The following is a 114,127-nucleotide window of genomic DNA, read 5'->3' as shown; positions in this document are numbered from 1 at the left end:
CCGACGACGATCCGGTTAAAAAAAAGCCGGCGCGCTCGGGGCAGGTTGGGCCACCTCGAACACGCCGGACAAAACGCTGAACAACAGCTGGAGCCTTGTCGTCTTGTCGTCAGTCGACCGTCGGTGCCGTGACGCGCTGCTTCTGCTGGCCGAGACCTTCGATGATCAATTCCATGATGTCGCCATCGCGGAGATACTCCGGCTGAGGCTTGAGACCCATGCCGACGCCCGGAGGCGTGCCGGTGGCGATGATATCGCCCGGATAGAGCGTCATGAACCGGCTGACGTAGCTGACGAGCGTCTTGACATCGAAGATCATCGTTGACGTATTGCCCGTCTGCTTGCGAACGCCGTTGACCGACAGCGCCATGGATAGCGACTGCACGTCGGCAATTTCATCCTTCGTAACCAGCCAGGGGCCGACAGGGCCAAACGTGTCGCAGCCCTTGCCCTTGTCCCAAGTGCCGCCCCGCTCGAGCTGATATTCGCGCTCGGAGACGTCGTTGACTAGACAATAGCCGCAGATGTAGTCCTCGGCCTCTTCCGGCGAGACATAGGCGGCCTTGGCGCCGATGACGATGCCGAGCTCGATCTCCCAGTCCATTTTTGTCGATCCACGCGGCATCAGCACGTCGTCGTTCGGTCCGCTGATCGAGCTGATCGCCTTGGTGAAGATGATCGGCTCCTTCGGAACCGGCATTCCGGCTTCCGCCGCATGATCCGAATAGTTGAGGCCGATGGCGATGAACTTGCCGGTGCCGGCAAAGGGCACGCCCAGCCGTGACGGATTGTCCACGATCGGCAGGCTTGCGAAATCGACCGCCGCCAGCTTGCCGATCGCGTCGGGGCCGAGGCAGTCCGGGTCTATGTCCTTAACGACGCCAGAAAGATCCCTGATCTTGCCGGCGCTGTCGATCACGCCGGGGCGCTCGCCGCCGATGGGACCAAAACGCACGAGTTTCAATGTTCGTCTCCTTGCAGATTGCGCCCGGCATCCACGATGCCGGGCCGCGACAAAAGCAACACGCGAAAGCCGCGTTATGCAGATCTCAGCGCGTAGTCGCGCAGTTTCAGCAGACCTACCCGAAGCTGTTCGTCGGCGATCGTGTAGGCGATGCGGACAAAGCCATCGGACGCTGCGCCGAATGTCGAGCCCGGCGCTGTCGCTACGCCCAGATCAACGAGGAGGCCTTTTGAGAAGTCCATCGATGTCTTGTGGAGATCGCCCTTACGGATGAAGGCGTAGAACGCCCCCTGCGGGGTGAGCGGCATGAGGCCGGTGCCTTCGAACACCGAAACGGCAATGTCGCGGCGGCGCTTGAAGATGTCCCGGCCCTGCGTGACGCAATCCTGCGGGCCCGATATCGCGTGCTCGGCCGCCCTTTGCGCGATGGTCGATGCAGAAGAGGTGATCGGCTCCTGAAGCTTGGCCGCGGCATCGGCAAGATCTTCCGGGCAGATCAGATACCCCAGGCGCCAGCCGGTCATCGCATAGGACTTGGAGACGCCCGAGACGATGAACACACGGTCGCTGCATGGCAGACTGGCGAGAGAGTGATGCTGGCCTTCGAAGACGATGTCTTCGTAAATCTCGTCACTGATGATGTAGATGCCGTATTTTTCGGCCAGCTTGCCGATCTGCGCGACGAGATCCGCGGAGAAGATTGCCCCTGTGGGGTTACTCGGCGAATTGACCAGAATGGCTTTGGTCTTCGGGCCGATCTGTCGTTCGATGGCCTCTATATTGGGAAGATAACCCTCTTCCGCCGTCATGACATAGGGAACGGCGACCGCGCCGTTCATGTGAACGATGCTCGCATAGTTCGGCCAGCCCGGATCGGGGATGAGGATTTCATCGCCGGGATTAGTGATCGTGGTGATTGCGGTAAAGAGAGCGCCGATCGCACCCGTCGTCACGACCACCTGGCCCGGGCTGCAATCGCGGCCTGATTTTTCCGCGACGCGCTTGGCAATGGCGGCGCGGAGGGTAGGGATGCCAGCATTGGGGGTATAGCGGGTCCAGCCCGCCTTCAGATCGGCGCATGCCGCTTCCACCACATGCTGTGGCGTATCGAAGTCCGGCTCACCGACTTCGAGATGGATCACATCCTTCTGCTGGGCGGCCAGCGCCATGACCTCGCGGATGGCAGATCTTGGCATCGAGTTGACCCGATCGGAAAAAGAACGTCGTGAGGCTGTCATAAGCAAGGCTCCTGTTTATGAGGTCAAGAATGAACCAATTAGTTTTTGTATGCAATGGACATCTATTCAATATTTTCTTTTTCGCGTGAATGGACACCGGTCAGAGGACCGCTAGAGGCAGGTGCTTGTCTAGAATTACGCCTAAAAAGGCTGTATTTCGGCATTTATCCATAAAACTCTCCTTCTTTTGCACAGCCGCCTCGCGATCAAATCGCGGCGCGTCGGAGCATCCCGCGTCACGATCGCAAGTGTTTTTGTTTGACAGCGAAAGACGTGGACAGTATGCAAAGGACATAGAGGACGCGGCCTATGGAATGTTGGCCCGTCCCAGGCCATTCCGAGGGGGTGGCAGCCGAATGTTTACTTCAGGACGGCCTACCCAAATGTCTAACGTCGACAATTCAAAAACAGCTCTGGTCGTGGGAGCAGGGCTCGTCGGTATTTGCTGCGCAGCCTATCTGCAGCGACAGGGGTTCTCGGTCACCCTGATAGACCGTGCAGAACCGGGCCATGGCGCATCTTTCGGAAATGGCGGCAATCTTCTGGTCTCTTCAGCCGTTCCGCATTCAATGCCTGGCCTGATCGCAAAGGTGCCGAAGATGCTCCTCGATCCACAGGGGCCGCTTACCATCAGCTGGAAGCATCTGCCCCGCGTGGCGCCGTGGCTTGGTCGCTTTGCGGCAGCCGGCCGCGATCACCGCGTCCGGGAGATCGCAGCTGGCCGCCATGCGCTTTTGTCGCGCGCCGTCGCGGCCTATGACGACATCCTGCCTGAAGCGCCGAAGGCCGAACTGCTGCGGCGCAAGCCCTTTCTCTATGTCTGGGAAAGCGAAGAAGGTTTCCGCACCGCCGACTACGCAAACTCCATCCGCCGGAACCTCGGCGTGCCGCTCGAGGTCATCAGCGGCAACGAGGCGCGCGAGGTCGAACCTGCGCTGGCGAAGGGCATTGCCAAGGCGATGCTGATCCCCAATGCCGTGCAAGCCGTCAACCCGCTTCGTCTGTCGCAATCCATTCTCGCGGATTTCGTCGAAAAGGGCGGCCGGTTCCTCACCGATGCAGTGAGGAGCATCACGCTTGCGGACGGAAAGACGCAGGTTGTTCTCGAAGCTGGTGGCAAGGCGAGCGCCGACGTGACGGTGATCGCTGCCGGCATCGGTTCGCGCCATCTGGCGGAAGCCACGGGCATCAAGGTGCCTCTTGAAGCCGAGCGCGGCTATCACGCGATGATCGCCGAACCGGGTATCGAGGTGAAGACCGCGATCGCTTCGGCAAACCGCTCGATCGGCCTTACGCCGATGGAAGAAGGCTTGCGGATCGTTGGGATTTCCGAATTTTCCGGCCGCACGGCGCCGCCGCGATATCAGCGATGCGAGCAGCTGGTGGCGCATGCGCGGGCCGTCCTGCCAGGCCTCGAGGTAAAGGCCGTCAGCAAATGGATGGGCGAGCGGCCTTCCTTCCCGGACTCCATGCCGATGATCGGCGTCCATCCAGGTGGCGGCGGTCTGCACTTTGCCTTTGGACACGATCATATCGGTCTGGCAACGGCCGCGATCACCGGGCGGATCATATCCGATATCGCCGCCGGTCGGGTACCCGAGATTGACGTCAGCCCCTACCAGCTGACGCGCTTCAATTGATACGAAAGTCAGTCAAAACACAACTTCAGATAAGGATTTGCCATGTTCAAGGGCTGTATTGCTCCTCTTCCCACTCCTTTCGTCAACGGCGAGTTGGACGAAGCTGGCCTCCGTCGGCTGGTCGACTTCCAGGCGACGGAAGGCATGCATGGTGTTCTGATCCTTGGCTCCACTGGCGAAACACCGACGCTGACGGATCTTGAATTCGAGCGCGTTCTTGCCGTCACCATGGAAGTCGCCGGCGGGCGCATTCCGGTGAGCGTAGGAACCGGCACCAGCTCCACCAAGGACACGATCGACGCGACAAAGCTTGCCGTCAAGCACGGCGCCGATGAAGTGCTGATCGTCGCTCCGTATTATAACCGGCCGACGCAGGACGGTTTGTACCATCATTTCAAGCAGATCGCAAACGAGGTCGATGTTCCGATCATCCTCTACAACAACCCTTCGCGCGTCGGCGTCGATATCTCAATCGACACAATCGTCCGCTTGTCCGAAGAAAAAAACATAGTTGGCCTGAAGGAATCGAACCCCGACCTTCGCCGCACTCTGATGCTCAATTCGCTCGTTCCGGCCGAGTTCTTCCAGCTGAGCGGCGACGAGCCGACTGCCATGTCGTTCATGATGGCCGGCGGCGCCGGCATCTATTCCGGTGTCGGCTGCTTTGCGCCCAAGGTCCTCAAGGAGATGGTGGAAAGCTGGCGCGACAATAAACAGGCGCGTGCGCAGGAACTCTACCTCAAGTTGGCGCCGCTGCTCCAGACGCTCTACATCGAGACCAACCCCGTGCCGCTGAAATACGCGCTCAGCCTTTTCGGCTTCATGTCGCCGGAAGTGCGTTCGCCGTTGCGGGAGATGACGGAAGCATCGAAAGCCACGCTGTGCGACGCCATCATCAACGCCGGGATCGAGATTCCGGCGCAGCCCTAAGACTTCAAAAATCGCCGCCGCGCAAGCGGGGATCAACTATCCGCACCGCCACCGTTTCGTCACGGCAGCGGTGCGGCCCATTCAACGAGGTTCGAGCAGAAATGGCGGCTGACACCCTAAACCGATCGGATCTGGGCTCCGTGCGCATCGTCGATGTCGAAGTCATTCCCGTCCGCATCGGTCTTCGCGCCGTTCACTCCCAGGGATTGGGCGACGTCGGCGGTGACACGATCTCGGTGTTCGTCAAGCTGACGACCAACAGCGGCGTGACCGGCTGGGGCGAGGCGGCGCCCTGGGCACCGGTGACGGGCTCGGCAAAGGCCTCGCAGGATGCGCTGGAGAACTTCTTCAAGCCTCTGCTGCTGAATGCCTCGCTTGTCTCGCCGCGCAGCCTCGTCGCCGCGTGTAAGCGCCAGCTCGCCCATTCATCGGCAGCGCTGGCGGCCGTCGAGATGGCGCTGCTCGACGTCATGGGCAAACAGTTGAACGTCTCGGCCTCGGTCCTTCTCGGCGGACAGGTCAGGGACGAGATTCCGCTGAGCTTCTCGATCGCCAACCCCGATTTCAACGCCGACCTGGAGCTGGCGCCGGAGCTTGTCGCTGACGGCATCCGCATCTTCAAGGTCAAGACCGGCTTCTCGAACCACCGCAACGACCTTCAGCGGCTGGAAAAGCTGATGACCGTGCTGCCAGAGGATGCAAGCGTCCGTGTCGATTACAATCAGGCGCTTCACCCTTCCAATGCACTGAGACAGTTGCGCGACATCGACGGCTTCGGTCTCGGCTTCATCGAGCAGCCGGTTTCGCTCGAGCGCATTGATGTGCTGGCGCATCTGGCGGCGTCCCTGAACACGCCGATCATGGCGGACGAGGCACTGTTTTCGCCGGCTGACGCGGCGCGTCTTGCGGAAAAGCGCGCCGTATCAGCGTTTGCCGTCAAGGCGATGAAGGCGGGCGGGATTTTTGCAGCGCAGGAGATTTGCAGCATCGCCGCCGCGAGCGGGATCGCCTGCTATGCGGGCAGCATGCTCGAAAGCGGCGTCGCTAGCACCGCCGGAACGCTTCTGGCGGCGACTGCTCCCGCCATCACGCTCGGATGCGAATATTACCAGCCGACCTATTACCTGGCCGACGATGTGCTGGCCACTCCGTTCCCGGTCAAAAACGGCAAGGTCAAGGTTCCGACGGGGCCGGGCCTCGGCATCACGGTCGACGAACAGAAGCTGAGATCGATGACCGCCCATTAGCTGGCCGAATTGTCGGAGAGCAGAAGGCGGCATGTCCGCGCGGGCTCCCTGTTCCGGCCAGCCACATTGCCACCCGATCTGCGGCATCGCCTGATGCCATCAGTCCATAACGAAGGAGACTATCCATGAAAGCCGCCTGGTACACCAAACGAGGTCCCGCAGCCGAAGTCCTGCAGATTGGCGAACAGCCAAAGCCGGTCGCCGGTCCGGGTGAACTGCTTATCCGCGTGCACGCATCGGGCATCAACCCGTCCGACACGAAGGATCGCGGTGGCGCCCGCAACAACTTCGTCATGCCGTTCCCGCTCGTCATCCCTAACCATGACGGTGCAGGCGTGGTCGAGGCGGTCGGTTCGCCAGAAGACGCCCACCGCATCGGCCAGCGCGTCTGGTTCTACGAAGCGCAGCTGACGGGACCGTTCGGCTCGTCCGCCGAATATGTCGTCATCCCGGCCCGCACCGCGGTCGAGCTGCCGGCATCGGCGACCTTCGAGGAAGGCGCCTGCCTCGGCATTCCGGCCATGACCGCCCATTTCTGCGTGCTTGCAGATGGCTCGGTTGAAGGCAAGACTGTCTTCGTTTCCGGCGGTGCCGGCGCGGTTGGCCGCTACGCCATCCAGTTCGCCAAGATGAGCGGCGCGACGGTCATCACCACGGCGTCTGGCGAGCGCAACATCGCATCCGCTAGGGCAGCCGGTGCCGATCTGGTCATTGACCGCAAGAATTCGGACGTTGCCGCCGAGATCGCCAAGTTCACCGGCGACAAGGACGGCCGCGGGATCGACCGGTTCATCGAAGTGGCGTTCAGCGAGAACCTTCCGCTCATCATCAAGACCCTGAATGTCGACGGTATTGTTGCGACGTATTCCAGCGATGCCGACGCCCATCCGCAGATCCCCTACTGGGGTCTGGTCGGGCTCAACTCGACGGTTCGTTTTGCTCTGGTCTTCACCATGTCCGAAGCGGCTCACGATGCGGCTGCAAAGGCCATCAACGCGGCGATCGAGAACGGCACCCTTACGCATGACCTCGGTCAGAGCTATCCTCTGGAGGAGATCGTCAAGGCGCATGAGGCGGTCGAATTGGGCGGCACCGGCAAGATCGTCCTGCTGACCTAAACTTCCGACGACCACGAACTAAAAACAGAGAAAGGCGAGTTCCATGGAAACCAATCGCGTTGCAATCGTAACGGCCGCCGGCCGCGGAATGGGTGCTGCGGTGGCCAGGGAGCTTGCCGCCAATGGCTGGAAGGTGGCTTTGATGTCGCCCTCCGACCGAAGCATCGACCTCGCGCAGGAGTTGGGCGGGGTCGGGATGAGCGGCTCGATTACCGAACGCGGCGATATGGAAAAGCTCGTAGAACTTGCCATGGATCGCTATGGTCGCATCGACGGCGTCTTTAACGGCTCCGGCCATCCGCCGAAGGGCAAGCTGCTCGAATTCGACGACGCCCAGTGGCAGGCAGGCTTCGACATGGTGCTGCGCAGCGTCATCACCATGTCCAAGCTCGTCACGCCGATCATGGAAAAACAGGGCAAGGGCGCGTTCGTCAATCTGTCGACCTATGCGGCGCTCGAGCCCGAGCTGATCTTCCCGATGTCCTGCGTGCTGAGGGCGGGGCTTGCGTCCTTCGCCAAGCTCTATGCGGACCAGTATGCCGCAGCCGGCATCCGCATGAACAATCTCCTGCCGGGCTCTATCGACAGTCTGAAAGAGATACCGACACTGACGTCCCGTATCCCGATGCGCCGACAAGGCACGGTCGGCGAAATTGGCAAGGTCGCCGCATTCCTGCTGTCGGACGACAGCGGCTATATCACCGGCCAGAATCTGAGGGTCGATGGCGGGCTGGCCCGTTCGGTCTAAGTATCCGTTTGACAAACAGGGTTCTGGCCCAAGCGGCCGGATCCGTGCCGTATCGAGGCCGCTTTGGACGCCAACATCATCGAAGGCAGAGTTCACCAGCCTGGGCTGTTCATCAGCCCCAGTGTGTTTGTCAGAATGCCACTTTCCGTTCCGGTCGGGCCGGCCCATCTCAGCATTCCGCCCGATGCGCTGACGCGGGTATCCGGCCGTGGAACGGATGTCGTGACCGGCATCATATCGGCCATCGAGGCCTACACGTGGAATATAGTGGTGTCACTGGATGTCGATGGCCTTCGCCGACCGTTCTTCGGATCCCTATCCAACCAGACCGGCGCGGGTCTGGGCATCGGCGATCATCTCCACCTTGCGATCCGTTTTGAATCGCTTCTCATAACCTGCAAGGCCGCGTGTTCGGACAATCCCGAAGCACGTCGTGCGGCTTTCAAGGTTATATCGGGATATTCCGGATAGGGATGTAAGGGAAGCCCGAACGACGAAGGCCCCCCACAACCTCATCGGATCTCGATCGTCCCCGACAGGTACTGCACCGCTTCGCCGTTCAAAATAACGCGGCCCGGCACGACCTCGCATGTCAGGCGCCCCTTCCGTTTGCCGCCCTGCTGCGCCGTCAGGATGGGCTTGCCGAGACGTTCCGCCCAGTATGGCGCCAGCGACGTATAGGCTGAACCGGTAACCGGATCCTCGTTGACGCCGACCCGCGGCGCGAAGAAACGCGCGATGATGTCGTGATCCTTACCGGGAGCTGTGACGGCGATGCCGCCCTTAGGAATTTCGGCGAGAGCGGCGAAATCGGGATCAAGGTCGTGGACAATATCCTCGTGGCTGACGACGACAATATAGTAATCTGCCTCCAGAACGATGCCCGCGGTCAGTCCGAGCGCTTCCAACAAGCCCTCAGGCGGATCGATCGCCACGGGCGGGCGTTGCGGAAAGTCCATTGAAAGACCCTTTGCGGCGCGCTTGACACGTAATTCGCCGCTACGGGTGGAGAACCGTAGCACATCGGGCGCATCCGCGATTTCATCGAAAATGACCCAGGCCGTCGCCAGCGTGGCGTGTCCGCACAAATCGACCTCGACCGCCGGGGTGAACCAGCGCAGATCGAAGGTGTCGCGACCGCGACGGACGTAGTAGGCCGTTTCGGACAGATTGTTCTCGGCCGCGATCGCCTGCATCATATCGTCCGGCAGCCATTCCTCAAGGCCGCATACAGCCGCCGGGTTGCCGCTAAAGACGACGTCGGTGAAAGCGTCGATCTGCTTGATGGTGAGTTTCATATCGTTTCCTGCGCATATCGCCCGAGCAGCATTCCTTGCCGCGCGGATTTTCGTTTGTCGGAGCGTAAAGCCGTTTTCAGACCGCCACGGATCGAGTCCAGCCACGCGCATCATTCGTTGCGCCGCGCTGCAGACCGACCAGTTCGTTGCGAAGCTCGTTGGTGAGCTGCCCCGTCTCGCCGTTGCCGATCGTGAATTCACCTTCCATGTGGCGCACAAGGCCGATCCCGGCAAGAACTGCCGCCGTTCCGCAGGCGAAGGCTTCATTTAGCTTACCGCTTGCCGCGTCCGCCTGCCATTCAGCAAACGAGTAGCGCCGCTCGTCGACTTTCAGGCCGCGCTCCTTGGCGAGTGCGATGACCGAGGCCCGCGTGATACCCGGCAGGATGGTGCCACCAAGCATCGGGGTGACCAGTGTCGCGTCGTTCATGACGAAGAACACGTTCATGCCACCGAGTTCCTCGACCCAGCGGTGCTCGGCCGCATCCAGGAAGACCACCTGGTCGCAATCACGCTTCGCCGCCTCCGACTGTGCTACGAGGCTTGCCGCATAGTTTCCGCCGCATTTTGCCGCACCGGTGCCGCCGTTCGCCGCGCGGGTAAATCCGGTTTCCACCCAGACGGAGACTGGTTTGCTGCCGCCTTTGAAATAGGAGCCGGCGGGGGAGGCGATGACGCAGAAGACGTAGTCCTGCGCAGGGCGCACACCGAGAAATGCTTCGTTGGCGAACATGAACGGACGCAGGTACAGGCTGGCATCACCAGACGGAATCCATGCCTTGTCGATCCGGACCAGTTCCTCGACGGCCTTGATGAAAAGATCTTCCGGGACCGGCGGCATTGCCATCCTGGCGGCCGAATCGGCAAAACGACGCGCGTTCTCTTCTGGCCGGAACAGCAGTACGCGGCCGTCACCGGTCTTGTACGCCTTCATACCCTCAAAGATTTCCTGCGCATAATGGAGCACAGCGCTCGCCGGATCGATTTGCAGCGGGCGGCGCGGGGTGACCTTTGCGTCATGCCAGCCCTTATCTGCCGACCAGCGGGCGAGAACCATGTGATCAGTGAACACCTTGCCGAAACCGGGAGTTTCCAGCGCAAGGGCGCGATCGGCGTCGGAGACGGGGGAATCATGGAATTCAATGGCAATGTCATGAAATGCAGATGGGGTATTCATCTATTTGAGGCCTCAGTCATGTTTGATATCGGTATTTTCGGATGTGCCGGCTTCTGGCAAGCCGGCTAAGGGGTCATTCGGTTCGCAGCCCGCGAAAGACCAGGTTCTGATCGACAGAAAGCATTCGCCGATGAAGCAGCGAGGCGGCACCCCGGGCAGGACCATCTATCCCCAGCGACGACAGCGCAATCTCCGGGACCGGATGTTCCGGGATCAGGTTTTTCGCCACGCTGGCCATCACATCTGTGGGACAAAGCGAAAACAGTGACGCGACCGGTCCTCCCAGCACGATCTTTTGCGGATTGAGGATGCTAGTCAATGTCGCAAGTCCGCGCCCGAGATAGCGGGACCAGTCCGAAAGTGTGGCGAGCGCGGCAGGCTCGCTCCGCTTTGCAGCTTCGACAAAGCTGTCAAAGCTGCCGGAGCTGCCACCATGGAACCCGTGCCGTGCGAGCACGGCGTTGCGTCCAACGAAACTTTCGAAGGACCCTGGCAGGGTCGCGAGTTCGACGAAGCCGGCATCGCCGACAATCATATGGCCGAGTTCGCCCGCATAACCGTTGTGCCCCCGCACAATTTCGCCATCGCTGACGATCGCGCCGCCAACGCCCGCATCGATAAAGATGTAGACTGCGCTCTCCGGCGCCGCGCTTCCCGCGCGGTATAGTTCAGCCATCGCAAAGGCATTCGCGTCGTTTTCTGCCGTCAGCAGCGGAACATCTGCAAGCATGCGCTGCAGCATCGGCAGGACGGGTGCGTCGCGCCATCCGAGAATGGGCGCCCGCAGGACAATGCCTTGGTGATCGATGATGCCCGGTACAGTGACGCAGACGCCGCGGATCTGATAGTCTGGCAGATCGCCGATGACTTTGCTGACCGAGGCCGCCAGCTGCGTCGTGGCGCTTTCTGGCGTTGCTTCGGTCGCCTCGAAAGACTGGTGCAGTTCGGCCACCACCTCGGCCTCCATGTCCAGCGCGACGATGCTCGTGCGGCCGACGCCGATATCGGCGCCAATGAACAGGCCGTGTGCGGCATTGAGGCGCACGAAGGTTCCGGGGCGCCCGGTCTTCGAGCCTTTGTCTTCTTCCGAGATATCCTCGACCAGCAGCCCCTCATCGACGAGACCGGCCACGATGCTGCTCGCGGTGGAGCGCGTCAGGCTCAGTTCACGCGCGAGGCCGGCACGGCTGATCCGCCGATGGCGAAAGACTGTCTCTAGAACGCGGATTTCATTAATGTGCCTGACGGCACGGGGCATCGACATCAAACGGCTCCAATGGCCTCAAATAGCACCAGATATCATAGAAAAAGCGGGACGACCAAGGCCGTTGCCACCGCATTCAACGCCATCGCCACCCCGGCGAACAGTCCGGCCGTTGGATCGACCGAATAGGCGCGCGCCGTTCCGATGCCATGCGACGTGAGGCCGACGGCAAACCCGCGCGCGCTGTAATCGGTGATCTTCATTGCGTTCATCAGCGGGGTGACGACGATCGCGCCGATGATGCCGGTCAGGATGACCAATCCGGCAGTCAGCGCGGCATCGCCGCCATGTGCCGAGGAGATTGCCATGGCAACGGCCGCCGTGGTGGATTTCGGCGAGAGCGATGCGATGACGATATCCGGAAAGCCTGCGAAGTGGCCGAGGGCTACGACGCTGACGACCGCCGTGACGCAGCCGACGGCAAGCGCAGCGAGGATAGGCAGAAGGTTCGCCCGGACCAGATCGATGCGCCTGTAGAGCGGGATCGCCAGGGCGACAGTTGCAGGACCAAGCAGGAAGTGGATGAACTGGGCACCTGCAAAATAGGTCGGATAGTCGATCCCCGCAGCTTCGAGCGCAACCACCACGGCCATCACCGCGATGAGCACCGGGTTGACGAGGGCGTGGTGATTGCTGCGCCGGGCGATCGCATGGGCGATCAGCCAGGCGACGACTGTCGCCGTCAACCAGAGAAGCGGCGACGCGGCGAGATAGACCCAGAGGCTCTGCGCGGCGATCACGACCGGATACCCCGGTCAACAAGCCGTTTGACAGCGAGAAAAGTCCAGACCGTCGCCATCAGGGTGATGATCGTGGAGACGATGAGAACAATGGCGAGCGCGACGCCCTGATCGAGCACGAGATCCAGATGCTGCATAATGCCGACGCCCGCAGGGACGAAGAGGATACCGAGATTGGCGAGAAGTGCGTCGGCGGCTGAACCGGTCTTTTCAACCGCCGGACGGGCGCCTGCATATCGCGAAAATATGACCGCAGCGGCAGCACATAGCGCCATGCCGACTACTGGCCCCGGCAAGCTCCCTCCCGTCGCGAAGGAAATGATTTCACCCGTAAGCTGAAACAGCAGCAGCACTCCAAACCCGAAAATCAATGGGTCTTCCTCGCATTATCGATCAAACCTAGCTTGACATGTAACGCCTCGCATGTTTGTTTTCAATCCAAACAAATGGAGCGGAGGATGTTTCCGTTTGTTGGGTGAGGGCCGGTATGGTGCCGGCCAATGGGAGGATGTGATGAAATCTATTTTCAAATCGACGGCGCTCGCCGTCTCCCTCAGCGCCGGCGTGTCCTGCGTAGCGCTTGCTGCCGACAAGGTCGAAGTGCTGCACTGGTGGACTGCGGGCGGCGAGGCGGATGCCGTCGGCGTCCTGAAGAAGGACCTCGAAACCAAAGGCTTCGGCTGGCAGGACATGCCGATTGCCGGAGGCGGTGGCGAGGCGGCAATGACGGCGCTTAAGGCGCGCGTATCTTCCGGCAACCCCCCGACAGCTGCTCAGTTGCTCGGCATGGCCGTCAATGAATGGTCGGAGGAAGGCCTTCTCGGCGATCTCACTCCCGTTGCCACTCAGGAAGGTTGGGACAAGGTCGTGCCCGACGCGCTCAAGAATTTCGCCGTCCATGACGGCAAGTGGGAAGCGGTCCCGGTCAATATCCATCGTCCGAACTGGCTTTGGCTCAATGCTAAGGTCTTCAAGGACAACAACCTGGCGCCTCCAACGAATTGGGATGAATTCAACAATGTCGCCGATAAGCTAAAGGCGAAGGGCATAGTTCCGCTCGCCCATGGCGGTCAACCCTGGCAGGACACCACGATCTTCGACGATGTCGTCCTCGGCATCGGCGGCCCGGAATTCTACAAGAAGGCCATCATCGAACTCGACGAAGCCTCGCTGTCGTCCGACACGATGGTCAAGGTCTTCGACCAGATGCGCAAGATCAGGGGTTACGTCGATCCGAACTTCTCGGGCCGCGACTGGAACCTCGCGACCGCGATGGTGCTTAAGGGCGAAGCGGGAATGCAGCTGATGGGCGACTGGGCCAAGGGGGAGATCGTCAAGGCAGGCCTGAAGCCCGGCGTCGATATCCTGTGCGTGACCGCACCGGGAACGGATGGGTCCTTCCTGTTCAACACCGACTTCTTCGCGATGTTCCAAGTTGGCGAAGACAAGCAGAAGGCGCAGTATGCGCTCGCCTCGAGCGTGATGTCTCCCAAATTCCAGGAGGCTTTCAACCTCGTCAAGGGGTCAGTGCCCGCTCGCACGGACGTGCCGGGCGATAAGTTCGATGCCTGCGGCCAGAAATCGATGGCTGACCTCAAGGCTGCGGAAAAGGCCGGCACCCTGATGGGATCGCTGGCGCATGGCCATGCGGAACCTGCGGCGATCCAGCGAGCCATCTTCGACGTTGTCACCCAACACTTCAATTCCAACATGTCTTCGGCGGATGCCGTCGCCCAGTTGAAGACCGCGATCAAGGCGGCGAAGGGATAACCACTTCCTCCCAGGGCGGCCCCGCCACGCATATCTGTGGCGGGGCCATCTCAAGTGCGGCAAGGCGTGCCCTTTCGGTTTTCACTGAGCGGCTCACGACGGATATTAAAAATGACAATCAAGAAACGCCTCCAGGGCGCCTTACCGGCAATCGTCCTGTCCCCCTCCCTGATACTCATCGCCTGCGGCGTCTACGGCTTCATCGCCTACACGGCAGTACTTTCGTTCACCGGCTCGAAGATGTTCGCGCGCTTCGATTTCGTTGGCCTGCGACAATACGAACGCCTTTTCGACGACCCGCGCTGGATAACAGCAGTGATCAACATGGGCATCTTCGCGCTGCTCTACATTGTCGCGGCAACATGCCTCGGCCTCTTCATCGCGATCCTGATCGACCAGAGAATCCGCTTCGAGGGCGTGTTCCGCGCGGTATTCCTCTATCCCATGGCCCTGTCCTTCGTGGTGACGGGCGTCATCTGGCAGTGGTTGCTCAATCCGGGGCTTGGCTTGCAGCACATGATGCGCGGCCTGGGCTGGGAGAATTTCACCTTCGAATGGCTGATCCAGCCGGAACGGGCGATCTATACAGTGGTGATCGCCGGTGTCTGGCAGGTCACGGGCTTCGTCATGGCGCTATTCCTTGCGGGCCTTCGCGGCGTCGATACCGAGATATTGCGGGCCGCCCGCATCGATGGCGCGCCGCTCTACAAAGTCTATACCCGGATCATCATTCCGGCGCTTCGCCCGGTCTTCCTGACGGTTCTAGTGATCGAAGCGCATCTGGCGATCAAGAGCTACGACCTCGTCGTCGCCCTGACCAAGGGCGGACCCGGGATCTCGACCGAGCTTCCATCCACTTACATGTATTCGATGACATTTACCCGCAACGAGCTGGGTGTGGGGGCGGCAAGCGCCGTCGTCATGCTGGTCAGCCTCGCGAGCATCATCATTCCCTATCTCTATTCGGAGCTTCGCGATGACCGTGCTGCTTGACGCCGGAACGGCGACCGGCCTCCGCCGCAACTCGAACCTGCGCTTAGGCAGGATTGCCGGCCGCTGCTTCGTCTACGTGTGCCTCGTCATTCTCGCCGTGGCCTTCCTGTCGCCGCTTCTGTCGATGGTATTCACCTCGCTGAAATCCATGGAGGAGATCCGCACGGGTAATCTTCTGTCCTTTCCAAGCGCCCCGACCTTCGAGGCCTGGGAAACCGTCTGGGGTGCATCCTGCATCGGCGTCACTTGCGGCGGGCTGAAGGGATATTTCGGCAATTCGTTTCTCATCGTCATTCCCGCCACACTGATCTCCGTCGCGTTCGGCGCGCTCAATGGCTACGTGTTGACGAAATGGCGCTTCCGGGGCGACAGCATCGTCTTCGGATTGATCCTCTTCGGGTGCTTCATTCCATTCCAGATCGTGCTGATCCCGATGGCGAGCCTGCTCGGCAAGCTGGGTCTGGCGGGCACTGTTCCCGGCCTTGTGCTCGTTCATGTCGTATACGGCATCTGCTTCACGACGTTGTTCTTCCGAAATTATTTCGTCACCATCCCGGCAGAGATCTTCAAGGCCGCGCGCGTCGACGGGGCAGGGTTTTGGGCAATCTTCTTCCGCATCCTGCTCCCCATCTCCTGGCCGATCGTCATGGTTTCGATCATCTGGCAGTTCACCGGTGTTTGGAATGACTTCCTCTTCGGCGTCTCCTTTGCGGCCGGTCCCAACCAGCCGGTCACCGTTGCACTCAACAACCTCGTCAACACCTCCACGGGCACCAAGGCCTATAACCAGGACATGGCGGCGGCGATGATCGCCGCGCTTCCTACCATCATCGTCTACGTCGCGGCGGGACGTTACTTCCTTCGCGGCCTGATGGCCGGTGCAGTAAAGGGCTGAAAAAGATGGCAAATCTTGCAATCAACCACGTCACCAAGAGCTTCGGCTCGCTCGCGGTCCTCAAGGATATCGACATTGCCATCGAGGACGGCGAGTTCCTCGTACTCGTCGGCCCCTCGGGATGCGGTAAGTCCACCCTTCTGTCCATCATCGCCGGGCTCGACGAACACACGTCCGGATCGATCACCATCGATGGACGGCCGGTGGACGGACTGGAGCCAAAGGAGCGCGACATCGCCATGGTGTTCCAATCCTACGCGCTCTATCCCGCCATGTCGGTGGAGCAGAATATCGGCTTTTCGCTTGAGATGAGCAAAATGCCGAAGCCGGAACGGTTGGAGCGGGTCGGCAAGGTCGCCGAACTTTTGCAGATTACCCATCTTCTGAAACGCAAGCCGGGGCAACTGTCCGGTGGGCAGCGTCAGCGTGTGGCTATGGGGCGGGCACTGGTGCGCGAGCCGAAGATTTTCCTGTTCGACGAGCCGCTGTCCAACCTCGATGCCAAGCTGCGCGTCGAGATGCGCACAGAGATCAAGAAGCTACACCAGCGGCTCGGCGCCACCATCGTATACGTCACCCACGACCAGATCGAGGCAATGACCATGGCGACGCGGATCGCCGTGATGAAGGACGGCATCCTGCAGCAGTTCGGAACGCCAGAAGACATCTACGAGCGCCCGTCCAACGTCTTCGTCGCGACCTTCATGGGTTCGCCGCCCATGAACCTTCTGCCGGCCAATATTGCCCACGGCGATGCGCAGCCCTCGCTTCGGCTGCAGGAGGTCGATATCACCCTGCCGCTCCCGGCCTCCGCCGGCCGGCTGTCCGGCCATACCGGCGATATCCTGCTCGGTCTGAGGCCCGAATGGCTGTCGCTTTCGGCCGAAGGCAGCGCCGCGCCGGCTTCCATTCTTCTCGATGTCGAAGTCGTCGAGCCGACTGGCCCGGACGTCTTCGTCTCGCTGCGTGCGGGCGCTCGCGAAATCATGGCGCGCCTGCCAACCGGCTCTCCGGTTCATCCTGGACAGCGGGTGCGCTTCGACATCGATCTCACCAAAGCCGTTCTCTTCGACGCAAAGAGCGGCGCCGCTCTCTGAACCAGATACCGATCAAGGAAAAGACAACATGCCAGTGAAACAGGAAAGACGCCTTCGCGTGGGCGTGCTCGGCGCGGGCCAGATCGCCCAGTCGGCCCATTTCGAAAGTTGCACTAAGGCGGCCAACGCCGATCTCTACGCCATCTGCGATGTCGCCGACGACCTTCGCGAACGGATGGCGACCACCCATGGCGCCGAAAAAACCTTCAACGACTACGACCGCATGCTGGCCGATCCCGATGTCGAGGCCGTCATCATCGCCACCGCTGACGCCTTCCACGTTCCGGCGTCGATCCGTGCACTCGAAGCGGGCAAACATGTCCTGTGCGAGAAGCCCGTGGGCCTGACTGTTGAGGAATGCCGCGACCTCCAAGCGGCGGTCGACAAATCCGGCAAGATCTTCCAGGTCGGTCACATGAAGCGTTTCGATGCCGGCCTTCAGGCGGCCAAGACGTTTATCGATACCGAAATGGGCGATATCGTCGCGCTTAAAGCCTGGTATTGCGACAGCACGCATCGCTATCCAATGACGGACGCGGTCCAGCCGCTGATCGTCTCCAGCGCCAATGCTAAAAAGCCATCGACCAACCCCAAGGCTGATCTGCGGCGCTATTACATGCTGGCGCATGGATGCCACCTGATCGACGTGGCGCGCTATTTCGCCGGAGACATCATCGCGGTTCAGGCGCGGCTTTCGGAGCGCGCCGGCATCTGGTGCTGGTTCGTCGATGTGGAGTTCGCGTCAGGCACGCTTGGTCATCTCGACCTCACCGTCCAAGTGCGGATGGACTGGCACGAAGGGTTCCAGATCTACGGCAAGAACGGCAGCATTCTCGGCAAGACCTACAATCCCTGGTACTACAAGAGCAGTGAAGTCGATATCTTCCGCGAGGCCGACGGCGCGTCCCACCGCGTGCTCGGCGCCGACGGCCATTTCTATCGCCGCCAGCTGGAATCCTTCGCCCGCGTCATTCTCGATGGCGCGCCGATGGAAGGCGCCGATGTGGCAGATGGTCTGGCCTCGGTTCAGGCGATGGTGGCGATCGCCCGTTCGGTCGAAAGCGGCAAGCGCGTCGCGCTCGCAGATGTTTCGGGTGGCGTGTGATGCAGCTCGGAATTTTCTCCAAAACCTTCGACGGCACCGACCCGGCCGTGGTGCTTGCCGCCGTCAAGGCCGCCGGCTTTGACGGCGCGCAATACAACATGGCCTGCTCCGGCCTTCCCTCGATGCCCGACGTGATCGACACGGCGGTGTCGGCAGCAGTTTCCGAAGGCGCCAGGACGGCGGGCGTCGATCTCGTGGCGGTCTCGGGCACTTACAACATGATCCATCCGGATATGGCGGTGCGCGACCTTGGCCACGCAAGGCTGAAGGTTCTGGCCGCTTCCTGCGCGGGGCTGTCGACAGGTTTGATTACGCTCTGCACCGGAACCCGCGATCCTGTCGACCAGTGGAAGGAGCATCCGGACAACGATACGCCCGAGGCATGGAAGGATCTGCTCGTCGCCATGGAAACGGCGATCGGCATCGCCGACCAGTACGACATCGACCTTGGCATCGAGCCCGAGCTTGCCAATGTGGTGAACTCGGCGAAGAAGGCGCGCCGCCTGATCGACGAGTTGAAGAGCCCGCGGCTGAAGATCGTCTTTGATCCAGCCAATCTCTTCGAGGTCGCGACCCCGGACGATCAGCGCCGGATCGTCTCCGAAGGCGTGGACCTGCTGGCCGACCGCATCGTGATGGGCCATGCCAAGGACCGCACGCCAACGGGTGGCTTCACCACCGCCGGAAAGGGCGTGCTCGACTATCCGCATTACCTCTCCAGCCTCAAGGCTGCCGGCTTCGATGGCTCGATGGTCACCCATGGCCTGAAGGCGGATGAAGCCGCCGGCGTTGCAACCTTCCTCAAGGGCGCGTTCGCGACCGCCGGCATCGGGGCATCCTGATGGCGGTCCATACCTTCACGCCGCAAGGCGGGCCGGTGCTCAGTGTCGATCGCGATGCAGGCGATGGCCTTCCGGTCATTTTCCAACACGGTCTCTGTGGTGACGCACGCCAGACCACCGAAGCGTTTCCCGCCGATGCGCATTTTCGGCGGATCACCGTCGAATGCCGGGGGCAGGGGAATTCGCAGCCGGGCAACCTGCAGGACCTGTCGATCTCGGTCTTTGCCGCCGATATCGCCGAATTCACCCGCAAGGGCGGTCTTGCTCCGCTCGTCGTCGGCGGCATCTCAATGGGTGCGGCGATCGCGCTGCATCTTGCCGTTCGGTATCCGGAGCTGGTCCGCGGCCTCGTGATCGCCCGCCCTGCCTGGATCATCCATCCGGCACCGGCGAACATGGCGCCCAATGCCGAGGTCGGGCACCTGCTGGCCAAACATCCGCAGGATGTCGCGCAGCGGCTGTTCATGGAGACTGCGACTGCCGAGCAGCTGCGCCGCGAAGCACCCGATAATCTGGCCTCGCTGACGGGCTTTTTCTCCCGCGAACCACAGGATGTGACGGCAGCGCTTCTGACCTCCATATCCGATGACGGTCCGGGCGTCACCGAGGCCGAGGTTCGCGCAATCAAGGTGCCGACGCTGGTGATCGGCCATGAGCGCGACAGCATCCATCCGATCGGCCATGCGCGCACGATCGCCGGGATGATACCCGATTCACAATTCGTCGAGATCACGCCAAAGGTCGAAGACCGCGGGCGATACGTCTCGGACTTCCATGCGGCCATGGGCCGGTTTCTGAAGGACTTTCTGTAATGACAGCTCAATCCACCGACTGGATCGAAGACCTCCCCAAGGACCGACTAATCGGAGAATTTTCCGTGTGGTCCGCCGATCTGGTGCGCCTTGCCGACGACATGGCGCGGATCGAGCCGCATGCGGATGTCCTGCATATCGATGTGGCGGACGGACATTTCGCCCCGGCCATGCTGTTCTTTCCTGATCTGGTCGCCGGCATCCGCAAGGTCTCCTCGCGCCCGATCCATGTTCACCTGATGGTGGCGGACGCCATTCTTCTGTCGCAGATCGAGCAGTTTGCCGATGCCGGCAGCGATCTCATCAGCCTGCATGTGGAAAATCGTGCGTTAGCGGACGCGGCGCTCGATCTTCTCGATCGCCGCGGCATCGCCGCAGGCATGGTGCTGCGGGTCGAGACGCCGGTCGAAGAGATCGCACCCTATATTGCGCGGCTTCGTTTCGTGACGCTTCTGGGCACAGCGATCGGGGTCAAGGGTCAGGGGCTTGACGCCAAAGCAGGCGAGAGGCTGGGGCTTGCCAAGCGCCTCATCGACAAGAGCGGTTCGGACAAACGCATCGTGCTCGCAGCCGATGGCGGCATTCGCGAGCACACCGTTCCCCTCCTTCGCCAGGCCGGCGCGGAAACCGTCGTTCTGGGCTCGCTGGCATTCAATGCGCCATCCCTCGACGACCGGATGAAATGGCTCAGCACACTTTAGAATGGGAAGACGAACATGGAGTCCCTAGCGATTGGCGTTGATCTTGGAGGCACCCAGGTTCGGGCAGCTGTCGTCGACGAACGTGGCGAGATCATCCGGCGGGGCGCCGTCCTGACGGAGGCTAAAGCCGGCCCCACACGCGTGCTCGACCAAATGGCGGACCTCTCGATGTCGCTGCTCGACGGTATCTCGCCCGACCATGTAGTGGGCGTCGGTATCTCTGCTCCGGGTCCGCTCGATGCCAAGAATGGTATTGCGCTCGACATACCGACCCTTGCCGGCTTTGTCGATTTTCCGATCACGGCGGAGTTGCAGAAACGCTTCCGGTTCCCGGTCAATCTGGAAAACGACGGGATCGCCGCGGCACTTGGAGAATGGCGTTATGGCGCGGGCCGCGGTGTCGAGAACATGGTCTATGTCACGGTCAGCACCGGCATCGGCGGCGGCATCGTCGTCGACAACCGGATGCTGCACGGCCGGCGCGGCATGGCGGCGCATGTCGGCCACATGTCGGTGATGCCGAACGGGGAACTGTGCCCATGCGGCAATTACGGCTGTTTCGAAGCCTATGGCTCGGGAACTGCGTTCACGGAAAGGGCGCGCCGGCGCGCGCTCGAATGCAGCGACACTTCGCTTGGCGCCGATCGCGCGCCGATCGACAGCCGCGCGGTGTTCGAAGCGGCAAAGCGTGGAGATGCCGTGGCTCTCGACCTCATCGAGCAGGAAGCGGAAATTCTCGGCCGCGGGTTCACCAGCCTTCTCCACCTCTTCAGCCCGGACATCCTCGTGATGGGGGGCGGGATTTCCAACGAATTCGAAATGCTGCAGGCGGGGATTCGAAGGTATATCGCTCGCTGGGCAATGCCGGCATTCCGCGACGTCAAGGTCGTACGTTCGGCGCTTGCGGAAAACTCCGGCCTCATCGGCTCGGCGGCACTGGCGTTCCAGTCGCAGTCTGCGGAAAATCTCAAGGTGCTGATCTAAAAAGAAAAATCCTCCCCGGAGACCCTTCGGCTCGTCCGGGGAGGCCTCGCCCTGGGAGGCTTTCCTGATCGTCAGGGCACGAGCGCGCAACCGGCAGCCTTCGAAGCCGCAAGCGTCAGATTGCCCTCGGACGGCGGTATCGTCGCGACGATGTTGTAGAAATCCCAGTCACCCTTCGATTCCGCAGGCGACTTGACACGCACCAGATAGGTGGGGTGGGTGGCGCGGCCATCCACGCGGATCTCGGTTTCGCCGAACAGGGGATCCTCGTAGGTGCCCTTGTCGCGCATCGCCCCGACGACCGCCTTGCCGTCGTCGGACGAACCCACCTTCTTGACAGATTCCAGATAGAGCATGGCGGAGGAGTAGTTTGCCGCCTGGCCCATCGTCGGCTTGGCGCCGCCCATTCGCGCGGCGAAGCGCTCGGAAAAGGCCCGCGTCTTGTCGTTGAGATCCCAGTAGAACCAGGTGGTGAACGTCAGGCCCTGCGCGGTTTCGAGACCCAGCGAGCGGACATCTGTGAGAAACACCGTCATGGCGGCGAGCGACTGGCCGGACTGGGTGATGCCGAATTCGCCCGCCTGCTTGATGGCGTTGATCATGTCGCCGCCACCGTTGAGCAGACCGATGACCTGAGCTCCGGACGACTGGGCCTGCAGCAGATAGGAGGCGAAATCAGTCGTGTTCAGCGGGTGGAGAACCTCGCCGACGACTTCTCCGCCCGCTTCCTGCAGCAGCTTGCGGCCGGTGGCGCTTAGGCTATGGCCATAGGCGTAATCCACAGTGATGAAGAACCATTTCTTTCCTCCGTTCTTGAGCGTCGCCCCGATCGTGCCGCGGGTCAGTCCCCAGGTGTCGTAGGTCCAGTGAACGGTATTGGGCGAGCACTCCTTGCCGGTCAGCGCGGTGCTCGCGGCATTGGTCGCGAAGAAAACCTTGTTCTTTTCACGAGTGACGGCGTTGACCGCCAGCGCCGCTGCCGACGAGGTCACGTCGAAGATGGCATCGACACCGCGCTGGTCATACCAGTCGCGGGCGGTGCTCGAAGCCAGATCCGGCTTGTTCTGGTGATCGGACGATATCACGTTCACCTTCACGTCGGGGTTGGCGGCCATGAAATCTTCGGCCGCAAGGCGCGTGGCCTCGACGGAACCCTTGCCTGAAAAGTCCGTATAGATTCCGCTCATATCGGTGATGACGCCGAGAGTGACCGCGATCTCTGCCGATGCCTGTCCGGCAACAGCTGATAGTCCCGCGCTCAGCGCCAGGATCCTCAAAATTCTCATTGTCTTCCTCCTCTAACCTTGCCGTTTGTGAACGATCTGCCGTGGGTTGCGCCGCCGCTTGCGGGACCGGTCCGCAAGGCATGCTTAGGGCGCGGCTTCTCCTCGTTCGTTTTCTGCATTCCCCCGAGCGACTTGCCGGTTGCGCTATTCCTACATGTCTCGCCCTCGATTTCCCTAGAGCCGTTCTCCTACGAACCTGAACTCTTGGCCATCGCCAGGCCCTTCTCCACAGAGACGGCCGGGTCCGGCTGTGTCTCTTCGAGAAGATGATTGTGCTCCCCGAGCATCGGCGCAGGACGCCGAACCGGCATCGGGCGTCCGCCGATGGCAAATCCCGGTATCGGGACCGTGCCGGCACGCGGATGGTTCGTCTCGACCACGAGCCCCGCCGCGCGGAAATGGGCGGAGCTGGTGACGAGCGCATAGTCGGCCACGGGCGCGCAGATGATGTCGGCCTCCTCCAGCACGACCAGCCAGTCCATGGTGTTGCGGCTACGCAATTTCGCATTGAGGATGGCGGTCAGTTCGGCGCGATGCGCCATCCGTTGGGGCAAGCTTGCGAAACGCGGCTCGGCGGCAAGCTGAGGCTGGTCGATGACATCGCAGAACCGTCGCCAGCGCGCCTCCTGATAGGCGGCGATCAGGATGTAACCATCGGCCGTCTCATAGGCCTCGTTGGGCGTGGCATAGGGTGCACCGCTTCCGCAGCGGCGCGGTGTCTCTCCGGATGCCAGGTATCCCGCCATGGGTACCTGCTGCAGCATGACCGAGCTGGCGAACAGATTGATGTCGATATGCCCGGGCTGCCTGCCGGCATCCCGGCTGCGCAAGGCGGCAAGCACCGCAATCGCTGCCTGGTATCCGGTCACCATGTCGGCAACCGGAGCCTGCACCTTGGATGGCGGCTCGCCTTCCATGCCGGTAATGCTCATCAGCCCGGACACCGCCTGGATGACGCCATCGACGCCCGGCCGGGTGGACCATGGTCCCGTTTGCCCATAGGCGGAAATCGAACAGTAGATCAGCCGCGGGTTGAGCGCCGTCAATGCGGCATAGCCGATGCCGATACGATCGGCGACACGCGGGCGGAAGCTCTCCACCACGACATCCGCGGTCTTGACCAGCGCCAGAGCCTGGCTCTTGCCAGCCTCGGTCTTGAGATCGAGAACCACGCCACGCTTGTTGCGGTTGAGCGCCATGAAGGTCGTGCTTTCGCCCTCGACGAAGGGCGGGCCGAGGGTCCGCCCGATATCGCCACCGGGCGGCTCGACCTTGACGACATCCGCCCCCATGTCGGCCAGAAGCATGGTGCAGAAGGGGCCGGCCGCGATCTGCGAGAAATCGATGATGCGCAGGCCGCTGGTCGAGCCTTCCAGCGGATTGGAAACGGGATTGTTCACACTGTCGTTCATCGGCCGACAAAGCGCGGTGTGCGCTTCTCCGCAAATGCCTTGCGGCCTTCCAGCCGGTCTTCGGTATCCTTCAGCATGCCCCAGACCATTTCGGTCATGTCGAACAGGCCGGAGCGTGGCAGCACGTCCGTATCGCGTGTCAGGCGCTTGGTCGCAGCGACGGAGAGAGGCGCGTTCTGCGCGATCGTCTCCGCAAGATCAGCCGCGCGTTCGGCCAGCTCGTCCGCCGGCCAGACATCGCTGACGAGCCCGATGCGCAGCGCTTCGGCAGCGTCGATCCGCGCACCCGTCATCAGCAGCTTCATCGCATGCGCCGCCGGGATCGCGCGCATGAGAAGAGGGCCGCAGACGCCGGCAACGCTGCCGATCCGCACTTCCGGAAGGGCAAAGCTTGCTGTATCAGCGGCCACGCGCAGGTCGCATTGCAACGCAAGCTCCATGCCGCCTCCAAGGCAGTGGCCGTTGATCGCCGCAATGAGCGGCTTGGAGATCGCCAGGCGTTCGAGATTGAGGAAGCGGATATAGGTGCCCTTGCGGGTCGCCGCTTCATCACTCGCAACCCAGGTCGCGGCATAGGGATCGTTGCTCGGCGGCGTCCGCTTGAGGTCGGCGCCGACGCAGAAGGCGCGGTTGCCCGCCCCGGTGAGGACGATGACCCGTACCGATTCGTCATCGCGCGCGTCGACCAGATGCTGGCGCAGGTCCGTCTGCGCCTGCACGTCGAGCGCGTTCAGCGCCTCTGGCCTGTCGATCGTGATGGTCGCAACCGCGCCGTTTATGGAGGAATGGATGGTCATGTCATACACTCGGACTTGAGAGGCTGCGCGCACCGCAGACATAGAGAAGCTGGCCGGTAATGTAGGCGCTATTCCTGCTGGCAAAGAACAGCACCGCCTGGGCGACGTCCGCCGGCGTGCCGATGCGCTGCATGGGAACGCTTTTCTTCAGCTTCTCCTGGACTTCCGGCTTGAAGCCGAGAAACAGCGGCGTCTCGATGATGCCGGGGGCGACCGCGTTGACGGTGATGCCCTGGCTGGCGAATTCGATGGCAAGGCTTCGCGTCAAGCTGACCACCCCGCCCTTGGCGGCCGAATAGTTGGCCTGGCCGAAGCCGCCGAGCCATGCCCGCGAGGATATGTTGACGACGCGTCCGTAACCTCGTTCCACCATGCCGGGGATCGCCGCCTTGCAGGTAAGGAACTGCGAGCGAAGGTTGGTTGCGATGACCGCATCCCAATCGTCTTCCTCCATCTTTGCCAGGCGCTTGTCGCGGACGATACCGGCATTGTTGACGAGCACGTCAAGCCGTCCCAGCTCATGGTTGACCTTGCCGATCGCGTCCTCCACCTGGGGGCGCTTTGTGACGTCTACCGAAACGGGCAGGATCCTGCGACCGGGATGGGCGGCGCGCAGACGCTCCGCTGCATCTTCCACGGCGGTTGCGTCGAGATCCAGAAGGGCAATGTCGAAGCCCGCGCCGGCCAGAGCCCCGGCGATGCCGAAGCCGATGCCGCGGGCGCCACCGGTGACGGCGGCAATATCATTCTGCGACATCGTCATACTCCCAGGACATGGACCGAGGAGGCGGCATGATCGACGCCGGCGATACCGCCGCCGGTACATTGGGTAAGTCCGATCCTTGCGCCCTCGACCTGCCGTCCCTCCGCGCGACCCTGCAATTGCCAGGTCACCTCAACCATCTGCGCCACGCCGGTGGCACCGAGCGGATGCCCCTTTGCGAGAAGCCCGCCACTCGGATTGACCGGTACGCGGCCGCCGAGCGCCGTATCGCCACGCCGCAGCATCGCTGCACCTTCCCCCTGTGGAGCAAGGCCCAGTGCCTCGTAATAGAGAAGCTCGGCGATGGTGAACGCGTCGTGCAGTTCGACGACATTGACGTCTTCCGGCCCAAGCCCGGCCTGCTCGTAGGCAACGCGCGCGGTGCGGGCCGTGATTTCGGCATCGAGGATATCGTCGCAGCCTTCCTCCAGATGCCCGGACTGGACGGCGGATCCGAGAACCCGCACGGCCGACCGGTGCGATGCCGGCCGTTTCGTCGTCAGCACCACGGCCGCCGCGCCATCAACGGCCGAAGGGCAGCACTGAAGCAAGGTCAGCGGCTCGGCGACGGGCCTTGATGCAAGAACCTCCTCAAGCGTTACCGGCTTGCGCTGCTGCGCATAGGGATTGAGCGCTCCGTGCGCGCGATTCTTGACCGCAATCCTTGCCAGGATTTCGGGGTTTTCGTCGCGCTCGTAGAGGTAACGGGTGCCGCGCATCGCATAGACCGTCGGCAGCGTCATGCCCTGGGCCGCATAGAGCTCGGTCTTGTAGTCGTTGCGTTGCAGCGGAATGGTGCCGCCGCCCAGCTTGGTCAGCATCTCGACGCCCCAGACCAGAACGGTGTCGTAAAGGCCGAGCCGCAGAGCCTGCGAGGCGAGATGAACCGCGGTCGCACCGCTGGCGCAGGCGTTCTCGACATTGTAGAGCGCCGGGCCGGTGATGCCGAGATCCCGCATCAGGACCTGGCCGAGGATCATGCCGCCATAGACATTGGCGTTGTACATGGCCTGGATCTGGCCGGCCTCGATTCCGGCATCAGCAAGCGCGCCCAGCACCGCCTCCTGTGCGAGATCCTGCATCGAGCGCGTCTCATGTCGCGCGAAAGGGGTCATGGCTGCGCCAGCGATATAGACTTCAGTGCTCACTGGGCGTCCTCCGATGCGGAAACGAAAAGATAGCCGGCTTCGCCACCGGCGATCGGGCGCAGGGCCATGCCAATGCGGGGACGCTCCCCCGCGGCAAGTTCGAGACGGCCGAACACGCGCGCCCTTTCGGGGAAGTCCGCATAGACCAGAACGAAGGGCGCAAGGCCCGTCTTCGGATTGGGATGGATGACGGTGAAGCTGTAGAGCACCGCATGGTCCGACAGGGTCAGCGGCTCGTAGCGGGACGCAGCCGGCGAGCCGGATGGAATGGCTGGAAAGATGCCGTTTCCCGTCGCACGATCACGCGATGCGGGAAGATGAATGGACGGGTCTGCCGTTCGCGTGCGCGAAAGCGTTGCAGATATGTCCGGAACTTGATTCACAGTGCTCCTCCTTGGCCGGCCTTCGGCTTTGCCGCTTGTTATGTTGTTGGTATCGTAGCGCGATCCGATCCGGGGCACAGGCGTAAAAATCTCGGCAATAGTTGACTTAAAGTCAACGGTCGGGCTGGATTGGAACCTTCACCGGCGTTCCGGAGCCCAAACGAAACGAGGAAAGCCAACCTTCCGGCTGGCTTTCCTCGCAGAGATGACAGGTGAACGGAGAGGCGCTGATTTCGCCTTGACCTCCGTCCTGCTAAAGCGGGCGTTTGATCCAGCGGGCGATCAATCCAAGGACGCCTTCCCGGAAAAGCAGGACGCAGAGAACGAAGATCACGCCCTGAACGACCGTGACCCAGGAACCGAGGGTGGCCAGGTAATTGGTCATGGTGACGATGACCGCGGCACCGAGAATGGGCCCGAAGACCGTCCCCATGCCGCCGACCAGTGTCATCAGGACCACTTCCCCGGACATCGACCAGTGGACATCCGTCAGTGATGCAAGCTGGAACACGATGGCCTTGGTGCTTCCTGCAAGGCCGGCAATCGATGCCGACAGCACGAACACGCCAAGCTTGTAGCGATTGACACGATAGCCGAGGGAGATGGCACGCGGTTCGTTGTCACGGATCGCCTTCAAGACCTGCCCGAAAGGCGAATGGATGATCCGGTAGATGAGACCGAGACCGAACAGGAAGATGACGGCGACCACGACATAGAGCGCGTAGTCATTGGCAAGATTGATCAGCCCGAAGAGGTTGCCGCGCGGAACGGCCTGGATACCGTCCTCGCCGCCGGTAAAGACTGCCTGGACGCAAACGAAATAGACCATTTGCGCCAGAGCAAGGGTGATCATCGCGAAATAGATGCCCTGACTTCTGATCGCGATCGCCCCGATGATCAATCCGAGGAATGCTGCCGTGACCGTTCCCGTCACGATGGCGAGTTCCGGGGTAAAGCCCCAGGCCTTGGCGGAATAAGCCGAGAGATAGCTCGCCGCGCCGAAGAAGGCGGCATGTCCGAAGGACAGAAGACCGCCGTAGCCGAGGAGCAGGTTGAAGGCCATTGCGAATAGCGCAAAGCAGAGGACCTTCATGACGAACACCGGATAGAGCAGGAACGGCGCGATCAGAAGGACAACCGCAATGGCGATGAAGACCTTGAGATGGAATGACGCCGTGTCGTTCGACTGAGACAAGGCGCTCGAGATGCTCATCTCCGGGCCTGGGGCGGTTCTTGCGGTGTTGGCGGTATCCATTACAGGGTCCTCCCGAAAAGACCTGCCGGCTTGACGAGCAGTACCAGCATCATGATGACGAAGATGACTGTCGAGGACGCTTCCGGATAAAACACCTTGGTCAGTCCTTCGACGAGGCCGAGCGCGAAGCCGGTTATGATGGAGCCGAGGATCGAGCCCATCCCGCCGATGACCACGACCGCGAAGACGACGATGATCAGGTCGGCCCCCATGTTGGGATTGACCGAATAGATCGGTGCCGCCAGCACGCCCGCGAAGGCGGCCAGCGCGACACCGAATCCGTAGGTCAGCGTGACCAGGCGCGGAACATTGACGCCGAAGGCCTGCACCAGCGTGGCGTTTTCTGTCGCGGCTCGCAGATAGGAGCCGATCTTCGTTCTCTCGATGACGAACCATGTGCCGAGACACACGACGAGCGAGATGATGATGACCCATGCGCGGTAGTTCGGCATGAACATGATGGGAGCGCCGAACAGCTGGATCTGGTGGCCACCCGCCAGCTGGGACGGAATGGCATAGGGCAGGCCCGATGCGCCGTACTGGCTGCGGAAAAGGCCCTGGATGATGAGCGCAAGCCCGAATGTCAGGAGAAGACCGTAGAGATGGTCGAGCTTGTAGAGTCGGGAGATGAAGAACCGCTCCAGAATGATCCCGAAGATGCCGACGGTCACCGGCGCGATGACCAGCGCCCACCAGTAGCCGACCCCGAGATAGTTCAAAAGCATCCAGGCCACGAATGCGCCAACCATATAGAGGGCACCATGGGTGAAGTTGATGATGTTCAGCAATCCGAAGATGATGGCCAGGCCAAGGCTCAATATCGCATAGAACGCGCCATTGATCAGTCCAAGCATCAACTGTCCGAGAAAGGCCGCGCTCGGGACGCCGAAGATCGTCATCATGAGGTCAATCCCAGCCTAGTATGGCCCAGCGCAGTGTGGCCCAGCTTTGTGTGGCGCAACGTTGTGTGGCGTTGAACGGTGGCGCCTGCCGCGCGGTTTTCTTCCCGATACCGGTCATTGAAGACCAAGGTCTCAATGGTCATTGTTTCCTCCCGTAAACTCTGTCCTACACGCCGAGATAAGTGTGCAGTTTGGCAATCTGTGCATCGAGTTCGGCATTCGGGATCATGTCGATCACCTTGCCCTGTTCGACGATGTAATGCTTGTCGGCAACCGTCTGCGCGAAGCGGAAATTCTGCTCGACGAGGATGATGGTGTATTTCGCTTCCTTGAGATGCTGGATCGTCCGCCCGATCTGCTGGACGATGACCGGCGCGAGCCCCTCCGTCGGCTCGTCCAGAAGGATCAATCTGGCGCCGGTCCGCAGGATGCGCCCGATGGCCAGCATCTGCTGTTCTCCGCCCGAAAGCTTGGTGCCCTGGCTTGCGGCCCGCTCCTTGAGGTTGGGGAAAAGCTCGTAGATCTGTTCGACCGTCATGCCGCCCGGCTTGACGATGGGTGGAAGCATCAGGTTTTCCTCGACCGACAGGCTGGAGAAGATGCCGCGCTCTTCCGGCACATAACCGACGCCCTTGCGGGCGATGTGGCGCGATTGCAGCCCGATCGTTTCGGTTCCGTCGAACACGACCGAGCCCTTCCGCTTGCCCATGATCCCGATGATCGAGCGAAGCGTCGTCGTCTTGCCGGCGCCGTTGCGGCCGAGGAGAGTGACGACCTCTCCGTGACCCACGTCGAAATTCATCCCGTGCAGGACATGGCTTTCGTCATACCAGGCCTCGAGATCCTTGATCGAAAGCAGTGGGGACGCCGACGTGGCGGTCGAGGGCGCACGGGCCGCCAGATTGAGCACTTCAGCCATGACCAGCTCCGATGTAAGCTTCGATAACGCGGGGATCCTTCGACACGGTCTGATAATCGCCTTCGGCGAGAACCTTGCCGCGCGCCAGTACCGTGATCGTGTCGGAGAGCGACGACACGACCGACAGATTATGCTCGACCATCAGAATGGTGCGGTTCTTCGAGACGCGCTTGATCAGTTGCGAATTGCGCTCCACGTCCTCGTGGCCCATGCCGGCCATGGGCTCGTCGAGCAGCATCATTTCCGGATCGAGCGCCAAGGTCGTGGCGATTTCCAGGGCGCGCTTGCGGCCGTAGGAGAGCTCGGAGGCGTTGTGATTGCGGAAATTTGCCAGCCCCACGTCTTCGACGAGGTTCATCGCATCGTCGTTCATGGCGTTCAGCACACGCTCGGAACGCCAGAAGTCGAACGAGTCGCCTCTCTTTCGCTGCAGCGCGATCCGCACGTTCTCAAGAACCGTCAGGTGCCCGAAGACCGCGGAAATCTGAAACGACCGCACCAGTCCGAGGCGCGCAACATCCGCCGGCTTCAGCCTGGTGATATCGCGGCCGTTATAGGTGATCGTTCCCCTGGTCGGCTGCAGGAACTTGGTCAGCAGGTTGAAGCATGTCGTCTTTCCCGCGCCATTTGGTCCGATCAGGGCGTGGATCGATCCGCGCCGCACAGCGAGGTTAACATTGCCGACGGCGGCGAACGCACCGAAGTCACGCCCCAGGCCGCTCGCGGAGAGTATTATGTCGTTTGTCATTCATTCCTCCTCCCGGGATCTCCAATCCCGCATCGTCCCCCGACCATGATCTGTGGACTGCATCGCCAGGGACCGCCGGAACAGCAACTGTCAACAGCCGTCCGTCATGGTTTCTTCGAAAGCCAGACAGCGATCACGGGTTGCGGATACGACCCGTGATCGCTGCGAGACCGATCTATGCGGCCGAACGGGCAGCCTCCAGCACCAGCCTGCCTTTCAGCCGGCCGGCGCGCATCCGTTCCAGCGCCGTATTGGGATCGTCGTGTGCCACCCGCTCGATTTCCATCTTGCCGAGCTTGCCGGTCTTCGCGAGATCGAGCAGTTCCTGCATCTCCTGCAGGCTTCCGGTATAGCTGCCCTGGATCGTCAGCGCCTTCAGCGGGAACGAGGGCAGGGACACCGTCAGATCACCTCCGTAGAGCCCGATCGGCACATATGTTCCGCCCTTGGCAAGGCCTGCGAGTGCTGCGGTTGCGGTCGTTGTGGAGGCGACGAAATCGATCACGCCGTAGAGTGGCTGGTTCGCGGCCGACTTCAGCTGATCGGCGAAATCCTCGGCTTTCGCATTGACCGCAAATTGTGCGCCGGCATTGCGCGCCACTTCCAGCTTCTCGTCGGTAATGTCGGCAGCGATGATCGCCTTGTGGCCGAAGGCCGAAAGAATATTGATGGCGGCAAGGCCAAGCCCGCCTGTCCCGATGATCGCGATCGGCTGATCGACCGCGCCCGAAAACACTTTCTTGACGGCGGAATAGGCCGTCAGCCCCGAACATGCGAGCGTGGCGGCAAGCGCCGGATCGATAGTGCCGTAATCGAAGAGATAGCGGGTATCATCGACCAGAACATGGCTGCCGTAACCGCCGTCGCGGAAAATGCCGAGGCTTTTCGGCGTCAAGCACAGCTGCTCCTTGCCGCTCTTGCACTGGGCGCAGTGGCCGCATCCGCCCCAGGGATAGATGACCCTGCTGTCGCCGACGGAGACACCGCGCGCTTCCGGCCCGACCGCGATAACCTTGCCGACGGTCTCGTGTCCCAGGATCAGCGGCAGCTTGACGCCGCGATCCGCCAGCGACAGCTTCTTGCCGCCCCCAAGATCGTAGAACCCGTCCTGAACGTAGAGATCGCTGTGGCAGACGCCACAGAACATGACCTCCAGGAGGACCTCGCTTCCCTTGGGCTTCGGCGTGGTAATTTCGACTGCTTCCAGCGGCTGTCCGTTCTTTACGACTGCCCAACCTTGCATTTCCGTTCTCCCTTTAATCGAATGATCCGATGGACGGCGGCTTCCGCTCGCGCCGCCCGTCGCAATCGCAAAATGAAATCGATATCCGGACATGGCCGCCGCTGCGGCCGTGTCCTCAATTACTGAGCCGCCGCATTCTTCTTGTCGGTCATCATTTCCGAGATGAACGGACCCTGGACATCCATGTTGATCTTGCAATCGACCAGGATCAGCCCGGACCAGTCGCCGAACTGGTCCTTGAGGGCCTTCAGCTGATCTTCAGTCCTGACCGTGGCGGTCTCGTAGCCGAAAGATTCTGCAAGCGGCGCGAAATCGATATCGGGAAACAGCGACATCGATTCCGGCAGCTTCATCTCGCGACTGAACTGCACTTCGGCGCCATAGGCGGCGTCGTTGAGAACGAACACGACGAGCGGCAGACCGCATCGCGCGAAGGTTTCCAGCTCCGAGGCCGTCATCATGAACCCGCCGTCGCCGATGAAGAGAATGTTCAGTTCGTCGGGACGGGCAGCCGAAAATCCGATCGAGGTTCCGAGACCGGCGCCGATTGAGGCGAAGTCGTTGGTGATCCTGAAATGGCCCGGGCCCGGCACGCTGAGATAGCTGGCGACGAGGAAGAAGTTGCCTGAATCGTAGATGATGTTGCGCTTCTTCGGCAGAATGTCTTCCAAGAGCATGGCAACCGCCCGTGCATCGAGCGTCCGGCTGGTATTCTGCTTCTGGAAATCCGAGGACATGCGGAATTCGCGGATCGCGTCCCGTGTTTCCTGCGTGTGGAAGGGCTTATCGCCTCCAGACAGGTCGGGCAGTGCGTCGGCAAGCTGCCCCGCGACCACCTTCGCGTCGCCAACGATGCAGATGTCGGCCGGATAATAGCGGCCGGCGTGGCTGCGGATATTGTCGATGTGGATGACCGGTGCGTCGAGGGGAAGGCCGTGGCCCCGGCTTGTTGTCCAGGCGTTGAGGCCGGCACCGAAGGCGACGACGCAGTCCGTCTGCTCGACGTATTTGCGCGCAAGCGAATGCGAGAAGGAGCCGAGGATGCCGAGATTGTAAGGGTTTCCGGCAAAAAGATCCTTGCCCTTGAGCGACGTGATCAACAGCGCGCCGGTGAGTTCCGCAAGGCGCTCGATCTCCTCGCGTGCGCCGGCCTTGTGGGCGCCGAGACCTGCCACGATCAAGGGGCGCTTGGCCTTCGACAGGGCGTCAGCGGCAGCCTTCACGGCCTGGGCGCGACCGGGTTCGGCCACCCTCTGGGGCCTCGGTGTCGAATCGACAGGGGTCGTGGCGGGATCGACCAGCGTGTTCTGGACACTGAGCGGGATATGCAGGGTCACCACATTGCCATTGCTTGCGGCATCGATCGCGGCACGCAGGACAAGCCTGCCCGAAAGCGCATGATCGATCTTGAATGTCTTGAGGCCGGCCGCGGCAAAGACGTTCTGCGCTTCATAGGCCTTGAAGTCGGGGCCGAGCGCATTGGGGTTTTTCTGCTGCTCGGCCTCGCCGAGAATGACCAGCAGGGAGGCTCCGCTCTTTGCCGCCGCCATGATGCCATGCATGCAGTTCGATGCGGCTGGACCGCGGCCGATAATGGCGACGCCAAGCTTGCCGCTGGCCGAGGCATAGCCGTCGGCTGCCATGATGACGCTCGATTCGTGGCGGGCCGACCAAACCTTGACGCCGCTTGCGTCCAGCTCCGCCGTGAGGCCGATCGTGTCGTCACTTGTCAGGCCGAAGCAGTCGGTCACGCCCGCCGCAATGAGATCCTGAACCAGGAGTTGGTAAACCGGAACGTCCAGCTTCACGCCATCGGATGCCTGGGCTTTTACAGAGATGGTGTCCATTTGATAGATCCGTCAGGTAGTGAGCAAAATCGATGAGCCACGGGACGCCTGGCGTCTGCCGGTGACGGGAAAGGTCGCATTGTCTGTGCTTGCGGCTTTGCTCAAATTGGAATTCGTCTGCTGCTGTCTGGATTGAGGAGCAATCCTCAAGGAGAAGGCGTCAGCCTCCCCCGGACCGCATCGGCGGCCAGGCTTTTAGCCTCGCTGCGATCCATGCAGCCGCGCAGGCAGCGTAATCTCCCACGCTTCCGATCCGGTCATTCCTGTCAAATCGGGTGGCCGCCACGCGGCACTTTGTCGACTTTTCCATCCCAGCTCCTCCTCAGGCTCTGATAAGTGTCGGTTTAAGATCGGCGGGGCCGATCGTCAGATGTCATCGGCAATGGAGGCAACGTGCTTGCACAGCGCCGTGACCTCGAGTTCCATATAGGGGAAAAGCGGAAGCGCCGTGATTATCTCGTGCAGCTCACCGGCATCCTTCACGTCGAAAATGCTGATATTCGCCCAATGACCCGCGATCCGCCAGATATGGCGCCATTTGCCTGCACGCTGCAGTTCCTTCGCCTTTTCGACTTCGGCGGCGCTGAGGGCTGCGATCTTTTCGCGATCCGCTTCCGGCGGGACCTTGATGTGAATTTCTATTTGAAACAGCATTTCATCTCCTCCTGAAATAGTCTGCCGTGTTATAGACCGGCTCCGTCAGAGCCTGACGATCACGGACTTGAGCTGCGTGTAATGGGACAGGGCCTCCAGGCCTTGCTCGCGGCCGTAACCGCTCTGCTTGAAACCGCCGCATGGCGTCTGCACGAAGCCGCCGCCATATTCGTTGACGACGATGCGTCCTGCATCGAGGCGCGCCGCAACACGATGGACCCGGCCGATATCGCGGCTCCAGATGCCGGCCGCCAGACCGAATTCGGAATCGTTTGCCATGCGGATCGCGTCGGCTTCGTCCTTGAACGGAATGACGACGACCAGCGGTCCGAAGACCTCCTCGCGCGCAAGTTCCATGTCGTTCGACCCGCCGACATATACGGTCGGCTCGATATACCAGCCGGTTCCGCGGTTGCCGCCGCTTGCAACCTTGCCGCCGGCCGCGAGCGTCAGGCCATCGTCCTCCGCGACCTTGAAGAAGGACTGGATCTTTTCGAATTGCGCGCTTGTCGTGATCGGACCGGAGGTCGCGTCATGCTCCGGCCCCATGCGCAGAGCGGAGACTTCCTTGAGAAGTTTCTCGACGAATGCGTCATGAATACCTTCCTGGACGAAGAGCCGGGTTCCGGCCGCGCACCATTGGCCGCTGTTCCAGGTGAAGGCGCGTACAGCGCCTTTCGCGGCGGCGGCAAGGTCTGCATCGTCGAACACGATATTCGCGGATTTTCCGCCCAGCTCCAGCGTCAGCGGCAGCACGCGTTCCGCCGCAAGCTTGCCCAGTTCCTTGCCGGCCCGCACGCTGCCGGTGAACGAGATCTTGCGCATCTCGGGGTGATCGACCATGACCGGACCCGCGACGACGCCGCGCCCGACGATCACGTTGAGGACGCCCGGCGGAAGACCCGCCTCCGTAACAGCGAGCCGTGCGACCTCGATCAGCGAGCCCGGCGTATGCTCCGAGGGTTTGGCAACGACAGTGTTACCCACCGCGAGCGCCGGCGCGATCGCCCTTGCCGCCTGGTGCAGAGGTGCATTCCACGGAAGGATGACGCCGATTACGCCGAACGGATCGCGGCGCGTATAGACATGATAATTTCGGCCCTGGTCGATGATGTCGCCATTCATGACGCTGACAAGGCCGGAATAGAATTCAAAGAACTGCGCCGTCAGATCGATCAGCTGCGGCATTTCATGGGCCGGCTTGCCCGTCTCAGCGCTCTCGATTTCACCGATGCGTGTGCCATTCCGGCGAATGACCCGGGCAAGCTCCGCCAATATGCCGCCCCGCTCGGACGGAAGCATATCGCGCCAGACTGCAAATGCGTCCGCAGCAGAATCGATAGCCAGATTGACTTCGTTACTGCCGCTGTCTGCAACTTCCTTAGATTTGGAGCCGGTCCGCGGATCCAATTTGTCACGGTAAAGCCCATCCGTCGGCCCTACGAATGTACCGCCTATGTAATTGTCCACCTTTTCGAACACCACATGCACCCTTGTATTACGAATATGCGCTGCCGGGCACGATAGTACCGCAAGCTATTCATCTTCAAACCATTAATCGGCGCAGAAGAGCAATCGACTTTTGGTTCCGGCATTGTTGAGTTTTAGTCATCTGACAACGTGTTCCCTTCCTTAAGCTCAACGGTCGACGGCGCGCAGCCACCCGAGCGCCAGGCTGTTGCATTTTGCTCAACAGCCGCACGCGTCTTTCTCGCTACCCGCCACCGGAAATCGCCAATAGATTGTCGGCCTCAGTTGCCAACCTGAAAGGTCAGCGCCGCTCGACGCCGGCATTGGGCCTGAAGTCCAAGGAAATCTTTATAATGAAGGTGCTTGTCCCGGTTAAGCGGGTCGTCGATTACAATGTCAAAGTGCGGGTTAACCCGGACGGATCGGGCATCGAGACGGCCAACGTCAAGATGTCGATGAATCCCTTCGACGAGATCGCGGTCGAGGAAGCAATCCGCCTGAAGGAACGCGGTCTCGTCACCGAGATCGTCATCGTATCCATCGGGCCGCCACAGGCGCAGGAAACGATCCGGACCGCCTTGGCCATGGGCGCCGATCGCGGCATTCTGGTCAAGGCCGAGGGCGCCGTGGAACCTCTCGCCGTCGCCAAGATCCTCAAGTCTGTCATAGCGACTGAAAGCCCGGATCTTGCGATCCTTGGCAAACAGGCCATCGACGATGACGCCAACCAGACCGGCCAGATGCTGGCCGCATTGCTCGGCTGGTCCCAGGGCACGTTCGCGTCGAAACTGGAACTGAGCGAGACGTCTGTCGACGTGACGCGCGAAGTCGATGGCGGCGCCCAGACCCTGACATTGACGCTTCCGGCCATCATCACGACCGATCTGCGGCTGAACGAGCCGCGCTACGCGTCCCTGCCGAACCTCATGAAGGCCAAGAAGAAGCCGATAGCCGAATTCGAAGCATCCGAGCTCGGTATCGACCTGAAGCCAAGGCTGAAGGTGGTGAGCGTGGCCGAATCCGCGGGCAGGACGGCGGGGATCAGGCTCGGCTCAACTGCCGAACTCGTCGACAGGCTCAGGAACGAAGCTGCCCTTCTATAGTATCCTGGAGATTATCCATGACCACACTTCTTCTGGCCGATCACGACGGCGCGACGGTGTCCGACGGCACACGCAAGGCGCTGACGGCGGCCCTCGCACTCGGCGAGCCGGTGCACATCCTTGTCGCTGGTTCTCGCGAGATCGCGGAACAGGCGGCGAAGCTTGCGGGCATCGAAAAGGTTCTGTCCGCGGACGATCCGCTCTATACCCACATGCTTGCCGAGCCGTTGGCGGCGCTGATCGTGTCTCTGGCAGGCTCCTATGACGCGCTCGTGGCCCCAGCAACGACCACTGGAAAGAACGTGATGCCGCGTGTCGCGGCTCTTCTCGACTCCATGCAAGTATCCGACGTCATCAGGATCGTCGCGTCTGACACGTTCGAGCGTCCCATCTATGCCGGAAACGCCCTCCAGACAGTGACCGTCGTCGAAGGTCGGCGCGTGCTGACCATTCGCACCGCTGCATTCAAGGCTGCCATCAATGGCGGAGCCGCGGTGGTGGAAACGGTCGGGCGATCCGAGGATCCGGGCCTGTCGATATTCAAAGGCGACGCTTTGTCGAAGAGCGATCGGCCCGAGCTTGCCGATGCCGGCAAGATTGTCGCCGGCGGACGCTCGCTCGGATCTGCGGAGAATTTCGCAAGCTATATCGGACCGGTCGCCGACAGGCTGGGAGCGGCAATCGGTGCCTCGCGCGCAGCGGTCGATGCCGGTTACGCGCCCAACGACTGGCAGGTCGGACAGACGGGGAAGGTGGTTGCGCCGGATCTCTATATCGCCGTCGGAATATCCGGCGCGATCCAGCACCTGGCCGGCATGAAGGATTCCAAGGTGATCGTCGCAATCAACAGCGATGCCGACGCGCCGATCTTCCAGATCGCCGACTACGGCATCGTCGGTGACCTGTTCCAGATTTTGCCTGAACTGGCAGAAGAACTGGGGAAGACATCCGCGCAATAAGGGGAAGGAACCGACGGGCGGAAAAAGCAGCCTGCCGGGATGGCATGAGGGGGATTAAATTATGAAGGTTGCAACGCCTGCGGGCGCGTCCGGTCGTGGCGCTGTCGTTGAAGCGCTTTGCCAGCGCTTCGGAAGTCTTGTGACGGCTGCGGAGGCGATGCGGCGGCAGCACAGCAAGGGGGAGGGGCTGCCGCTTGTGGGGATCCCCGATGCCGTGGCTTTTCCGACAACCAACGAGGAGGTGGCAGCGCTCGTCTCCTTCTGCCGCGATCACCGATTGCCGATCGTGCCCTTCGGCGCAGGCACCTCGCTCGAAGGGCATGTTGCGGCGGTCCGTGGCGGACTGTCGGTCAGCACCGCAAGAATGGACACTGTGCTCGAGCTCTCGCCCGAAGCGCTCGACTGTCGTGTGCAGGCAGGCATGACGCGCCATCGTCTCAATGCGGATCTGCGCGCGGCCGGCCTCTTCTTTCCCGTCGATCCGGGGGCGGATGCCTCGATCGGCGGCATGGCGGCGACGCGGGCGTCGGGCACGGCCGCCGTCCAGTACGGAACCATGCGCGACAACATTCTCGGCCTGACCGTCGTTACAGCCGACGGCCGGATCGTTCGCACGGGCAGCCGAGCGCGGAAATCGGCGGCCGGGCTCGATCTGACGGCATTGTTCGTCGGCAGCGAGGGAACGCTCGGCATCATCACCGAGGTTCAGTTGCGGCTGCATCCGCTTCCCGAGGCGATCGTTGCCGCCGTCTGCCAGTTCCCGAGCGTGGGCCAAGCCATCGATGCCGTTATTTCAGGTCTGCAATCCAGCGTCGATTTCGGCCGCGTCGAACTCCTGAACGCCACGCAGATGGATGCATGTATCGCCTATTCGAGGCTTGAAGGCCTGGACGCCTCGCCGACGCTTTTCCTCGAATTCGGCGGCACCGAAAACGGCATTGCGGAAAAGGTCGAGGTGATGCAGATGCTGGCGAGCGAATTCGGCGGCACCGCCTTTCAGTTCGCCTCGCGATCAGAGGATCGCAACCGCCTGTGGAAGGCCCGCCACGACGCCTATCACGCGTCGATCGCCTACCGGCCGGGGCGCACGATCATCGGGACCGATGCCTGCGTGCCGATTTCCGAGCTGGCGACCTGCATTGCTGAAACCGAAGCCGATATTGCCGAAGCCCGGCTGGTGGCGCCGATCGTCGGGCATGTCGGCGACGGCAATTTCCATCTCAATATCCTGTATGACCCGAACGACGCGGACGAGGTGCGGCGGGCCGAATGGCTTGCCGATGCCGTCGGCCGTCGCGCAATCCGGCTTGGCGGTACATGCACCGGTGAACATGGCGTGGGCGCCCACAAGCGCTCGCTGCTCGACCTGGAGCACGGCGAAGGCACCGACCTGATGCGAATGGTGAAGAACGCTCTCGATCCGATGGGGCTGATGAACCCGGACAAGATGCTGAGCTGAGCCGCTTGCCTTGAACACCTACGCGGATGCGCAGTCTCCGGAGCGGGACGTCAGCTGGTTGACGCCTTCCCGGCGCCAGCCGCACCCGCCTGTTCGATCAACCACGAGCGGAAGCGGCGAAACGCCGGGTTTCTGAGCTTCAGGCGCGGGTAGACGAAATAATAGGTGAAGGATCCCCGGTTCACCGTCTGTTGAAACGGCTGGACGAGCCGGCCCGCTTGAAGGTCGTCCAGGAACAGCGCCTTCTGGGCGATCATGATGCCGTGGCCTTCGAGGGCGGCCTGGTAGGCGAGAATGGAGCTTGCATATTTTGCCCCGGCATAGGGGTCGATATCCTTTGCACCGGAGGCTTCGATCCAGAAATTCCAGTCGTCGGGACGGACGATCGAATGCAGCAGCGGCACCTCCGCGAGCTTGTCGATGGAAGACAGATCGTGCGTTGACAGAAATGCCGAGGTGCAGAGCGGCACGAGTTCGTTCGACACGATCGGATCGGCCTCTATCCCTGACCACAGGCCATCCCCCAGCCGGATTGCTCCATCGAGATTTTCTCGATCGAAATCGACGGCCTCGTTGGATGTGGTCAGCCGGACCTCCGTCTTTTCGTTGACGGCGTGAAAGCTGCCGAGGCGAGGGATCAGCCATTTCATGCAGAATGTCGTATACCCGCGAATCCGCAGGATTTCCGCCTCTTTCTTGCCGGTCAGTTTCTGGGTGGCATCGCGAATTCCGTCGAGATGCCGACTGATGCTGAGGAGAAACTGTTCTCCCTCGGCCGTCAGCACGATTTCGCGTGCATCGCGGCGAAAAAGCCTGACGCCCAGATAGGTTTCCAGGCTCTGGACCTGCCTGCTAACCGCACCCGGAGTGACCGTCAGCTCTTCTGCGGCGCGGCGGATACTCTGCAGGCGGCCGGCGGCTTCGAAGGCACGCAAAGGATTTAACGGAGGCAGTCTGTCCATAGTCATGGCAGTAGTTCTTTGTTGCGCTTAGGTCAACAGCCGCGAGCCAAATTCTCCCTTGGCCGCAGGCCGGACACTCTTAAGATCAGGCCACCGATCACGCATTCTGAAGACGGGCGAGATACGGGGTATCAGGGAGGGATACGATGAGGCGTCGTACATTTATTCAAGGTTCAATCACCACGGGTCTGCTGTCCGCTCTGCCGGCTTTACCGGCACGCGCGCAGACATCGAAACTCAAGATCGGCCTTCTGGCCGACTTCTCCGGAATCTATACCGACATGTGCGGCGATGGCGGGCTTGCCTGCATCCGCCAGGCGGTCGAGGATTTCAATCCCGGCTCCAAGGGCTTCGATGTGGAAATCGTCTTCGGCGATCACCAGAACAAGGCGGATGTCGGCTCGAGCATCGTGCGCCGCTGGTTCGACGAAGACGGCGTCGATGCGATGATCCAGGGTCCGAATTCCGCGGTCGCCTTGGCCTCGGCCTTCATTTGCCAGGAAAAGAACAAACCCTGTCTGGGGGCCGCCGTGACCAGCTCAGATTTCACCGGGGCACAATGTACCGCAAACAGCATCAACTGGACCTATGACGCCTATATGCTATCAAAGGCGACGGGAACGGAAACGGTCAACGGCGGCGGTAAGAAGTGGTATTTCATCACCACGGACAATGCCTTCGGCAACTCGCTGCAGACGGAGACCGCCAAGTTCGTGAAGCAGGCGGGCGGCGAGATCGTCGGCAATTCCCGCTATCCGATCGGCGCGACGGATTATTCGACCTACATCCTGACTGCCCAGTCCTCCGGAGCGGATACGCTTGGCCTCGCGCTAGGTGCCTCCGACCTCGTCAACTGCTTGAAACAGGTTCAGGAATTCGGCCTCGGAACGCAGTTCAAGCTTCCCGCACTTGTGCTCTTCCTGAGCGACGTCCATGGCGTCGGCCTGGAAACGATGCAGAACCTTCTGCATACGACCAGTTTCTACTGGGACCTGAACGACCGTACCCGGGCCTTCACCAAACGCGTACTTCCAAAGATGAACGGTGCCTATCCCGGCATGGCGCATGCCGGCTGCTATGGCGTGACGACGCATTATCTCAAGGCAGCAGCCGACATGGGCATCGATGCCGCAAGGAAGAGCGGGCGCGACGTGGTGGCACGGATGAAGGCGATGCCGACCGACGACGATGCCTTCGGTCCAGCCTCGATCCGGGCCGACGGCCGTGCGCTCGTTCCGGCCTATCTGATGCGGATCAAGACGCCGGCCGAAAGCACCATGCCCTGGGATTACTGCCAGCTGGTTTCGACGATGGACGGAAACGAGGCGGCAAAGCCGCTTCGGGAGACCGGTTGCCCGCTCGTCAGTCTCTGAAACAAGGAGGGCAGGGCCAAGCTGAAGGCCTTGCCGCTCAGCCTTTGCGAAAGGCGGCTTTCAACGTCTAGCGGCATTCGACCCGATATCCGGCACCCGCATGTCGAGCCGGATATCCCGATCTGCGGCAAGGCCGAATTGCAGGGGGCGTCTCGTTCCACGCCGATGTCGGCGGATACGATGTGCTCAGGCGTTCAGGGTGGGGGGAAGAGTTCGATCCACCTTGAAAAAGGAGAACTGATTCCGCCAGCGTTCCGGTGGGAGGGCGGAAATTTCGTCCCGGATCGCCGCCGGTTTCAGCGGGATTTTCCTGACCATCATAACGTTACCAGCACTCCAGGGAGGATGATATGTGCAGGTTGAGCTTATTCGTGGCACTTGGCATGGCGGCGCTCACCGCGTCTGCGCAGGCGCAGGACGGACCCGTTCGCATCGGTGTGCTGACCGATATGTCGAGTGTTCTTGCCGATACCCAGGGTATGGGATCGGTCGAGGGTGCCCGGATGGCCGCCGAGGATTTTGGCGGGACGGTGCTTGGCCGCAAGATCGAAATCCTTTATGCCGATCACCAGAACAAGGCGGATGTCGGCGCCAACACGGCAAGGCAGTGGTTCGACAACGACGATGTCCGACTCATTCTCGATCTCGGTAGCTCGGCCGTTGCCCTTGCGGTGCAGACCATTGCACGCGACAAGGACCGGATCACGATCGCTACGGGCGCGGCAACCTCCGAGCTAACGGGAAAAGCCTGTTCGCCCAACAGCTTTCACTGGGGTTACGATACGTTCCAGTTCAGCCGCGCCGCGGCGGCCCAGATGGTCAAGGCCGGACTGGACACCTGGTATTTCGTCACCGCGGACTTCGCCTTCGGCCATGCGCTGGAGGCCGACACCACGAAAGTGGTTGTCGATAACGGCGGCAAGGTTCTCGGTTCGGTCAGGCACCCGCTCGGCACCCATGACTTCAGTTCCTTTCTCCTGCAGGCACAGGCATCCGGCGCCAAGGTGATCGCGATGGCGAATTCCGTCGCGGATCTTCAGAACGCGCTGAAACAAGGACAGGAGTTTCAGATTTTCAACGACCGGCAGCGGCCGGCTGCGATGGCGATGCTCATGGTGGACGTGCGAAGTGTCGGCCTCGAAGCCACGCAGGGAACGCAGATCAGCACGGTTTTCTATTGGGATCAGGACGACAAGTCGCGGGAGTTCGCGAAGCGCTTCGGAGCCCGTATGAAGCGGCCGCCGACCGAGGCCCAGGCAATGAATTACAGCGCCGTGCTGCATTATCTCAAGGCCGTCAAGGCCGCGGGGACTACGGAAACCCGGCCTGTGATCAAGAGCATGCGGGAAACTCCCGTCGATGACCTCATGACCAACAAGGCACTCATCCGGGCCGACGGACGCCTGATGCGGGACGTGCATCTGGCCACGGTCAAGAAGCCCGGAGAGTCCAAGGGACCCTGGGACCTCCTGTCGATCGGCGATGTCATTCCCGCTGCGGATGCCTTCCGACCGGCCGAAGGCAGCCCGTGCCCTCTGCTCCAGCATTGAGAAGGCGGACATCCCCTGCGCTATCGCCTTTCCCCGTGTTCGCCCCGGGAGGGCTTTCTGCCATTCCAGCATGAAGACAGGATGAAATGACTGATAGGAAAATGCCTGAACGCGAGGCAATGGAATTCGACGTTGTGATCGTCGGTGGCGGACCTGCCGGTCTGTCTGCTGCGATCCGGCTGAAGCAGGTCGATACCGAGCTTTCCGTGGTGGTTCTGGAAAAGGGCGCGGAAGTCGGCGCGCATATCCTGTCGGGCGCTGTGGTCGACCCGGTCGGCATTGATGCATTGTTGCCCGGCTGGCGCGAGGAGGAGGGGCATCCGTTCAAGACCGAGGTGAAGGACGACCACTTCCTGCTGCTCGGCCCCGCCGGCGGCATCCGCCTGCCTAACTTCGCCATGCCGCCCTTTATTAACAATCACGGCAACTACATCGTCTCGCTCGGAAACGTCTGTCGCTGGCTGGCGACGAAGGCGGAGGAACTCGGCGTCGAGATCTATCCGGGCTTTGCCGCGACCGAAGTGCTGTATGACGTCAACGGCGCGGTTAAGGGCGTCGCCACCGGCGACATGGGGATCGAGAAGAACGGCGAACCCGGCCCGAACTTCACCCGCGGCATGGAGTTGCACGGCAAGTACACGCTGATCGGCGAGGGCGTGCGCGGCTCGCTTGCCAAGCAGCTGATCGCCAAATTCGAGCTTCAGAAGGATCGCGAGCCCCAGAAATTCGGCATCGGCCTGAAGGAGCTCTGGCAGGTGAAGCCGGAGAACAGCAGGCCCGGCCTCGTCCAGCACTCCTTCGGCTGGCCGCTCGGCATGAAGACCGGCGGCGGCTCGTTTCTCTATCACCTCGAAGACAACATGGTGGCGGTCGGCTTCGTCGTGCATCTCAATTACAAGAACCCGTATCTCTTCCCCTTCGAGGAATTCCAGCGCTTCAAGACCCACCCGATGATCCGCGGCACCTTCGAAGGCGCCAAGCGCCTGTCCTACGGTGCGCGCGCCATCACCGAGGGCGGCTGGCAGTCGGTGCCGAAGCTGAGTTTCCCCGGCGGGGCGCTGATCGGCTGTTCGGCGGGCTTCGTCAACGTGCCGCGCATCAAGGGATCGCACAACGCCGTGCTCTCCGGCATGCTGGCAGCCGACCGCATCGCGGCCGCGATCAAGTCCGGCCGCGCCAATGACGAGGTGGTCGAAATCGAGGCCGACTGGCGCGCCGGCCCGATCGGCAAGGATCTGAAGCGGGTCAGGAACGTCAAGCCGCTGTGGTCGAAGTTCGGCACGGCGATCGGCGTGGCGATCGGCGGGCTCGACATGTGGATCAACCAGATCTTCGGCACCTCGCCGTTCACGCTCGGCCACGGCAAGACGGATGCGGCAAGCCTGGAACCGGCGGCCAAGCACAAAAAGATCGACTATCCGAAGCCGGATGGCGTGCTGACCTTCGACCGCCTGTCCTCGGTCTTCCTGTCCAACACCAATCACGAGGAAGACCAGCCGGTCCATCTCAAGGTCAAGGACATGGATCTGCAGAAACGCTCCGAGCATGATGTCTATGCTGGTCCCTCGACCCGCTACTGTCCCGCGGGCGTCTACGAATGGCGCGAGGAGGGCGGTGAGGAAACCTACGTCATCAACGCCCAGAACTGCGTCCACTGCAAGACCTGCGACATCAAGGACCCCAACCAGAACATCAACTGGGTACCCCCGCAGGGCGGCGAAGGGCCGGTCTATCCGAATATGTGATGGCTGCAGAAACACCTCGCTTAAGAGTTCGATAACGATATTCGTTGAGTTCCATAAGTTTGCTTATGCGATATGTTATAACATTACTGATCGCATAAATATTGGTGTCGCCTTTTGTGGTCTATCGATCAGCTTCCTCAGACACTTGAGAGAAATCCACACATTCGTTCACCGGAGGTTGCTGACCGCATTGCAATTTCTGCCCGAAGCGCCGAAATCTATGCATCGATAGGTTATACTTCGGAAGGACGCTGTTTGTTGGAACAGGCATCATGGATCGCGGGTATCGTCGCAGCAATTGCTGGTATCGCCGCACTGTTTATTGGCGGCGCGGCCGTTGTCAGGAAATCGAAGACTAATCAGACCGCCACCATTAAAGGTAACCAGAATACCGTCAACCAGACCACCCGGGTGGACGGCGATAAGTGACTGAATGAAATTCCCTCTGCCTTCGCTGTTCTCCGGTTTCTTTTCAAAGACTGATGCCCAACGTCAGACTACGACCATCGTTGGCGACAACAATAAGGTCTTCCAGCAGCATATTGTTATAAATACTGGTCCCGATACAAAGCTGCACGATGAATGGCTAGCAAAAGGCTTGCCTGGAACCGCCACGGCTATCTCAACTGATGTCGATTTGTCGGGTGGTGGTGACGACCGGGAAGAAATCCAGCGTATCATCGAGTATCGCCAGATCGCGACCAATGGCGACAGTGCGACCGCGCTGACTCTGTTTGAGAAACTAAAATCAGATCCGCGCTTCCAAACTGGCTTCGTTGCCTTTCGTCTGCACTTCAACATCGGGATCGTACAGCAAAATATTGGCGAGCTAGCGCTTGCCTCTGCGTCGCTCAAACATGCATATGCTTTTTACCCGGACGATGCCAAAGCAAAAGCCGGATTCGCCCTCGCCCACCTGAATGAAAATTGCTTTCCTGAAGCGCTCGATCTCGCATCCTGCGCTCTTTCAGTTGATGGTGATCATCAACAGCTTGCTGCGGTTGTGGGATTTTATGCAGCAAAGCGGCTTGAGGCCGACTTTGATGTCGACCTTGAGAACCGCGCCGTGACGTGGTCCCCGGAAGTCCTGGCGGCACGGCTAGAATATCTCGAAGCAGTGAAGCCGGAAGCGTTCGTACCAGCGCTAAAGGATGCGTTTGCAGCCAACGGGACCAACGCCGCGATTGCCGGGTTGTGGGCCACAAATGTATTGAGGGACATCCAACAAAACCAAGCCTACCTCCTTGGAGCAAAGGTGTCCGCTTCGTTCGACAGTGACGTCACACGAAGCGCGGAGATTCTTCGTGCTGAGCTTGAAACGGCCATCGCGCGGCGTCCCCCGAATAAGCTTCTATTGCCGTACCAGGCAAACAACGCCGGCGTAGCTATGAGGCTTGCCGGAAAATCCCGTGACGCCGGGCAGCTTCTCGATCGGGCTCTGGCACAATACCCCGATCTCCTGGAAGATCTCGCAGAGCTTCGCGCAACAATCTACCTTCAGGAGGGAAAGGATAAAGACGCCCTTGATCTACTGGATGGATTAAAGGGCAGAGTTGAGCTGCAGATCATGGCTTCGGAAATCGAAGCAAAGATCGGCAAGGAAAAGGAGGCGCTAGCTCGCATTGATGTCGCGCTTTCGGCTTCCATGTCGGACAGGCAGAAAGTTCTGGCGTTGTCGATCAAGGGTCGGATTGCGATCCGCTTGGCAGATCGGAAAAAGGCTGACGAGGCAGCTGACGAGTTGGCGGCAGATTTCGCCGGCTCTCCGGAGTTACTGGTGTTTCGCTCAGCTTACGATCGTGCGTTCGAAATCAAGGTTGAGGCCAATGATGAGGACGATGACGAGGACCTCTCACGTCTGACCGCGGTACCAAACGAGACTGCGCGTAGCCTCCTCAATTCCATCGCGGATGCCGAAGCGTGGGACTTCGCAACCCTGCTCCAGACCGCGGAAGAGTTGCTCGCCCGGGGCCACGCTAGAGAGGCTGCTACCTTGCTTCGCGACAAGGTGAACCTTTCCAAGGAAAGTGTTGCGCTTCAGATCCTCTGCGACGCATGCGTTTCCGCAGGAATGGGGACCTTGGCGAAAGAAATCACTGATAGTTTCAGTGCCGACGTTAAAGCCTCCGTCTTTGGGCAAAGATTCCTCATCAACGTCGCCTATATGAATGGTGAGGTGGCCAAAGCGGTCCCAATTTGCAGAAAGCTGTTTGAGGATAACCCAAATTCGATCCGCACGCTTTCGTGGTATGTCCAATCACTGCTGCGGATGAGTGACAATGCTCGTATCCACCGGCTTGTCAGTGGTTTGGACGATGACAAACTCGTAGGCACGCTGTCTGACAAACGGGAGTATGTAAATCTCCTTGTTTTTTGTGGCGAGCTTCAGCGGGCTCGAACGTTCGCGTACCGTCTCTTCTTTGAAAACCGAAACGACCACCGCGCATGGATGGCCCTGAGTTCCAGTGTCCTCGCTTTTGGCCGACCACAAAGCGCGGATGACGTCTTAGATCTTCAAACCGTAGCCGTTGATGCCGCTGTTGTCGTGCGCCGCCCCAACGGCACCGAGCAGACGTTTGTGATCGAAAGCGACAGTCGGGTATATTCACTGCGCGATGAGAACCTCGGTCCGGACCACCCGATTGCCAGGGCCGCCACCGGTTTGCGCTCCGGTGACAGGTTCGTCTGGCCGGCCAATAACGACCCCGGCGAGGCGACCATCTTATCTGTCAAACACAAGGCGGTGGATGCGTTTCATTTCGTCTTACGGCGGTTCGAGGAGCAGTTTCCCGGCATTGCAGGGTTCAAATCGGTTTCCTTCGACCCCGCGCGTGAAGATGGTCTTGAGGAAATGAAGGCTGTCCTGCAGCATCGTGCCGAATATGCGCAGCTCAAAGCCGATGAATATTCCGAAGGAAGATATCCATTGGTCGTTCTCGCCCATCATCTTGGGATCGACGTGATCAGCGCTTTTGTCGGGCTTTTCCACGAGTGCGGCGTCCGGCCCAAGGTTTCTTCGTGTTCCCGGGAGGATCAGGCCAAGGCGGAGGTCGCGCTGGGGCGTGCCCATCGTAAGGGGATAATCGCCGACGCCGTTGCCTGCTACCTCATCCGCCGCCTCGGCATCGAGCGCGTGGTCGAGAAGGCGTTCGGCAAAATCGGGGTGACCCAAAGCACCATCGATATCTTCGCAAAGCGCCTTCATGACGTCGAGACCGAACGAGTTTCCGAGGATGAAGAGGGTCGTAAGGCTAGCCGCACGATCGGCGTCCAGGACGGACGCATCCTGCTTACCGAAATGACCGAGACGGAGCTTAATGACCGGCTAGGGTTGATGCGATCCGATCTTTCATGGTTGAAGGCGGATTGTGTCCTGATCCCCGCGGTTGCCCGAACCGATCCGGACCAGTCCGTTATCTCTCTTCGACGGTTGGACTTTGGCGGGTTTGTTGACGACCTTCTTGCTGCAGACGGATCTGGACGCGTCTTGCTTTCGGATGATTATCATACACGTCAGCTTGGAATTGGGCTCTTCGGGATTGATTCCTCGTGGCTTCAGGCCCTTCTCTTTCATCTTGAAGAACACGGTTTCATCCAGATGGAAGAAGCTGTCCAATCCACAATCAAGCTCTGCGAGGTTGGAGAAGAGGCGCTGAGCATTACGTCCGCGCGGATTTGTCTGGCGGCAAAGATGCTTAACACCGGCACATTGCAAGATCGGGACTTCGAGTTCATCTGTGACCTTGTTGGCCAGCCCGGGGCCGAGATGAACAGTCATATACCGATTACCGCGAGTATTCTGTTCGAGATTTGGGAAGATCGGCAGCTGAAAGCGGTTCGTGATCGTGTCAGCAGCATCCTGCTGCGCAAACTCGTACGAAATTGCTCAGGAAACTATCGGGAAGTTTTCGCTGCGTTGAAACGGCATTTTCGACCGGGGCCAATCCGTAACTATATCGATGATTGGCAAACAGGGCATTTCTTACGGTAAACATGATCCCGAGATCATGCAGGCTGAATTTACTCAAGACAGGCTTTATAAATCTAGGTTGAACCAAACGCGCTTTTTCGTGCCGGTGTCATCGGGGATGTCGAAATAATAGGGGTCTGCCTTGCGCGGCCGCGGTTGAGAGACCCTCACCTCGCAACCACCTCCGGTCCAGTTGTCGCCATTATCCTGGATCGGCGTGATGGTAATGCCGTTGCGATCATTCGCATTATGGTCGCCATATTGGCTTTGGAAAACCGATCGATCCCGGCATTGGTTGACCACCTTGGTACATTGGCTCAACTCGGTTCCACCATAGCCATCGTTATCACGCCCATTCGGTGTTGCGGCCGGCGTCATGCCCGCGGGGCAATCCTCATATTCCTGATGACCGGGTTTTCCGGAATTGGCTGCATGGCATATCGGCCAAGAGAAATGCGGCTTCGACATTGCCGTGATCAGTCGCTTCATCGGCGGAACGCAATAAGGGACACCGTGCCACGACGGGGACTGCGATGCGGCACACAGCAAGATCTGGCAGCCCCACTCCGCGTCTTCTGCATAGGTCGGTTGCGACATCGAGGCGAGGCCGGCGATAATGCCGGCGGCGAATGCCATCTGCTTCAAAAGAGCTCCCCTTCCATTCAAGTTCAAAATTCTGCAGACCGGGCCAACGGGGTCCCGATCTCCCGATCTCCGCTCTATCGATCTGTTCTTTTCGGCTTGCTGCGTGCGTCGGCGAAGGGCGGCGAGATCTCGCTTTCCCGTTCGGCAAGCAAATTAAAGTCTGCCGGCGGATGCCGAGAGAGCGTCTTATCCACGGCCTTGCGGCGCCACTCGTTCATATCAAGCACGTAAGTGGCCCACATGCCGTAGCGAGACGCCATGGCGTGGCTCTGAAGTGCCGCATACCGAGAATTGGAGCCGGTTGCCGCTACCCGCGCCCAGCCGACCCGAAGCATCTCCTCCGCAATGTCCCGGCCTCGAACCACGCACCGTCCTTGGGCGACGCCGTCTGCGCCATATCCAACGACACTGCATACCGTTGACCGGTTTCCGACCGTTCGCTTCAGCCACGCCTTCGCCAATGGCCCGCAAGGCACCGGTGACGGAGCCAACTGCTTGGCGCGGTCAACCCATTTTGGATCGAGCGCCCATTGCGGCAGTTCACAGGCATCTATACCCGCGAGGCGCAGTCTGACGCCCCCGCCAAGCCATCCGAACCACAGAGTTCGTCCGTCGATCACCGCGACCCGTCCCTTAAATGTCGGATATTGGACGCCAGAACTCGTATGCAATTTCTCGGCTACCCCAGCATTCGCTATAGGATCGGCAGCCATGACCGGTTGCACGAGTGTCATGCCGACTGCTGCAACGGCAAGGCGTTTGATCATTGCTAATCGCCCTTCGCACGGTGATTGGCCTCGCGGCTTAGAAGTATGGCGGGGTGCTGAACGTCTTTAAATTGCCAAAGGCCAGCTTTCTTTCGCTGGGCCATCTGCTCGGAAACGGAGTATGGCAGATGATATGGCATCCCCCTGTTGTCGAGAGATGCGAAGGCATAACCGCTTGTCACCATCATATTGGCGAGATCGAGCCGCTGCCCTCCGACGTTGGCGTAGCAGACCACATAGGAAAGGCCACCGGACTTCGCGACAGGTGCGCAGACTGGATTGGTGTCCTTGATGAAGGCTGCCAGCATGGCAAGAGATGCATCCCCGCAATCGCGAGCGCGTCCACCCGCGTCCGTGTAGTTCGTCCCGCGCAAGCACGATTGGATCCCGTAGAGGCGAAACCGTTCGCCGTTTGACGTCCAGGTGTCCCCTGTCTCAAGCGTCACGCCTGCAGCGAGATCGAAGTACCCGGCGGGTGCGGCCTGCGCTCCACTTGTCACCAGCATCCCGATCACCAGCGCGGTCGCTCTCATTGGCCTTTGATCCGGGGATCGGCCCACATCCCATAAGAGCCTTTTTGGCCGATTTTTTCTGCCTCAGCCAGGTCGGGGCGATCGAGAGAGCCATCTGCCTTCTTTGCAAGACGAACGGCACCAAGGGACAGCAGCTGCTCTTCGAGCATATCGACTGAATCGAGGCTTCCTGGGAAATTATAATAGCCGAAGCAAGTGACGTTCTGAGTGGGCGCATTCTGCTCGCTCAGGAAAGCCCGGCAGAACAGCACTTTCGGATTTTGCAGCATCACCTGCAGCTGACGCTGTGCGAAGTCAGAACAAGCGCCGGCGTAGTCTTCAGACCTGTTGACCATTTCACCTTTGCAAGCCTCGACGCCATACAGACTGAGCACTGTCTTGTCGTCGACACGGAACTCAGTTGGCGAGATGGCCTTGAACCCGGTTGCGCTTGCATAGCCCTTCCTGTCCACGGGCTTCCCACCGCCGTCGTAATACTCGACCACGAGGACCGTCTTTCCGGGCGCAGCAAGCGATCGAATGTAATCCTTGTCGATCCCGGAAGCAGAAAGCGCCGGAGACGCGACCGCTGAACTCACGATCCCCGCTCCCACAAACCGCATCAATCTCGCAAACGACATCATATTGATTCCGTCTTTCATTCACAAAAATGACTTTACACCGATTCAAAACCCTGTAAGCCTGCACCAAATCGGTAACATATTTGAACCAGCCTAATTGCTTTTTGCGGCGACCACAACAGCGTTTGTGAGACGGGGACAATGCTATCAGTGGGTAAAACTCATCGGGGCAGCGGTGCAAGGGTGATCGTGATCGCCTCTGTGGCGATACTGGAAAGCCTCCACCCCTCTATCGCGCAAGAAGTCGCAAAAACTTGGATAACTTCTGATATTTCGGCGGAAGATAGCGGCTCTGCGCACGGAGACCTGGCGCACAACTTCACCGAACGATGGCTCGGAAACACGGGGCCTGGAGCAGAATTCACGATCGGCTCCGATGGCGTCGCCAAGGAAAGCGAGCCAAGCGAAGCGGTACGTATCAACACAGATAATCAGAATCATTTTGATGCACATTTTGATGACACGCGAACACAAACAGCAGCCATCGACGCACCGACAGATCCAGATATATCGCACCAAATTGATTCTACAAATGAGTTAGTATCGACAGATTTTGCCGGCCAAGAGGTCAGCGTGGCAAGATGCGGCCCCTCGCCTCTGGATCCAGAGGCTGTTCGATCGCTCGTCGCAACAACCGCTAAAGCCCAGGGGGTCGATGAAACGTTTGCTGTCGCGATCGCATGGGCAGAGAGCGATTTCGACCGGTCACGCAATTCATCCAGAGGTGCGCGAGGACCGATGCAGCTCATGCCCGCAACGGCAAGGCGGTTCGGCGTGACCGACGTCTGCGACCCAGCGCAGAATATCGCGGGCGGCATCAGGTATCTGCGGGTTCTTCTCGACCAATTCAAAAATCCCCTGCTGGTGGCTGCCGCTTACAACAGCGGCGAACAGCGCATCTATGAGTATGGCGGTGTTCCCCCCTTTGCCGAGACGGTCGGCTACGTCGCCAAGGTCGTGCATTTCCAGATGGGCCTGCCAATGCCGGCCCGAGGTCGGAAGGCGCCGTCAAGCAACAGCAATGTTCCGGCCCCGCTCATCACCAGCAGCACAGGTGTCATTGCCGTCAGAAAGACCGCCGGGTTCGTCGGCGGCGTCATGCATTTTTAAAGGAGAGAGAAATGGACAAACTGATTTCGGGTCGAAAGGGCCAGGTGCTCAAGACCGCAGTCGTTATTGGCACGCTCGCAGCCCTTCAGATCGCTGGAGCGGATTTTGCCGCGGCGGCGACCGGCGACGCAAGCGGTGCCTTTGCTCCGCTTCAAACGGCCGTTCAGATGATCGTCGACTTCATCACCGGTCCGTTTGGGCGTTTGCTGGCGATCATTGCTGTGATCAGCCTCGGATTTCTTGCGTTCGCTGGCCGGCTCTCATGGTTTGCAGCCGGCGGCATCATCCTCGGCATAGGTCTCGTATTCGGTGCGCCGACGATCGTGGACGAAATGATCTCCTCGGTTAGCGGCTGATGAGCGAGTTTTCGGACGAGAAGCCCGCGATGACGCCACTGGTGATCGGTCTCACCCGGTCACCCACCCTATGGGGCGTCCCGTATATGGCGGTGGTGCTGATCATCGGCGCCACGATCATCGGCTGGCTGGCGACGAACAGTATGCTGGCCCTGCTGACCGCGCCGATTGCCTACGTGTTTCTATTCTCGCTCTGCACCTGGGACGCCAAAATCCTCGAAGTCCTTCAGGTCACGTCGCGCAAGACACCCCGCACCCGCAATAAGCGCTTCTGGGGCACAAACTCCTACGGACCCTGATCATGTTGAATGTCGTCAAGGAAGAACTGGGGTTCGGAAAGCAGGCTGCGAATGAGCGGCCGATGGCGGTCCATATCCCTTATCTCCGCCACGTTGCCGATACCATCGTGGGGCTTGAAAACGGCTCTCTTGTCAGCGTTATCAGGCTGGACGGGCTGTTTTTCCAGACAGAAGATCAAGCCGAGCTCAACATGCGATCCGTGGTCCAGAACACCATGATCCGCGCACTCGGTTCAAGCCGTTACTCGCTCTGGTCGACCGTCATCCGCAGAGAGGTCGATCCGATCATTGGCGGCGAGTTTGCCGAGCCCTTCTGCGACATACTGAATTCCAGATATATGGAGCAATTACGCCGCAAGCGCATGTTCACCAACGAGATCTACCTGACCATTGTCCGGTCGGGCATGCGTGGTGCCCTCGGCATCAGCGACAGCCTGAAACGTCTGCTCGAGCGCGCCAACAAGGAAGGCAGAGCACAGGCGGCCCGGGAAGATATCACCGAGCTCGAAGAGCTTGTCGGAAACGTGGTGCGCGACCTCCACAAGTACGGTGCCCGCCCACTCGGCATCGCCTATCGCGGCCATAGCGATCTCCACGCAACCGATGATGACCTGCCGGAGGGTGAGCCATATTCAGAGCCTTGCGAGTTCTTCAACGCCATCCTGACAGGCGGATTATCCCGCAAGATGCGCCTACCCCGTATGGCGATACGCAATTATGTCGGCACCTCACGTCTCCATTTCTCAAAGCGTACGATGCAGGCTCAGGCGGCTGTAGACGAGGAAACACGGTATGGCGCGCTCCTCTCCATCAAGGAATATCCGCCGTTTACGGGTCCCGGCATGCTCGACGGGCTTTTGCAGGTGAACCATGAGTTCATTCTGACCCAGTCCTTCACCATCGCCGACAAGCCGATCGCTCAAGAGCGGATCAGCCGCCTGCAACGACAGATCCGCGCCTCAGACGAGGCCGGCAGTTCTGTCGAGCAGGATATCGATTTCGCGCTGAACAGCCTCATGAATCAGGAGGCCGTGTTCGGATTTCATCATCTGACGCTGCTGTGCCTATCGCGCGATCTCGACGGGATCAGCCGCACCGTTTCCGAGCTTGGCGCCTGCCTGACGGACATGAATATCAACTGGCTGCGGGAAGATCTCAATCTCGAGGCCGGTTTTTGGGCGCAGCTGCCGGGCAATCATTCCTACATCTCGCGCAAAGCAATGCTGTCGAGCGCAAACTTTTCCGGCCTGTCGTCCATGCACAATTTCGCATCTGGACAGGCCGACCGCACTCATTGGGGCGTGCCGATCACGCTCCTGGAGACGACATCCCAGACCCCCTATTCGTTCAACTTCCATCGCCGGGACATCGGCCATTTCCTGGTCACAGGCCCAACCGGATCTGGCAAGACCGTCGCGTTGACCTTCCTCCTTGCGCAGGCGCGCCGCGTCTCTCCAGCACCGAGGGCCGTCTTCTTCGACAAAGATCGCGGCGCCGAGATCTTCGTTCGCGCCATTGGTGGCTCTTATGAAGTTCTGTCGCCAGGTACGCCGACGGGCTTCAATCCGCTGCAGCTCGACAACACCGGACCTAATCGCGAGTTTCTGGTGCGGCTCCTCAAAGCCATGCTTGGCAGCGATAGGCGCGACTTCACCCAGGAGGACGAGGATACCCTTGAGCGGGCGATCGTTCGGCTGATGCAAGAGCCGGTCGCCGAGCGCAACCTACCGAACTTGGCGGGTCTGCTGGTCGGTCGCTCACGGGCCGATGCAAACGACCTCCATTCCCGGTTACGCCCTTGGATCGATGGCGAGAAGGCGTGGCTGTTCAACGCGCCTCACGACGTCCTGTCGTTTTCCGGCAGGTCGGTCTTCGGCTTCGACATGACCAATATTCTCGGGAATGACGAGCTTCGAACACCGGCCCTGATGTATCTCTACCATCGCCTTGATGAGTTGCTGGACGGCAATCCCGTGATGTTTTTCATGGACGAGGGATGGCAGTTGCTGATGGACGAGACCTTCAGCGCCTTCATCGTCGATAAGATGAAGACCATCCGAAAGCTGAACGGCATTGTCGGTTTCGGCACCCAGTCGGCCGCCGACATTGCCAAGGCAAAGGCCTCCCATACCCTGATCGAGCAGTCCTCGACCAACATCCACTTTCCGAACCCCCGCGCGGATGAGGAGAGCTACATCAAGCGGTTCGGCCTTACCGTCAAGGAATTCAGCTTCATCAAGAACACGCCGCCGGAAAAGCGGACCTTCCTCATCAAACACGGCAACGATTCCGTCATCGCCCGGCTCGACCTCTCCGCAATGCCGGATCTCGTCAAAGTGCTGTCGGGCCGCAAGGAGACGATCGAAGAATGTGCGGCCCTGCGTGCCGAGCACGGGGATGAGCCGGAAAACTGGCTGGCCAAGTTCTGCGGCTGGGAGCCGGCCCAATGAGGAGGACCCCGACTTTCTGGCTTGTTGCTGCCTCTTTGTCAGTTTGCCTTCCGGCTCCGGCATTTTCCCAAGTGCCGGTTAAAGACGACAATCTCACCAATTCGGACGACGAGCGTGACACGGCGACCTCCGAGATCAAGAAGACGGACAGCGATCGGTTCACCATCTCGAAAAGCGTCACCTGCTCGATGTATCGGCCAGGCCGCAGCGGCGACGCAGCCTCGGCGGCAGAAGCGAACCCGGAGATCGTTGGGCTCGTGAAGCGCGTGGCCCAGGAAGAAGGCGTCGACGAGCAACTGTTCATGGCGCTGGTCTACCAGGAGAGCCGGTTTAATCCCTGCGCGCGCTCACCAGTCGGGGCGATCGGCCTATCGCAACTGATGCCGGGCACTGCCTCCGGCCTTGGCGTCGATCCGCATAACATCGAACAAAACCTCCGGGGTGGAGCGCGCTATCTCAAGCAGCAGCTTCGCCGCTTCAACGGCGACACCAATCTCGCGCTTGCCGCCTACAATTCCGGCCCCGGCAACGTGCAGAAGTATGGTGGCATCCCTCCTTTCAAGGAGACGCAAGGCTATGTCGCCAACATTACGCAGAAATGGTTGCCGGCCTTCGGCGGATCCGATGTGGCCAACATTCCGGTCAATTATGGCGGCGGATCTTCCTCCTATACCGGTATGCGGGATGCCACGATCAACTCGATGGCAACGACGCAAGCCGTCAGCGAAAGTAGCGGCAATGTCTCCTCCTGGCTCCAGCAGCTCGGCCAAATGCAAAGCGGCACCATACAGGACAGCTGGGATCACAATTCCGGCGCGCGCAACGCCAATCTCGAAATGATGAACCAGGTCATTCGCCTCGGCAACACGATGGCCGAACTGATGAACACGAGAAACTCCGTCAACCTCAGCGCATTGTCGGGATCCTCCCAATCGAGCGACGTCAAGACTGGCGATGGCAGCGATCAGCCCCGCCAGACCACAGGCCTGTGCGATCCCCGAGAGGGACTTGAATGGAGCGAGGTTGAGAAAGCCTGCGTTCAGAAGCGCGATAGCACCGCTGATGTCGGCCTATTGTTAACCCCTCAATGAGGAATGTTCCCATGAGAAAGCTGCTTGCAGCATGCGCGTTTCTAGGTCTGGCGCCGGGGGCCTTTGCCCAGGTTCCGACGATCGACAAAGCCAACCTGAAGGTTGCCGAGGAAACATCCAAGACCACCGACGAGATCCTCGACACCAATAAGAACGTGCTGAAGACGGTAGAGGAAACCTTGAAGGCCGTCACCGGCGACCGCGGGAGCGATGCCAACCAGATGCAGAACCTCGCGGTCGGCAATGGTTTCAGCGTGTCCTCGATGCCTTCTTTCGACAGCCTGATGAGCGGCGGTGTCCCGAACTTTGGCAACATGGGCGGCGACGTCGGCAAGATCGCGACAACCTTCATCAACGGCTTGCAGCTGGTCAAAAATCTCTCCGGGAAGGCTGACAGCGCGTTCTCCGGCGACAAATCCTACGAGGACATGGTCAACACGGTCCTCGGCGTCGCAGCACTCGTGACCGGATCGCAGCAGGCAGTCCAAACCCGCAGAACCTCCTTCGAACAGGCGGGACAGAACATCGGCCAGGCCAAGGACATCAAGGGCTCTATCGATCAGAACACCCAGCTGCAGGTCCAGTCGGGTCTGACGATCAACGAGCTGATCGGTGTGATGAACGGCGCGGTGTCCTCCATGCAGACGGAAAACCAGCGCCACCTGACGGACATCTCCAATACCCAGAAGGCCCTCGATTACGATGACTGATAGCCAATCACTCGCCGTGAAGGCCGTTATCGCAGTGGCGCTGGCCATCAGTCTTGCCGGCTGCGGTACTGCGGCCAAGGAAAAGACCGCGCCCTGCAAGCGGCCGGCCAATCTCACGGCCTATGGGCCGGATCCCCGGCGCGACTGCCCATCGATGACCAGCGTCAACGGAAATCCGTCGCAAGCGCTGGCGGCGATCAACGCGCTGGCGGCTCAATGAAGGCGGCTCTGTAGATGGAAGACTTCCTCGGCAAGCTGCTCGATCGGATCGAAGAGACCGGCACGAACTTTTCGGAGCGGGCATACCAGATCGTGGGCGATCAGGTGTCGCCTTTGCTCAAGGTCATGCTGGTGGCGTTCGTCGCCTATTACGGCCTGCAGCTTGTCATGGGCACCGCTCGTTTGAGCATCGGCGAGATAATCGGACGCGTCGTCCGTATGATGCTGATCGTCGCCTTGGTCAGCAACTGGAGCTACTTCGACACGCTCGTCTATGCCTGGCTGAACAACACGCCTGAGGACGTCGGCCGAGCCATCCTGACCGCAACCGGGACGGGGATCACCGAACCGACAAACGGCCTTTCGATGATCTGGAACACCGCCAACAAGGCTGCCTCGGCCTTCGCTGCCCAGTCGGGATACCTTACCATCCTGCCATCCATGGTCGGCTTTCTCATCATGTTTGCAGTCGGCGTCTTCATTGCCGTAGCACTTGCAATTCTGCTCCTTGCGAAAGTGATGATGTGGGTTTTGGTCGGCACAGCACCGATCTTCATTTCATGTCTGTTGTTTCAGCCGACGCGGCAAATCGGCATGGCCTGGTTTCAGCAAGTCCTGATGTATGCCCTCATTCCGATGTTCGTTTACGTCGTGGCGGCCTTTCTCATTTCCGCCATGGATCCCGAGCTGACAAAGGTCGCAAACGCGGCAGATGCCAAGCTCCTCAAGCTGAGCGACGTCTCCGCCTTCATCCTGATCTGTGGTGCCGGCGCTTTTGTCCTCTTCAACATTCAGGTCCTCGCGCAGGGCATTACCGGCGGCGTGGCCGCCGGCATTGGCCATGCCGCCAAGTTGGTCGGCGGAGCTGCGGGTATCGCACTTCCCGCATCAGCAGTTTCGGGCGGCCGTACTGCAGCTGGCAAGGCCGGCACTCTCGGCATGGCGCTTCGGACCCGCACCCACGAGGGAATGAAGGAAAACATCCGCAATGCCAGCGCCGAGGCCATGCAGAACCGCATCAGCAACAACAGCACACCCCGATGATTTCAACGATCGTCGATATTTAAGGGCTAGTTTGAATGGCAGATACCAAGGACGCCGCGCTCCGCAGCTATTTCCAAGATGGGGATCGTTGGGAACAGGAGATCGTCAAGAAAGCGAAGCGGTCCCGGACGTTTGCATGGTTCGTCACCATGATATTCGGGGTTATCACCCTTTTGTCCCTCACGGCGCTTGTCATGCTCGTGCCCCTGAAGAGCTTCGAGCCTTACATCGTCGAGGTCGACCGGAATACGGGCTATATCGAAGTGAAAACCGGCCTCACCCGCCCGGCAAAGCTGACGGATCAGCAAGCAGTCACCCAGGCCAACGTCGTCCGCTACATCCGTTCGCGCGAAGGATATGATCCCTTTGCAATTCAGGAGAACTTTGGCATTGCCGCTCTCCTGTCGACCGGGGACGCAGCGCGAGAGCTTCAGGAGCTTTATAGTGCCGCAAATTCACAAAACCCTGCACGCGTGTTGGGCAAGAACAAGCGCGTCACCGTCGACGTGAAGTCGGTTACTTTCTCCAATGCCAGCACCGCGCTCGTTCGTTTCTCCACCACCGAGAAATCAGATACCGACGCCGTCACCCGGCATTTCATCTCTGTCGTGCGATATCGATACACCGAAACGCCTGCCACGAACGACTGGCGGTTCGAAAACCCGTTGGGCTTTCAGGTCTATAATTATCGCCGCGATCAGGAAACCGTGGCGCCGGGGGATGCGGGATGATCAGGCGATTTTCGATAGCGGTCGCCGCAATGGCGACATTGATGAGTCTCGCCCATGCCGCACAGGCCCCTCGCCCCGGCAGTCTCGATGCACGCGTCACAAGCGTGGTTTACCAGCCGAACAACGTCGTCAAAGTGTCCGCGACCTATGGCATTTCGACAATGGTCATATTTGACGAGGACGAGAAATTTGAAACGATCTCGCTCGGCGACACCGACAGCTGGCAGGTCGCTCCCTCCGAAAAGGGCAATATCCTGTTCATCAAGCCGATCGCCAAAGGCGTGTCGACCAACATGAACATCGTCACGTCGAAACGAATTTACTTCCTCGAGCTCAACGATTTTGCACCGACCGACGGTAAGGAGGTCTTCGGAATCCGTTTCGTCTATCCGGAGAAGGACCTCAATGCTTCGCTTCGCAAGGAGGCCGAACAGCGAGCCGCCAATCCGAACATGGCCAACATCGACAAGGCCAATGTGAACATCGACTACTCCTTTTCTGGCGATCCGGAGCTGAAGCCGACGATGATTTTCGATGACGGGAAGAAGACGTTCTTTAAGTTTCGGAGCCGTGCGCCGGCGATTTTCGCCGTGCAGTCAGATTTCTCGGAAACGCTCCGGAATTTTCGGAAAGAAGGCGAATACATCGTCGTCGATGGGATGGCGACGCAGTTCACGCTTCGAGATGGCGACCGCTGGACCTGCATCTTCAATCTTCTCAAGCCCGACTTCGGCGCCCCCGATCCCGATATCATGGCGCCCAAACCGGACCCCGACGCAAAAAAGCGTAGAAGGAGCGGCAACTGATGAAGCGCGCACCTGAGCTTGACGCAATGCTGTCCGCTGACGAGACCGATGTCAGCAACAAGAATACCAGGCGCAACCAGACAGCCGGAATGGTGGCCCTGCTCGCAGGCGGTGCTTTCGCTGCCTACCTCGTGCTCGCCACGTCCGGCCAGCGTCCGCACGACAATCCTCAAACTGATGAGGAGTTTCGGACAACGACGTTCCGGCCGCCGTCATTTTTGCGCGATGGACAACAAGAAACACCGCCGCCCGCGCAACCGGTCATCAACCTGCCACCGCCGCCTCCCCCTCCTCCGGTCGAACAGAAGGCCGACACGACGACCTTTGACGTTCCACCGCCTCCGGAGGTCGTTCAGCCCCCGCCTGAGGCCGCAGCGCCGGAAGAGGAATTTCCAAAGCGCTTCCGTTCCAAGTTGCTCACCATGGACAACAATCGAAACCCTGCAGGCGCAGGAAGCCTCGATGGGACCGGCGCGTCAACTGCGACGGTTGCCGGCGAGGACCGCAATAGCCAGTACCTCTCGGCTGCGAGCGGGCTCGGCGACCGAAGTGCCAAGGCCCGCAAGATCGAGCGGATCGACGCGATGATTCCGGAGGGAACGTTGATCGCCGGCATCCTGGAGACCGCAATCGTCAGCGACCTCCCCGGACAGATCCGCGCGATCACATCGCAGGACGTCTATTCCTTCGACGGTCGGCGCGTCCTGATCCCAACCGGCACGCGTCTGATCGGCGAATATCAGTCGGAAGTTACGCGCGGGCAAAAGCGTATCTTCGTTGTCTGGACCCGCCTCATTCGCGATGACGGCGTGACGATCCGCCTGAATTCGATTGGCGCCGACAGCCTCGGTCGGTCGGGATTGACCGGGCATGTCGACAATAAATTCCGCGAGCGCTTCGGCGCATCCATCCTCTTGTCGATCGTCGGAGGTGGCGCAAGCTACCTCAGCGGCTACGGTAGCGATTCTTCCGGCTCGTCGAACAGCTCCAATTCAGACCGCGCTTCAGAACTGGCTCGGGAGACGATAGCCCGGACCTTCAGCGACATGGCCAACACCGTGCTTTCGGAGAACCTCAAAATTCCCCCGACGATCAGCGTGCCCCAAGGGGAGCGCATTTTCATCTTCGTCCGCCAGGACCTGGATTTCAGCGCGATGTATGACGACCCGGTCACCGAAGCGATGAAGGAGATCAAGCGTGAACGCAGCGGCAGGTAAAGTGGCGGCCGCGCCGCGAAACCCACACTATTTTCTCGATCGCGCGCTCGAACCGTTGCAGCGTTTTCTGGACGACCCCCGCGTGGTCGAGATCGCCGTCAACAAGCCGGGTCACGTTTATGTCGAGCGGTTCGGCGCGGATCACATGGAGCACCATAGGGTGAACGCGCTGACCGCCGAGGAAATCCAGAATATCGGCGAGCGGGTCGCGGCGGCCACCAGCCAGTTCATCAGCCGTGCCGAGCCAATCCTAAGCGCTGCTTTGCCCACTGGGGAGCGAATCCAGATTGTGCTCCCGCCGGCCTCCGCCGATGGCGGATCGATCTCGATCCGAAAGCAAGTGGTGAACAACTTCACATTGGAGGAATATCGCGACAATGGCTCCCTGGATAAGGTCTCGGTAGCTGTAGGGGGCTTAAGTGATGTCGATCGTGAGCTTATCGCCTATCTCCGTGCCGGCCGAATCTATGACTTCATCCAAACCGCCATCGTCAAACGCGTGTCGATCCTCATCAGCGGTGGCACCTCCTCAGGCAAGACAACATTCCTGAATGCTTGCCTCAAGAGCATCGATCGGCACGAGCGCATCCTGACGCTCGAAGATACGCGGGAGCTGTTTCCGAGCCAAGAAAACACTGTGCATCTCATTGCCTCCAAGGGTGACCAAGGCACCGCCAATGTCACGATCCAGAAGCTCCTCGAGTCTGCTCTGCGCATGCGGCCCGACCGACTGTTCGTCGGTGAGATCCGTGGCAGCGAAGCCTTCTCGTTTCTTCGTGCCATCAACACGGGGCACCCAGGCAGCATGTCGACCGTTCACGCCGACACCCCAATGGGGGCGTACGAGCAGCTGGCGATGATGATGCAGCAGTCCGGCCTCTCAGCCGGCTTTTTCAAGCAAGATCTCATGTCGTATATCCAGATGGTTATTCCGATCGTCATCCAGCTACGGCGGGAAGGTGGAACGCGCGGGGTCTCCGAAATCTATTTCGCGCGAGACGAGTCATGACCAAAGGGCTTGCCGCCTTCTACCTTATCTTTTGCCTGACGATTGCCTTTGCTGTCTGGATGCTCTGCTACGGCCTCGGCCTGCAGCTATTCTTCAAAGACGGCCGGATCTTGAAGACGACCCTCACGAGCAACCCTTTCGCACCGGTTCAGCAGTTTTGGACCTACAGCTCAAGCCCCGCCTTGCAGAAGGTCGCCCTTGGTTCGATTGTTCCTTCTTTACTCATCGCGGGTGTCGTAGCCTATATCGGGCTAAAGCCTGCCAGCAATCCTCTGGGTGACGCCTCGTTTCAGGACACAGCCACCCTGCGGCGTGGGAAGTGGTTTCGAAAACAGGGCCACATCTTCGGCCGCGTCGGCGGGAATGTCTTGCGGGCGAGCGATGATCGTCACCATCTCATCATCGGCCCGACCCGATCCGGCAAGGGAGCCGGCTATGTCATTCCCAACGCGTTGATGCATTCAGGTTCGATGATTGTCACCGATCTCAAGGGCGAGGTATTTCGGGCGACCGCAGGGTTCCGGAAGCACAGCGGCAGTCAGGTCTTCCTGTTCGCACCTGGCTCCGAGAAGACCAATCGATATAATCCCTTGGATTTTGTTCGCGCCGAGCGGGGCAATCGCACGACCGATATCCAAAACATCGCGAGCATTCTGGTGCCGGAGACGGCGGGCTCCGATAACTCGGTCTGGCAGGCGACCGCTCAGCAGGTGATGGCCGGCGCCATCAGCTACATCCTCGAAAGTCCCTTTTATAAGGATCGCCGCAATCTTGGCGAGATCAACTCCTTCTTCAATAGCGGGGTCGACCTCCAGGCACTGATGAAGCTGATCAAGGAGCGAGAACCTTACCTGTCGAAGTTCACGCTCGAGAGCTTCAATTCTTATCTGGCTTTATCCGAGCGGGCGGCCGCCTCTGCCTTGCTCGATATTCAAAAAGCCATGAGGCCTTTCAAGAATGAGCGCATTGTTGCGGCGACCAATGTGACAGATATGGACCTTCGCGCCATGAAGCGGCGGCCGATAACCATCTATCTGGCCCCGAACATCACGGACATCACGCTGCTTCGCCCGCTTCTCACGCTGTTCGTACAGCAGGTCATGGACATCCTGACCCTCGAACATGATCCCGATGCCCTCCCCGTCTTCTTCCTCCTCGATGAGTTTCGGCAGCTGAAGCGGATGGACGAAATCGTGACGAAGCTGCCCTATGTTGCCGGGTACAAGATCAAGCTGGCGTTCATCATCCAGGACCTGAAAAATCTCGACGAGATCTATGGTGAAACGTCCCGGCATTCGCTTCTTGGCAATTGCGGCTACCAGCTGGTGCTCGGCGCCAACGACCAGGCAACCGCCGAATATGCGTCACGCGCCCTTGGCAAACGGACAATCCGCTATCAGTCCGAGTCCCGGACCATCGAACTGCTTGGCCTGCCTCGCCGCACGAAGGTGGAGCAGATCCGCGAGCGGGATCTTATGATGCCTCAGGAAGTCCGGCAGATGCCCGAGAGCAAGATGATCCTTCTCGTGGAGGGGCAGCGTCCGATCTTTGCCGACAAGTTGCGGTTTTTCAACACGCAGCCGTTCAAGCAGGCGGAGGCATATGCGCAGGCTCACATCCCGTCAGTCCCTGAGATCGAGTATCTGCCATCGGCTGCCGTCCCGGCAACCACGCCAGAATATGAGCGAGCTCGCCGGATCGCTGAAAAAGAGGCACACGAGCCTGATCCGAAACAAACCGAGATACAATCGGCTGTGGAGGCACCAACAGCGTCTGTCGCCAGCCTCAATTCGGAGGCCGGTGCCAGGCGCGTTGTGAATAGTGCCGCAATCGCACGGGTTGGTGCAGCAGTGCCGTCCAGAGCCACGGAAGATCGGGAACGGCTGAAGGAACTTGAGGATGAACATTCCGCCGCAGCCGACCGATTGAAGGAAATCGTCGAGAAAAACGCAACCGGCAAATCGCCGGCCAAACGGAAAAGCGTTATGGACGTCTTCCTGGCAACCGTTCCAGATCCAGAACCGGCGCCAGTCCCAAAAGGGACCTAACCCGGCCCAAGCGGGAGGATCTGCGGAAGGTCAAAATGGCCAGAAGCTTATCAGGTAGTTCGCCGATTGGACCATCCAAGCCGCAGCAGCGTGATACCATCCAATGACTGTCGTATAGGCATAGGAAATTACCGCCAAACCTGCAATCAGCACCATTCCAGCGAATATGAGCTTGCCTGCTGCTGCGTCGGCCTTTGAATTGTCAGTTTGGACAACGAATTTATTCTCAAACATGGTTCACCGCTCCCGATCGTCCCGGTCACGCTCCTTCTGCTCTTGCTGCTCGCGCTCCAACTCCTCCAACCGAGGAATGTGCTGCTGAGCCGGATCGCTTCTCGTGGTCTCGCCACTCTGCCGGGCAGTATCTCTTTCTCGGTTCGATCGATCAAGATGCCGATTGGTAGCATCGACGGCGGCTGCCAGATCATGAGCCTCGCGTCCGCTAAGATCGTCCGCGCTGAGCTCGTCTGAGGCCTCTGCAGGGTTGCGCTGCTGCTCACCGACGGTATCGACGTCTGCCGAATTCGTCTGGTTGCTATCGTCAGTCTGGCCCCGCCGCTCTGCAGTCGCCTCAGTTCGGTCGACGGCTGCTCGAAGGTCACGGTCCTCCTCCGCCACTTCGCGCAGATAGCTATTGCCTTGCGCTACGAGCTTCGCGGCTTCTTCCAACGCGCGGGTTAGCCCCGCGCGATAAGAGTCCTCATTATCGTTCGAGAAAGTCCCAGCTTCGACCTGATCAAGGGCCTCGTGGTAATGCTCGATCGTTAGCATCGCCTCATTACCTGCATCAACGACCGCCTCGCCATGCCGCTCGACAGCGGCAGCCCACCGGTCGTTGGCATCATCGCGAGGCTGATCGGCGCGCCCTGATGCCGGACGATCGCTCGCCTGACGGTCGCTATCTCTTTCGTGGATTTCCAGAAGCTCGCGCCGAATATTCACGATGTCGCGGGCCGCACCCGAAACCTCTTCAAAGCTCGCACGCTCGCCAGCCTCAGTGCCCCGCTCAAGTTTGAACAGAGCGGACTCTACCGACTTTTCATAGGCTTCGAATTCTGAACGCGACTGTTGACGCAAATCTTGACCCTCCAAAAGCATGCTCTGGAGTGACATCATATTGGTTCGGAAACTAGATGTAAAATCGGGACGCGTCATATCGGCTTTTTCTGCCGCTAAAGGCCTGGAAATGCCTTTTGATAGCGCAGAGTATCGGGATTCAGCAAAAGCCGTAATGTTTCGGTCTCCACCGACGGAAGCAATCTTCTGCCAAGTCTCCTGCACCATTTTGGTGTAGAAAATGCTTCGTTCGCTGGATGCCACCGTCCGTCGCTCCCGACGTTTGGCGCCATATCGCGCCTGAGCGGGCAAGCTCGTGCCGACATGCTCGGTGCGACCGTCGAGGTTTACTGCCCGAACCTGGTTGCGCGTGAATGCCGGTGCGCTCGCGAATTCGCGTCTATCGGTCATCTCCATCTCGATGCCGTGTTCACGCGCCTTCTCCGCCATGACAGCCCGCCAGTGCCGAAACACCGCAGGTGTCGTTTCGATCCGATCACCAGCCTCCGATCGCATGGTGACGATCGCATGCGCATGGACGTGCGGCCGCTTTCCACCATTCGTCGCCTCTTTTGGGTCATGCTCTGGATCGTGCATGGCAAAGACATACCGATGGCTTGCAAACTGCTGGGCGAGGAAATCCCGGACTGCGCCTTCAAATGCCGTCGCATCCGTTCCAGCCCGCGCCGACATGATCACATGCATCAGGTCGCGCCCTTTTCGGCTATGCAGCTCTCGGCGCCACTCCTTTTGCACCAGATCGCCGGCATCAGTGCCATTGGCGATAAGGCGCCCCTTCTCATCCTTCACCTCGGAGCCGGCCTCCACGAGATCACGCAGCCGGCTAACGCCATATTCGACTCCGTTCCCGTGTCCGGTAAATGTGAACCTCGCCGACTTCGCGACACCGGCGGCGCTTGCATCGTAACGGCCTTGAACGATCTCTGATGCTTTGGCATCCGCCGTCAGACGCTCGCCCTTTCCGCTCCTAAGGACCATCACGCCCGACACTCGAGCTGTGCCATCCGGCCGCGAAGCGATCGCATAGGCGTATCGACGATCGCCAAGCCCGCTCCGCAGAACGTCAGTGATATGGCCATGCATGTCGGCACCCGATGGCACGGTCGCCAATTCCACGGCAAAGCTGCCGATGTCTCGGCTCTCGGTTCGGTTTTGGAAGAGATGATCCCAGTCATGCCGCACGCGGGCGAGCTCGTCGCGGCCTCGCAGCGTCTCGCCGTTCTCGGTTTCGACCTTCAATTCACCGCTTCGCGCCACATAGTTCAGCATCGCGCCCAGCCGAGCGCCGCCACCGTATGAGGCCATCTTCACGACCGCCGGCTGGCTACCCTTGGCGATGCCCGTCATTCGAGCTTCCATCGAGCGACCAGCACCGCCCGAAAACATCCCGGCTGACGGCGAACCCTTTAAGCCGCGACCGAAGTCCATCCGGATGGATCGGCCTTGGCCACCGCCGCCGCCTCCGGAGCCGCCAAGCTGCTCAGCCCGCTTCAGGCGTTTCTCCAGATCATCGAACGCGGACCCTCGGCCGTTCGCCATATCCTGAAGCAAAACTGCGCGTCGCTGCTCCCACTCACTGGTGAATGCCCCGAAAAAGAGCTCCATGCCTCAGCCTTCCCCGCGCCGTTGATGGCCGGCTCGCCGGGCGAGCGAACTCAGTTCGCTCATTACCGCCGCCTGAACGCGCTGCACATTGGCAAGGTTTATGTCGAGTTCGCTCGGATGAACGCCCTTTCCACTGTTCAGGGTACGGGCGACTTGGTTCAGGTTTATGCCAATCATTCGCATGTCTTCGAGCAACGCTGCCATGATCATGCGATCCTCGCGGGTCAATACCGGCCGCACGCCAGCCCCCTCCAACAGGAGTGAGCGGAAGAAGCCAGAGACGCTCATTCCAGCGGCAGCAGCCGCGGTCTCGATTGCATCGTGCTCGGCTTTGGTGACCCTAACGTGGACCGTTTTACCTTTTCTGCCGAGCGCCTTTAGCGCCGCTGATGCCTTTTCATCCATTGGCCAAAAAGCCCTTTCGGAGCGTTGCGACAATGATCGAGGACGTGTTCCTCGATAGCAGATAAAAATGTAGCACATTTTTACGTATCCTGCCACCCTAGACACCTAAAGACTAATCTAACTTCAACCTTACATGTCGAAAAACTAACGACGAAAACGCTCACCAAGTTTCACATCCGAAGCCGCCCGTGACCGCCGTTGGCAGCACTTAGTCTTTGCTCGCAAGAGACGCTCTGCCTTTCACCCTTGCGGTCTGCGGACGACAGGCAAAGTCCCCCGGACGCTGCTCTCGGTTCACCTTCAAGCCTCAAAGTGTGGGCAGAAGAAACACCGCACGTCCGTGTGGTCGTACGATGTGAAAGTCATCCGTCATTATTTCACATGGCAAGAACCAGTGCCCGAGACGAGTGAAATCTCACACCATCTCCGCATATCTGCGATCGATGGTTTCAATTCGTGCGATCGATCTTTCACACGATATTGTCACACGACATATTCCTACGATGTGATCGATTGGTCAGGGCGTTTGAAAAACAGTGCGATCACGATGCCCCAAGTGCCGCCTGCACAAGCTGTTCAACCAATGTTTGATTGCGCGAGTCCCGGCGGTTAGAACTGTCAGCGATATTTTTGAGGATTGAAACGACACAGGATTATTCGATGACGATTTGCATTTCTGCCGTTAGCGGCAAAGGTGGCGCCGGAAAGACGACTGCGGTCATCCTGCTTGCTGGTGAACTGGCTCTCCAAGACAAGCGGGTCCTGCTGATAGACGCAGATGGCCGTCAGAACTTGCGGGAATGGTGGAAGCGCTCGTCTGACAAAGATAACCAGCCGGTCGGCATAGACCTCGTCACGGCCGCGCGGCAGCAGTCAATTCAGCAAATCCTCGAAAATGACGCTGAGAAATACGACGTCGTCATTATGGATTCCCCGGGGCAGGACACCGTTCTCCGCGACACGATTATCGCAGGGTCCGACATCGTGCTGACACCGATTCAGCCAAACCAGGACGAAATCCTTGCAGCTGGCCAGGCGGCGCAGGATATCGCAGACACCGCTGACAGGACCGGTCGGGCAATCCCTCATGTGAACTTTGTCACTCGGATCACGGTTCCGGCGCGCGCACTGGAGGCCTATCGGCTGATCCGGCCGTTCATCGCGAACTTGCAGGAAGGAGGATACGATTCTCACCTGCTGGAGACCGAGCTCTACGAGCGCAACTGCTACAGGGAGGTCCGCAATGGTTACGGAACAGTCCAAATGCTGGAGGTGACCGAGCCAGTCCGCAAAGCCCGGGTTGAGATCTTGAATCTGACCCAGGAGATCGAAAAATTTCTACCGCAATCTGCAAGGAGCTAATCCATGGCGAAAGGACAGACAACGATCTCGGACTTCGCGGTCGCCCCACGTCGGGCACGCATCGATCCCGTTACGGAAACACTGACGCCCGAGCGGGAGACTTCTCAATCAAACGAAGCCGAGCAGATGAGCGTCCCCAGTTTGATCGCGCCAAATTCTGAGACGCGCAAACAGCGCGCGACCGCGAGAGCGCTCGAACAGGAAGAGTCACGCGTCCGACTGAGCGATCTCAAACGAGCCAAGGCCCGAGAGAGCAAACATTATGTAAACTGCCCGCTCGATTACGATACGAAAAAGCGGCTCGAGCGCGCGGCCTCTGAAAATGACTTGAAGATGACCGTAATCATCAAGGCCGCGATTGATCAGTACCTTCGCGACAACGGTTATTGAGCCTTGCGTCAGTTAGGATCCGGGCTACGGATCCTACGAAATCACACGCAGCAGCACAACTCCGCGCAGCACTGTCTCGACTACCATTACTCTCTTTGCTTGCGTGCGAGGCGACTATCCCTATTCATCGCAACCGAAGGGGCCATTGTCACATGTGACCCCAAATAGGTTATAAACCGCAGAGGAATCGCTCAAAACGAATGATGCCAAAATGAACCGATTTGGTGCATAGTATCCACCTAAGGGTGGGATAGGGAAAAAGACTGAAAATGCCGAAGTTGAAGGACCTTGATAAGTTCAAAAATGCCAAAGGCCTTGTAGAGACGACGGATTCCCAATCTGAAAGGCCGCTATATCGTCGACCTGGTTTCGAAGGGACAGTCAGCTTCGAGGCAATGGACGATAGGATTTCTTCCTATCTTTCTAATGCCCGTGAGGCCGCTGGGATTTCTCGCGCCGAATTTGCAGCAATGATCGGGCTTGCGACCGCCGTCTATGGCCGCTACGAGCGCGCGGAATCTCGCATGACCGTCACGCGAATGATCCACCTATGCGAGTTGCTCGACATTCTCCCCATCGACATGATCAGCGTGGTTGCGCCCCATCTTTACGGCCGAACACCTGAAGAGGCGAAAGACTACGTCGAACTGACCCACATCATCAGACATTTGCCACACGACACCGTGCGCGATCTCATGGGTTTGCTGAAGCGGATGACCCCAGACTCGACGCCCAGCGATCAAGCTTCCAACAGCTAAGCACTTCGTCAAGCTCCCCGATGCGCCCATGCGAATGGGGATCGCTTGGACCTCGGCAATCTTTGAAAAAATCAGAAACTTGAGCTTTAGCCTATCGGGGTGAAGCTCACGTGCTCGTACCGAGCTTGTGGCCCTAGCACCGCACTTTAGGTGGCGTAGAAATGGCGCAGTTGGACCGCAAATGGCGGAAGCTCCAGAAGGCAGTCGTCCCGCTTCGGTTTACCACGAGACTTCGGCCGGCACTTCGGCGCAATTTGAATAAGCGCGTTCTGGCCTTCGTCTGCTGCGCCCACCCCTAAGGGTGGGCTTCGGCCCTACGGGCTGGCAAACCAAACCGGGCCGAAACCCGGTTCTTGAAGCCGCCCTTAATGGGGCGGCCCTGCGCTGATGATTGCGTCGAATGCAGCTTCTTCCGCTGCGTTCTGCTGCTCAGCTAATGCCAGCTCGGCTGCGATCTTGCGATGCTCGGCTGCATCACCGATACCGCCAGCTCGGCACGAAGTTCCTGAATGTGATCGTAAGTGGTCATCGTCGGCTCCTTTGAATGAAAACAAAGGATCCGCCCCAAGATGGACGGCTCGGGTCAATGACCGCGAAGCGGCCCGCAAGGGTGGATGGGGGAGCCGATTTTGTTGCGTAGCGGCAAAATTGGGGGAACCGTCCATCATTGAGGCGAGACGGCCAACTTGGTTTAATCGGCCCATGTTGAGAGAGAGAATACCTGTCCGTATGGCACCATTTGATGCGGAAGCATGCCTCGCTACTCGACTCCGGCAGGGGAATTAGATCGTCGCCATACTCCCCGCTTACGTGCCTGCGGCATTTCTCCCTTCCCTGCTATCTCGCCGCAGCCGCGCTCGCGCCGGATGATTGTGTCCATATGCGCTGCCCCACTTGATGGCCGACCGCCGAGGAGTTTTTCAGGGCGGCGATGCTGCGACGGGTGCACACCAGACACGTCTCGGTCGCTCACGCAGATATAGCCTGTGATTAGGCATGGAATAAGGACCCCGCATTTGGGGTGATCGGCGTCCAAACGGGACCCCCATCTGCGATGGGGTTAGGACAGCCTCCGGTTACATCGGAGGCTATGCTTGTTGTGGAAACAATTTTGAAGATACGACGCCTCGCACATGTGCAGGGCAAGACGATCAAGGCGATCTGCCGGGAGTTGGGTATATCGCGGAAAGTGGTGCGGAAGGTTCTACGCACTGATGAGACGGAGTTCAAATACGAGCGAACCCGTCAACCTCAGCCGAAGCTAGGGCCCTGGTGCGATCGTCTCGATGGAATACTGCTTGCCAATGAGGCCAAGGCTTCCCGAGAACGGCTGACGCTAATCCGGATATATGAGGATTTGCGCGACCTCGGCTATGAAGGCGGCTACGACACCGTTCGGCGTTATGCGAGGACATGGTCGAAAGAGCGCGGGGCCGTGACAGCGCAAGCATACGTGCCGCTCTATTACGCGCCCGGCGAAGCCTACCAGTTCGACTGGAGCCACGAGATCGTCGTGCTCAATGGGGTGACGACGACGGTGAAGGTAGCCCATGTTCGGCTCTGCAACAGCCGGATGATGTATGTGAGAGCCTATCCGCGCGAGACGCAGGAGATGGTCTTCGATGCTCATGACAGGGCATTCGCCTTCTTCGGCGGAGCCTGCACGCGCGGCATCTATGATAATATGAGGACGGCGGTGGACGCGGTCTTCGTTGGCAAGGAGCGGCAATATAACCGTCGATTTCTGCAGATGTGCAGCCACTTTCTTGTCGAGCCGGTGGCCTGCACGCCAGCGTCTGGCTGGGAGAAGGGTCAGGTCGAGAACCAGGTCAATCTGGTGCGGGAACGCTTCTTCACGCCGCGGCTACGGTTCCAATCCTATGACGAGATGAACGGCTGGCTGCTGGATAAGTGCATCGGTTACGCTCGTGCACATAAGCATGTTGATCAAACGGAACGCACCATCTGGGAGGTGTTCGAAGGTGAGCGGTCACACCTGATCGGGTATCCCGGCAAGTTCGACGGATTCCATACGGTCCAGGCCTCGATCGGCAAGACCTGCCTCGTGCGTTTCGACAACAACAAATACTCAGTGCTGTCCACTGCGGTTGGTCGTCCAGCCGAGATACAGGCTTATGCCGATCGCATCGTCATCCGGCAAGATGGCGTCGAGATCGGTCAGCACGATCGCTGCTTCAGCCGCGGTGAGACGATCTATAATCCATGGCATTACGTGCCTGTCTTGACCCGCAAGCCTGGAGCTTTGCGCAACGGTGCGCCGTTCCATGACTGGGTTTTGCCTGCTGCGATGGAGAAGGTGCGTCGTCGGTTGAAGGCCATGCATGACGGCGACCGGCAGATGGTGTCGATCCTCGACTGTGTCAGTCTGGATGGACTTTCCACCGTCGAAGCGGCCTGCCAAGAGGCGCTGGATCAGGGTGTGTTCTCGTCCGCCGTCATCATCAACATTCTGGCCCGCAAGCGTGATCCGCAGCCGGCCGCCATCCTTTCCATTCCCGATGCGCTTCGGCTAACCCACGAGCCTCTTGCCGATTGCGCCCGTTACGATAGCCTCAGGAGGGCAAGCTGATATGGAACGATCCCAAATCCTAGATATGATGGGCACGCTGAAGCTGTTCGGCATGCGCAGCGCCTATGACGAGACGATGGCTTCCGGAATCAAGCGCCAGCACGAACCACCCCGCATCGTCGGCGACCTGTTGCAGTCGGAGATTGCCGAGAAGCAGGCACGCACCGTCAAATACCAGATTGCGGTCGCCAAGCTGCCGCTGGCCAGGGACATCAATGACTTCGACTTCACCGACACGCCTGTGAATGAAGGGCTGGTGCGCCAGCTCACCGCAGGCCGCTGCGCTAGATTGAAAGCTCCGGGCCTACGCGCGCTGACCCTATGCAACCAGAGGCAGGGGTCCTTTTTGGGAGCCGATAGGGGGTCCCGTTACGACGCCGATTGACAGTCTGGTACGGTCTAACCGTCATGCTTCTGTCGAGCCGCCCTTTCCGTGCGGCATATGAGAGGTTCGGTCGATGGATTGAGCGTTCTATCGGGACGCTGCTGGCGGCGTTTGGGGTCAGGTTGATATCCGAGAAGCTTCTATGAGCATGAATGGTCAAAAGACAGAGGCCAGCCAGGCAGTTAGAGTCAACGCATCCCTGCAAACACGACCACGATGATGAGGGCTGACCCGCTTCTGGTCTTGATAGGAATCGAACCGTCGTGTGCCCAAACAAGGTAGGAAATCACTGAAAATTCCGTTTCTTCACCTTCAGTGTGTCCGGATGCAGATAGAGGATTTCGCCCGTTGCCTCGGCCAACAACTTGCCGATCTTCATGGTGAGGATCACTGCCAGATCATCAGCATTGGCCACCATCAGGTCGTAGAGCTTGCGCAAAACCACCGCACGTTCCTTGCAGGTCTTTTTTGCCCAGAGTTTTTGCGCCTTGTAAACGGCATCGATGGCGCGGGCTGCATCCGCGCGTGGCATATCCGGATGCGTTGCGATCACCTCGCCGGTCGAGGGATTGCCGAATTCGAATGCCGCACGGCCCTCACCTTCTGCTCGCCATACACCGGCAATCAGGACCTCGTCTGTGGCTCAAGATGGATCGGCTAACAAGTGTGCCGGACAGGGCCATGACGCTTGGAGGCGAACACCTGCTTGGCCTTCCAACCTACAGGGCAGGCATGCGCGCGATCGGCGAGTTCGGGTCCGCTTTCGCAGCCGGATTGACGATGTCGTTGGGCACCTTTGCCTCAACGGGCAGCAAGTTCATGTGGCCCGGAAGGTGGCCGGCGACCGGGTGGATGGCGAAACGGACTTCCTCCCCGTCGCACGCAGGTCGTTTCGTTGTCTGTTGTCACCGGCAGCGCTACAATTTTTAGCTTGGCTACCATTCAGCCACGCTCCCATCCGAATGGCGCCACAGCGGATTTCGCCATCGATGACCATTTTTTGCCATTTCGATGACATGCGCCTCGTTGACCTCGATCCCGAGGCCATGTCCTTGCGGTATTGCGACAAATCCGTCCTCATAGCGGAAGACATCTTCGTTGCCGATATAGTCCAGAAGATCGCTACCCGCGTTGTAGTGAATGCCGAGGCTCTGCTCCTGAATGAAGGCATTATAGCTGACGGCGTCGAGCTGTAAGCAGGCAGCGAGCGCTATGGGACCGAGCGGGCAATGTGGTGCCAAGGCGACATCGTAAGCTTCCGCCATCGTCGCGATCTTGCGGCACTCCGTAATACCGCCTGCATGCGAGAGATCCGGCTGGATGATATCGACATAGCCGTTGGCCAAGACGGATTTGAAATCCCAGCGTGAATAAAGCCGCTCGCCCAGCGCGATCGGCGCCGAGCAATGGTTGGCGATCTCCTTCAGCGCCTCCAGGTTTTCCGAAAGCACCGGTTCCTCGATGAACATCAGCTTGAATTGCTCGAGTTCCTTGGCCAGCACCTTTGCCATCGGCTTGTGCACCCGGCCGTGGAAATCCGCACCGATGCCGATATGGGGTCCAACCGCATCCCGCACGGCCCCGATCGTCGCGATAATCGCATCGATCTTGTCATAGCCATCGACGATCTGCAATTCCTCCGCGCCGTTCATCTTGATTGCCTTGAAGCCGGCGGCAACAGCATCCCTGGCATTGCGCGAGACGTCGCTTGGCCGGTCTCCGCCGATCCAGGAATAGACCTTGATCCGGTCGCGGCATTGACCGCCGAGCAGCGCATGGACCGGCTGGCCGAGCGCCTTGCCCTTGATGTCCCAAAGCGCCTGATCGATGCCGGCGATGGCGCTCATATGGATGGCTCCTCCGCGATAAAACCCGCCGCGATACATGACGTTCCAGTGATCCTCGATCAGGAGCGGGTCCTTGCCGATTATGTAGTCTTCAAGTTCGTGGACCGCCGCCTGCACCGTCAGCGCCCGCCCCTCGACGACCGGCTCGCCCCAGCCGGTAATGCCCTCGTCTGTCTCGATCTTGAGAAACATCCAACGCGGCGGGACGATATAGGTGGTGAGTTTTGTAATCTTCATGACGTGCCTGTCTCCCAGCTTTCACTGCTACATCCGCAAGAGCGGCCGCTCAGCCGGAGATGGAATATCCGCCATCGACCGGGATCGCTGTGCCGGTGATGAACTGTGATCCCGGCCCCGCCAGAAACGCGGCAATGCCTTCGAAATCCTCGCCGATTCCCCAACGTCCGGCAGGGGTGCGCGACATCACCTTGTCGTTTAGTCCCGCCACGTCTTGCCGCGCGGAGGCACCGAGGTCTGTGTCTATCCAACCTGGCAGAACCGCGTTGACCTGGATATTGTCCGGTGCCCAGGCGACCGCGAGCGATCGGGTGAGCTGGACGATGCCGCCCTTGCTGGCGCCGTAGGCCGGCGCAAAGGATGCGCCGAATATCGACGTCATTGAACCGATATTGATGATCTTACCGTTGCCGGACGCCTTCAGCGCCGGGTAAGCCGCCTGCGCACAGACGAATGCTGCCGTCAGATTGGTCTGGATGACCCGGTGCCAGTCGGCGAGATCGAAGATCTCAGGCGCCCGACGAACGTTGATGCCTGCATTGTTGACGAGAATATCCAGGCGCCCTTCGGCTTTGGCAAGATTCCGGACAGCGTCCGCGGAGGCACTCTCGTCGCTGACATCGAGTTCGAGAAAGCGGCCCGCGACACCGGTAGCCTCCAGAAGCCGCAGCGCGTCTTCGCCCTTGGATGGATTACGCCCGGCAATCACCACTCTTGCTCCCGCCTTCGCCAGACCGAGCGCCATGGAAAGCCCGATACCGCCATTGCCGCCGGTGACCAGCGCCACTTTTCCGGAAAGGGAGAACATAGAGTTTGTCATCGCAACACCACCGATCAGAATGAAAGCTGAACCTTCATGGAACGTGAACGGTCCGTCGCCAGCATGAAGGCCTCATCCGCCTCCTGAAAAGGCAGGGTATCCGTCACCAGGGGCTTCAGATCGAGGCCGCCGGCATTCATAAGATTCACCGCCATCTGGAACTCGCTATCGAACCGGAAGGTGCCGCGCAGCTGCAACTCCTTGGTGACGATGGCATTGATCGGCAGCGTCACATCTCCCCCCAGTCCCACCTGAACGATGATGCCGCCTGCCCGAATGGCCGGAAGCGCCGTATTGAGCGCGACCTGATTGCCGGACGCTTCGAACAACACATCGATCGTGCCTTTGCCGGTGCTGTAGGGAGCCAGCGCATCCGGTGTGGCTGCCATGTTGAAGACTTCGGTTGCCCCGAGCGCGCGGGCAATCCCGAGCGGGAACGCGCCGACATCGGTCGCGATGACCTCTGCCGCCCCGCCATGGCGGGCAACCAGCACGCAAAGTGCGCCGATCGGGCCGCAACCGGTCACCAAGACCCGCTTGCCAAGGAGCGAACCGGCCTGCTTGGCCGCGTGCAACACCACGGCCAAAGGCTCGGCCATGGCCGCTTCCGCCATGCTCACATGATCCGCGATCGGGATCGCCTGGGCGGCGCTGACGGTGATGTTCTGCCGGAATCCGCCCTGCGCATGGGGAAGCCGCATGGCGCTCCCCATGAACTGCATGTTGAGGCATTGATTGTGGGCGCCCTGCCGGCAATATTCGCATTCATAGCAGGGCGAGCTTGGATTGACGGAAACCCGCATCCCCGGCACGATATGTGAAACGCCGGAGCCGCATTCCTCGACAATTCCCGCCATTTCGTGGCCGAGTGCCATCGGTTCGCGCACGCGAATGGTGCCGGAGCCGCCATGCAGATAATAATGGAGGTCGGAGCCACAAATGCCACCGGCCTTGATAGCAATCCGGACCTGACCGGCAGCCGGAGCAACGCTTGCCACCGGCTCTATCCGAAGATCCTTCTGCGCGTGAATGATAACGCCGAGCATTGAGTTCATCCTTGCTGATAAATCTTGAAGGTAAGCCGATGGCCGTCAGAGCACCGAGATCATGCCGCCATCGACATAGATGATCTGGCCGTTGACATATCCTGAGGCTTCCGAGGCCAGGAAGATTGCCGTCCCGACCAGCTCGTCCGGCCGGCCCCAGCGGCGCGCCGGTGTCCTGCTCTTAACCCATCCATCGAATTGCGGGTTGCTGACCAGCGCTTCGTTCATGTCGGTCAGCATGTAACCGGGGCCGATGGCATTGGCCTGCAATCCGTGTTCCCCCCATTCGGCGGCCATGGCCTTGGTCAGCATCTTCACGCCGCCCTTGGCGACCGTGTAGGGTGCAACGGTGGCGCGTGCCAGTTCGCTGGTCAGCGATCCGATATTGATGATCTTGCCGTAACCGCGCGCAACCATGCGGCTGGCAGCGGCGCGACCGATCATGAAGGCACTGGTCAGATTGGTGTCGATCACTCTTTGCCAGTCGGAGGTAGCAAGCTCCAGCATCGGCTTTCGAAACTGGATGCCGGCATTGTTGACGAGGATGTCGATCGCAACACCCTCCTCATCGAACCGCTTGAAGGCCGCCTCGATAGCCGCTTCGTCCGTGACATCAAAGGCACTGCCGGCAACGTTGAAACCCTTGGCTGCAAACTCGGAAATGGCGGCTTCCAGTCGCATCGGATCAGTGCCGTTGAGAACGATACGGGCGCCGGCCGCAGCCAGGCCTTCGGCGATCGCGCGGCCGAGACCGCGCGAGGAGCCTGTCACAAATGCAGTCTTGCCGGTCAAATCGAATAGTGTCGTGGACATGGATGCTACTCCTCAATCGAGATCGGTTCTGCGGACGATGAGGTCGGACCGTTCGAACACGGCCGGCAGCAACTCGACGCCGAGACCTGGCCCATCCATCGGATAGACATAGCCGTTTTCGATCCGCGGCACGGCGGTGACCAGTTCCTTGTACCAGCCGGTATAGAAGGCCCGCACGGATTCCTGGATCAACGTATTCGGCTGGCTGAACGACATGTGGATGGCGGCCGCGAATCCGACCGGGCCGATGCAGTCATGCGGGGCAAAGGGCCGGTGATAGGTTTCCGCCATCGAGGCGATCTTGCGTCCCTCGGTCAAGCCGCCGGTCCAGCACAGATCGACCATCACCACATGGGCAGCATCCCGGTCCAGCATGTCCTTGTAGGGGAACCGTGTTCCAAGCGTTTCGCTGGCACAGACCCAGACGTCCGTCGAGCGTGCGTATTCGGCAAGCGCCTGCGGCGAGTTCATCCTGATCGGGTCTTCGTACCAGTAGGGCTTGTAGGGTTCGAGCGCGCGGGCGATCTTCATCGCCGTGGGCAGGTTCCACAGCGAGTGGAATTCCACCATGATGTCCATCTTGTCGCCGACAGCCTTGCGGATCTTCTCGAAAGGTGAAATCGCCTGCTTCATCTGCTCGGCCGAGATATTCAGGCCGTTGCTCTCGATCGCCGCCGGATCGAACGGCCAGATCTTCATCGCCGTGATGCCATTCTCCAGCAGGTTCTCGGCCAGCGCGCCGGCATCCGTCATGAAGCCTTCCAGATCCTCATAGGGTCCTCCTGCTTCACTTTTCTTGAAGTTCCAGTTCGACACCGGTTTGATATTGTTGGAGCGGACATACCCGTAGCCGGCGCAGGTATTGTAGACGCGCAGCTTTTCGACGCACAGGCCGCCCAGCATCTGGTGGAGGGGCTGGTTGCAGACCTTGCCGAAAATATCCCACAGGGCGATGTCGATCGCCGAGACGGCGCGATGTTCGACGCCCGTCGAGGACTGGGCCATCGGCAAGTTGAGCATCTCCTTGTGCAGAGCCTCTATATGCAGCGGGTTCTTGCCCATCAGGCGCACGCAGAGCGTATCGTGAATGTGAGCTTCCACCGCGCCGGCGCCGTAGAAAGTCTCGCCCAGTCCCACGATCCCGGCGTCGGTATGAACGCGGACCCACAATACGTTGGCGAACTCTCTGGTTCTAAGGGTTTCGATACGGGTGATCTTCACGCGAGGCATTCCTTCTTTTGATTGCAGCGGATGCGCGGAAAAAGTGTTCCCGTGCCGACGGCAATTCTTGCGAGTTTGTACAAGACCTGAAATATTGAGAAATATCTGGACGCAGTGCGTCGTGACAGCCGGGGCGGTGCGCCTCTCGGCAGGTAGTATGCAAGGAATAACCTATGGCCAACAAGGACAAGACCGTTGCGAAGGAGGGCGAAGGCAGTGTTCAGGAGAAGAGGCGCAACAGCGTCAACCTGACCGACCTTGCCTACGAGAGGCTTGAACATCTCATCATCACCTGTGATCTCCAGCCGGGCCGGTTCCTGTCCATCCAGGACCTGCAGCAGGCGACCGGACTGAGCCGCACCCCGGTGCATCAGGCCGTCAGCCGGCTGGCGGCCGATACGCTGGTAATCATCCAGCCTCGCCACGGCCTGCAGATCGCGCCGATCGACCTTGCGCGCGAAAGAATGCTTCTGCGGCTGCGGCGCGACCTCGAACGCTTCGTTGTGTCGCTTGCCGCGGAACATTCCACCTCCACGCATCGCTCTCAGATGCTGCATATCGCGCGCATCCTGAAGGATCAGCGGGACACGCTGGCAATCAGCGAGTTCAACATCTTCGACAGGCGCATCGACAAACTGATCCTGCTGGCGGCGGGCGAACCCTTTCTGGAACATACGCTGCGGCCGCTGCACACGCTGTTCAGGCGCATCGGCCTCATCCACCACCGTAATATAGGCGGTGCAGAAAGCCTTGCCGGCAGCATCCAGAGTCATATCGCCATCCTCGAGGCAATCGCCAAGCGCAATGTCTCCCTGGCCGTGGAGGCATCCGACCACCTGATCGACTACGTCGACACAATGTTCGACACGCTCGAACGGGAGATAGATCCCTCCATTCTCGATTCGAGCCTGGAATCGTTGGTGTCTCTCTGAGATATTCTGCAAAACATAGTCACGCGTCATGATTATCTGGCCCAATTGCTATCCCGGGTTCAGGGCCTCAGCCGCAGTCCGGTATCGGCTTCAAACAGGACTGCCTCGTCGAAGTTGAACGACAGCGAAACGGGATCGCTGGCCTTAAGGCCGGTATAGCCCTGCTCCGTCACCATGACGGCGTCGAGTTCACCTTCTTCGCGATGCGCAGTGCGGGCATTGCGAAGCGTCACGGCGATCACCGATTCCGCGCCGATATGCTCGACAAGCGACACCGTACCCTCGACGCTGCCCGGCTGAAGCTCGGGCGTCAGCTTGATCGCGTTCGGACGGATGCCGAACAGGACCTTGCCATTCGTCTTGACCGCGGCCGCCAGGCTTTGCGGCAATGCAAGCGAAATGCCGCCGACGCTAACAGTACCGGCTGCCGCATCGGCCTCAATGAGGTTCATCGGCGGTGTGCCGATAAAACGTGCCACATAGGTGTTGGCAGGGTCGGTATAGATCTCGCGCGAAGAACCGAACTGCTGGACGATGCCGTCACGCATCAGGGCGATCTTGCTTCCCATTGTCATCGCCTCGACCTGGTCATGGGTGACGTAGACGAACGTGCCGCCGATATCGGCATGCAGTTTGGAAATCTCGGCACGCATCGATGTTCTCAACTTGGCGTCGAGGTTGGAAAGCGGCTCGTCCATGAGGAAGACTTCGGGCTGCCGCACCATTGCCCGGCCCAGAGCGACGCGCTGGCGCTGTCCGCCTGAGAGCGTGCGGGGAAACCGGTCGAGCATCTCGGTCAAGCCTAGAATTTTGGCGTTGCGCATGACCGTTTCCTTGACCTGCGGCGAATTCTCGATCCTGCGTTTGGCAAGAGCTCCGATAATCGGCAGGTGGTACCACCAGCGGAACTGTTTCATGATCAGCGGAAAGGTCATGTTCCGCCGCACTGTCAGATGCGGGTAGAGCGCATAGGACTGAAACACGAAGGCCATATCGCGGTCGCTTGGCGGCAGATTGTCGACGCGGCGGTTGTTGATCATGATCTCTCCGCCGGAAATGCTTTCTAGGCCCGCAAGCATGCGAAGAAGCGTCGATTTCCCACAGCCCGACGGGCCGAGAAGAACAAGGAACTCGCCATCCGGAACGGAAATGTCGATATTCTTGATTACTTCCTTGGCGCCGAAGCTCTTGTTGACGCTTTTCAAGGTGATGGATGCCATGTCGAAGATCCTTTATCAGCCCTTGACGCTACCGGCCGTCATACCGGCCACGACGTAACGCTGGACAAGAAGGTAGAAGAGAACGGCTGGAAGCGTGTAGATGAAGCCGACTGCCATGACTGAATGGACGGGTGTCGAAAGCTCGCCAACGAAACCGGCAAGACCGACCGAAGCGGTGCGCAGGCTTTCGCTGCTGATCAACGTCTGGGCAAACACGTATTCGTTCCAGCCGTTGAAGAATGCGATGACCGAAGCTGCCGCAAGTGTCGGGCCAATGAGCGGAACCACGATCAATAGCACCACGTCGAGTTTCGAGCAGCCTTCCATGCGGGCAGCCTCTTCGACCTCGATCGGCACCGCATCGATGGCGCCCTTGAGTATCCAGGTGATCACCGGCACGGTGAAGGCCGTATTGGCCAGGACCAGGCCTGTCAGCGTGTTCAAGAGGGCCAGATCGCCGAAGATCGCGTAAAGGGGGACGACGAGCATCGCTTCGGGCAGCATCTGGGTTGCGAACAGTACGAAACCGAGAAGGGCAAGGCCGGCAAACCGGAAGCGCGAGAGCGCATAAGCCGGCAGGATCGCCAGAGCGATACTGAGCACCGTCGTGCCGGCGGCAACGATGAAACTGTTCTTGAGCCAGGTCGCGACGGGAATGGTGTTGAACACATCCCTGTAGACATGCAGTTCCGACAGGGAGGGCAGAAATTGCGGTGTCGCGGCGAAAAGCTCCGCGGAGGTGGTCAGCGACGTCACGAACATCCAGTAGATCGGAAATACCGCGACACCGAGCAGCGCCAGGACGCCGATCATGCGTAGACTGTGCTGCCAGGGAGAGGTTCTCATGCATTCCTCCCCTGGGCGCGCTCGGCCCGCTGCGAGATCTTGAAATAGACGATTGTCACGACCAGCGCGATGACCAGACCGACCATACCGATGGAAGCGGCGCTGCCCAATTCGCGATAGACGAAGCCCTGACGATACAGCTCGATCACCAGCGTGTTGGTCGCACCGATCGGTCCGCCCTGGGTCATGAGCCAGATCAGGTCGAAGCGTCGCAGCGACCAGATCGTGACGAACAAGGCGAGTAGAAGGACAGTCGGCTGGATGGTCGGCCAGACAGCCGTCTTGAAGACGTTGAAGCGATCCGCCCCATCGATGACCGCAGCCTCGCGCACTTCTGAGGGAACTCCCTGGAGAGCCGCCAAAATCACCACCGACGAAAACGGAAAGATCTGCCAGATCGTGGTGATCATGATCGCCGGCAAAGCCAGCGACGGATTGTCCAGCCAGTTCTCACCGGAAAAGGGCAGCCCCAGGACCCGCAGCGAATAATTGAACACGCCGTATTGCGAATTGAGCATCCAGGTGAAGATCAGCGCCACCGCAACCGGCGGAGCCGCCCACGGCACCGTCACCAGGGCGCGGGCAATGCCGCGCCCGGTGAAGGGATTGTTCAGGAGCAGCGCCGTCCCGAGGCCGAACCCGATCGCCAGGATCACGCAGAGAACCGTGTAGATCAACGTGACCCAGAGAACCTGCGCAAAATCGCTGGTTTCGAAAATGTAGAGATAGTTTTCGAAACCGACGAACAGCTGGTCGTCCGGCGACAGAAGCGAAGTCGACGTGAAGCTGAGCTTCAGTTCCTGCAAAAGAGGGTAGATCTGAAACAGCAGAAGATAGAGGGCAACAGGCGCGGCGAACCAATAAGGTGTCCACCGGCTGCCCTCTATCCCGCTGCGTGAACCGGATGATCGCATCGACATCACTCGCTATCTGAAATGCGGGACGGTTACGGGTAGCGCCACTAGCGGCGCAGCACCCGGCGCTCGATCAGACGCTGGGCCGCGTCCATGGCGTCCTTTGGGTCTTCTCCGCCCTGCAGGACCTTGAGCACACCTTCGAGAACGATCTGCTGGATCTCCGGCGTCTTCGTCTCGTTGCCCATGACTAGCTGTGGCACCGCCGTTTCGACCTGCTTGTCGTAGACTGTCAGCCATGGCTGAGCGGCGATATCCTCCGGGGTGCGCTCGACGACAGTGCCGACGATGGTCCCCATGGCTTTTTGCAGGTCCTTTTGGTTTTCCGGCTGCAGGGCCCATTTCAGGAATGCTACCGAAGCATCCTTGTGCTTGGTGTTGGCGTTGATCGTCAGCATGGTCATGATCAAGCCCTGAGCAGGCGTCGGGAAAGGCGACGGTGCCGCGGCGAAGGGAAGATTCGGGGAATTCTGGTGAAAGATTGCTGCGACTCCGCCGTTATCGACGTTCATGGCGATCTTGCCTTCCCAAAACATCCGCCGATAGGTAGCCGCATCGGCTCCCTTCGGAATGACATCGAGATCATAGACAGCTTTGTAGGCAGCAATGCCCTTAATGACTTCCGGGCTGTTGACCGTCAGCTTGCCGGTTTCATCGCTCCAGCGACCACCGAAGCCGTAGACGAAATTGCAGACGTCCTGCCAGAAACCGGCCCGCTCCGCCATCGTGGCGCGGTACGCGTAACCGTATTTGCCATCACCAGTGTTGGCTTTCGCGACCTTGAGGAAGTCCTCGAAATTGGTCGGCGGCGCGCCCTTGACGATATCTTTGTTGTAGAGAAGCCCGTAGCCGGTGGAGTCGAAGATAACACCGTAGCGCTTTCCATCGACGGGCAGGTATTTGTCCGGGCCGATGAACTTGTACTGCGACGGATCGACAATACCTTCGAGTGGCAGCACTTTGCCCGACGGAACGGCTGCGAAATAGTCGATCTGATCGAAGCGGATGAGATCCGGTCCGCCGCCGCCTCCCATCTGCGTGAAGATGGTATTGGCGAAGCTGGAGAACGGAATAGCGATCGGTTCGACCTCTACCTTGTCCTGGCTTTCGTTGAATTTCTGAACCCACGCCTTGGTCCGGTCACCGCGGCCGGCCTCTGAAAACATGGCTGCGGCAAAGGTGATTTTCTCCTTTGCCTGCTGCGCAAATGCCGGGCCGCCGAACACCGAGACCATCAGTGCCGACGCGAGAATGCTGCGCGCAAATGTACGTTTTGAATACAGGTATGCCATCAGGATCTCCTCCATCCTTGTGCATATCCGGCCGACGTTTCCTCCACCGCCGGGTATGCTTCCTCATCCTCAACCTAGAATGTTGTGATATTTCACAAAAGTCAACGACGATTTCGTCGCCGGTTTTGTCGAGCCGGTTTTGGCGGCCAAAACGGCAGACGTGGATATTGAACCGCACCGGGTTTGCCGGAAGCCATTTCGTTTGAGTTATCCGTTCAAGCGGGTCGGCGCGGTTGCTTGGCGTGACCCTATCCTCGCTGACGAACGATCAGGGCGAAGATCGCGATGAGGGTCAGTTGCAATTGGACTTGGGGATGTAGGCAGAAACGAAAAAGTCTGCGCGGGAGGAATGCGCAGGCTTTTCGAAATCATTGGACACCGGCTGGGAGGAGGAGTGCCGCTGTCTGTTCAGGCTATCGTATCACCTGCGGAGTGCCATCACGCCGGAGACGGTCAGTCACCAAAGGACCGGTCTTGATCCAATTGCAGCGCCCAACTGGAGCGCCTCGGGCGACACGCAGCTGGTTATGTCCCTGGCACCGGAAAATCCTTCGCGGATGGTGGGTTGCAGGGAACTGCGATATGCGCAAGTCTGGGACCACTATATTCAAGAGCCTTTTCATTCAGATGTCCAAACATCCTGCCATACCGGGTACGGACCTTATCACGATCCGCGATTTGCTCGCCAGACATGAAAGACGGTGCGGGCGTTCGCTCCTCGCGACCGCCATCGAGGATCGCAAACTTCCCGCGCAAGAAGCTGACGCTCTTCTTAGGCAAACTGCCGTCGCAGGCTATCTTGAATGGAGCGGCGGAAGCGGCGAGAACCTGGATTGGGACCTGACAGACCTTGGCCGACGTCTTCTCGCGGACAGTCTTGGCGCGAAAATATCGCGCGAGAAGGCCCAGGCGATACTCGGTGAAGTCATCAGGCGAGCACGTGCGATCAACAATGATCCCGATCGTCTTGCACGGGTAACAGAAATCAGGCTGTTCGGAAGCGTGCTCGACGCGGGTCGAGACGATTACGGGGACGTCGACATCGAGGCCGAGATCAGTATCCGAAGGCTTCCCGAAGACGAGGTCACCCAGGCTCACGCCAAAATTGCTGCCAAAGTCCCGCGCTCGTAGCGAAATCACTTCATCCGCATGCTGAACGCCGAAGAGAATTACGATAGCAGCAATGCCTTCGCTACCCTCAAGAAGGGCATTACAGGCCTTTCCCTTTCCCAAGATGCAAGACGGACACTCGGCTGCGAGTTCCGGCGCATCTATCGGCTCGATCTTCACTCCGGCGAGGACCTTCGCTGGATGAAACCATAACCCCTCGCACGACGCCGCCCCCAAAGACGGCACCAGAGATATCGGCTCCTCCCCTCCCCGAGCAGACAGTGGTCCGCCCGATCGGACTTGCCGATCCGGACGAGAAAATTCGCTCAGCCAATCTCAAGCTTTGGATGCAGGAGCTTACGGAGATGGAGGCAAGGGCATGGCTCGGTGACGAGAAGTCGGATGGCACTCGCGTTCCCGTAGATGTCCGCAAAGCACCTGATCAGCGGTTTGCTGGTGCGCAATTTCTGTTCGACGATTGGCGCGACACGAGCCTGACGGTTCTCGAACTATTTCAAAGGACGCTCGATTGGGCGGCGCTCTACGATCTTCCAATCTCCCGGGGCGATCGCCGGTTCATGCTACGCACATACCAGAATACGCGCGTGGCGAATTTTCGTGCGCTTATGGTCCAGCGGGTCGCAGATCGCATCGAAGCCTATCTCGCACCCGCCAAACAGAAAGGCGCGAATGCTCGTTGGGACAAGCTGGGCTCCTCGACGTTCACGACGCCGAGGATGGTGGCCGCTCATTACAGCTTGGCAGTCGCGCTGGCCCGACTGCTGGACGAGACCGGCCTGACCGGGCAGACCACGTTTACAGCCGAGTTTGACCTCACGGACGAGAGGCGAAACCTTTACCCCGCACTACCCGATCTATCTGGAACTTCCCGGCGCCTGCAAACGGCATTGTCAAAAGTGACATTCCCGAAAGCAGTGATGGAGGAGGCCATCCGTCACAGCCGAGACCGTCGGCGCTTACATTCACACGGCCAACTGGCTGACATGCCTACGACTTAATCCCATATTCCTTTATCATCTCATCTCTTAGTTTACGATGCAGGATTGATCGGCTGAGGTTTGACAACGGATCGGAAACGGCCTCATGGGAATCACCCGGAAGCTCTTAAAAGCTACAACGCGCTAGACTATATCAGGCGATGGAATTGACAGGTTCGCGTCTTTCGTCATGGCTCAGCGAATAGCGCAAGCGATGCTGTTGGGGTCAGTCTGGGAGATTGGCGGCGCAGAACAGACGAAGTTCGGGCTTGCGGATGCCCGCGAAGATTGCATTCGCTATCTGCAGCCGGGATAGGATCTGGCCGAGCGCCCAGCGGGCTTGCCGTCGCGGATCTTGATCGAGCACGAAGTCGAGCAGCCCCTCGTCCTCGATGTAGTGCTTCTTTGGGAACGTGGAGAGTGGCTTTCAGCAGAGTGACATACGCGCCCCTGTCTGTTGCCTTCTCGATCGCCGCGCTGGTGGCTGGCATGGCAACGATCCGGATGTTCGCGAAGGGGCAAGTCGCATGACGGCAAAACTCGTACTGGCACGCTACGCCCAGAGTGAACCTCAAAACCATTTTACCCCCTGACGGATCGCGCCCGCGCCGAGGCGCTCGATGTGGCCAAGCGCGCTGGAGTGAGCCGGTTGGCTTTGGGAGATAGGGAAGAGACTTACATCTCAGTATCATTCCTGGCCTCCAATCCGGCAATGATGTTGAGACACCGAACCAAATCTTTGGGTTTCCCCACACGATCCGGTCCAGCACTGGCGGACTTCAAATTCGTCGGCTGCCAAACCCTCCACCCGTCGGCGTCACCACGGTAAATGCCTCGCCGGCATCCAGCACGGTGTGGGCGCTGCCCGGCAAGACCTCGTTGGTGCCATCGCTGCGCCGCACGACATTGCGGCCAATCTGGCCATCCGCGCCACCCTCGAGACCGAACGGTGCTACACGGCGATGGCCGGAGAGGATGGCGAATTCCAGCTTTTCGAGGGCGCGGATCGTTCTTTCGGTGCCGTTGCCCGCCGTCCACTCACCTTCTCCACCAGAGTGGGGGCGAATGTGGAAATCCTCCAGCATGACAGGGAAGCGTGTTTCGAGGATTTCCGGATCGGTGAGCCGGGAGTTGGTCATATGGGTATGAACTGCATCGACACCATTGAAGCCCGGCCCAGCCGGTGCGCCCGAGCAGATCGTCTCGTAATATTGGTAGGTTTCGTTGCCAAATGTAAGGTTGTTCATGGTGCCTTGAGACGATGCCATGGCGCCGACGGCGCCGAACAGGCAATTGGTGACGGCCTGGCTGACCTCGACATTGCCGGCAACCACTGCTGCCGGATATTGCGGCGTCAGCATCGTTCCTTCCGGAATGACGATTCGGATCGGCCGCAGGCAACCGGCATTCATGGGAATGTCCGCTTCGACCAGAACACGAAAGACGTAAAGCACCGCGGCGCGCGTAACGGGCTGTGGCGCGTTGAAATTGTCTTCCCGCTGTGCGGACGTGCCCGTGAAATCGACGATTGCCTCTCGTTTCTCCCTGTCGATCGTCACCTTGACGACGATCTTGCAGCCCTGATCCATCTCATAGGAGAAGCTTCCGTCCTTCAGCCTGTCGAGCACGCGACGGACGCTTTCGGCTGCATTGTCCTGCACATGGCGCATATAAGCGTCGACGACCTCGTCGCCGAACAGCCCGATCATCTTTGCAAGTTCAGCCACGCCCTTTTCGTTGGCCGCCACCTGCGCCTTCAGGTCATTGACGTTTTGTGCAAGGTTGCGCACCGGATAGCGCGCGCCCCTCAAAAGCGCCGCCAAGGCGTCTTCGCGGAAGTGGCCGCGATCGATAAGCTTGAAATTATCAATATAGACGCCCTCCTCCTCGATATGGGTAGCGAGCGGCGACATCGACCCTGGCGAGATGCCGCCGATGTCGGCATGATGCCCGCGGCTTGCGACCCAGAAACGGATGGTCTTGCCCTCACCGTCGAAGACCGGCGTGCAGACGGTGAGATCCGGCAGGTGCGTGCCGCCATTATAGGGCGCATTGATCAGGAATACGTCGCCGGGATGGATGACGGGGTTTTCGCGAATGGCGGTTGCAACCGAAGCATCCATCGATCCCAGATGGACCGGCATGTGAGGCGCATTGGCCACCAGATTGCCGGATGCATCGAAGACGGCGCAGGAAAAATCCAGCCGTTCCTTGATATTGACGGAATAGGCCGTGTTCTGCAGGGTTACACCCATCTGTTCCGCGATCGACATGAACAGGTTGTTGAAGATTTCCAACATCACCGGGTCGGCTTTGGTGCCGATGGCACGTCGCTCGGGAAGCGCCTTGATGCGGGAGAGAACGATGTGTTCTTTCGCAGTCAGCCGCGCCTGCCAGCCGTCTTCGATCACGATCGTCTGGTTTGCCTCGATGATCACTGCCGGGCCGGTCACCGTCTGCCCGGCAAGCATGGCTTCACGCAGAATGACGCCTGCCTCGTGCACGCGGCCCTGCGAATAAAAACGTCTTTGCTGGAAGGCTTGCGCTTCGCCCTGACTACCGACGGTATTTTCCGTTTCGACGGAATTGGCGGCTCCGCCGATGATTTCCACCTCAACGGCCTCGACGACGAGGGGCTTGTCCACGGCAATGAACCCGAACCGGCGCCGATGCAGGATCTCGAATTGCTCTCGCAATCGCTGCGGGCTGTCGATCAGCGGGTAAAGCGCATCGACGGCGATCAGCGTGTCCGTTCCGGCATACCGGATCTGCGCGCGCAAGATCGTCTGGATGGCATCATCGGCAACGCCCTGTGCGCGCATGTCCACCAGGCATTCCGACTTCAGGTCGTGACCAAGGGCGGCAATAGCGTCGGGCGCGGCTTGATCGAGAGGCAGGCCGAGAGACTTTTGTCTGTTCGCGCGGATATCCGCCAGTCCCATGCCATAGGCCGAGAGGAGGCCCGACATCGGGTGCAGGAGAATGTTGGTCATGCCAAGCGAGTCCGCGACCAGGCAGGCATGTTGCCCGCCGGCGCCGCCGAAACAATTCAACGCATATCGCGTGATGTCGTAACCGCGCTGAACCGAGATCTTCTTGATGGCTTCGACCATGTTGGCGACGGCGATCTGAATAAAACCGTCGGCGACGTCCTCCGGGCTGCGACCGTCGCCGATCTCATCGGCAAGCGCCGTGAACTTTGCCTTGACGATATCGATATCGAGCGGCTGATCCTGACCAGGTCCGAAGATCGCCGGGAAAAATTCCGGCGACAGCTTGCCCGTCATCACATTGGCATCGGTAACGGCCAAAGGACCGCCATTGCGATAACAGGCCGGCCCGGGATGGGCGCCGGCCGAATCCGGTCCGACACGAAAGCGACCCGCCTCGAAGTGAAGAATGGAACCGCCGCCTGCAGCCACCGTATGGATCAGCATCATTGGCGCCCTGACGCGCACGCCGGCAACTTCCGTCTCGAAAGCACGCTCGTAATCGCCATCGAAATGGGCAACATCGGTTGACGTGCCTCCCATATCGAAACCGATGACGCGGGAAAATCCGGCCTGCTCGCCGGTCTTGGCAAGGCCGACGACACCACCGGCCGGCCCGGAAAGGATAGCATCCTTGCCCTTGAACATGTCGGCTGCCGTCAATCCGCCCGACGACATCATGAACATGACACGGGCGCTGGTTCGCTCGATGTCGAGGGCTTTCGAGACCGTCGCGACATAACGCCCAAGCACGGGCGACAGATAGGCATCGACCACCGTCGTATCGCCGCGCCCGACCAGCTTGATCAAGGGTGACACTTCATGGCTGACCGAAACCTGTTCGAAGCCGATTTCTCGGGCCAGTCGCGCAAGGACAATCTCATGATCCGGGAACTTGTAGGCATGCATGAGAACGATGGCGACCGCTTGATAGCCCTCGCCCCGCAAGGCGTTCAGGGCGTGCCGAGCGGCCTCCTCGTCCAGCGACCGCTCGATCGTCCCGTCGGCGAGAACCCGCTCATCGATCTCGACCACCTTATCGTAAAGTGCCTCTGGCTTGACGATTTCCGTTGCGAAGATCTTCTTGCGTTCCTGATAACCGATCCGCAAGGCATCGCGAAAGCCGCGCGTGGTCACCAGCGCCAGTCGCTCACCCTTGCGCTCCAGGAGTGCATTTGTCGCGACGGTGGTGCCCATCCGCACCTCGCCGATCAGGCCTGCGGGCACGATCTCGTCGGTCTTCAGCCCGAGATGCTGGCGGATTCCATGCACCGCCGCATCCTCATAGGCCCGCGGATTTTCCGACAAAACCTTTCTGGCGTGCAGACGGCCATCGGGATCACGACCGATGATATCGGTGAATGTGCCGCCACGATCGATCCAGAAATCCCACTGTCCAGCCATGTTTCCAGCCCTTCTTCTTATCGGTCTTGATATCTGCTGACCGCAGTCAGCCTGCATCGACGCCATGTGAACGATCGTAGCCGTTGACTTTCGGGGGGCTCCATCCGTCAGGCTGGCGCGTTGCCCTATAGACCTCGACGACGAGGGGATGGCATTCCGCCTGATCCGAGGAGTGCTGTGCCGAGCAGTCACCACCCGGGCAAGCCGACAGGCATCCGACCAGATCGATCTCGGCAAAGAATTCGAGATAGTCGCCGGGGCGCACCGGGCTGGCCTTCATGAAATACTGGCCTGTGTCACGGGTAAAGCCGGTACACATGAAGACGTTGAGGACGTCGTGGATATAGCCCTCGGCCTCGGCCAGCGGCTTACCCGTCCATTTCGAAAAGGCGCGCGTCAGGTTGGAGTGACAGCAATGGTGGTATTGGTCGCCATGGCTGAGCAGGTTGTGCGTATAGGGATCGCATCGCGTGCCGATCACGTCATGGACGGCACCACCGAATTTGTCGAACCCGTACCAGTCGAGCGTGTCATGGGTGATCGTTGCAATGGCGCGGACATAAGGCATGTTGGAGAAAAGCTGATCGCCCGGACCGACATGGGTACCGTTCAGCGCGCGGGTCTTGCCGGTATAGAGACGCTCGGCAAGGTCATTCGCGTTGAACAGGTTAAGGTCGCCAACCTGGGGACCTTGCTCGCACAGAATGCGGCAAAAATGCCCTTGCGGGATCGACCAGCTCGCAGCCTCGCGCGGCGGCACGATCACCCGTTCGACGAAAACGAGGTCGTCCCTCAAGGCACGATAGGCATTCAGGTCCGGGCGCGGCAGCGTTTCCGTCGGATAGCAGATCACCGGAGCGACAGCCTTTCGAGCCTCGGCATCCTGCGGCCTGCCGCTCATGGATAGGGATTTCATATCAGCTTCGCCTTACTTTCATCTTGTCACAAAGACAGTCTCGTCGGCCCCGAAAGGCATCGGCGCGGGCCGCTCACAGCGTGTCGTCAGGTCTATGTGTCTTTTCTCCTCGGCGGATCTCAGCAGCGATTCCAGCACTTCCAGAACATGAAGCGACAGGCGCCCGTCAGCCCTGTAGGATCGCCCTTCCTTCAACGCGGATGCCATGTCGAGCAGACCGATGATCCGATAATCGGCCATCGGGAGACCTTTCGATGACGTTGCGTTACTGGCGTGGAACGGAAATTCCTCGATCGGGAGCGGTTTCCAATCGCCGCCGGGCTTGGCAAGCAAGGGATGATCGCCAAAAAGGTCGGGGTCCGGGTTGATGATGCTGCCTTCGGTTCCGTAGAGTTCGATTGGCTTGCGGCCATGGGCATGCACTTCCCAGGATGCAGAGAGCGCGACATTGGCACCGGAGTGGAATTCCAGCGAACCGTTGACCATGGTCGGAATTTCAACGTCGATCGTCGAGCCGATATTGGGGCCGGTGCCAACCGTTCTCTGGGGAATGCCGATCGTCGCCGTCGCGGTCACGGTTTTCACCGGTCCCAGAAGATTGACGAGCTGGGTGACGTAATAGACACCGAGGTCGAGAACGGGACCGCCGCCGCGTTTGTAGAAATTTGCCGGGTTCGGATGCCAATGCTCCATGCCCCGGTGCATGATCGTGGCCGCCCCGCCGACGACTTTCCCGATAACACCCGAATCGATGGCTTTTCGAACCGCTTGATGGCCGCCGCCCATGAACGTGTCCGGTGCGCAGCCGATCGACAATTCGAGCTTGGCCGCATGATCGACCAGCAGCAGCGCTTCGGCGAAGTCGGTTGTCAGCGGCTTTTCGCCATACACATGCTTGCCGGCATCGAGAACACGTTTGGCAACGTCGAAATGGGCGTTCGCCACGGTCAGATTGACGACGATCTCGATCGCCGGGTCCGCCAACAGATCCTCTATCGCGACGGCCGTCAGGCCGAATTTTGCTGCCTGTCGCTCCGCCGCTTCGGGATTGATATCGGCAATAGCCTTGACCTCGACCAACTCGGAACGCAGCGCGCCCGCCAGATAGGTATCGCTGATATTGCCGCAGCCGATAAAGCCGATGATTGTGGGATTTGTCATTTCAATTCTCCGAATTTACGTCCAGCTTGAAAGGCCTCATGCGCAAAGCGCACCGGGTCGATAGGCCTGTCATGTTCCATGACCATGAATCTCGCGCCGAGGTCGACGGCCGCCGGCCAGAGGTCGGTCCAGCCCATTTCGCCTTCGCCGGCGATCCGCCAATTGTCCTCCGGGTCGTTGTCGATCGGCGTGATGCGGTCTTTCACATGCAGTGATACCAGCCGATCCCTGTATTTCTCGAGAAGCTGCAGCGGATCTTTGCCGCAGCGGAAAAGCCATGCGACGTCCGCCTGCCAGACGAGCGGCGACCCGGCGCTTTCCTCCAAGATCAGGTCGAGTGCCGTCCGCTCCCCTTCCCCGATGCTCACTTCGTAATGATTGTGATACCCGAACACGATGCCATGGTCGGCAAGCCGAACGGCAAGCGCTGCCAGTTCCTGCCCGATTGCCGGCCAGCGGTCGAGCGGCGCGTCGCGCTCTTCCGGCGGCACCGCCGGGACAAACAGATATTTCGAGCCGATGATCTGGCAGGCACGGGCGATTTCCTCTGGCCTTTCACGCAGCAATTCCATCTGCACATGGCAGGTCGGGGCTGACAGGTTGCGCGCATCGAGCAAGTCCCGCGTCGCCTGTGGTGCGAGAAGATGCGTGCCGACCGGTTCTACAAGCCGGAAACCTGCCGCCGCCGCAGTGTCGAGCGCCAGTGAAACGTCGTCGAGCGCGCGAAGAGAATGGAGTTGGATGGACAATTCTGTCGAGGACATGGTTATTTCTCAAATTCGCAGGGTGGATTCGGTATCGAATAGGGATGCCGACGCGATATCGAACGCCAGAAACTGGCGGCCCTTGACCGAGCGCCCCTGGCTCGGCGTCAGGCGGACCGACACCCTTTTGTCGCCGACCTTGAAAATGCCCAGCGTGTCCGAGCCCATCGGCTCCATGAATTCCACATCGGCTGCGATGCCGACCTCGGAGATCACGGGCGCAAGTGACACATTTTCCGGCCTCACGCCCAGCGTCACCAGTCTACCGGGTCGCAAATCACCGCTGGCCGGATAAGCCGCCAGCGAGACCGCATTGTCGCCAAACCGCAAAGCCGGGCCGGCAGCAGACGTCTCGACCACGCCTTCGAAGAAGTTCATCGCCGGTGAGCCGACAAAACCCGCGACATAAAGAGTGGCAGGGCGTTCGTAGATTTCCTCGGGCGCCGCATATTGCTCTATGCGTCCGGCTTTCATCACCGCAACGCGTGTTGCCAATGTCAGCGCCTCGATCTGGTCATGCGTGACGTAAACGATCGTCTGGCGCAAAAGCTGATGCAATTGCTTCAGCTCCATGCGGGTTTCGGTGCGCAGCTTGGCGTCCAGATTTGACAGTGGTTCGTCGAACAGACAGACCTTGGCCTGCTTGACCAGGGCGCGGCCGATCGCAACACGCTGGCGTTGCCCGCCGGACAGTTGCGCCGGGCGGCGCTTGAGAAGCGGCGTCAGTTGCAGGAGGTCGGCGGCCCAGGAAACACGTTTTTCGATCTCCGATTTTGGAACGGAATTCACCCGCAGACCGAAGGCCATGTTCTGGTATACCGTCATGGTCGGATAAAGCGCATAGGATTGGAACACCATTGCGATGCCGCGTTTGCTGGCTTCGATACGGCTGACATCCTGACCACCGATATCGATCGCGCCGCCATCGATATCTTCAAGACCGGCGATTGCACCGAGCAGCGTGGATTTTCCGCAGCCGGAAGGGCCGAGCAGGACGGTGAATTCGCCGTCTTCGATCTCGATATCGATGCCCTTCAGGATCTCCGTCTGGCCAAAGCTCTTGGTGAGTTGCGAAATTCTGATACCCGACATGGTCTATCCCTTCACCGCACCGGCGGTGATGCCCCGCACGAAATATCGACCGGAGACGAAATAGACGATCAGCGGCGGCAGCGCCGTGATGATCGTCGCGGCCATGCTGACATTGTATTCCGCCACGCCGGTTCCCGTGCTGATGATGTTGTTGAGTTGGACAGTCATAGGCAGATTGCCCGATCCGGCGAAGATTAGCCCCACCAGATAATCGTTCCAGATCCCGGTGAACTGCAAAATGAGAGCCACGACCACCATGTTGCTCGACATTGGCAGCATGATCTCGACAAAGATACGCCAGAACCCAGCGCCATCCATCCGCGCCGCCTTGACGATCTCATGCGGTAGCCCGGCATAAAAGTTGCGAAACAGCAAAGTACAGATCGGAATGCCAAAAACGGTATGCACGAGAATGATACCGGCCAGCGTTTCGAACAGCCGGAAGGTGCTGGCGATCTTGACCAACGGATAAAGAATGACCTGATACGGAATAAAGGCGCCCATCATGATAAGGACGAGGATGGCCTTGGACCCCCTGACCCTGCCATGGGCCAGCGCGAAGCCGGTGATGGCTCCTATCCCCACGGCGGCGATCGCGCTCGGTACGGCTATCTTGACCGAATTCAGAAAACCAACCTGCATGCCGGCGCAAACCGTGCCGGAGCAGGCCGATGTCCATGCCTTCCACCAGGCATCGAAAGAGGGGGTAACCGGCAGCATGAATATCGAGCCGGCCCTGATCTCCTCCATCGGCTTGAGCGACGTCATGAAGATGATCAGGAACGGAATGGAGAAGATCAGGGCCGAGACCAGAAGTGCCGCGTATAAGGACACCCTGCCGGCAACATGGCGCGCATGGATCATTTGGCCGTCTCCCTGCCGAACTGTGTGTAGAGATAGGGGACAAGTGTCGCGACCACGGCGATCAGCATGACGACCGCGCCGGCCGAGGCGAGAGCGAGATTGCCGCGCTGAAACGTCGAATCGACGACGAACCGTGCCGGGAGATCGGATGCGAAGCCGGGACCGCCGCCCGTCAGCGCCACCACAAGGTCATAGCTCTTGATCACCACTTCGAGCAGCAGCACGACGCAGACCATGACCAGCGGCGCCAGCATCGGCAGGACGATACTGACATAGGTTCTATAGACGGGAATGCCATCGAGGGCCGCGGCACGCCAGATCTCGCGATCGACCCCGCGCAGGCCTGCCAGAATGATCACCATCACGAGACCGGCTTGATGCCAGACACCGGCGAAGACCAGAGCGTAGATCGCGAGATCGGGATTGGACAGCCAGTCGAACTCGAACGTCGACCAGCCGAGCTGGCGGACAAAGGCCTGAACACCTATGCCGGGCGTCAGCACCCATTGCCAGGCAAGACCCGTCACGATGAACGACATCGACATGGGGTATAAAAAGACGGTTCTGAATGCCGACTCGGCGCGGATATTGCGATCCATCAAAATTGCAAGAAGAACGCCGAGCGCAAGAGCGGCAGCGATCATCAGTCCACCGAAGATGAACATATTGCCGAAGGCGGTATTCCATCTGTCGTCGGAAAAAAGTCGGCTATATTGTGCAAGACCGGCCAGCCGATAGTTCGGCAGCATTTTCGACTGCGTAAACGAAATGAAAACCGTCCAGGCCATCGTTCCATAGAAGCATAGGCCCACCACGGCAAGCATTACGGCGACGATACCAATCGCCGCCGGTGAGCCGGCAGATTTCGCTGCCGGCCTTTCATCTGATGAAACTTCAGGCATCACAACTACTTAGCTGATGCGATGATAGCCGAAAACTTCTGGGCAGCGGCATCCGGCGTCACGCTCGGATCGTTCCAGAACTGATTGATCAGGTCTGTCACCTGACCGACCGTATCCGGCGGAAGCTTAAGTTCCCAATCCGGCAGCTGATAGGCATCGCCCTTTTCAAGCGTCGCTTGGCCAAGCTTTGCGCAACTGTCCAGGGAGCTGATATCGGCATCGAGCCGGGGCGGGATGGCGCCCTTGAAGCTGTTGAATTTGGTCTGGACGGCGGGGTCCATCATCAACTGCGCCAGTTTCTGCTGCTCTTCCGTGTGCTTTGCGTCCGTGCCCTTCGGGAACATGAAGACATCAACGACCATGACATAGGCGTCATTGCCCGGCGCAAGTGCGCAGCCGTAATCCTTACCCGCAACCTTGCCCGCAGCGGCGAATTCACCCTTGCCCCAATCGCCGATCACCTGAAGAGCGGCTTTATTGTTGGCGACCAATTGAAGCGTGTCGTTCCATTTGCGGTTCGGGCTATCGGCGTCGATATAGGACCTGAGCTTGCGGAAGGTTTCGAAGCTCTTCACCACACCGGCAGATCCGGCCGCCTTTGCGTCGAGATCGCCAAGGATCTTCTTCTGCAGTTCCTTGCCGCCCTCGCCGATCAGAACGGACAAGAACAGCCAGTTCTGCTGCCAAGGCTGAGAGCCGACCGCAATCGGCGTGTAACCCGCGGCCTTGATCTTGTCGGCCATAGCCAGGAATTCGCCCCAGGACTTCGGCGGCTCAAGACCAAGCTCCCTGAAAATCTTCAGGCTGTAGAACATCCAGTTGCCGCCATGCAGATCAACCGGAACCGCGACGATCTTTCCATCGTAGCTGACATTATCCAGGATCAGAGGGGGCAGGTTTTTTCGCCAGTCGTTTTTGTCCGCCACGGCGTTGAGGTCGGCCAGCAAGTCCTGCGATGCGAACTCGCGTACGGCGGCACCGATCGTCCATTGCACGGCCTCCGGCGGCTTGCCGCCGGCAATCTTGCTGACCGTCAGTTGCCGTGCGGCATCGGCACCGGTGATCGGATTGTCGCTCCATGTGCCGCCGCGGGCCTTGTACTCGTCGGAAAAGACGCTGATGGCCTTGGCCTCACCGCCACTGGTCAACCAATGAAGAACTTCTGCAGCATGCGCGGGTGCGCACAATGTTGCTGCGAGCGAAACCGACGCAAGCAGCTTTGAGATCTGACGAATTTTGATATGCATTCCAAAAACCCCTTGGTTCAGCGCCAAACTCTCCGGTTCGGTCACCTGAAGCTAAGCGACGGATCCGGAAAATGTCAATCAAGATTGTTCAACGAAAAACAGCTTATGCGAGAAGGATAAAATTCCAAAGTCGCGCAGTATCTAAGTTTTGTTCATTTTATAGAATTTTTTTGTTGAACATTCCCTTTGGCGAGAACCTGTCTGATGGAAATTGAATCCTCCCCACCAAATAAGGGTATCGCGGCAGCTGCGACGGCTGCTGCGGGTCTTAGGCAAATAATCCTCTCGGGGCTGCTCAAGCCAGGCACGCCTTTGCGAGAGGTCGTCCTCATTCAGGAGCTTGGGGTATCGCGCAACACGTTGCGGGAAGCGTTTCTGCAATTGACACTTGAGGGCCTGACCGAACAGCAGCTCTACAAAGGTACGGTCGTCCGACGAATTGGGGCCGGTGAGGTCCGAGACATTTTCACGGCGCGGCGTGCCTTTGAACTGCGCGCTATTGATCAATCATCCTATGCGTCGGAAGGAGATCTCGCACGGATTAAAGCCGCAGTTGAGAAAGCCCAGCGCTTTGTCGCCGAAGAAGACTGGGCGAAAGCCGGGACCGCGGGCATGGAGTTTCACCAGGCGATCGTCGGGCTTTTGGGTAGTCGCAAGATGAATGCGATGTTCGAGGTATTATGTGCTCAGATGAGGTTGGCATTTGCCGCTTTCGCGGACGAGGGAAACTATCAGACGCCCTGGCTTAATCGGGATATCGAGATTTGTGATTACTTGCTACAGGGCCGACGCCATAAAGCATTCCTGGCGATGGAAGCCTATCTGGACGAATCCGAACAAATGCTGCTGGAAGTTCTTCAGCGAGACAATCAGGATTGACTTGGTCTTTGAGGCGAACGGCTTGCGATCAAAAGAGTATCGAGCTCTTGGAGGGATCGAAACCTTTGACCCGTCATTCCCACCAAGCAATGCGGGAGCTTTTTCAAGGCGCAACAATTATTTAGTAGTTATATCAACCGAAATTTAAACTAGCCCACTAATCGCGAAAAGGATCGGCCGTATCACAGCCGATCCGGCCAGATTATACCACCGCTGTAACAGCGTCATTGTGGACGAGCCCGCATGACTTCAGTGCCTGCCAACATTCGTTCGGAAACTTAGTCTTGCAACGAGTTCCCGTCCTCCCAGATCTGTCGGCCCCGACCGGCGCCAACGACAACCGCCACCGCAACATCTGGCGCCGCGGAAAACTGGATGACGGCAGTTCGGAGATCGACGCCATGGCGTTCAGTAAACTCCTTGAGCTTCCGGCGTTTTTCGATCACCTCTTGCGGGATCTGGCAGTTTTTAATGCCAAAATTGTTGCGCTGTCCGCCTCCGATGAGGCCAGCATAGAGGCTCAAGTCAATCACCAACGAGATGCCCTTTCCGCAGCTTCACATCGAACGCCGTTTGCCCCCTATCGCGGGCGACGGCGTCGTGGTTCTAAACTGCGTCGGGCCTGAAGGGCCGTCCATTAAGACTGGGCGGCACGCTGCTCTCGCAGTAGGTCAGACGGGGCGTGACCCCAGTCCTGTCACGGTCTGAAGAAGACCATGGCAATTGGATTGGAATGGTCTCTCAAACACCTGGATGCGGAAAATTTTAGGTTCGAGCCCGACGTTCTGGCGTTTCTGTTTCCAATCGCGGTGCGTTTTTAGCGTCAATCCCGCAGCATTACCTAACCGTTGCCGGACCATCGGCGCGAACCTAATATAGCTCTCGAGTATCCGAAATCCCTGATGTTGCTCACATTTCGCCGGATATCGCGTCGCGCATCGTCCGACACCAGAAACGCGCTCGACCTAGCTTATTAAATTCCATTTGCAAAAATCAATTTCCTATATAAAAGTTTAGCCGGAGGATCGATGTCAGGAGCATCGGCGATCGGAGGAAACATGTCACAGACACAAACGTCATCGACGTCAGTGCGCGCATTTCGCGTTCGCTGGCTCATTCTCGGGATTACGTCCCTCGTACTGGTTTTGAATTACGCAGACCGCGCCGCATTCGGCGTGGCAGGTTCGGAGATCATCAAAGAGTTCGGCCTGACGAAAACCGAATTCGGCCTGATCACTAGCCTATTCTTCTTCGGCTATGCCCCGTTCTGCTTCATTGGCGGCTGGCTGGCCGACAAGTACGGCCCCCGCGCCGTCATGGGCGGTGCGATCGCCTGGTGGAGCATCTTCACGGCTCTGACCGCAGCAGGCGCGGGTTATATCAGCTTCCTGATCATTCGCTTCTTCTTCGGCTTTGGCGAAGGCCCCCAGGGCTCGGTCACAGTCAAGACCATGAAGAACTGGTTCCCGAAAAGTCAGATGGGCACCGCGGTCGGCATCAGCCAGGGGTGCACGCCTCTCGGCGGTGTTATCGGCACGCCCTTGGTCGCCTGGCTTCTCGCGATCACCGGTGACTGGCGGATACCGTTCATCGTCCTCGGCGTCCTCGGCGTTGTCATGGCTGTTGGCTGGTGGGTTATCGTTCGGGACTCGCCAGACGTCCACCCTTGGGCCGATCCGAGCGAGGCGGAAGAACTCGCCAACGATAAGCTCGCAGACGTCGAACCTTCCGGTGAAGCAAAGCAGCCATTAAGCTTCTATCTCAAGCAGCCTCTCGTATTAGCCACTGCGACTGCGTTCTTCGGCTACGCCTGGGTTCTCTACACATTCCTTTCATGGTTTCCCGTCTATCTGGTCGACGCACGTGGCCTGGACATCAAGAGCGTGGCCTGGGTAGGAACCATTCCGTGGGTTCTCGGTGTCATCGGATACATGGCGGGTGGTGTCATCACCGACCGCATCGCAGTTCGAACTGGCAATCCCGCGGCCGCTCGCAAATGGATGATCGTGGTCGGCTTGACCGGAACGGCGATCCTTCTCTGCGGCATCGGGGTCGTCACCTCGCTCGCCATGGCTGTCGCGCTGATGTCTGCAGTCGTGTTCCTGCTCTATCTCACCGGGAGCCAGTATTTCCTGCTGATCAGCGACACCATGCCAGGCTCGCGCCTTGGTGGAGTTGTCGGATTCGTGCACTTCATCGCCAACACGTCCGGTATCTTTGCACCTTGGCTCGTAGGATACATCGTCGATCACACGGGATCCTGGGCGCTGACCTTCGGTGTCTCCGCAGCGATCTGCGTTGTCGGCATCATCGCCCTACTCATCTGGGGCCGCATCACCCCCGCAAAGGCGATCGCCTGATTGGAGGACACCATGCCTGGTTGGCAGACTATTGAACGGTACTTCGAAGACTACACCATCGGCGAGCGCGATATCGAGCGCCGCCGGACGGTGGATCAGGCCGACACGACGATGTTCGCGGGTCTCACCCTAGATTTCCATCCAGCCCATATCGATGAAAGCTTCGCAGCTCCCCGATACGGCGGAAGGCTCGTCCACGGCATGCTCACCTTCTCGATCGTGACTGGCCTGTGCGTCGAATACAACATGAAGGCCATTTCCTACGGATACGAGAAGGTCCGATTTCCCGCCCCGGTCAGGGCGGGAGACACGATCGTCGCGTGGAGTGAGGTCATCGAAGTCGCACCCCACCGCAAACCGGAAATCGGTCTCGTAACGAAGAAATACACCGGTCAGAACCAGGACGGAGCCACCGTATTCAGTTGCCTCCACATTCTCGCCGTCGATAGAAAGGCTTCAACATGAACCCGTTCTTGAGTGAATTTCGCGGTACTGGGCCACTCCGTGACGTCACCGTGCTCGATTTCACACAGATGATGATGGGCCCTGTCGCCACACAGTTACTCGGCGATCTTGGTGCCGCTGTCATCAAAGTCGAGCGACCAGTGGTTGGCGAATGGGAGCGCAGCTACATGCCGCGCGGCCGCAAGCTGCTTGGGGAATCGCCTTACTTCCTCGCTTTCAACCGCAACAAGCTCGCGGTGACGGCGGATTTGAACAAGGAAGAGGACCGGGCTTTCCTTTTCGACCTGGTGAAAAAATGCGATGTTGTCGTCGAGAACTTCCGTCCGGGCGTCATGGAGCGCCTGGGCTTTGGCTACGAGGCACTGCGTGAGATCAATCCTAGTATCGTCTACGCATCGGGCTCGGGATTCGGCCCCAAGGGCCCGCTCGTCAAGCGGCCCGGCCAGGACATGCTACTCCAATCAATGAGTGGTCTTGCCGCAAATAGCGGCCCTGGGAACGGCCCGCCGGTACCGACTGGCGCTCCCGTACTCGATGGATCCACCGCATTCCTTCTCGCGTTCTCGATCGTGTCGGCCGTACTCGATGCGCGTGAAAACGGCACATCGAGGAATGTCTCGGCCAGCCTTCTCGGCGCATCCTTGATGATCCAGTGCCAGGAAGCATTGGTCGCCATGAACACCGATCTCAAATGGGAGCGAAGCGAGTCCGGCATTGCCGCCCCGTGGACGGACGCGCCCTACGGCGTCTACAGAACATCCGACGGGTTTCTTGCCATGTCGATGACGCCGCGGCTCCGACTGAAGGAGATCTTCGACCTGAGCGACGACCTCGTGGACTGCACGGACGACGAATGGTTCCTGAAGCGTGACGAGGTCAACGCCATCCTGGTCGAGAAAATGCTGACGCGCTCGACCGAGGAGTGGCGAGCCGATCTCACCGAGCAGGCCATGTGGGTCGCTCCCGTCCAATCGGTGTCTGAAATCGTGGAGAGCGAGCAGGTTCAGGAAAACGGATATGTCGAAACCATTTCCGGTCCGGGCGGCGAGAAATTCCGCGCGATCGGCCTGCCCTTCAACATGAGTGGCATCGACAAGGTGGATCGTCTGCCTGTCCCGACCGTCGGTCAGCATGACGAGATCGTCCGCACAGCCGTCGGGCACGAGGCGAAAAGCCAGCCTTGAGCCGAAACGCATCGAAGAAAGTTGAGATTGAAATCATGACAAATGTAAAACTCCGGGGAATGGCGTGGAGCCATCCCCGAGGGATCGATCCCCTGCGCGCCTGCATCCCTCTGCTCGCCGAACGCGGCATCGATATCGAGTGGGACGCAAGGCCGCTTCAGGGTTTCGAGGAAGCCTCAATCGAAATGCTCGCTGCAAGCTACGATCTGATGTCGATCGATCATCCATTCATGGGTGACGCCTTCGAGCAGAAGGCGCTCCAACCGGTCTGCGATATCGTCGGCAAAGACACGTATCAGGATTACCGCGACAGCGCGGTTGGACCGAGCACCATAAGCTACGAGTGGGCTGGCAAGCTGTGGGCTGCCCCCGTCGATGCAGCGGCTCAGGTTGCAGCATACAGACCAGACCTTCTCGCTGAGAGCGACGTTCCGAGGGATTGGGACAACGTGCTCAAGCTGGCGCGCTCTGGCAAGGTCGGCATGGCGGCGAACCCGACACATATGCTGCTTGCCTTTGCTACGATGTGCCATGCCTTCGCCCAGACGTCGGCAACGTTGCCGGACCTGCGACCGACATGGTGGAACGACGAAGGCATCGAAGCAGAAACGGCCCTCAAGGCGCTTGCGTGCCTGAAGGAATTGATGCGGAATGCCGTCGTTCTGTCGTGGGATGCAGACCCGATCAACATCTTCGATCATATGACGACGCATGATGATATCACCTACACGCCCGTCGCCTTCGGATATTCGAATTACGCTCGCCCCGGTGAATACGCAAAGCGTCTCAGTTTCACGGCTGTGCCTAGCTGCGACGGCTCGGTGGGTGCCGGGATGCTTGGAGGTGTCGGACTCGCGGTATCTCGCCGGAGCACGGAAATCGACGCTATCCGCGTCGTGCTGGAAGTCTTGTCGTCGCAGCGGATCCAATCAGGCATCTATGCCAAGTCGGGCGGACAGCCCGCGCACCGCCGGGCATGGACCGATGACAAGGTCAACTTATTCTGCCCGAACTTCTTTGATTCCACACTGGAATCTCTCGACAAGTCATTTGTAAGGCCGCGAGTGCCCGGCTATCCTGCGTTCCAACGCGAAGGCGGCGAGCTTCTTCACAAACTGGTTCGGGAGGACGCACCAGACCGCCTCATCGTCGACAAGTTCAACGACCTTTGGAGGCAACTTTGCCAACCGCAAACACGGGTGAAATGACGCCCTCGATCGGCGCGACATCAATCAAACAGGAGACCTGGGCCGAACTTCTCGAGTCTGCTCACCAGGCCTTTTCTGACAGTCGCGCCGTCCTTACCCCAAGCGGTTGGTACACCTATGATGATGTCCTTGTCCGGGCACGCAAAGTGGCCGCCTGGATGCACAAGAACGACATTGCGTATGGCGCGCGTGTCGTTCTGGCCCTGGACAATCGCTGGGAGATGGTGGTGGTCGAGAGAGCGCTCGCGCTCTGGGGCTGGGTACGGGTTGCACTCAGCCCACGCCTGCACCCCGAGGAAATCGACTATGTCATAGAGGACTGCGATGCCTCTTTGATTATCTGTGAGGCAAGAATAGCTGATGCTTTGCAGAGCCGCATTCCCATTGTCGTGCCGGATGATGCGTCAGGTCTGTTCGTCGCACTGGGCACGCTCATTGACTGCGGGCTCCCCTCACCTCCAGTCCCGTCGATCACTGCCGAAGACCTCGCATCTCTCATGTACACGTCCGGTACAACTGGTCGCCCAAAAGGCGCGATGAACAGCCATGGCTCTTGGTTCGCGATGGCAACCAACACCCACGCCTTGCTTCCCACCATCGGCGAAGGCGATGTCCTTTTGCACGCGGCTCCGATGAGCCACTTCAGCGGATCGGTCGCATCGGCCTTCGCGGCGTTCGGCGGTGCGATTGCGATGATCTCCAGGTTTGATCCGTCAACGCTTGTTGAAGAGGCTGATCGGGTAGCGGCGACGTGTATCCCTTTGGTCCCAACGATGATCGGCGATTTGGTCGAACATAACCTCTCAGGTTCAATCAGAACTCTCCGGAGCATGCCTTATGGTGGATCAACGATAAGCCAGGAAACGATCGTTGCGGCCCGCCAGATGTTCGGCAATGTGCTTCTGCAGATCTACGGGATGAGCGAGGCTTTGATCCCGGTGACCAGCCTGGCCATGCAAGATCAGAAATCCCTCCCTTCGTCCGACACACGATTGCGTTCGGCGGGCAGAGTTTTCCCGAACGTCGAGGTTCGCCTCGTGGACCTTTCCGGTGAAGTCGGCGAAATTGAGGTGCGCGGCCGAAACGTCATGGGCGGCTATTGGAATCGCCCTGCGGAAACCAAGGAGGTCCTCAGCGAAGACGGTTGGTATTCTTCAGGGGATTTGGGCAGCCTCGACCCCGAGGGGTATCTGGAAATCGTCGGGCGAAAGCGCGACGTTCTGATCTCAGGCGGATTCAATATCTATCCTGCCGAGATCGAGCGTGTGATCTCGAGACTGCCTGAAATCGCTGAGGTCGCGGTTGTGGGGCAGCCAGATCCTCGGTGGGGAGAGAAAGCTGTCGCGATGGTCGCCTGCAAGGTTGGCACTCCCGTCAGCGCAGATCGTATCGTCGAACACTGCTGCCAACACCTCGCTAGCTACAAGAAGCCCTCGCGCGTCGTTTTCGTGGAGAGCCTCCCAAGAACCAGCACGGGCAAGATCAACAAGTCAGCCATTCGCCAGCTCCTCGATCAGGAAGCCTGATCACTCGCTCCTATCGACCTCGAACAAGCATCAAACAGAACTGGGTATCATTGTGACAAACAGTCCATCTGTCGCCTACAAGGGCGTTTTCCCCGTCGTTCCGACCATTTTCACGGCAGAAGGAGCGCTCGACCTTGAAGGCCAACGTCGCTGTATCGACTTCATGATCGATGCGGGTTCGGACGGTCTGTGCATTCTCGCAAATTTCTCGGAGCAGTTTTCCCTGACTGATGGCGAGCGCGAGACCATCATGCAGGTTGCTCTTGAGCAGGTTGCCGGGCGAGTGCCTGTTATTGTCACGACCACCCATTTCTCCAACAAAATCTGTGCCGAGCGGAGCAAGCGTGCCCAGGATGCGGGCGCGGCTATGGTCATGATCATGCCCCCCTATCATGGCGCTACGTTCAGGGTCGGAGAGCCCGGCATCTTCAAATTCTTCCAGGACGTCTCCGATGCAATTTCGATCCCGATCATGATCCAGGATGCGCCTGCTTCGGGTACGACGCTGACGGCCCCGTTTCTTGCAAAGATGGCGAAAGAGATCGCCAATATCTCCTACTTCAAGATCGAGGTTCAGCAGGCCGCCTCCAAACTGCGCGACCTGATCGCGCTCGGTGGTGATGTCATCCTCGGACCGTGGGACGGCGAGGAAGCGATTACGCTCATGGCAGACCTCGACGCTGGTGCAACCGGAGCTATGACGGGTGGAGGTTTCCCCGATGGTATCAAGAAGATCCTCAACGCCTACTTCGCGGGCGACCGGGAGCACGCATTGGACCTGTATGGAATGTGGCTTCCGCTCATCAATTTTGAGAACCGCCAGTCTAGCATCGCCACGGCGAAGATCCTGATGAAAGAAGGCGGCGTTATCAGGTCTGACCACGTCCGAGCACCGCTTGCGCCAGCTCATGAACAGACGAGGAAAGGCCTCGTCGAACTTGCCCGACGTCTGGACCCGCTCGTCCTGCGCTGGGGGAAATAGAGCTAGACTGCGGATGGATCACCTCATCCGGCCATGCCCAATTCTTAGATATGAAGAAGGGGAGCGGCATATGGCGCTCCCCTTCACTTTGATCGACGCCGAGCTTCAGCTAGGCCAATGTGTAGGCAGTCTTCACCACGGTAAAGAACTCCGCGGCGTACTTGCCCTGCTCGCGTGAACCGAAGGAGGATGCCTTGCGGCCGCCGAACGGGACATGGAAATCAACACCCGCCGTTGGAAGATTGACCATGACCATTCCTGCTTCGGAATTGCGCTTGAAATGCGTTGCGTGTTTTAGGCTGGTCGTTGCAATGCCCGCCGACAGACCGAAAGGCGTGTCATTGGCAACGGCCAACGCCTCTTCGTAGCCTTTCACACGAATTACGGATGCTACGGGCCCGAAGATTTCTTCCCGCGAAATCCGCATCTCATTGGTCGCTTCGGTGAACAGCGTCGGCTGCAGGTAGAAACCGGGTGTGTCGCGCGAGACGACCTCACCGCCAAAGGCGAGCTTGGCACCTTCATTTTTACCAATCTCGATATAGTCGGTGTCCTGCTTGAGCTGCTTTTCGTCGACAACCGGGCCGATATGCGTGCCTGCCTTCATGGCGTTGTCGACTGTCAGCGATCTGAGCTTTTCCGTGAGAGCCGCAACGAACCTGTCATGAATACCTTCGGTCACGATCAGACGTGAAGACGCCGTGCAGCGCTGTCCTGTCGAGAAGAATCCTGAATTTGCGGCGGCCTCTACTGCAACGCCGAGGTCGGCATCGTCCAGTACCACCATTGGGTTCTTACCACCCATCTCCAACTGAAACTTGCGATTATGCTCGATCGAGGCGAGCGCCACGCGCTTGCCGGTCGCGGTGGAACCGGTGAATGTGACCCCTGCCAGGTCCGGGCTTTCAAGCATGGCTTGACCGACAATCGACCCCTTGCCCATGACAAAGTTCAGCACTCCTTTCGGCAGGCCGGCCCGATGCAGGATATCGACGATTGCCCAAGCGCAACCCGGCACCAGATCAGCGGGCTTGAGGACGACCGTGTTTCCATAGGCGAGTGCTGGAGCGATCTTCCAAGCTGGGATTGCGATTGGGAAGTTCCATGGCGTGATGATGCCGATGACGCCGAGCGGCTCACGGGTGACTTCCACTCCGATGTGCGGACGTGCAGATGGCAGGACTTCGCCCGCAAGACGCAGGGTCTCTCCTGCGAAGAAGTCGAAGATCTGTGCGGCTCGGACAACTTCCCCGGTCGCTTCGGGCAGGATTTTCCCTTCCTCCCTTGCGAGAAGCGGGCCGAGTTCATCTTTGCGGGCGAGGATCTCGTCGGCCGTCTTCTTGAGTATCGCATGCCGCTCGAGTATGCCCGATCGCGACCAGGCGGGAAACGCAGCCTTGGCGGCGGCGATGGCCTCCTTGGCCTCCCGGGCGCTTCCCTGAGCGTAGACGCCGACAATGTCGTTGGTGTCCGAAGGACTGACGTTCTTCGATCCTTCCGAAGCAGCCATCCATTCGCCATCGATCAGATTTTGATAGATCAATTCACTTCCTCCATTTCCACGGGAGCCAATGCTCACACTGGCCCGGCCAGAAACGACAATAACTGCCTGCGATGATATTTTACAAATAAAATGCCATTTCTTATGCAAAATTATGATAGCTTATCGAAATCTCAGGTCGTGAGAGATGCCTTGTTCATGCCGACGCTAGATGGTTGCTCAAATTCCAGGATGTTGCCCTAAAAGGATGTTCATGAGAGACAACGGCTGGAGACTAGCAACCTACGGGTTGAGCCCGCCATCCATAGGACCAATCATTGATGCCCAAGAAAATGAGTGATGACGTTCAGTCGACTGCAAAAAAGTACACGTCCCCGGCGTCAGATAAGGCACTGGACGTCCTTGAGCTTCTCGGCAAGACTGCGACGGGGCTGTCACAACAAGAGCTTGCCAAGGCACTCGGACGTAACGTGACAGAGGTCTTCCGCGTTCTCGTAACTCTCGAGGAGCGAGGGTATCTCCTCCGGGAGGATGGTAAGTACATTCTATCCGACAAGTTCTTCGAGCTGGCATATCGCCATCCACCGGTCGAGCGTATGCTCTTGGAAGCGTTGCCGATCATGCGGTCCTTAGCAGATCAAACTGGCCAATCCTGCCATCTCGCCGTCCGAAACAACATGAACGCCCTGATCGTAGGACAAGTTAGTTCGCCGCTACCGATCGGTATCGGAGCGAGGCTTGGCGCACTCATCCCTGTGCTTGAGACGACTTCAGGCCTAGTTTTGTTGTCTTTCGAAGAGGACAGCTCGCGAAATCGTTGGCTCGGACAGCTGTCCCCAAGCAACAGGACTTTCGCTGCCCAGCGCGGCATACCTGAACGATTCGACAAGGTTCGAGAAGCGGGATTTGTTCGTGAGGCGAGTACGACTATCGATGGCGTCACGAACATCGGTGCGCCAGTGTTCGACTTCACCGGTCAGGTACAGGCATCATTGACCATGCTATTTCTTACCCAGAAGGCCATGTATGTTCAGATCGATACCGCCCAAGACCTGTTGCTTGCGGCGGCGGCGAACATATCGAACGCTCTCGGCATGAAAGTGACGTGACGCGCTTCCGCGCCCTCATGGCGCGATGTTGACCGCGATTTGGCGATCAATTGGGCAACCCTGCAGTATAATCTTAGTTCTTGAACGGATCAGGACCAGCGACCCCGCAAATGGAAGCACTCAGGACTGGATTCATTTATCCCAAGAAATCCAATCCTATTCGAGCGCCACTCCTAAACTGGCGCCCGCATTTCAAAATTCGAACTTGCAGTTAGCCGAGGCACGATCACCAAGGCTGGCGACCATGGCTTCCAAAAAAGCCGCCGTTGGGGCCGTCGCTACCGACCAGTGCCATCTTGATCGCCGTCTGGGCACCCTCTTCCGGCGAGATGAAGCCCGTATTCTCGTTGAGATCCGTGCGGACATGGCCTGGCTCCACAACATTCACCTTGATGCCGAACGGCTCAAGCTCCTTTGCGAAGGAAACCGTGACTGCGCTGAGCGCAACCTTGGAGGCGGTGTAATCGAGAAGATTGACGCTCGAGTAGAGCGAGGTTGGATCGGTGATGAGAGCGAGCGATCCCACGCCACTGCCCATCATGACGACACGCGCATCGCTTGCCGCCTTCAGCAGAGGAACGAAGGCCTGGGTCACCCGGATGGGTCCGAACAGGTTCACCTCGAAGGTCGACTTGATGTCCTTCATCGAAACCTGGCTTGGTGGCGTGCTGACATCGACCAATATCCCGGCATTGTTGACGAGGACCTGGAGCGCGTCGGTCTCATCGGAGAGCCGTGCAGCCGCCTTCTGAACGCTGATGTCGTCGGCTACATCAACCGCAAGGAGCCTGGCATCGAGGCCGTCCTTCGTGAGCTCTGCAACCGCCGCCTCTCCCCGCTGACGATCTCGGGCACCGATCCAGACCGTCATGCCTTGCTCGGCCAACCCTTTGGCAATCGCAAAGCCAATGCCCTTATTCGCGCCGGTTATCAGCGCATGTTTCTTCTCAGTGCTCAATTTGAAACCTCAGTTTTTGGAGCCGTTTGGCTGCCCTGGTCGTCTGATAGCCGAAGCCCGGCTACCAGGGCTGCGTGCCGTCGTGTCCGAAGAAGCCGCCCGTCGGGCCGTCGACCCCGATCGTCGCAAGTCGGATCGCGCTTGCGGCACCCTCATCCGGTGTCAGTGCACCGTTGTTGCCGTTAAGGTCGGTGGCCACGCTGCCCGGCTCGACGGCGTTGACTTTGATGCCGAACGGCGCGAGTTCCTTGGCAAAGGCAACACTCACCGCGTTCAAAGCCGTCTTCGACGAGTTGTAGGCGAGCAGGTTCGCCGTGGAATAGATTGACGTCGGATCGGTGACGAGACCAAGCGACCCAAGGCCGCTGCTCATCATTACGACACGAGCGCCGGCAGCCTTCTTCAGAAGCGGTAGAAACGCCTGTGTCACGCGGATCGGGCCGAAGACGTTGACCTCATAGACGGCCTTCAACTCGTCCATGGGCTGCTCGCTCGGCGGGTTCGAAAAACCCAAGGCGATCCCGGCATTGTTGACCAGCACATCGAGGGATCCCAACTGCCTGTTCAGGAAGATAGCTGCTGCTTCGACACTGCCGGGATCCACGACGTCGATCAGAAGGTGACGGGCGTCGACGCCCGCCCCCTCGAGTTCGACAACGGCTGCGCGTCCGCGCGCGGCATCACGGGATCCGACCCACACCTGATATCCGAGGGCACCTAGTCCCTTGGCGATCGACAATCCGATCCCTTTGTTTGCGCCGGTGATCAGCGCTGTCGGTTGATTGGTCATGACTGATCCATCATGCCTTCGACTTGTCTATCGGTTGGCCGACGTGATGATGGAGGTCACCAAAGTGGCGCGGCTTCAAAAGGCGGTAGACGAAACGCCATTCGCCATCGTGCTTTTCGAACGTATCAACGTAGCGGCCGGTGCAGATCGGCTGCAGCGGGAAGCCTTCGAGTTCCTGATGGACAGTGAAGTAGCAGACGGAGTTCGCCTTCTCCCCCGACGCATCGACGTCGATGATGATGTTGGAAACCTGGTGCCACGTCCGCGGGGTACCATCCCCATGCCGCTGGACACCGGCTGCGAGGTACTTTTCGATACCGTCGCGGGTGCTTGCCGTTTCACCGAGGATATCCATGGTGGCATGCTGGAGAAGTTCGCCAACCTGATCGAACTTTCCGTCGTCCAGAAGGTGGGTGTAGGTCGCGAGCAACCGCGTGATGGCGCTTTCAGCGTCGAGGCGTGCGATGATATCTGTGGTATTGGTCATGACAGTTCCTTTGAGATTGGCGGACCCGAAGGCTCCGCGCGGGGTTTAGACGTGAGCGGCTTGGGGTTTTGGAACCTCAGTGCCGATTGAGGGAGCCTTTGGGCGCACCGTCCGGATCGCGACCAGAGTGGCGAGAAGCGAGATCACTGCGGCAACCGCAAATGCAGTTCCAAGTCCGACCGTGAACTGGCCCGGAACCGAGCTGCCTGCGTAGATGGCAGCGATGATTGCGAGACCAAGCGCCCCGCCGACCTGCTGGTCCATCTGCAGGAGCCCCGAGGCCGCACCTGCATGTTCAGCGGGGACGCCTTCCATGATCGCAACAGTGCCGGGTGTGAAGACGAGCGCGACACCGATGGCGTGCATGACGAGGGGCACGAACACGGAAGGAAAATAGGCGCTGTCGCCGTCCAGGAGTGCGAAGCCGACGAAGCTCAGGGCAACGAGCACTCCGCCTGCCGCCAAGAGAGGACGCGGCCCGAACCGTACGATCAAGCGTGGCATGGACGGTGAGACCGAAAATACGGTGGCGGTCAGCGGCAGGTAGGCGAGGCCCGCTACCAGTGGCGCGAATCTGAGGACCTGCTGCAGATACTGCACGACCAGAAACAGCATCGAGAAGTGCATTCCGACGATGATCGCCATCACGATCAGTCCGCCGACGCGTGGCCGACTATGCAGCAGCGACAGGTCGAGGAGAGGTTCCGCAGCCCATTTCTCGATCCGGAAGAACGACACCAGCAGAGCAGCGGAGATGGCGAAGGACAGGACTGTCGATGCCGCTGTCCACCCGTGTTCGGCAGCGCTGATAAAGGCATAGACGAGCGCCACCGATCCGAGGGTCGCCGTCAGCGCACCTGCGATGTCGAGCCGCGCTGGCTTCGGGTCCGTTTCCTTGACCAGACGGCCGATGAGAATGAGGACGGCGGCCCCGATCGGAACGTTGATGAGCAGCGACCAACGCCATGAAAGCAGGTCGGTCAGGGCGCCGCCAAGGATGAGCCCGACGGAAGCTCCGACCGAGGAAATCGAAATGAAGAGGGAGAGGCCCCGGTTCCGCTCGGTTTCATCACGCGCCATCGTCGTGATGAGAGCGAGAACGCTTGGTCCGGCAAGAGCTGCACCGGCACCCTGGAGAACACGTGCAAGGATCAGGAGAAACGGCGTTCCAGCGATACCGCCCACCAGCGATGCCGCCACAAAAACAGCAATGCCAATCTTGAAGGCTTTCACCTGGCCATAGATGTCACCGAGGCGGCCCCCAAGCAGGAGAAGGCCGCCGAACGCCAAGGCGAAGGCGTTCGGCACCCACGAAAGCCCGGCCGGGGTAAATCCGAGCTCTGTCTGGATCTTGGGCAGCGCGACCAGCACAATCAGGAAGTCCATCGTCAGCATGAGCTGAGCCGTCAGGATCGTCGTCAGCGCTATTGCACGTCGAAGACGTGAGGAATTCGAGGACATGGGTCCTCCTTCGCTGGTCGCCATGTCGCGCCACCTTTTCAGGAAGTCTTGGGTGTTGAAGGATTGGGCAGGGCTATGCTCAGCCCACGCGCGTCAGATCTGCGATGCGCCGCCGTCGACGATCAGTTCGACGCCGTTGATGTAGCCAGCGTCTTCGCTGGCAAGGAAGGCGACGGCTTTGGCGATGTCCTTCGGCTGTCCAAGACGGCCAACAGTGCTCTTGGTTTCGAGATGCGCGAGAATCTCGTCGCGTTTTTCCGCGGGGAAGAAGTCGTAGAGGGACTGGGTTCTGACCGGGCCTGGGCTGACGACGTTGATCCGGATGCCGGAACCACGGATGTCGTCGATCCAGGATCTCGCCAGATTCCGGAGGCCTGCCTTGGTCGCACCGTAGACGCTCATCATCGTGCCGGGCTGGATGGAAGCTGTCGATCCGATCAGCACGACGGCCCCACCGGAACCCATCAAAGGCAGAGCCTTCTGCACGGTGAAGATGACACCCTTCAAGTTGGTGTCGAAAATGCTGTCATATTGCTCTTCGGTGATGGCGCCCAAGTGAGCCAGAATTCCAAAACCCGCATTGGCAACGAGAATGTCGAGCCTCGAATATTCGGACTTGATAGCGGCATACAGTGTATCGAGTTCCTGGAGGTTAGAAACGTCTGCCTTGATACCCTTGGTGTTGCCGCCGATCTCTTTGACCGCGGCATCGAGCTTTGCGTCCTGGCGACCCGTGATGATGACCTTGGCGCCGAGTGAAGCCAGTTCCTTGGCAATGCCCAGACCGATCCCTGACGATCCGCCCGTGACGAGCGCGACTTTTCCTTCGAATGACATCGATGT

Annotated in this window: 104 protein-coding genes and 4 pseudogenes; 53 read left to right on the top strand and 55 right to left on the bottom strand. The window is 59.6% G+C overall.

Features of this window, described 5'->3' with window-relative positions; translation table 11 throughout:
• Nucleotides 1-109: 109 nt before the first annotated feature.
• Together AC2GXZ_RS21980 and AC2GXZ_RS21975 are read right to left on the bottom strand one after the other, a co-directional pair.
• Nucleotides 110-964, bottom strand: a complete 855-nt coding sequence (locus AC2GXZ_RS21980; RefSeq protein WP_483761347.1) for a fumarylacetoacetate hydrolase family protein — start codon at nt 962-964, stop codon at nt 110-112.
• A 74-nt stretch (nt 965-1,038) separates the two neighbouring features.
• Nucleotides 1,039-2,160, bottom strand: coding sequence for a pyridoxal phosphate-dependent aminotransferase (locus AC2GXZ_RS21975; RefSeq protein WP_483761346.1), 1,122 nt, complete (start codon nt 2,158-2,160; stop codon nt 1,039-1,041).
• Nucleotides 2,161-2,585: 425 nt separating this feature from the next.
• Between AC2GXZ_RS21975 and AC2GXZ_RS21970 the strand changes: the two genes are divergently transcribed.
• From AC2GXZ_RS21970 to AC2GXZ_RS21945, 6 genes are all read left to right on the top strand, one after another.
• The gene (locus AC2GXZ_RS21970) at nt 2,586-3,842 is read left to right on the top strand and encodes an NAD(P)/FAD-dependent oxidoreductase (RefSeq protein WP_483761345.1); all 1,257 of its coding nucleotides are present in this window, start codon (nt 2,586-2,588) and stop codon (nt 3,840-3,842) included.
• 42 nt (nt 3,843-3,884) lie between these two features.
• Nucleotides 3,885-4,772 (top strand): 4-hydroxy-tetrahydrodipicolinate synthase, encoded by an 888-nt coding sequence (dapA, locus tag AC2GXZ_RS21965; RefSeq protein WP_483761344.1) that lies wholly within the window; start codon nt 3,885-3,887, stop codon nt 4,770-4,772.
• A gap of 101 nt (nt 4,773-4,873) precedes the next feature.
• Entirely contained in the window at nt 4,874-6,019 is a 1,146-nt protein-coding gene (locus AC2GXZ_RS21960) for an enolase C-terminal domain-like protein (protein ID WP_483761343.1), read from the top strand.
• Between the two features lie 125 nt (nt 6,020-6,144).
• Nucleotides 6,145-7,137, top strand: a complete 993-nt coding sequence (locus AC2GXZ_RS21955) for an NADPH:quinone reductase (RefSeq protein WP_483761342.1) — start codon at nt 6,145-6,147, stop codon at nt 7,135-7,137.
• Between the two features lie 43 nt (nt 7,138-7,180).
• Nucleotides 7,181-7,885, top strand: coding sequence for an SDR family oxidoreductase (locus tag AC2GXZ_RS21950; RefSeq protein WP_483761341.1), 705 nt, complete (start codon nt 7,181-7,183; stop codon nt 7,883-7,885).
• 63 nt (nt 7,886-7,948) lie between these two features.
• The gene (locus AC2GXZ_RS21945) at nt 7,949-8,356 is read left to right on the top strand and encodes a hypothetical protein (protein WP_483761340.1); all 408 of its coding nucleotides are present in this window, start codon (nt 7,949-7,951) and stop codon (nt 8,354-8,356) included.
• Nucleotides 8,357-8,397: 41 nt separating this feature from the next.
• Here AC2GXZ_RS21945 and AC2GXZ_RS21940 read toward each other — a convergent pair whose 3' ends face one another.
• Complete coding sequence (locus tag AC2GXZ_RS21940) at nt 8,398-9,297, bottom strand: PhzF family phenazine biosynthesis protein (RefSeq protein ID WP_483761339.1); 900 nt, start codon at nt 9,295-9,297, stop codon at nt 8,398-8,400.
• The gene (locus tag AC2GXZ_RS21935) at nt 9,260-10,327 is read right to left on the bottom strand and encodes a branched-chain amino acid aminotransferase (protein ID WP_483761620.1); all 1,068 of its coding nucleotides are present in this window, start codon (nt 10,325-10,327) and stop codon (nt 9,260-9,262) included. Before AC2GXZ_RS21935 ends, AC2GXZ_RS21940 begins: the two co-directional genes overlap by 38 nt.
• Between AC2GXZ_RS21935 and AC2GXZ_RS21930 the strand changes: the two genes are divergently transcribed.
• On the top strand, nt 10,241-10,429 hold the full coding sequence (locus tag AC2GXZ_RS21930; RefSeq protein ID WP_483761631.1) for a hypothetical protein: 189 nt from the start codon (nt 10,241-10,243) through the stop codon (nt 10,427-10,429). The genes AC2GXZ_RS21935 and AC2GXZ_RS21930 overlap by 87 nt on opposite strands.
• Nucleotides 10,430-10,433: 4 nt before the next feature.
• On the opposite strand, the gene AC2GXZ_RS21925 is transcribed toward AC2GXZ_RS21930, so the two are convergent.
• Genes AC2GXZ_RS21925 through AC2GXZ_RS21915 form a run of 3 tightly spaced genes read right to left on the bottom strand, consistent with a single transcriptional unit; the run spans nt 10,434 to nt 12,717 of the window.
• Nucleotides 10,434-11,624: an ROK family protein gene (locus AC2GXZ_RS21925; RefSeq protein ID WP_483761338.1), complete on the bottom strand. Its 1,191-nt coding sequence runs from the start codon at nt 11,622-11,624 to the stop codon at nt 10,434-10,436.
• A 35-nt stretch (nt 11,625-11,659) separates the two neighbouring features.
• A complete protein-coding gene (locus AC2GXZ_RS21920) occupies nt 11,660-12,364 on the bottom strand; it encodes an LrgB family protein (RefSeq protein ID WP_483761337.1) in 705 nt (234 codons plus the stop codon).
• On the bottom strand, nt 12,361-12,717 hold the full coding sequence (locus AC2GXZ_RS21915; protein WP_483761619.1) for a CidA/LrgA family protein: 357 nt from the start codon (nt 12,715-12,717) through the stop codon (nt 12,361-12,363). Before AC2GXZ_RS21915 ends, AC2GXZ_RS21920 begins: the two co-directional genes overlap by 4 nt.
• 160 nt (nt 12,718-12,877) lie before the next feature.
• On the opposite strand from AC2GXZ_RS21915, the gene AC2GXZ_RS21910 reads away from it, so the two are divergent.
• From AC2GXZ_RS21910 to AC2GXZ_RS21870, 9 genes are all read left to right on the top strand, one after another.
• Nucleotides 12,878-14,134: an ABC transporter substrate-binding protein gene (locus AC2GXZ_RS21910; RefSeq protein ID WP_483761336.1), complete on the top strand. Its 1,257-nt coding sequence runs from the start codon at nt 12,878-12,880 to the stop codon at nt 14,132-14,134.
• 111 nt (nt 14,135-14,245) lie between these two features.
• The gene (locus AC2GXZ_RS21905; protein ID WP_483761335.1) at nt 14,246-15,127 is read left to right on the top strand and encodes a carbohydrate ABC transporter permease; all 882 of its coding nucleotides are present in this window, start codon (nt 14,246-14,248) and stop codon (nt 15,125-15,127) included.
• Entirely contained in the window at nt 15,111-16,022 is a 912-nt protein-coding gene (locus tag AC2GXZ_RS21900) for a carbohydrate ABC transporter permease (protein WP_483761334.1), read from the top strand. The genes AC2GXZ_RS21905 and AC2GXZ_RS21900 overlap by 17 nt, the downstream gene beginning before the upstream one ends.
• 5 nt (nt 16,023-16,027) lie before the next feature.
• Nucleotides 16,028-17,119 (top strand): ABC transporter ATP-binding protein, encoded by a 1,092-nt coding sequence (locus AC2GXZ_RS21895; protein ID WP_483761333.1) that lies wholly within the window; start codon nt 16,028-16,030, stop codon nt 17,117-17,119.
• Nucleotides 17,120-17,147: 28 nt separating this feature from the next.
• Nucleotides 17,148-18,224, top strand: coding sequence for a Gfo/Idh/MocA family protein (locus AC2GXZ_RS21890; protein WP_483761332.1), 1,077 nt, complete (start codon nt 17,148-17,150; stop codon nt 18,222-18,224).
• On the top strand, nt 18,224-19,066 hold the full coding sequence (locus tag AC2GXZ_RS21885) for a sugar phosphate isomerase/epimerase family protein (RefSeq protein WP_483761331.1): 843 nt from the start codon (nt 18,224-18,226) through the stop codon (nt 19,064-19,066). Before AC2GXZ_RS21890 ends, AC2GXZ_RS21885 begins: the two co-directional genes overlap by 1 nt.
• Nucleotides 19,063-19,878 (top strand): alpha/beta fold hydrolase, encoded by an 816-nt coding sequence (locus AC2GXZ_RS21880; RefSeq protein WP_483761618.1) that lies wholly within the window; start codon nt 19,063-19,065, stop codon nt 19,876-19,878. The genes AC2GXZ_RS21885 and AC2GXZ_RS21880 overlap by 4 nt, the downstream gene beginning before the upstream one ends.
• The gene (locus AC2GXZ_RS21875; protein WP_483761330.1) at nt 19,878-20,579 is read left to right on the top strand and encodes a ribulose-phosphate 3-epimerase; all 702 of its coding nucleotides are present in this window, start codon (nt 19,878-19,880) and stop codon (nt 20,577-20,579) included. The genes AC2GXZ_RS21880 and AC2GXZ_RS21875 overlap by 1 nt, the downstream gene beginning before the upstream one ends.
• Before the next feature lie 15 nt (nt 20,580-20,594).
• On the top strand, nt 20,595-21,563 hold the full coding sequence (locus AC2GXZ_RS21870; protein ID WP_483761329.1) for an ROK family protein: 969 nt from the start codon (nt 20,595-20,597) through the stop codon (nt 21,561-21,563).
• Between the two features lie 71 nt (nt 21,564-21,634).
• On the opposite strand, the gene AC2GXZ_RS21865 is transcribed toward AC2GXZ_RS21870, so the two are convergent.
• The 14 genes from AC2GXZ_RS21865 to AC2GXZ_RS21800 form a co-directional block, all read right to left on the bottom strand.
• Nucleotides 21,635-22,849 carry an ABC transporter substrate-binding protein gene (locus AC2GXZ_RS21865; RefSeq protein WP_483761328.1) on the bottom strand — a complete coding sequence of 405 codons (1,215 nt, stop codon included), beginning with the start codon at nt 22,847-22,849 and terminating at the stop codon, nt 21,635-21,637.
• A 188-nt stretch (nt 22,850-23,037) separates the two neighbouring features.
• A complete protein-coding gene (locus AC2GXZ_RS21860) occupies nt 23,038-24,249 on the bottom strand; it encodes a CaiB/BaiF CoA transferase family protein (protein ID WP_483761327.1) in 1,212 nt (403 codons plus the stop codon).
• A gap of 8 nt (nt 24,250-24,257) precedes the next feature.
• A complete protein-coding gene (locus tag AC2GXZ_RS21855) occupies nt 24,258-25,058 on the bottom strand; it encodes an enoyl-CoA hydratase/isomerase family protein (RefSeq protein ID WP_483761326.1) in 801 nt (266 codons plus the stop codon).
• 1 nt (nt 25,059) lies between these two features.
• On the bottom strand, nt 25,060-25,815 hold the full coding sequence (locus tag AC2GXZ_RS21850; protein ID WP_483761325.1) for an SDR family oxidoreductase: 756 nt from the start codon (nt 25,813-25,815) through the stop codon (nt 25,060-25,062).
• 2 nt (nt 25,816-25,817) lie between these two features.
• Nucleotides 25,818-26,969, bottom strand: coding sequence for a thiolase family protein (locus AC2GXZ_RS21845; protein ID WP_483761324.1), 1,152 nt, complete (start codon nt 26,967-26,969; stop codon nt 25,818-25,820).
• Nucleotides 26,966-27,352 carry a Zn-ribbon domain-containing OB-fold protein gene (locus tag AC2GXZ_RS21840; protein ID WP_483761323.1) on the bottom strand — a complete coding sequence of 129 codons (387 nt, stop codon included), beginning with the start codon at nt 27,350-27,352 and terminating at the stop codon, nt 26,966-26,968. The genes AC2GXZ_RS21845 and AC2GXZ_RS21840 overlap by 4 nt, the downstream gene beginning before the upstream one ends.
• 253 nt (nt 27,353-27,605) lie before the next feature.
• Complete coding sequence (locus tag AC2GXZ_RS21835) at nt 27,606-28,565, bottom strand: branched-chain amino acid ABC transporter permease (RefSeq protein ID WP_483761617.1); 960 nt, start codon at nt 28,563-28,565, stop codon at nt 27,606-27,608.
• A gap of 41 nt (nt 28,566-28,606) precedes the next feature.
• Nucleotides 28,607-29,509 carry a branched-chain amino acid ABC transporter permease gene (locus AC2GXZ_RS21830; RefSeq protein WP_483761322.1) on the bottom strand — a complete coding sequence of 301 codons (903 nt, stop codon included), beginning with the start codon at nt 29,507-29,509 and terminating at the stop codon, nt 28,607-28,609.
• Nucleotides 29,510-29,675: 166 nt separating this feature from the next.
• A complete protein-coding gene (locus AC2GXZ_RS21825) occupies nt 29,676-30,428 on the bottom strand; it encodes an ABC transporter ATP-binding protein (RefSeq protein WP_483761321.1) in 753 nt (250 codons plus the stop codon).
• Nucleotides 30,421-31,176: an ABC transporter ATP-binding protein gene (locus AC2GXZ_RS21820; RefSeq protein WP_483761320.1), complete on the bottom strand. Its 756-nt coding sequence runs from the start codon at nt 31,174-31,176 to the stop codon at nt 30,421-30,423. Before AC2GXZ_RS21820 ends, AC2GXZ_RS21825 begins: the two co-directional genes overlap by 8 nt.
• Before the next feature lie 175 nt (nt 31,177-31,351).
• The gene (locus tag AC2GXZ_RS21815; protein ID WP_483761319.1) at nt 31,352-32,419 is read right to left on the bottom strand and encodes an alcohol dehydrogenase; all 1,068 of its coding nucleotides are present in this window, start codon (nt 32,417-32,419) and stop codon (nt 31,352-31,354) included.
• A gap of 119 nt (nt 32,420-32,538) precedes the next feature.
• On the bottom strand, nt 32,539-34,266 hold the full coding sequence (locus AC2GXZ_RS21810; RefSeq protein ID WP_483761318.1) for a thiamine pyrophosphate-binding protein: 1,728 nt from the start codon (nt 34,264-34,266) through the stop codon (nt 32,539-32,541).
• A 366-nt stretch (nt 34,267-34,632) separates the two neighbouring features.
• A complete protein-coding gene (locus tag AC2GXZ_RS21805) occupies nt 34,633-34,920 on the bottom strand; it encodes a muconolactone Delta-isomerase (RefSeq protein WP_483761317.1) in 288 nt (95 codons plus the stop codon).
• Between the two features lie 45 nt (nt 34,921-34,965).
• Nucleotides 34,966-36,402, bottom strand: a complete 1,437-nt coding sequence (locus AC2GXZ_RS21800; protein WP_483761316.1) for an aldehyde dehydrogenase family protein — start codon at nt 36,400-36,402, stop codon at nt 34,966-34,968.
• 341 nt (nt 36,403-36,743) lie between these two features.
• Here AC2GXZ_RS21800 and AC2GXZ_RS21795 point away from each other — a divergent pair, with 341 nt between their 5' ends.
• The 3 genes from AC2GXZ_RS21795 to AC2GXZ_RS21785 all read left to right on the top strand — a co-directional run bounded on the left by AC2GXZ_RS21795 (nt 36,744) and on the right by AC2GXZ_RS21785 (nt 39,911).
• Nucleotides 36,744-37,493 carry an electron transfer flavoprotein subunit beta/FixA family protein gene (locus AC2GXZ_RS21795; RefSeq protein ID WP_483761315.1) on the top strand — a complete coding sequence of 250 codons (750 nt, stop codon included), beginning with the start codon at nt 36,744-36,746 and terminating at the stop codon, nt 37,491-37,493.
• A gap of 17 nt (nt 37,494-37,510) precedes the next feature.
• Nucleotides 37,511-38,452: an electron transfer flavoprotein subunit alpha/FixB family protein gene (locus AC2GXZ_RS21790; protein WP_483761314.1), complete on the top strand. Its 942-nt coding sequence runs from the start codon at nt 37,511-37,513 to the stop codon at nt 38,450-38,452.
• A gap of 61 nt (nt 38,453-38,513) precedes the next feature.
• Nucleotides 38,514-39,911 (top strand): FAD-binding oxidoreductase, encoded by a 1,398-nt coding sequence (locus tag AC2GXZ_RS21785; protein ID WP_483761313.1) that lies wholly within the window; start codon nt 38,514-38,516, stop codon nt 39,909-39,911.
• Nucleotides 39,912-39,961: 50 nt separating this feature from the next.
• Here AC2GXZ_RS21785 and AC2GXZ_RS21780 read toward each other — a convergent pair whose 3' ends face one another.
• A complete protein-coding gene (locus AC2GXZ_RS21780; protein ID WP_483761312.1) occupies nt 39,962-40,879 on the bottom strand; it encodes a LysR substrate-binding domain-containing protein in 918 nt (305 codons plus the stop codon).
• A gap of 140 nt (nt 40,880-41,019) precedes the next feature.
• On the opposite strand from AC2GXZ_RS21780, the gene AC2GXZ_RS21775 reads away from it, so the two are divergent.
• The 5 genes from AC2GXZ_RS21775 to AC2GXZ_RS21755 all read left to right on the top strand — a co-directional run bounded on the left by AC2GXZ_RS21775 (nt 41,020) and on the right by AC2GXZ_RS21755 (nt 49,532).
• Nucleotides 41,020-42,246, top strand: coding sequence for an ABC transporter substrate-binding protein (locus AC2GXZ_RS21775; RefSeq protein WP_483761311.1), 1,227 nt, complete (start codon nt 41,020-41,022; stop codon nt 42,244-42,246).
• Nucleotides 42,247-42,596: 350 nt separating this feature from the next.
• Complete coding sequence (locus tag AC2GXZ_RS21770; RefSeq protein WP_483761310.1) at nt 42,597-43,796, top strand: ABC transporter substrate-binding protein; 1,200 nt, start codon at nt 42,597-42,599, stop codon at nt 43,794-43,796.
• A gap of 86 nt (nt 43,797-43,882) precedes the next feature.
• Nucleotides 43,883-45,541, top strand: a complete 1,659-nt coding sequence (locus AC2GXZ_RS21765; RefSeq protein WP_483761309.1) for an electron transfer flavoprotein-ubiquinone oxidoreductase — start codon at nt 43,883-43,885, stop codon at nt 45,539-45,541.
• A gap of 258 nt (nt 45,542-45,799) precedes the next feature.
• Entirely contained in the window at nt 45,800-45,970 is a 171-nt protein-coding gene (locus AC2GXZ_RS21760) for a hypothetical protein (protein ID WP_483761308.1), read from the top strand.
• Nucleotides 45,971-45,974: 4 nt separating this feature from the next.
• A complete protein-coding gene (locus AC2GXZ_RS21755; protein WP_483761307.1) occupies nt 45,975-49,532 on the top strand; it encodes a tetratricopeptide repeat protein in 3,558 nt (1,185 codons plus the stop codon).
• Nucleotides 49,533-49,577: 45 nt separating this feature from the next.
• Here AC2GXZ_RS21755 and AC2GXZ_RS21750 read toward each other — a convergent pair whose 3' ends face one another.
• The 4 genes from AC2GXZ_RS21750 to AC2GXZ_RS21735 form a co-directional block, all read right to left on the bottom strand.
• A complete protein-coding gene (locus tag AC2GXZ_RS21750; protein ID WP_483761306.1) occupies nt 49,578-50,147 on the bottom strand; it encodes a hypothetical protein in 570 nt (189 codons plus the stop codon).
• A gap of 83 nt (nt 50,148-50,230) precedes the next feature.
• Nucleotides 50,231-50,920 (bottom strand): thermonuclease family protein, encoded by a 690-nt coding sequence (locus tag AC2GXZ_RS21745; protein ID WP_483761616.1) that lies wholly within the window; start codon nt 50,918-50,920, stop codon nt 50,231-50,233.
• Nucleotides 50,921-50,925: 5 nt separating this feature from the next.
• On the bottom strand, nt 50,926-51,456 hold the full coding sequence (locus tag AC2GXZ_RS21740; RefSeq protein ID WP_483761305.1) for a thermonuclease family protein: 531 nt from the start codon (nt 51,454-51,456) through the stop codon (nt 50,926-50,928).
• Nucleotides 51,453-52,058: a hypothetical protein gene (locus tag AC2GXZ_RS21735; RefSeq protein ID WP_483761615.1), complete on the bottom strand. Its 606-nt coding sequence runs from the start codon at nt 52,056-52,058 to the stop codon at nt 51,453-51,455. Before AC2GXZ_RS21735 ends, AC2GXZ_RS21740 begins: the two co-directional genes overlap by 4 nt.
• A 201-nt stretch (nt 52,059-52,259) precedes the next feature.
• Between AC2GXZ_RS21735 and AC2GXZ_RS21730 the strand changes: the two genes are divergently transcribed.
• Genes AC2GXZ_RS21730 through AC2GXZ_RS21670 form a run of 13 tightly spaced genes read left to right on the top strand, consistent with a single transcriptional unit; the run spans nt 52,260 to nt 65,166 of the window.
• Nucleotides 52,260-53,186 (top strand): lytic transglycosylase domain-containing protein, encoded by a 927-nt coding sequence (locus tag AC2GXZ_RS21730; RefSeq protein WP_483761304.1) that lies wholly within the window; start codon nt 52,260-52,262, stop codon nt 53,184-53,186.
• An 11-nt stretch (nt 53,187-53,197) separates the two neighbouring features.
• Entirely contained in the window at nt 53,198-53,542 is a 345-nt protein-coding gene (locus AC2GXZ_RS21725; protein ID WP_483761303.1) for a TrbC/VirB2 family type IV secretion system protein, read from the top strand.
• On the top strand, nt 53,542-53,841 hold the full coding sequence (locus tag AC2GXZ_RS21720) for a VirB3 family type IV secretion system protein (protein WP_483761302.1): 300 nt from the start codon (nt 53,542-53,544) through the stop codon (nt 53,839-53,841). The genes AC2GXZ_RS21725 and AC2GXZ_RS21720 overlap by 1 nt, the downstream gene beginning before the upstream one ends.
• Nucleotides 53,842-53,843: 2 nt before the next feature.
• Nucleotides 53,844-56,291, top strand: a complete 2,448-nt coding sequence (locus AC2GXZ_RS21715; protein ID WP_483761301.1) for a VirB4 family type IV secretion/conjugal transfer ATPase — start codon at nt 53,844-53,846, stop codon at nt 56,289-56,291.
• Nucleotides 56,288-57,382: a lytic transglycosylase domain-containing protein gene (locus AC2GXZ_RS21710; protein ID WP_483761300.1), complete on the top strand. Its 1,095-nt coding sequence runs from the start codon at nt 56,288-56,290 to the stop codon at nt 57,380-57,382. Before AC2GXZ_RS21715 ends, AC2GXZ_RS21710 begins: the two co-directional genes overlap by 4 nt.
• An 11-nt stretch (nt 57,383-57,393) precedes the next feature.
• Nucleotides 57,394-58,092 (top strand): type IV secretion system protein, encoded by a 699-nt coding sequence (locus tag AC2GXZ_RS21705; RefSeq protein WP_483761299.1) that lies wholly within the window; start codon nt 57,394-57,396, stop codon nt 58,090-58,092.
• On the top strand, nt 58,085-58,312 hold the full coding sequence (locus tag AC2GXZ_RS21700; RefSeq protein WP_483761298.1) for a hypothetical protein: 228 nt from the start codon (nt 58,085-58,087) through the stop codon (nt 58,310-58,312). The genes AC2GXZ_RS21705 and AC2GXZ_RS21700 overlap by 8 nt, the downstream gene beginning before the upstream one ends.
• A 14-nt stretch (nt 58,313-58,326) precedes the next feature.
• Nucleotides 58,327-59,355 carry a TrbL/VirB6 family protein gene (locus AC2GXZ_RS21695; RefSeq protein WP_483761297.1) on the top strand — a complete coding sequence of 343 codons (1,029 nt, stop codon included), beginning with the start codon at nt 58,327-58,329 and terminating at the stop codon, nt 59,353-59,355.
• 35 nt (nt 59,356-59,390) lie between these two features.
• Entirely contained in the window at nt 59,391-60,086 is a 696-nt protein-coding gene (locus tag AC2GXZ_RS21690) for a VirB8 family type IV secretion system protein (protein WP_183996165.1), read from the top strand.
• A complete protein-coding gene (locus AC2GXZ_RS21685; protein WP_483761296.1) occupies nt 60,083-60,892 on the top strand; it encodes a TrbG/VirB9 family P-type conjugative transfer protein in 810 nt (269 codons plus the stop codon). The genes AC2GXZ_RS21690 and AC2GXZ_RS21685 overlap by 4 nt, the downstream gene beginning before the upstream one ends.
• Nucleotides 60,892-62,109, top strand: coding sequence for a type IV secretion system protein VirB10 (virB10, locus tag AC2GXZ_RS21680; RefSeq protein WP_483761295.1), 1,218 nt, complete (start codon nt 60,892-60,894; stop codon nt 62,107-62,109). Before AC2GXZ_RS21685 ends, virB10 begins: the two co-directional genes overlap by 1 nt.
• Nucleotides 62,090-63,118 carry a P-type DNA transfer ATPase VirB11 gene (gene virB11 / locus AC2GXZ_RS21675; RefSeq protein ID WP_483761294.1) on the top strand — a complete coding sequence of 343 codons (1,029 nt, stop codon included), beginning with the start codon at nt 62,090-62,092 and terminating at the stop codon, nt 63,116-63,118. The genes virB10 and virB11 overlap by 20 nt, the downstream gene beginning before the upstream one ends.
• Nucleotides 63,115-65,166, top strand: a complete 2,052-nt coding sequence (locus AC2GXZ_RS21670; RefSeq protein WP_483761293.1) for a type IV secretory system conjugative DNA transfer family protein — start codon at nt 63,115-63,117, stop codon at nt 65,164-65,166. The genes virB11 and AC2GXZ_RS21670 overlap by 4 nt, the downstream gene beginning before the upstream one ends.
• 30 nt (nt 65,167-65,196) lie before the next feature.
• On the opposite strand, the gene AC2GXZ_RS21665 is transcribed toward AC2GXZ_RS21670, so the two are convergent.
• From AC2GXZ_RS21665 to AC2GXZ_RS21655, 3 genes are read right to left on the bottom strand one after another with little or no spacing between them, the layout of a single operon-like run.
• Nucleotides 65,197-65,400 (bottom strand): hypothetical protein, encoded by a 204-nt coding sequence (locus AC2GXZ_RS21665; RefSeq protein ID WP_483761292.1) that lies wholly within the window; start codon nt 65,398-65,400, stop codon nt 65,197-65,199.
• A 3-nt stretch (nt 65,401-65,403) separates the two neighbouring features.
• Nucleotides 65,404-67,848 (bottom strand): conjugal transfer protein TraA, encoded by a 2,445-nt coding sequence (locus tag AC2GXZ_RS21660; protein ID WP_483761291.1) that lies wholly within the window; start codon nt 67,846-67,848, stop codon nt 65,404-65,406.
• Between the two features lie 3 nt (nt 67,849-67,851).
• A complete protein-coding gene (locus AC2GXZ_RS21655; RefSeq protein WP_483761290.1) occupies nt 67,852-68,253 on the bottom strand; it encodes a plasmid mobilization protein in 402 nt (133 codons plus the stop codon).
• 660 nt (nt 68,254-68,913) lie between these two features.
• Between AC2GXZ_RS21655 and AC2GXZ_RS21650 the strand changes: the two genes are divergently transcribed.
• From AC2GXZ_RS21650 to AC2GXZ_RS21630, 5 genes and pseudogenes are all read left to right on the top strand, one after another.
• Nucleotides 68,914-69,615 carry a ParA family protein gene (locus tag AC2GXZ_RS21650; protein WP_483761289.1) on the top strand — a complete coding sequence of 234 codons (702 nt, stop codon included), beginning with the start codon at nt 68,914-68,916 and terminating at the stop codon, nt 69,613-69,615.
• 3 nt (nt 69,616-69,618) lie between these two features.
• The gene (locus AC2GXZ_RS21645) at nt 69,619-70,005 is read left to right on the top strand and encodes a hypothetical protein (protein ID WP_483761288.1); all 387 of its coding nucleotides are present in this window, start codon (nt 69,619-69,621) and stop codon (nt 70,003-70,005) included.
• 269 nt (nt 70,006-70,274) lie between these two features.
• Entirely contained in the window at nt 70,275-70,763 is a 489-nt protein-coding gene (locus AC2GXZ_RS21640) for a helix-turn-helix transcriptional regulator (RefSeq protein ID WP_483761287.1), read from the top strand.
• Between the two features lie 1,090 nt (nt 70,764-71,853).
• Nucleotides 71,854-73,422: pseudogene (gene istA, locus AC2GXZ_RS21635) on the top strand (IS21 family transposase).
• Nucleotides 73,355-73,630: pseudogene (locus tag AC2GXZ_RS21630) on the top strand (ATP-binding protein); the annotation flags it as partial. The pseudogenes istA and AC2GXZ_RS21630, both read left to right, overlap by 68 nt.
• A gap of 439 nt (nt 73,631-74,069) precedes the next feature.
• On the opposite strand, the pseudogene AC2GXZ_RS21625 reads toward AC2GXZ_RS21630, so the two are convergent.
• From AC2GXZ_RS21625 to AC2GXZ_RS21595, 7 genes and pseudogenes are all read right to left on the bottom strand, one after another.
• Nucleotides 74,070-74,381 (bottom strand): annotated as a pseudogene (locus AC2GXZ_RS21625) (aldehyde dehydrogenase family protein); the annotation flags it as partial.
• A 41-nt stretch (nt 74,382-74,422) separates the two neighbouring features.
• A pseudogene (locus AC2GXZ_RS21620) lies at nt 74,423-74,640 on the bottom strand (NAD(P)(+) transhydrogenase (Re/Si-specific) subunit beta); the annotation flags it as partial.
• 33 nt (nt 74,641-74,673) lie between these two features.
• Nucleotides 74,674-75,822: a galactonate dehydratase gene (gene dgoD, locus AC2GXZ_RS21615; RefSeq protein WP_483761286.1), complete on the bottom strand. Its 1,149-nt coding sequence runs from the start codon at nt 75,820-75,822 to the stop codon at nt 74,674-74,676.
• 49 nt (nt 75,823-75,871) lie between these two features.
• Nucleotides 75,872-76,642: an SDR family NAD(P)-dependent oxidoreductase gene (locus AC2GXZ_RS21610; protein WP_483761285.1), complete on the bottom strand. Its 771-nt coding sequence runs from the start codon at nt 76,640-76,642 to the stop codon at nt 75,872-75,874.
• A 14-nt stretch (nt 76,643-76,656) separates the two neighbouring features.
• Nucleotides 76,657-77,688, bottom strand: coding sequence for an L-idonate 5-dehydrogenase (locus tag AC2GXZ_RS21605; RefSeq protein WP_483761284.1), 1,032 nt, complete (start codon nt 77,686-77,688; stop codon nt 76,657-76,659).
• A gap of 45 nt (nt 77,689-77,733) precedes the next feature.
• A complete protein-coding gene (locus tag AC2GXZ_RS21600; RefSeq protein WP_483761283.1) occupies nt 77,734-78,501 on the bottom strand; it encodes an SDR family oxidoreductase in 768 nt (255 codons plus the stop codon).
• Between the two features lie 12 nt (nt 78,502-78,513).
• The gene (locus AC2GXZ_RS21595) at nt 78,514-79,722 is read right to left on the bottom strand and encodes a mandelate racemase/muconate lactonizing enzyme family protein (protein ID WP_483761282.1); all 1,209 of its coding nucleotides are present in this window, start codon (nt 79,720-79,722) and stop codon (nt 78,514-78,516) included.
• A 173-nt stretch (nt 79,723-79,895) separates the two neighbouring features.
• On the opposite strand from AC2GXZ_RS21595, the gene AC2GXZ_RS21590 reads away from it, so the two are divergent.
• A complete protein-coding gene (locus AC2GXZ_RS21590; protein WP_483761281.1) occupies nt 79,896-80,654 on the top strand; it encodes a GntR family transcriptional regulator in 759 nt (252 codons plus the stop codon).
• 59 nt (nt 80,655-80,713) lie between these two features.
• Here the strand turns inward: AC2GXZ_RS21590 and AC2GXZ_RS21585 are convergent, their stop codons facing one another.
• From AC2GXZ_RS21585 to AC2GXZ_RS21565, 5 genes are all read right to left on the bottom strand, one after another.
• A complete protein-coding gene (locus AC2GXZ_RS21585) occupies nt 80,714-81,874 on the bottom strand; it encodes an ABC transporter ATP-binding protein (RefSeq protein ID WP_483761280.1) in 1,161 nt (386 codons plus the stop codon).
• A 15-nt stretch (nt 81,875-81,889) separates the two neighbouring features.
• Nucleotides 81,890-82,720, bottom strand: coding sequence for a carbohydrate ABC transporter permease (locus AC2GXZ_RS21580; protein ID WP_483761279.1), 831 nt, complete (start codon nt 82,718-82,720; stop codon nt 81,890-81,892).
• On the bottom strand, nt 82,717-83,640 hold the full coding sequence (locus AC2GXZ_RS21575; RefSeq protein WP_483761278.1) for a carbohydrate ABC transporter permease: 924 nt from the start codon (nt 83,638-83,640) through the stop codon (nt 82,717-82,719). Before AC2GXZ_RS21575 ends, AC2GXZ_RS21580 begins: the two co-directional genes overlap by 4 nt.
• 41 nt (nt 83,641-83,681) lie before the next feature.
• A complete protein-coding gene (locus AC2GXZ_RS21570) occupies nt 83,682-84,926 on the bottom strand; it encodes an ABC transporter substrate-binding protein (protein ID WP_483761277.1) in 1,245 nt (414 codons plus the stop codon).
• A gap of 525 nt (nt 84,927-85,451) precedes the next feature.
• On the bottom strand, nt 85,452-86,216 hold the full coding sequence (locus AC2GXZ_RS21565; protein WP_483761276.1) for a hypothetical protein: 765 nt from the start codon (nt 86,214-86,216) through the stop codon (nt 85,452-85,454).
• Between the two features lie 101 nt (nt 86,217-86,317).
• Between AC2GXZ_RS21565 and AC2GXZ_RS21560 the strand changes: the two genes are divergently transcribed.
• Nucleotides 86,318-87,055: a hypothetical protein gene (locus AC2GXZ_RS21560; RefSeq protein ID WP_483761275.1), complete on the top strand. Its 738-nt coding sequence runs from the start codon at nt 86,318-86,320 to the stop codon at nt 87,053-87,055.
• Nucleotides 87,056-87,813: 758 nt separating this feature from the next.
• Here the strand turns inward: AC2GXZ_RS21560 and AC2GXZ_RS21555 are convergent.
• The 8 genes from AC2GXZ_RS21555 to AC2GXZ_RS21520 are packed head-to-tail and all read right to left on the bottom strand — an operon-like array spanning nt 87,814 to nt 98,374.
• Entirely contained in the window at nt 87,814-91,428 is a 3,615-nt protein-coding gene (locus tag AC2GXZ_RS21555; protein WP_483761274.1) for a hydantoinase B/oxoprolinase family protein, read from the bottom strand.
• 46 nt (nt 91,429-91,474) lie between these two features.
• Nucleotides 91,475-92,344 (bottom strand): urea carboxylase-associated family protein, encoded by an 870-nt coding sequence (locus tag AC2GXZ_RS21550; RefSeq protein WP_483761273.1) that lies wholly within the window; start codon nt 92,342-92,344, stop codon nt 91,475-91,477.
• Between the two features lie 18 nt (nt 92,345-92,362).
• Nucleotides 92,363-93,505, bottom strand: a complete 1,143-nt coding sequence (locus AC2GXZ_RS21545; RefSeq protein WP_483761272.1) for a Gfo/Idh/MocA family protein — start codon at nt 93,503-93,505, stop codon at nt 92,363-92,365.
• Nucleotides 93,502-94,269: a sugar phosphate isomerase/epimerase family protein gene (locus tag AC2GXZ_RS21540; RefSeq protein ID WP_483761271.1), complete on the bottom strand. Its 768-nt coding sequence runs from the start codon at nt 94,267-94,269 to the stop codon at nt 93,502-93,504. The genes AC2GXZ_RS21545 and AC2GXZ_RS21540 overlap by 4 nt, the downstream gene beginning before the upstream one ends.
• Nucleotides 94,270-94,278: 9 nt before the next feature.
• Nucleotides 94,279-95,361 (bottom strand): ABC transporter ATP-binding protein, encoded by a 1,083-nt coding sequence (locus AC2GXZ_RS21535; RefSeq protein WP_483761270.1) that lies wholly within the window; start codon nt 95,359-95,361, stop codon nt 94,279-94,281.
• 3 nt (nt 95,362-95,364) lie between these two features.
• Entirely contained in the window at nt 95,365-96,225 is an 861-nt protein-coding gene (locus AC2GXZ_RS21530) for a carbohydrate ABC transporter permease (protein WP_483761269.1), read from the bottom strand.
• On the bottom strand, nt 96,222-97,127 hold the full coding sequence (locus AC2GXZ_RS21525) for a carbohydrate ABC transporter permease (RefSeq protein WP_483761268.1): 906 nt from the start codon (nt 97,125-97,127) through the stop codon (nt 96,222-96,224). Before AC2GXZ_RS21525 ends, AC2GXZ_RS21530 begins: the two co-directional genes overlap by 4 nt.
• 5 nt (nt 97,128-97,132) lie before the next feature.
• Nucleotides 97,133-98,374 carry an ABC transporter substrate-binding protein gene (locus tag AC2GXZ_RS21520; RefSeq protein ID WP_483761267.1) on the bottom strand — a complete coding sequence of 414 codons (1,242 nt, stop codon included), beginning with the start codon at nt 98,372-98,374 and terminating at the stop codon, nt 97,133-97,135.
• A 204-nt stretch (nt 98,375-98,578) separates the two neighbouring features.
• Between AC2GXZ_RS21520 and AC2GXZ_RS21515 the strand changes: the two genes are divergently transcribed.
• From AC2GXZ_RS21515 to AC2GXZ_RS21480, 8 genes are all read left to right on the top strand, one after another.
• On the top strand, nt 98,579-99,253 hold the full coding sequence (locus AC2GXZ_RS21515) for a GntR family transcriptional regulator (protein ID WP_483761266.1): 675 nt from the start codon (nt 98,579-98,581) through the stop codon (nt 99,251-99,253).
• 284 nt (nt 99,254-99,537) lie between these two features.
• Nucleotides 99,538-99,879 carry a hypothetical protein gene (locus AC2GXZ_RS21510; RefSeq protein ID WP_483761265.1) on the top strand — a complete coding sequence of 114 codons (342 nt, stop codon included), beginning with the start codon at nt 99,538-99,540 and terminating at the stop codon, nt 99,877-99,879.
• A gap of 432 nt (nt 99,880-100,311) precedes the next feature.
• Nucleotides 100,312-101,613 (top strand): MFS transporter, encoded by a 1,302-nt coding sequence (locus tag AC2GXZ_RS21505; RefSeq protein ID WP_483761264.1) that lies wholly within the window; start codon nt 100,312-100,314, stop codon nt 101,611-101,613.
• A gap of 12 nt (nt 101,614-101,625) precedes the next feature.
• Nucleotides 101,626-102,078 (top strand): MaoC family dehydratase, encoded by a 453-nt coding sequence (locus AC2GXZ_RS21500; protein WP_483761263.1) that lies wholly within the window; start codon nt 101,626-101,628, stop codon nt 102,076-102,078.
• A gap of 8 nt (nt 102,079-102,086) precedes the next feature.
• The gene (locus AC2GXZ_RS21495; protein WP_483761262.1) at nt 102,087-103,262 is read left to right on the top strand and encodes a CaiB/BaiF CoA transferase family protein; all 1,176 of its coding nucleotides are present in this window, start codon (nt 102,087-102,089) and stop codon (nt 103,260-103,262) included.
• Nucleotides 103,259-104,470: an extracellular solute-binding protein gene (locus tag AC2GXZ_RS21490; protein ID WP_483761261.1), complete on the top strand. Its 1,212-nt coding sequence runs from the start codon at nt 103,259-103,261 to the stop codon at nt 104,468-104,470. The genes AC2GXZ_RS21495 and AC2GXZ_RS21490 overlap by 4 nt, the downstream gene beginning before the upstream one ends.
• Nucleotides 104,443-105,996 (top strand): class I adenylate-forming enzyme family protein, encoded by a 1,554-nt coding sequence (locus tag AC2GXZ_RS21485; protein ID WP_483761260.1) that lies wholly within the window; start codon nt 104,443-104,445, stop codon nt 105,994-105,996. Before AC2GXZ_RS21490 ends, AC2GXZ_RS21485 begins: the two co-directional genes overlap by 28 nt.
• Nucleotides 105,997-106,048: 52 nt before the next feature.
• The gene (locus AC2GXZ_RS21480) at nt 106,049-106,978 is read left to right on the top strand and encodes a dihydrodipicolinate synthase family protein (RefSeq protein ID WP_483761259.1); all 930 of its coding nucleotides are present in this window, start codon (nt 106,049-106,051) and stop codon (nt 106,976-106,978) included.
• A gap of 109 nt (nt 106,979-107,087) precedes the next feature.
• Here AC2GXZ_RS21480 and AC2GXZ_RS21475 read toward each other — a convergent pair whose 3' ends face one another.
• Nucleotides 107,088-108,488: an aldehyde dehydrogenase family protein gene (locus AC2GXZ_RS21475; protein WP_483761614.1), complete on the bottom strand. Its 1,401-nt coding sequence runs from the start codon at nt 108,486-108,488 to the stop codon at nt 107,088-107,090.
• A 311-nt stretch (nt 108,489-108,799) separates the two neighbouring features.
• Between AC2GXZ_RS21475 and AC2GXZ_RS21470 the strand changes: the two genes are divergently transcribed.
• Nucleotides 108,800-109,588 (top strand): IclR family transcriptional regulator, encoded by a 789-nt coding sequence (locus tag AC2GXZ_RS21470; protein ID WP_483761258.1) that lies wholly within the window; start codon nt 108,800-108,802, stop codon nt 109,586-109,588.
• Between the two features lie 226 nt (nt 109,589-109,814).
• Here AC2GXZ_RS21470 and AC2GXZ_RS21465 read toward each other — a convergent pair whose 3' ends face one another.
• The 5 genes from AC2GXZ_RS21465 to AC2GXZ_RS21445 all read right to left on the bottom strand — a co-directional run bounded on the left by AC2GXZ_RS21465 (nt 109,815) and on the right by AC2GXZ_RS21445 (nt 114,121).
• Nucleotides 109,815-110,546, bottom strand: a complete 732-nt coding sequence (locus tag AC2GXZ_RS21465) for an SDR family NAD(P)-dependent oxidoreductase (RefSeq protein ID WP_483761257.1) — start codon at nt 110,544-110,546, stop codon at nt 109,815-109,817.
• A 61-nt stretch (nt 110,547-110,607) separates the two neighbouring features.
• Nucleotides 110,608-111,336 carry an SDR family oxidoreductase gene (locus tag AC2GXZ_RS21460; RefSeq protein ID WP_483761256.1) on the bottom strand — a complete coding sequence of 243 codons (729 nt, stop codon included), beginning with the start codon at nt 111,334-111,336 and terminating at the stop codon, nt 110,608-110,610.
• A gap of 10 nt (nt 111,337-111,346) precedes the next feature.
• Nucleotides 111,347-111,823: a nuclear transport factor 2 family protein gene (locus AC2GXZ_RS21455; protein WP_148200697.1), complete on the bottom strand. Its 477-nt coding sequence runs from the start codon at nt 111,821-111,823 to the stop codon at nt 111,347-111,349.
• 45 nt (nt 111,824-111,868) lie between these two features.
• On the bottom strand, nt 111,869-113,284 hold the full coding sequence (locus AC2GXZ_RS21450) for an MFS transporter (protein WP_483761255.1): 1,416 nt from the start codon (nt 113,282-113,284) through the stop codon (nt 111,869-111,871).
• Nucleotides 113,285-113,377: 93 nt separating this feature from the next.
• A complete protein-coding gene (locus AC2GXZ_RS21445; RefSeq protein WP_483761613.1) occupies nt 113,378-114,121 on the bottom strand; it encodes an SDR family NAD(P)-dependent oxidoreductase in 744 nt (247 codons plus the stop codon).
• Between the last annotated feature and the right edge of the window lie 6 nt (nt 114,122-114,127).

This window comes from Aliirhizobium sp. YIM B11859 (assembly GCF_057163345.1).
The sequence above is the reverse complement of the archived record's forward strand: the minus strand, read 5'-3'. Positions and strand labels throughout refer to the sequence as shown.

What these genes read in the sequence shown, in the direction of transcription:
- AC2GXZ_RS21975 (WP_483761346.1), bottom strand. Translation starts at nt 2,160, where the DNA reads ATGCCAAGATCTGCCATCCGCGAGGTCATGGCGCTGGCCGCCCAGCAG.
- AC2GXZ_RS21970 (WP_483761345.1), top strand. Translation starts at nt 2,586, where the DNA reads ATGTCTAACGTCGACAATTCAAAAACAGCTCTGGTCGTGGGAGCAGGG.
- dapA (WP_483761344.1), top strand. Translation starts at nt 3,885, where the DNA reads ATGTTCAAGGGCTGTATTGCTCCTCTTCCCACTCCTTTCGTCAACGGC.
- AC2GXZ_RS21960 (WP_483761343.1), top strand. Translation starts at nt 4,874, where the DNA reads ATGGCGGCTGACACCCTAAACCGATCGGATCTGGGCTCCGTGCGCATC.
- AC2GXZ_RS21955 (WP_483761342.1), top strand. Translation starts at nt 6,145, where the DNA reads ATGAAAGCCGCCTGGTACACCAAACGAGGTCCCGCAGCCGAAGTCCTG.
- AC2GXZ_RS21950 (WP_483761341.1), top strand. Translation starts at nt 7,181, where the DNA reads ATGGAAACCAATCGCGTTGCAATCGTAACGGCCGCCGGCCGCGGAATG.
- AC2GXZ_RS21940 (WP_483761339.1), bottom strand. Translation starts at nt 9,297, where the DNA reads ATGATGCGCGTGGCTGGACTCGATCCGTGGCGGTCTGAAAACGGCTTT.
- AC2GXZ_RS21925 (WP_483761338.1), bottom strand. Translation starts at nt 11,624, where the DNA reads ATGTCGATGCCCCGTGCCGTCAGGCACATTAATGAAATCCGCGTTCTA.
- AC2GXZ_RS21910 (WP_483761336.1), top strand. Translation starts at nt 12,878, where the DNA reads ATGAAATCTATTTTCAAATCGACGGCGCTCGCCGTCTCCCTCAGCGCC.
- AC2GXZ_RS21905 (WP_483761335.1), top strand. Translation starts at nt 14,246, where the DNA reads ATGACAATCAAGAAACGCCTCCAGGGCGCCTTACCGGCAATCGTCCTG.
- AC2GXZ_RS21900 (WP_483761334.1), top strand. Translation starts at nt 15,111, where the DNA reads ATGACCGTGCTGCTTGACGCCGGAACGGCGACCGGCCTCCGCCGCAAC.
- AC2GXZ_RS21895 (WP_483761333.1), top strand. Translation starts at nt 16,028, where the DNA reads ATGGCAAATCTTGCAATCAACCACGTCACCAAGAGCTTCGGCTCGCTC.
- AC2GXZ_RS21890 (WP_483761332.1), top strand. Translation starts at nt 17,148, where the DNA reads ATGCCAGTGAAACAGGAAAGACGCCTTCGCGTGGGCGTGCTCGGCGCG.
- AC2GXZ_RS21885 (WP_483761331.1), top strand. Translation starts at nt 18,224, where the DNA reads ATGCAGCTCGGAATTTTCTCCAAAACCTTCGACGGCACCGACCCGGCC.
- AC2GXZ_RS21875 (WP_483761330.1), top strand. Translation starts at nt 19,878, where the DNA reads ATGACAGCTCAATCCACCGACTGGATCGAAGACCTCCCCAAGGACCGA.
- AC2GXZ_RS21870 (WP_483761329.1), top strand. Translation starts at nt 20,595, where the DNA reads ATGGAGTCCCTAGCGATTGGCGTTGATCTTGGAGGCACCCAGGTTCGG.
- AC2GXZ_RS21865 (WP_483761328.1), bottom strand. Translation starts at nt 22,849, where the DNA reads ATGAGAATTTTGAGGATCCTGGCGCTGAGCGCGGGACTATCAGCTGTT.
- AC2GXZ_RS21855 (WP_483761326.1), bottom strand. Translation starts at nt 25,058, where the DNA reads ATGACCATCCATTCCTCCATAAACGGCGCGGTTGCGACCATCACGATC.
- AC2GXZ_RS21850 (WP_483761325.1), bottom strand. Translation starts at nt 25,815, where the DNA reads ATGTCGCAGAATGATATTGCCGCCGTCACCGGTGGCGCCCGCGGCATC.
- AC2GXZ_RS21835 (WP_483761617.1), bottom strand. Translation starts at nt 28,565, where the DNA reads ATGAGCATCTCGAGCGCCTTGTCTCAGTCGAACGACACGGCGTCATTC.
- AC2GXZ_RS21830 (WP_483761322.1), bottom strand. Translation starts at nt 29,509, where the DNA reads ATGATGACGATCTTCGGCGTCCCGAGCGCGGCCTTTCTCGGACAGTTG.
- AC2GXZ_RS21825 (WP_483761321.1), bottom strand. Translation starts at nt 30,428, where the DNA reads ATGGCTGAAGTGCTCAATCTGGCGGCCCGTGCGCCCTCGACCGCCACG.
- AC2GXZ_RS21820 (WP_483761320.1), bottom strand. Translation starts at nt 31,176, where the DNA reads ATGACAAACGACATAATACTCTCCGCGAGCGGCCTGGGGCGTGACTTC.
- AC2GXZ_RS21815 (WP_483761319.1), bottom strand. Translation starts at nt 32,419, where the DNA reads ATGCAAGGTTGGGCAGTCGTAAAGAACGGACAGCCGCTGGAAGCAGTC.
- AC2GXZ_RS21810 (WP_483761318.1), bottom strand. Translation starts at nt 34,266, where the DNA reads ATGGACACCATCTCTGTAAAAGCCCAGGCATCCGATGGCGTGAAGCTG.
- AC2GXZ_RS21805 (WP_483761317.1), bottom strand. Translation starts at nt 34,920, where the DNA reads ATGCTGTTTCAAATAGAAATTCACATCAAGGTCCCGCCGGAAGCGGAT.
- AC2GXZ_RS21795 (WP_483761315.1), top strand. Translation starts at nt 36,744, where the DNA reads ATGAAGGTGCTTGTCCCGGTTAAGCGGGTCGTCGATTACAATGTCAAA.
- AC2GXZ_RS21790 (WP_483761314.1), top strand. Translation starts at nt 37,511, where the DNA reads ATGACCACACTTCTTCTGGCCGATCACGACGGCGCGACGGTGTCCGAC.
- AC2GXZ_RS21785 (WP_483761313.1), top strand. Translation starts at nt 38,514, where the DNA reads ATGAAGGTTGCAACGCCTGCGGGCGCGTCCGGTCGTGGCGCTGTCGTT.
- AC2GXZ_RS21780 (WP_483761312.1), bottom strand. Translation starts at nt 40,879, where the DNA reads ATGACTATGGACAGACTGCCTCCGTTAAATCCTTTGCGTGCCTTCGAA.
- AC2GXZ_RS21775 (WP_483761311.1), top strand. Translation starts at nt 41,020, where the DNA reads ATGAGGCGTCGTACATTTATTCAAGGTTCAATCACCACGGGTCTGCTG.
- AC2GXZ_RS21770 (WP_483761310.1), top strand. Translation starts at nt 42,597, where the DNA reads ATGTGCAGGTTGAGCTTATTCGTGGCACTTGGCATGGCGGCGCTCACC.
- AC2GXZ_RS21765 (WP_483761309.1), top strand. Translation starts at nt 43,883, where the DNA reads ATGACTGATAGGAAAATGCCTGAACGCGAGGCAATGGAATTCGACGTT.
- AC2GXZ_RS21755 (WP_483761307.1), top strand. Translation starts at nt 45,975, where the DNA reads ATGAAATTCCCTCTGCCTTCGCTGTTCTCCGGTTTCTTTTCAAAGACT.
- AC2GXZ_RS21750 (WP_483761306.1), bottom strand. Translation starts at nt 50,147, where the DNA reads ATGGCATTCGCCGCCGGCATTATCGCCGGCCTCGCCTCGATGTCGCAA.
- AC2GXZ_RS21740 (WP_483761305.1), bottom strand. Translation starts at nt 51,456, where the DNA reads ATGAGAGCGACCGCGCTGGTGATCGGGATGCTGGTGACAAGTGGAGCG.
- AC2GXZ_RS21735 (WP_483761615.1), bottom strand. Translation starts at nt 52,058, where the DNA reads ATGCGGTTTGTGGGAGCGGGGATCGTGAGTTCAGCGGTCGCGTCTCCG.
- AC2GXZ_RS21725 (WP_483761303.1), top strand. Translation starts at nt 53,198, where the DNA reads ATGGACAAACTGATTTCGGGTCGAAAGGGCCAGGTGCTCAAGACCGCA.
- AC2GXZ_RS21720 (WP_483761302.1), top strand. Translation starts at nt 53,542, where the DNA reads ATGAGCGAGTTTTCGGACGAGAAGCCCGCGATGACGCCACTGGTGATC.
- AC2GXZ_RS21715 (WP_483761301.1), top strand. Translation starts at nt 53,844, where the DNA reads ATGTTGAATGTCGTCAAGGAAGAACTGGGGTTCGGAAAGCAGGCTGCG.
- AC2GXZ_RS21710 (WP_483761300.1), top strand. Translation starts at nt 56,288, where the DNA reads ATGAGGAGGACCCCGACTTTCTGGCTTGTTGCTGCCTCTTTGTCAGTT.
- AC2GXZ_RS21705 (WP_483761299.1), top strand. Translation starts at nt 57,394, where the DNA reads ATGAGAAAGCTGCTTGCAGCATGCGCGTTTCTAGGTCTGGCGCCGGGG.
- AC2GXZ_RS21700 (WP_483761298.1), top strand. Translation starts at nt 58,085, where the DNA reads ATGACTGATAGCCAATCACTCGCCGTGAAGGCCGTTATCGCAGTGGCG.
- AC2GXZ_RS21695 (WP_483761297.1), top strand. Translation starts at nt 58,327, where the DNA reads ATGGAAGACTTCCTCGGCAAGCTGCTCGATCGGATCGAAGAGACCGGC.
- AC2GXZ_RS21690 (WP_183996165.1), top strand. Translation starts at nt 59,391, where the DNA reads ATGGCAGATACCAAGGACGCCGCGCTCCGCAGCTATTTCCAAGATGGG.
- AC2GXZ_RS21685 (WP_483761296.1), top strand. Translation starts at nt 60,083, where the DNA reads ATGATCAGGCGATTTTCGATAGCGGTCGCCGCAATGGCGACATTGATG.
- virB10 (WP_483761295.1), top strand. Translation starts at nt 60,892, where the DNA reads ATGAAGCGCGCACCTGAGCTTGACGCAATGCTGTCCGCTGACGAGACC.
- AC2GXZ_RS21670 (WP_483761293.1), top strand. Translation starts at nt 63,115, where the DNA reads ATGACCAAAGGGCTTGCCGCCTTCTACCTTATCTTTTGCCTGACGATT.
- AC2GXZ_RS21665 (WP_483761292.1), bottom strand. Translation starts at nt 65,400, where the DNA reads ATGTTTGAGAATAAATTCGTTGTCCAAACTGACAATTCAAAGGCCGAC.
- AC2GXZ_RS21660 (WP_483761291.1), bottom strand. Translation starts at nt 67,848, where the DNA reads ATGGAGCTCTTTTTCGGGGCATTCACCAGTGAGTGGGAGCAGCGACGC.
- AC2GXZ_RS21655 (WP_483761290.1), bottom strand. Translation starts at nt 68,253, where the DNA reads ATGGATGAAAAGGCATCAGCGGCGCTAAAGGCGCTCGGCAGAAAAGGT.
- AC2GXZ_RS21650 (WP_483761289.1), top strand. Translation starts at nt 68,914, where the DNA reads ATGACGATTTGCATTTCTGCCGTTAGCGGCAAAGGTGGCGCCGGAAAG.
- AC2GXZ_RS21645 (WP_483761288.1), top strand. Translation starts at nt 69,619, where the DNA reads ATGGCGAAAGGACAGACAACGATCTCGGACTTCGCGGTCGCCCCACGT.
- AC2GXZ_RS21640 (WP_483761287.1), top strand. Translation starts at nt 70,275, where the DNA reads ATGCCGAAGTTGAAGGACCTTGATAAGTTCAAAAATGCCAAAGGCCTT.
- dgoD (WP_483761286.1), bottom strand. Translation starts at nt 75,822, where the DNA reads ATGAAGATTACAAAACTCACCACCTATATCGTCCCGCCGCGTTGGATG.
- AC2GXZ_RS21610 (WP_483761285.1), bottom strand. Translation starts at nt 76,642, where the DNA reads ATGACAAACTCTATGTTCTCCCTTTCCGGAAAAGTGGCGCTGGTCACC.
- AC2GXZ_RS21605 (WP_483761284.1), bottom strand. Translation starts at nt 77,688, where the DNA reads ATGCTCGGCGTTATCATTCACGCGCAGAAGGATCTTCGGATAGAGCCG.
- AC2GXZ_RS21600 (WP_483761283.1), bottom strand. Translation starts at nt 78,501, where the DNA reads ATGTCCACGACACTATTCGATTTGACCGGCAAGACTGCATTTGTGACA.
- AC2GXZ_RS21590 (WP_483761281.1), top strand. Translation starts at nt 79,896, where the DNA reads ATGGCCAACAAGGACAAGACCGTTGCGAAGGAGGGCGAAGGCAGTGTT.
- AC2GXZ_RS21585 (WP_483761280.1), bottom strand. Translation starts at nt 81,874, where the DNA reads ATGGCATCCATCACCTTGAAAAGCGTCAACAAGAGCTTCGGCGCCAAG.
- AC2GXZ_RS21580 (WP_483761279.1), bottom strand. Translation starts at nt 82,720, where the DNA reads ATGAGAACCTCTCCCTGGCAGCACAGTCTACGCATGATCGGCGTCCTG.
- AC2GXZ_RS21575 (WP_483761278.1), bottom strand. Translation starts at nt 83,640, where the DNA reads ATGTCGATGCGATCATCCGGTTCACGCAGCGGGATAGAGGGCAGCCGG.
- AC2GXZ_RS21570 (WP_483761277.1), bottom strand. Translation starts at nt 84,926, where the DNA reads ATGGCATACCTGTATTCAAAACGTACATTTGCGCGCAGCATTCTCGCG.
- AC2GXZ_RS21555 (WP_483761274.1), bottom strand. Translation starts at nt 91,428, where the DNA reads ATGGCTGGACAGTGGGATTTCTGGATCGATCGTGGCGGCACATTCACC.
- AC2GXZ_RS21550 (WP_483761273.1), bottom strand. Translation starts at nt 92,344, where the DNA reads ATGAAATCCCTATCCATGAGCGGCAGGCCGCAGGATGCCGAGGCTCGA.
- AC2GXZ_RS21545 (WP_483761272.1), bottom strand. Translation starts at nt 93,505, where the DNA reads ATGACAAATCCCACAATCATCGGCTTTATCGGCTGCGGCAATATCAGC.
- AC2GXZ_RS21540 (WP_483761271.1), bottom strand. Translation starts at nt 94,269, where the DNA reads ATGTCCTCGACAGAATTGTCCATCCAACTCCATTCTCTTCGCGCGCTC.
- AC2GXZ_RS21535 (WP_483761270.1), bottom strand. Translation starts at nt 95,361, where the DNA reads ATGTCGGGTATCAGAATTTCGCAACTCACCAAGAGCTTTGGCCAGACG.
- AC2GXZ_RS21530 (WP_483761269.1), bottom strand. Translation starts at nt 96,225, where the DNA reads ATGATCCATGCGCGCCATGTTGCCGGCAGGGTGTCCTTATACGCGGCA.
- AC2GXZ_RS21525 (WP_483761268.1), bottom strand. Translation starts at nt 97,127, where the DNA reads ATGCCTGAAGTTTCATCAGATGAAAGGCCGGCAGCGAAATCTGCCGGC.
- AC2GXZ_RS21520 (WP_483761267.1), bottom strand. Translation starts at nt 98,374, where the DNA reads ATGCATATCAAAATTCGTCAGATCTCAAAGCTGCTTGCGTCGGTTTCG.
- AC2GXZ_RS21515 (WP_483761266.1), top strand. Translation starts at nt 98,579, where the DNA reads ATGGAAATTGAATCCTCCCCACCAAATAAGGGTATCGCGGCAGCTGCG.
- AC2GXZ_RS21505 (WP_483761264.1), top strand. Translation starts at nt 100,312, where the DNA reads ATGTCACAGACACAAACGTCATCGACGTCAGTGCGCGCATTTCGCGTT.
- AC2GXZ_RS21500 (WP_483761263.1), top strand. Translation starts at nt 101,626, where the DNA reads ATGCCTGGTTGGCAGACTATTGAACGGTACTTCGAAGACTACACCATC.
- AC2GXZ_RS21475 (WP_483761614.1), bottom strand. Translation starts at nt 108,488, where the DNA reads ATGGCTGCTTCGGAAGGATCGAAGAACGTCAGTCCTTCGGACACCAAC.
- AC2GXZ_RS21470 (WP_483761258.1), top strand. Translation starts at nt 108,800, where the DNA reads ATGCCCAAGAAAATGAGTGATGACGTTCAGTCGACTGCAAAAAAGTAC.
- AC2GXZ_RS21460 (WP_483761256.1), bottom strand. Translation starts at nt 111,336, where the DNA reads ATGACCAATCAACCGACAGCGCTGATCACCGGCGCAAACAAAGGGATC.
- AC2GXZ_RS21455 (WP_148200697.1), bottom strand. Translation starts at nt 111,823, where the DNA reads ATGACCAATACCACAGATATCATCGCACGCCTCGACGCTGAAAGCGCC.
- AC2GXZ_RS21450 (WP_483761255.1), bottom strand. Translation starts at nt 113,284, where the DNA reads ATGTCCTCGAATTCCTCACGTCTTCGACGTGCAATAGCGCTGACGACG.
- AC2GXZ_RS21445 (WP_483761613.1), bottom strand. Translation starts at nt 114,121, where the DNA reads ATGTCATTCGAAGGAAAAGTCGCGCTCGTCACGGGCGGATCGTCAGGG.